Consider the following 111,564-nt stretch of genomic DNA (forward strand, 5'->3'; position numbering starts at 1 on the left):
GGTTGTAGCCGCAGAACATGACCCGGCTCTCCGCGTCGCGGATCGCCTGCAGCACCCGGCCAAACTTGCTGGCCACGATCCACCGCGCGAGCAGGTAGAAGCCCAGCAGCGTCAGGCCGGTGATGACAAACAGGGTCATGCGCATGCCGGGCGTGGCCAGCGGCAGCCCCAGGATGCGCTTGAAATCGGTAAAGCCGTTGTTGCCGCCCAGCCCGGTTTCGTTGCGGAAGAACAGCAGCAGCGCCGCATAGGTCAGGGCCTGCGTGATGATGGAGAAGTACACGCCCTTGATCCGCGAGCGGAACGCGAAGTAGCCAAACACGAAGGCCACCAGCCCGGGCACCAGCACGATCAGCACCAGCGTGGCCACAAAGCTGTCGGACAGCGCCCAGTGCCACGGCAGTTCCTTCCAGTCGAGGAACACCATGAAATCGGGCAGGTCGCTCTGGTAGTTGCCGTCGCGCCCGATCTGGCGCATCAGGTACATGCCCATCACGTAGCCGCCGAGGGCGAAGAACAGCCCGTGGCCCAGCGACAGGATGCCGGTGTAGCCCCAGATCAGGTCCATCGCCAGCGCGCAAATGGCGTAGCACATGATCTTGCCGAGCAGACCCACCATGTAGTCCGACAGGTGGAACGGGCTGCCCTCGGGCACCACCAGATTCAGCACCGGCGCCACCGCGCAGACCACCAGCAGCGCCACCAGCACGCCGCTGAAGGCAGAGCGCGTGAGCAAGGGACGCGGCCCCGGAAGAGAAACAGAAGCAGCGGTCATGGGCGGCCAGCCTCGCGAGCGGAGTGAATGGTCGGACGTGCCGCGGAACCGGCTCCGCCGGGCCGCAGGCACTGCCACTTGAAGGGCGCAGCGGAGCGACGGGGGTGGTTCACGCTTCCCGTCCTTTCATGGCGAAGATGCCTTGGGGCCGCTTCTGGATGAACACGATGATGAACACCAGCACCGCGATCTTGGCCAGCACCGCGCCGGCCCAGCCCTCGATGAGCTTGTTGAGCACCCCCAGGCCGAGCGCGGCATAGACCGTCCCCGCGAGCTGGCCGACCCCACCGAGCACGACCACCATGAACGAGTCGACGATGTAGGCTTGGCCGAGGTCGGGCCCCACGTTGCCGATCTGGCTCAGCGCGCAGCCGGCGAGCCCGGCGATGCCGGAGCCCAGCGCGAAGGCCCAGGTGTCGATGCGCGCCGTGTTCACGCCCATGCAGGCGGCGATCGGCCGGTTCTGCGTGACCCCGCGCACGAACAGCCCCAGCCGCGTGCGCGCGATCAGCAAGGCCACGCCGGCCAGCACGGCGATCGCGAAGGCGATGATCACCACCCGGTTCCAGGGCAGCGTGAGGTTGCCCATGAGCGTGACGCTGCCGCTCATCCAGGCGGGGTTCTCCACGCTCACGTTCTGCGCGCCAAACAGGCTGCGCACTGACTGCATCAGCACCAGGCTGATGCCCCAGGTGGCCAGCAGCGTCTCCAGCGGCCGGCCATACAGGAACCGGATCACGCTGCGCTCCATGGCCGCGCCGACCAGGGCCGAGGTGACAAAGGCCACCGGCAACGCAGCCAGCAGGTAGACATCAAACCAGTCCGGCAGAAAGCGCTGGAACAGCACCTGCACGCCCCAGGTCGCGTAAGCGCCGATCATGATCAGCTCGCCGTGGGCCATGTTGATCACGCCCATCAGCCCGTAGGTGATCGCCAGACCGAGCGCCGCCAGCAGCAGGATGCTGCCCAGGCTGATGCCGCTGAAGGCCTGGGCCAGGGCGCTGCCCAGCGCCAGTCGCCGCTCCAGCGAGGCCAGCGCGGCACTCAGCGCCGCCTGCACCGCGGGCTCGCTCTCCGCGGCGCGCGCCTGCTCCAGCAAAGGCCGCACCGCCGGCTGGCTCACCGCGCCCAGCGCCTGCGCGGCGGCGATGCGCTCGGCGGGGTCGGCGCTGGCGAGCTGCAGCGCGGCGCGCGCGAGTTCGAGGCGCTCGCGCGCGGTCGCATCCAGGGTGGACAAGGCCAAGGCCCGGTCGATCAGGGGCAAACGGGCGGGGTCGGGATCGTCCACGCTGGCGCGCTGCACCACGGTGGCGGCGTCGCGTTGCGCCTTGGCGTCATCGCCAAACAGGGCCGCGCCGGCCAGCGCGGTGTTGAGCGCGCCGCGCAGGCGGTTGTTGACCACCGCATCGTCGGCCGAACCGTCGGGCGTCACCGCGGCCCCGGTGACCGCATCGCGCGGCGTGCCGTCGGCGCCGACGATCAGCGTGCGTTCGCCCTGCACCTGCACCGAGCCCTCGGCCAGGGCCTGCAGCAGGGCAATTGCCTGCGGATCGGCCGCGGCCGCCAGGCGGTTGATGGCCTCAATGCGCGTGTCGCTGTCGCCCTGCGCCACGGCCAGCGCGTCGGCCGGCGTCAGCGCATGCCCCGCGCCCATGCCCACCGCGAGCATCACCCCCAGACACAGCCGCCGGAGCCAAAAAAAAGTCATCAAGACTCCTCAACCACAAGCCAATGCAACCCACCCGATGCCGGGGACAGCCGGAGCCACAGAACAGTCATCAGAACGCCACCATCACAGGCCAACGCCAGCCCGGCCATCCCAGGGACACCGAGGGTCCGGCTCCGCCGGCCCAAGGTGTCCCCCCTCTCCCGCCGGCGGCGGGAGAGGGGGGAGCGCCGACGGCGCGCGGGGGTGCTTATTTCTTGTCAGGCACGTTCTTCTTGCCCTTGTTTTCCGGGATGTAGTCGCTCCACGGATCGGCCACCACCGGACCCTTGGTCTTCCACACCACGTTGAACTGGCCGTCGGCCTTGATCTCGCCGATGAACACCGGCTTGTGCAGGTGGTGGTTCTCCTTGTCCATCGTGGACATGAAGCCGCCCGGCGCCGGGAAGGTCTGGCCGGCCATCGCAGCGATCACCTTGTCGGTGTCGGTGCTCTTGGCCTTCTCGACCGCCTGCTTCCACATGTGGATGCCGATGTAGGTGGCTTCCATCGGGTCGTTGGTCAGCGGCTTGTCCTTGTGGCCGGGGATGTTCTTGGCCTTGGCGTAGTCGCTCCACTTCTTGACGAACTCGGTGTTGGCCGGGCTCTTGATGCTCATGAAGTAGTTCCAGGCGGCCAGGTGGCCGACCAGCGGCTTGGTGTCCACGCCGCGCAGCTCTTCCTCACCCACCGAGAAAGCCACCACCGGCACGTCGGTCGCCTTCAGGCCTTGGTTGCCGAGCTCCTTGTAGAACGGCACGTTGGAGTCGCCGTTGATCGTGGAGACCACGGCGGTCTTCTTGCCCTCGGCCGCGAACTTCTTGATCTTGGCGATGATGGTCTGGTAGTCGCTGTGACCGAAGGGCGTGTACTCCTCCATGATGTCGGCGTCGCTCACGCCCTTGCTCTTGAGGAAGGCGCGCAGGATCTTGTTGGTGGTGCGCGGGTAGACGTAGTCGGTGCCCAGCAGCACGAAGCGCTTGGCACTGCCGCCGTCCTTGCTCATCAGGTATTCCACGGCGGGAATGGCCTGCTGGTTGGGCGCGGCACCCGTGTAGAACACGTTCTTGCTGAGTTCTTCGCCCTCGTACTGCACCGGGTAGAACAGCAGCGAGTTCTTCTCTTCAAACACCGGCAGCACCGACTTGCGCGACACCGACGTCCAGCAGCCGAACACCACGGCCACCTTGTCCTGATCGATCAGTTGCTTGGCCTTCTCGGCAAACAGCGGCCAGTTGGACGCGGGGTCGACCACCACCGGTTCGAGCTTCTTGCCCAGCACGCCGCCCTTGGCGTTGATCTCATCGATCGTCATCAGGGCCACGTCCTTGAGCACGGTCTCGGAAATGGCCATCGTGCCCGACAGCGAGTGCAGGATGCCGACCTTGATGGTCGACTGCGCGTGGGCGCTCAGGCCGGTGAGACCGAGCGAGGCGACCGTGGCCGCGGCGGCCAGGGTCTTGAGCGTGAAACGGCGTTGGTTCAGGGAATGGGTCATGGCGCTTCTCCAGGATTCCTCAGGGTTGGGGGACGGGCGGTCGGGCGGCGCAAGTGGCCTGCCCAACCTTGAGGCGCACTCTAGGGAGACCCCGCGGTGGCGTATGTACGCCGGGTGGCGTACGTCCCCCATCAGCGTGACGGCGCCATCGATGTGGCGCACGGTGGCGCAAACGCCAGACCGGTCTGCATCGCGTCGGAAAACAACACGAGGCGCCGCACCGCGGCGGCCGGCCGGTGGGCCTGCTCGCCGTGCACGAGGAACACCCGGTCGTGGTCCGGTGGCAGGGCACGCAGCGGCAAGTCGGCGAAGCCGCCGGCGCGCAGCGCGGCCAGCGAGCGGTGGTTGTCGTCCAGCGCCGCGGTGAACAGGGGATGCAGGCCCTGCCGGGCGGCCCGATCGCAGGCCATCGTCACCAGCCGGCGCCCGAGACCACGACCCTGCCAGTCGGTGCCGATCCACAGGCACAGAAACCCGGCCTCACCGTCGGTGACCCATTCCGCATAACCCACCAGCCCCAACCCCCGGGCCATCAGCACCGAGCCCAGCACCGGCTGCCTCAGCCGGTCGGCCACCCACGCGGCGCCGGCATCGGGGCCGTGCATCGGCGGCAGCAGCGTGCGCTCGGCAATCGCGGGGTCGCGGTACTGCCAGGCCAGCGCGGTCGCGTGGTGCGGCGACAGCGGCTCCAGCCAACAGTCAGCCGCGGCGGGATCCCCCCTGGCCGTGGGGCGGGCGGTGGGTTGGAAGCCCCGGGGCGAGCGGGCGTGAAACATGGCCGCATGCTGCCGCGCCACGCGGTCGGTGCCGATCCGCTGAACGCCCCAGGGACCGCGCCACGCGGCCCACCGGCCTGGTCAGTGGCTCGGGTGCGGCGTGAGCGCGGGCACGCGCTGCAGCGCCATGGCCGCGGCCGCGGTGCGGGTCTCCACGCCGAGCTTGGCGTGGATGCGTTCGAGGTGTTTCTTCACCGTGGCCGGGCTGGCGCCCAGGATGTCGGCGATGTCGCGGTTGATCTTGCCTTGCACGACCCAGTACAGCACCTCGGCCTCGCGCGCGGTGAGCGCGAAGGCCTCAGCGAGGGCGCCGAGCACCGCGTCGTCCGAGGTTTCCTGCATCACGATCAGCCAGTCACCCCCGGTCTGGGCGGCGGGGTTGTCCTCGTCGTCCACGCACTGGTGCAGGCGCAGCGTCAGGCGGCGCGGACCCTGATCGAGCGTGAGGCGGGGCGGTTCGCGCAAGGCCCGCGCGTCGTCGAGATGGCGGCGCAGCCAGGCCATCACCGGCTCGGGCGCGGTCACGCCGTCGCCACCGCCGTACTGGCGCAGCAGGCTGCGCGCCAGCGGCGTCTGCCACATGAGGCGGCCGTCGCGCGCGCGCACGGTGATGCTGGCGTAGCCGAAGGCGTCGAGCGCATGACGCGCCTGCTGGCGCTCGCGCGCGTCCTCGCGGGCGTGGCGCGACTGGGCCAGGTGCACGCCCATGCGCGCGATCACCTCGCGCGGCTTGAGCGGCTTGGTCACGTAGTCCACACCGCCGGCATCCAGCGCCCGCACGAGGTGGTCGGTGTCGGTGAGGCCGGTCATGAACACGATGGGAATGGGGGCGGTGACCGGATCGGCTTTGAGGCGCCGCGCCACCTCGAAGCCGTCCAGCCCCGGCATGACCGCGTCGAGCAGGATCAGGTCGGGGCGGGCCTGCGCGGCGCGGCGCAGGGCGCTTTCGCCGTCCAGCGCCACCAGCACGGTGTAGCCGCTGGCGTCGAGCGCGTCGTGCAGCGCGCCGAGGTTGTCGGGCACGTCGTCGACGATCAGCACCACCGGGGCGTCGGCGGACAAGGGATGGGGAGGCGGGTGCTCAGCCATGACGTTCGGTCAGCAGGGTTTCGAGCGTGTCGAACCGGAACTCGCGCGCCAGGGCGCGCAGCCGCTCAATGCGGGTGGCCTGGGCAGGCTCGCGGCGCTCCCAGGCGTCGAGCCACTGCACCACGCCCTTGAGATACCCGAGCCGCACGAGCTCCAGCAGACCGCTCAGGGCCTCGGGCGCGGGCCAGGCCGGCGGTGCCGCCGCCGGCACCGCGGGCACCGGGACCACCGGCGCGCCGCTGATCCAGCGCAGCGCCAGCTGGGCTCCCAGCCACGCGAGCAGGTCGTCCCGCCGCACGGGTTTGACGAAGAAATCCTGCGGGCGGTGGCGCACGGCCGCAGGCGCGTCGGGATCGATGTCGCCGGGCAGACCCCGGTCGAAGGCGTTGGCCGAGACGATCGCGGTGGGCACACCGCCCCAGCCGCGGGCGCGCAGCCGCCGCAACGTCTCCCAGCCGTCGATGCCGGGCATCGCAAGGTCGAGAAAGATCGCGTGGGGCGCCTGGGGCGCATCGGGCGACAGGCCATCCAGCTGGGCCAGCGCGTCCAGGCCGCTGCGCGCGGGCATGACCTCAAAGCCCAGAGGCACCAGCCAGCGCGCGATCAGTTCGCGGTCGGCCTCTTCGTTGTCCACCACCATCACCCGGCGCCGGTCGCCGGCGTAGCCCACCGGGCTCGGCACGCCGGCGCGCGCGGGCGCGCCGCCGCTGAGCTCGGGCAGGAACAGGCGCACGGTGAACACCGACCCTTCGCCGGGCACGCTGCGCACCGTCAGCGCGCCGCCCATGAGGTCGGTCAGCATCTTGGCGATCGTCAGGCCCAGCCCCGTGCCGTTCACCGCCTCCAGCGGCTCCAGCCCCTCGGCGGCGCCCCGGGCGAACGGCTCGAACACGCGCTCCAGCTCGGCCGGCGTCATGCCCGGACCGGTGTCGTGCACCTCAAACTGCGCCATCTCGCGCGCGTAGGTCACGCGCAGCATGACCCGGCCGCGGCGGGTGAACTTCACCGCGTTGGCCAGCAGGTTGATCAGAATCTGGCGCACGCGCTTGTCGTCGGCGCGCACCGCCTCGGGCAGCCGCGTGGCCGCGTCGAAGCGGAAGTCCAGCCCCTTGGCGCGGGCCTGCAGCTCAAACAGGCTGGCCGCCTCGCGCACGGCGTCGGCAAAGGCCATGGGCCGGATCTCCAGCCGCAGCTTGCCGGACTCGATGCGGGCGATGTCCAGCGTGCCTTCGATCAGGGAGAGCAGGTGTTCGCCGCCGCGGTTGATGACGCGGATGGCCTGGGCACGGTGTGGCGCGAGGTCGGGGTCTTCCTGCAGGAGCTGCGCGTAGCCCAGGATGCTGTTGAGCGGTGTGCGCAGTTCGTGGCTGATGGTGCTGATGTAGCGGGTCTTGGCCTGGTTGGCCTGCTCGGCGGCGTGGCGGGCCTGCTGCAGGGCTTCGTCGGTGCGGCGGTGGGACTCGATCTCCTGCAGCAGCAGCCGGGTCTGGCGGTTGGACTCTTCCTGCGCCACCACGCGGCTCTGGTGAGCCAGCACCAGCCACCAGGCGACGGTGGCGCCAATCAGCAGCAACACCGCGTACACCCGCAGGAAGCCCGCGCGCAGCGCGGTGTCGATGGCGCCGGCCGCCGGACCGAGGTTGGCCAGCAGGCTTTGCGCCTCCTGGCGGTACAGCAGGCCCAGCACCGCGGCCAGCAGCGGCGCCATCACCAGCATCAGCAGCAGGTAGTGGGCGAGCCCGGCATCGAGATAGGGCCACACGCGCCGGGGCAGCACACGCCGCAGCGCCGCGCCCCACTGGGCCGAGAGCGTGGCGTGGGGCTTGCAGAGATCCCCGCAGCGGGCGTCGAGCGTGCAGCACAGGGAACAGATCGCGCCGCCGTAGGCCGGGCAGTGGGCCATGTCGGGTGCCTCGTAGGGCCGCTCGCAGATCACGCAGGTGTGTACCCGCCCGGGCTCACCAGCCAGGCGCCAGCCCCGCCAGGCGCGCGCCGCGCCCGTGGACGGGGCGTCGGACGCGGCGGCGCCGCGGGCGATGTAGTAGCGCCCGCCCGTGGCCCAGGCAATCAGCGGCGCCGTGACCAGCGCCGTGACCATGGCGATCACCGCCGAGAAGGCCTCGGCCGTCGGGCCCATGAAGCCCATGTGGGCGGCGATCGACAGGCTGGACGCCAGCACCATGGCTCCCACGCCCACCGGGTTCACGTCGTACAGGTGCGCGCGCTTGAACTCGATGCCGGGCGGGCTCCAGCCCAGCGGCTTGTTGATCACCAGGTCCGCCACCACGGCCATGATCCAGGCGATGGCGATGTTGGAGTACACGCCCAGCACCTGGCCCAGCGCCTGGAACACGTTCATCTCCATCAGCAAGAAGGCGATGAAGGTGTTGAACACCACCCACACCACGCGGCCCGGGTGGCTGTGGGTCAGGCGCGAGAAGAAGTTGCTCCAGGCCAGCGAGCCGGCGTAGGCGTTGGTGACGTTGATCTTGAGCTGAGACACCACCACAAACAGCGCCGTGGCCGCGATCGCCCAGCCCTGGTGCGCGAACACGAACTCGTAGGCCGCGAGGTACATCTGGTTGGGATCGACCGCGCGGTCGGGCGGCACCGCGTGGCTCAGCGCGAGGTAGGCCAGCAAGGCGCCGCCGAGCATCTTCAACACCCCCAGGACCACCCAGCCCGGCCCGCCCGCGAGCACGCCAGCCCACCAGCGCCAGGGCCGCCCCGGCTGGCGGGCGGGCATGAAGCGCAGGTAGTCGGCCTGCTCGCCCATTTGCGTGATCAGGGCGATACCGACGGTCAGCGCCGCACCAAAAAGGTGCCAGTCGAAGGCCGAGCCCGCCCCGCTTTCGCCCCCGTAACGCACCACCTCGGTGAACACGTGGGGCGCGTGCCACGCCACCGCCACGAAGGGCACCACCATCATCACGATCCACAGCGGCTGGGTCCAGACCTGGAACCGGCTGATCACCGACACGCCGTGGGTCACCAGCGGAATCACGACCACGGCGCAGATCAGGTAGCCCCAGGCCGGCGGGATGTCCAGCGCCAGTTCCAGGGCGTAGGCCATCACGGCGGCCTCCAGCGCAAAGAAGATGAAGGTGAAGGAGGCGTAGATCAGCGAGGTGATGGTCGAGCCGATGTAGCCAAAGCCCGCGCCGCGGGTGAGCAGGTCCATGTCCACGCCGTAGCGCGCGGCGTAGGTGCTGATGGGCAGGCCAGCGAGGAAGATGATCAGGCCGGTGGCCAGGATGGCCAGCGCGGCGTTGATGAAGCCGTACTGCACCAGCAGCGTCGCCCCCAGCGCCTCCAGGATCAGGAAGGACGCCGCACCAAACGCGGTGTTGGCCACGCGCCACTCGCTCCACTTGCGAAAGCGCTGCGGCGTATAACGCAGGGCATAGTCTTCCAGCGTCTCCCGGCCGACCCAGCTGTTGTAGTCGCGGCGCACCTTGATGATGCGCTGGGGCGCATCGGGCGATGGGGGTGGGACGACGGCAGACACACCGGGGGGGCGTGCAGCTTCCGTGCCAATTTCCGCCGCCGCCGCCCCCGGCGGCACGGGATTTGCTGCCCCCTCCTACACACCGAGGATGGAGACCCATGGACCTGACCCCGCGCGAGAAAGACAAGCTGCTGATCTTCACCGCTGCGCTGCTCGCCGAGCGGCGCCGCGCGCGCGGCCTCAAGCTCAACCACCCCGAGGCCATCGCCCTGATCACCGCAGCGGTGATGGAGGGCGCCCGCGACGGCAAGACGGTGGCCCAGCTGATGAGCGAAGGGCGCAGCGTGCTCAGCCGCGCCGACGTGATGGACGGCGTGGCGGACATGATCCCCGACATCCAGGTGGAAGCCACCTTCCCCGACGGCACCAAGCTGGTCACCGTGCACCAGCCCATTCCGTGACCCGCGCGGCCGCCCCGCGCCACCCGGCCACCACCCCCGTTCCCCGAGGAGCCCCCATGAAGCGTCGCACCCTGTCCCTTGCCACCCTGTCGGCCCTGCCCGGCCTCGCGCTCGCCCACGAGGGCCACGGCCTGCGCGGCGCCCACTGGCACGCCACCGACACCGTGGGCCTGTTGATCGTCGTGGCGCTGGCCGCGGCCGCCTGGTGGTCGTCGCGCGGACGCTGAACGCCATGACGCCCGGCGAAACCCTGATCGACGACGGCGAGCACCCGCTCAACCCGGGCCGCCGCACCACCACCCTCGTGGTCCACAACACCGCGACGCGGCCGATCCAGGTCGGCTCGCACTACCACTTCGCCGAGACCAACGCCGCGCTGTCCTTCGACCGCGCCGCGGCGCGCGGCATGCGGCTGAACATCGCCAGCGGCACCGCGGTGCGCTTCGAGCCCGGCCAGCAGCGCACCGTCGAGCTGGTCGACTACGCGGGCGACCGCGTGGTGATCGGCTTCCGTGGTCTCACGCAGGGGCCGCTGTGAGCGCCCCGTCCGCCCACCACGTCCAGGAGTCCCGCTGATGGCCACGATCCACCGCCGCGCCTACGCCGACATGTTCGGCCCCACCGTGGGCGACCGCGTGCGCCTGGCCGACACCGACCTGATCGTGGAGGTCGAGCGCGACTTCACGCTGGGCGCCGGCGGCTATGGCGAAGAGGTCAAGTTCGGCGGCGGCAAGACCATCCGCGACGGCATGGCGCAATCGCAGCGCTCGCGCGCGCAGGGCGCGGTCGACACCGTGCTGACCAACGCGCTGATCATCGACCACTGGGGCATCGTCAAGGCCGACATCGGCCTGAAGGACGGACGCATCGCCGCCATCGGCAAGGCCGGCAACCCCGACGTGCAGCCGGGGGTGGACATCGTCATCGGCCCGGGCACCGAGATCATCGCGGCCGAGGGCATGATCGTCACCGCCGGCGGCATCGACAGCCACATCCATTTCATCTGCCCGCAGCAGGTCGACGAGGCGCTGGCCTCGGGCATCACCACCATGCTCGGCGGCGGCACCGGGCCCGCCACCGGCACCTTCGCCACCACCTGCACCCCCGGCCCCTGGCACATCGAACGCATGCTGCAGGCGGCCGACGGCCTGCCCATGAACATCGGCTTCCTCGGCAAGGGCAACGCCAGCCGGCCCGAGGGCCTGATGGAGCAGATCGAGGCCGGCGTGGTCGGGCTGAAGCTGCACGAAGACTGGGGCACCACGCCCTCGGCCATCGACCAGTGCCTGGCCGTGGCCGAGGCCACCGACACCCAGGTGGCGATCCACAGCGACACGCTCAACGAGTCCGGCTTCGTCGAAGACACCATCGCCGCCACCCGGGGCCGCACCCTGTGCGCCTTCCACACCGAAGGCGCTGGCGGCGGCCACGCGCCCGACATCCTGCGCGTGGTCGGCGAGGCCAATTTCCTGCCCTCTTCCACCAACCCCACCATGCCCTACACCGTGAACACGCTCGACGAACACGTCGACATGCTCATGGTGTGTCACCACCTCGACGCCGCCATCCCCGAAGACCTGGCCTTCGCGGAAAGCCGCATCCGCAAGGAAACCATCGCGGCCGAAGACATCCTGCACGACCGCGGCGCGATCAGCATCATGAGCAGCGACAGCCAGGCCATGGGCCGGGTCGGTGAAGTGATCCTGCGCACCTGGCAGACCGCCCACAAGATGAAGCTGCAGCGCGGCACCCTGGCCGAGGACAGCGCGCGCCACGACAACTTCCGCGTCAAGCGCTATGTGGCCAAGTACACGATCAACCCGGCCATCGCCCACGGCATCGCCCACGAGGTCGGCTCGCTGGCGGTGGGCAAGTGGGCCGATCTGGTGATCTGGAAGCCCGCGTTCTTCGGGGTCAAGCCCTTCCTCGTGATCAAGGGCGGCAGCATCGCGCTGGCCGCCATGGGCGACCCCAACGCCTCGATCCCCACGCCGCAGCCGGTGCACTACCGGCCGCAGTTCGGGGCGCTCGGTGGCGCGCTGGCGCGCGGCAGCCTGACCTTCGTGTCGCAGGCCGCGCTGGCCGCCGGTGTGGGCGCGCGCTACGGCTTGCAGAAAACCCTGGCCGCGGTGCGCGGCTGCCGGCAGGCGACCAAGCGCGACATGGTGCACAACGCGTGGCTGCCCGCCATGGAGATCGACGCCCAGACCTACAGCGTGCGCGCCGACGGCGAACTGCTGACCTGCGAGCCCGCCACCGTGCTGCCGATGGCGCAGCGTTACTTCCTGTTCTGAGGCGGGGCCGCATGCTGCAAAGCGCCAAGCTGATCGCACAAGGGCGGGGACTCGCGCCGGTGTTGCTGCGCCGGGCACCCGCCGTGGAACTCGACTGGGACATCCGCCAGAAAAGCCGCTTCGACGCGGCGCTGAGCGACGGCCGCACGCTCGCCGTATTCCTGCCGCGCGGCACGGTGCTGCGCGGCGGTGACGCGCTGCTCACCACCGGCGGCGAGCTGGTGCGTGTGGTGGCCGCCGCGCAGCCGGTGCTGCGCGTCAGCGCCTGCCCGGACCACGCCGCGGCCACGCAAGCGCTCGACCTGCTGCGCGCGGCCTACCACCTGGGCAACCGCCACGTGCCCGTCGAACTCCGAGCCGACCACCTGCAGATCGAGCCCGATCACGTGCTGGCCGACATGCTGCGTGCCATGCACCTCACCGTCACCGCGCTCAACGCCCCGTTCGAGCCCGCCGGCGGTGCCTATGGCGATCACGGACATGGACATGGACATGGACATGGACACGACCATGGTCATGGTCATGACCACCACGACCACGATCACGCAAACGGCCACCACCATGTCCCTGACCACCCCCATGACCACCCCCACGGTGGCTGACGCGGGCTGGCTTCCGCTGCTGTGGCTGGCGTCCCCGGCGCTGCCGGTGGGCGGGTTCTCCTATTCGGAAGGTCTGGAGGCGGCGGTGGACGCCGGCCTGGTGCACGACGAAGGCAGCGCCGCCGACTGGCTGGTTGACCAGCTCCACCTTGTGCTCGCGCGCGGCGAGCTGGCGGTCGTGGCCCAGGCCGTGCCCGCGTGGCGCGCGGACGACCACGCGCGACTGCGCGCCCTCAACGACTGGGTCTGGCAGACCCGCGAGACCCATGAACTGCGGCTGCAATGCGAGCAGATGGGTCACTCCCTGCAGGCCTGGGCCCGCAGCCTCGGTCCCGCCGGCGCTGCCGTGCAGGCGCGCCTCGACGGCGCGGCGCTGCAGCCCCCCAGCTGGCCGCTGGCCTGGGCGGCCGCGGCCGCCACCAGCGAGGCCGACCCCACCCGCTGCACCGCCACCTACGCCTTCGCCTGGGCAGAAAACCTGGTGCAAGCCGCGCTCAAGGCCGTGCCGCTCGGCCAGGGCGCCGGCCAGCGCACCTTGGCGCGGCTGCTGCCCGAGATCCCGCTCGCGGTGAGCGCCGCCCTCGCCCTCGGCGATGACGAGCGCCAGGCCTTCGCACCCGGTCTGGCCATCTACAGCGCACGCCACGAAACCCAGTACTCCCGCCTGTTCCGCTCCTGACCTGCTCCTGCCCCCTGTCTGACCCGTTCCCCTCCATGACCGCCCTGCACCACATCCCCGGCCGCACCAAATCCCTGCCCCCGCTGCGTGTGGGCATCGGCGGCCCCGTCGGCTCCGGCAAGACCACCCTGCTCGAAATGCTCTGCAAGGCCATGCGCGATCGCTACGACCTGGTCGCCATCACCAACGACATCTACACCAAGGAAGACCAGCGCCTGCTCACCGTCAGCGGCGCCCTGCCGGCCGAACGCATCATGGGCGTGGAGACCGGCGGCTGCCCGCACACCGCCATCCGCGAAGACGCCTCCATCAACCTCGAAGCCATCGACCGCATGCTCGGCACCTTCCCCGACGCGGATGTCGTGTTCATCGAGTCCGGCGGCGACAACCTGGCCGCCACCTTCAGCCCCGAACTCAGCGACCTCACCATCTACGTCATCGACGTCGCCGCCGGCGAGAAGATTCCGCGCAAGGGCGGGCCCGGCATCACCAAGAGCGACCTGTTCGTGATCAACAAGACCGACCTCGCGCCCCACGTCGGCGCCGACCTCGACGTCATGCGCGCCGACACCGCCCGCATGCGCCCCGACCCCCAGCGCCGCCCCTGGGTGATGACCAACCTCAAGACCCTCAGCGGCCTGGACGAGGTGGTGCGCTTCATCGAAACCCGCGGCCTGCTCACCACCCCGGCCACCGCCTGAACCCACGCGCCCGGCCGGCCCGCGCCCGTAGAATGCGGGCCTCCGGAGACGTGGGAGAGTGGTTTAATCCAGCGGTCTTGAAAACCGCCGACCCGCAAGGGTCCGTGAGTTCGAATCTCACCGTCTCCGCCAGATAATAAGGAAACAAGCGGCCTCCGGGCCGCTTTTTTGTGCCCACCCGCCCAAAAACCCGCCCACAACAAAAGTGGTCAAGACTGACCGATTCAGCCTACCGACCGTGCTGGATATTGGAGGCAGCGGCTCATTTAGTCAGCGGTCGACAAGCTTCCTCAGCAAGTTTCGATGATTGCTGACGCACGAACTGCCTCGGACTAAGCCAGAAACAACTTGCTCAAGCTCAGTGAGGCACATCGTCGATCTTGGGTGTGCAGCGTCTGATGACTGCAGAGGTGGCCGGAACTTCCGTCGTGGCCCTTACGCCATTCTTGCAGCCTGTTTGCCCACTCTAGGAGACACCCTCGACGACATGCCCATAACTCATTACCTGATCGGTGAGTGCGTCCCCAATGGAACATTAGTGGGAGTAACAAGACCAAGTCGGTGAAATTAGGAAGGCCAAGGGGGCGATGTAACGATCGCCACCTTGGAATGGATGCTTCTGTTGAACTTCCATCACCCACCCCGACTCTGCCGAGTACAACTTCTGTTACCTGAAGCACGCGAATCACGGCGCTTGGCCAATGTAGCTAACGTGTCATGACTTGACATCAACTGAGCCCAACAACCGTCGGAACTAAATCGACAGAGCGGCCTTCGTGCACCTTCACAATTCCGTTGATTTAAAAATTCTTTTTCGCCAGAACATTCGCCATGTGAGACGTCAGTTCGTGGAGACTGCGATTGACTGTCCGAATTTCCTCAAGGGAGTGCAGCTCTCTGACAAAATCAGAGCCGTCAGAGAAACTCACACGATACTCGTAGTGAGTTGCACCGCCCTCCGTCGAAAACTCGGGAGAGGCACTACTCAAAAATTCGGACACCTCCTCAATAGTCCTGAATATCAATGGACCAAACCGCTTGAGTGAGTAAATTTTGATCTCTTGGGGAGAGGCAGTTAGGGCACTGAAAATCCGACTCTTAAAGGAAGCGAAAGCACTAGCACCTGCAATTTCCCGCAGACTGGTTGCCACCAGCACCCCCGCCTCCGGCGTCAACTTACGCTTCAAATCATCAAGAAGTGTCAGCTTTTCACCCTCTGCCAAATCATCTGGATAGTCAATCGTCGCACCAATTACCTCGAATGCAGACACGATTTTTTCTTTGCCAACAAAGAAGAGCTCAACATCACGAGACTTCACATAGTTTTTGGCACCATCAGAAAATTCACCACACGCAGCGATTGCAAGAAATCGCGCAGTCGGGTAGGTCGCACGCATAGGCAACAGTTTATTTGTATCATCCCGAGCTTTGTCCCTGGAGTGCCTCGAACCACGCCGCCAAAAACTTTCAATAAAAGCAACAGGAACGCCTCTTGCGCTCTTGGAACCATTCAATTCAAGAACATAGTCATAATCGACCTGATTTCCATCGCTGTCTTGCCATTGAATTTTTCCAGCTCGACAACTCGCATCGCGAACAATCTCCCTGTTATCCAAGAATAAGTTCAATTCTTCCGCAACCTCACTTAGCAGAGGTAGTATGACCTGCTTTTCCCACCAGTCTCCGACTAACTGACCTAGACCATGCCCGGCCGAGCTAACGGAACCACTCCCTGGTTTTTGATCTTTACCGGTCACCATTTAAATGCCTTCTTGAGGTGCTCGCCAAGTGCCTTGGCCAAAAGTGGGGGAACTGCATTTCCAACTTGATCATCTTGGGTGACATATTTGGCCTTCCGGGTCAAATTACCAAAAAATTGATAATCATCGTCAAATGACTGCAGCCGTGCCGCCTCTCTTACCGTCGTCCCGCGAGGAACTTTCGGATGCAACAAATCTGTCCTGTGATTGCAGGTCACAGTTCTAGCCGGTTTCGCGCTATGCAACTTGAAAACGTTAATCTTTTTCGTCCGAAGTTCTTCCGGTACCTGTGAGTTATCGCCCCCCTCTGGTATTGCCGCATAGCGAGCGACGATTTCTTCGCTGTGCCTTGTAGCCCGATGATTGAATATAAAGCCTGGATGCCTAGTGCCTTTCCGCTCCTCCTGAAACGAGTTGTGATATTCCCCACTGTGGTGCATTACCTCATCGCCCTCTCCTTGCTGTATTACAGGAAGGTCACTCAAAGCATCCCAAACCGTTACATGAGGCTTAAGATCTCGGGCAAACAAATCGAAGATTGCGTCACTGGAACCGTGAGTCGGGTCTGGAAAACCCACCCTTCCACCATTTCTAATCCCAAACATGATAAATCGAGGCCTTGCTTGCGGCACTCCGTAATCAGCAGCATTCACAAGCTTGTACTCACAACCGTATCCAATCGACTCAAATTCCGAAACGATAGCCTTGAGAGCCGCACCTTTGGACATGCTCATAATTCCCGCGACATTCTCGAAAAGAAAAGCCTCAGGTTTGAGCCCATTCACCAGCCTGACAAACTCCTTAAACATCTGGTTTCGCGGATCACAATCAAGTCTCGGCCCCGCTAAACTAAACCCTTGACAAGGCGGACCGCCCGCGATCAAAGACAGCTCACCAACGCGGAGACCCGTCTTTTCCAGAACCTCTTCGACAGATAGTTCGCGAATATCCTTTACCAATACAGGCACACTCGGATGGTTAAACTCGAAGGTTCGAGCAGCCATCAAGTCGTACTCGTTTGCCAGGATAGATTTGAACCCAGCTTTTTTTAGGCCCTCGGTCATTCCACCGGCGCCGGCAAACAAATCAATTACGGTAGGTTGATTTCTTTTTTTTGACATTTCATGCATCGACAGGGATCGAAAAAGCTAGGACTGCACCGAGTCTTAGGCTATCGCATACTTTTTCTGAACTTCGTCTTTAGTCACAACACCGTCACTAATTAAACTCTGCAGCGCGCAAAGAGTCTGCGTTTTCGTCAAGCCAGCTTCCACAACCAAAGCCTTTTCACCAATTGGTCCTAATTTTGCGAGGACAGTTTTTACTCTGGCAATATGCTCCGGCTTGGGTGGCAGGCTGTTGAAGGAGTGAAAAATAAGAGGCATACATTTCCTAGAGCAAAGATATGCGCCAGCTTGACTTTACCACCCGCCTAGACTCGGTACGCGCCAGTAACGAGCATCTACTCCAATCTTGTAGGCATTTTGACTCTGCCAAGTACAACGACGGGCAATGTGTCGCTAAAGAAGCGAGAATCAAGGCAAGCAGAGCAAAAGGCAACACTTTTGAAGTACATCTACCAAGGCGTGGTGCCGATGCTTCTCAAGCATCTCGGATCGCTTGTTCTGCTTGGCTCCCCTTGAAGTTACGCCCCGACAGTCAGCTCGAAGACCCTTTTCAGATACGTTAAACAGCAAGTCACGCTCCGGGGGCGGACGGTTCAGCTGTTTGCTCCACACGGTCCATGCCAAGTGAGTGCATGGCGTGATAGAGATCAGCCAAACAAGGCGAGGGCGGACCGATCACTTTGGCCTCTGGCGCACTGTTTCGCGCCTCTGCGGCCGATTCCATTACTTTAGCCAAACTGGTAAGCATGTAAGTCAGCCGCGAGGCATCGGCTGTTGGAATCTGGCCGCGCTCTGCCCGCCGGTACAGGCGGGCCAGTTCGGCGGCTACATCGTCGAGCGTGCGAAGCGTTGCGCGGCTTCGACGTGAGGGGGTAGGGTCAACCTCTTCCCCGTGCAGGACGTGGCCGCCCGGGGCACGTTGGGTGTCATCGGTGCGGCTGCGAATCACAGTCAAACCCCGGCAAAACCCTCGGCCCGCAACTGCTCAACGATGGCCGTCACAGCATCTTGGCGTGCCGAATCAAGGGGCAGCACAAGACGGCCACTGTTGCCCACGTTCGGGCCGATCACACTGGGCATCTCAAAGATTTGGGGAGCAAAGTTACCGGGCACCTCCAGACGCAGCGCCAGCAGGCCCAAGGCCTGCCCTCTAGCTACATCCTCGGCCACAGCATGCATGCGGGCCACGTAGCCACTTCCCAGCTCGGCCGCCAGTTCCTGCACCCGCAGCGCAGTAAGGGCCTTGTCCTGATCTGCCAACTCCATCAGCCGGAGAGCGAGTGGATTGGCCTTCTCGTTCAGGGCCGAAATGGCAGCCCGCAGTGCGGCGATTTCGCCGGTACGAGTCAACACGTCGCCAGTCTGCTTCGATGCCGATGCAAGCTGTTTTCGAGCGGTGGCGGCAGCATGCTCGTCGTTGCCCTCCAAGGCATCTGCTAACGCTGCTGTCGCCCGGGCCACGGCCTGCGCTTGCAACGCCTCGGCTTGCTCCAAGGTACCCAACATTTCGCGCAGTTGCGTCGCCTTCGCGTCGATGGCTTGAATCTCGGCCTCCAGACGTGCGCGCTCTGCGCGAACAACCGACTGTTGTTCGATGGCCTTTGAGTTGTTGACGCTGGTGCTCATATTCACTGTCCTTTATGGTTTGCTGATTCAGTTGATGACGTTGAGTAGGTAAAGAAAGGAAGGACTGACCCAGAGGTGAGCAGACCTAGCCCATCCAGCGCCTGTCTGCTCACCTTCACATGCACGACGTTGACCCGTCGGATCGCATGACCCGGCAGCCGTTCGACAGTTGGGCGCTACCTTCGCCACCCGATCCCCTGCTTCCCTGTCTTTCCCGTGGTGGGGGAGTCTTCCCACGCCGCCACCGTTTGGACCGTCCGGCGTGGTGCATCGTTGAGCTAGGTGCTAATTGCGCAGGCGGTACAGGGCGACGCGATGCAGCTTGCCGGCGTCGGTAGGCTGTTGTATCCAGATCGTGTCGATGGCGTGGCCCGCTTTGCGCAACTCGAAGACTCGACTCGAAATTTGAATCACGTCGAGGTACTTACGCAGTTCAAGGGAGGAAGCCGGGCCACCGCGCAAGGCGCGCAGCACCCTTTGTGCCTGGGTGTTGGCATCGTTACCGCGCATTTCGCGCAGCACGGCCATCAGGCGAGCGCGGCGCTCAGGCGGCGTGTGCTCGACAGGCGCACGAAGGCGCACACTTCGGTCACGCTCGCGCTGTTTTGCGATGGCCGCCGAACGCGACCCGGGCAACAGTTCCTCAGAACTGGATCGCTGTCCAGAGCTGCGCCTGGGAGTGCTAGCGAGGTGGCGTTCGTTGCCCGCACCGTTAGTGCGGCCAAATTTTTGAGGGGGCAGCCTGCTCATGCCGGCCCCCGTTACGCGTGCTTGGCAAAATGGTGGCGCAGCTCGCCAACGTTCCACCCTGTCACACCTTCAGACAGGCGGCGGGGTGTCGGCAAGCGACCCGACTTGCTCCAACGCCAAACAGTTACCGGGGAAACACCGCAAAGCGCGGCGACCACGGGCAAGCGCACATTGGCACTTTCGGGCAGGTGATCGAAGCCTTCAAGGGCCTTTTGGTCAACCGGTCGCAGCCTCGCCTTGGCCGCGCTACAGGGCATTTTCATGAGCCATCCAATGAAGTTGTGGAACACTGGATGACTCTAGAAAGCGCTATGGCTTACATCGATCGGCCTTTTTCAGTCGTGCGCGTTTTTCTTTGCTGCGGACAATATGCGGCGCACCTGGGAAGGGGACAAACCGACAGCAACAGCGATTGCACCGGCCTTACCTGCACCCTTCATTACGTATGGTGGGCTCGCCGCAAGCTCTAACACCCGTCGATTTTTTTCCTCTGCTGCTTTGGCTCGCGCATTCAGTGCTTGCCGCTGGCGGTCCGGCAGTTCAGCCAACCGGCGCAGTTTGCCCAGTTCGGCCTTGAATCTGCCCTCTGTCACCTTCAGGTGGTAATCCAGTGGGTGCGCTTCATTCACCGGATAGTCAGCCCCACTTGCGCCCTTGATTCGCGCCCGCCATGGGTCGTCAGGACGCTTGCCCGGTCTCACGACTGTCTCCACCCGGCCCAATCGCAGAATGCGGCCAAATTCAGCCAGCACCTTTTCAGGATCGCGTTTCTTGCTCATGCCGCGCTCCGATTCAGTGCAAGCACGTTATCGGCAGTGGCCTCCACACGCGCAACAAACGCAGCCCAGTCGTCCATCATGCGGCGGCGCTTGTCGAACAGATCACCCCGACGGTAGGCAGCCTCCACCTTGTCCGAAATGGCATGCGCCAGCGCGGCCTCTGCAACCTCTCGGGGATAGTTCGTGCGCTCTGCGGCCCAGTCCCTGAAGGTTGATCGGAAGCCGTGGGGAACAGCGTCGACCTCCAGGCGGCGCATGGCGGCGGTGAGCGTCATATCTGAAAGTTGCCCACCACGCGGAGCAGGGAACAGCAGATCGGTACCGGTCAGCCTGGGAAGGACTGCAGCGCGGTCAATCACGTCCAGGGCAGCATCGGACAAGGGAACGCGATGCGCCTTGCCAGCCTTCATGCGCTCAGCGGGGATGGTCCACACCTTCGCGATTCGGTCGATTTCGGCCCGCGTCGCCCCACGCACCTCACCAGATCGTGCAGCGGTCAAGATGGCAAATTCGAGCGCCAGCGCACCCATTCCGCTTATCTCGCGCAGCCGGGCCATGAAAGCGCCCACTTCACCAACAGCAACAGCCTTGTGGTGATCTACCGTTGCCACCTTCGAGGGCTTTGGCAAAAGCTTGTCTAGATGGCCCTTCCAACGGGCAGGGTTGAGGCCCTCTCGGTACTTGTGCACCGTGGCCCAGTCAAGAACAGCTTCGATACGCCCGCGCAGTCGAGAGGCTGTCTCGTTCTTGCTGGTCCAGATGGGTCGCAGCACATCCATCACATGCGGCAATCCAACATCGCGAACATGCAAATCACCCAGGACTGGGTAAGCGTGCTGCTCCAAGCTGTTTCGCCATTGCTGAGCGTGTTTCGCATTGCGCCAGCCTGATTCGTGGGCCTCGATGTAAGCGATGGCGCATTGCTTGAAAGTTCGCTGCGCAGCCTGGGCGGCCTTCATCGCACTTTTGGCGTCTCGCTTTTCCGCCACCGGGTCGCGACCAGACCGAATTTGTTCTCGCAGTTCGCGGGCCTTCTCCCGTGCCTGGGCAAGCGTCACATCGGGAAATCCCCCCAGGCCGATTTCACGTCGATGGTTGCCTATCCGCACGCGCAGCACCCATGTCCGGCCGCCCGTGGGCAGCACTTGCAAGTGCAGGCCAGGAATCACACCCACGGCGTACATGCCCGGCTGCTTTAGCCCTGCAACTGTGATCGGCGCAAGTTCTTTGGCCTTCCTAGGCATCAGATCACCCTCTTGGCTACCCGCCCAAACACCCGCCCAAACGGGATGCGATGGAATGATACAGCACGATCCTATCTGATGCGAAAGGCACTCAATTTACATAGGTAAAAGCCCCGATTTTGATGTGCAGTGAGATTGCATGAAGTTCGATTTCCGGGGACACCGTCTCCGCCAGACCGGCCGACACCTTTTCCGCTGCCTCGTCGGCTTGCCCGACCCCGCCCTGGGGTTGATCGACTCGGCCGCCCGCGCTGGCGCTACCGTGTGCCCACAGGCGTGTGCCTGACACCGGAGGCAGCATGGGTCCGTCTTTTTCCCCTTTTTCAACCCGGCGCATCGCCGCCGCGCTGGCCGTGGCAACCGCGGCATCCCTGACCGCCGGGCCCGCCGCGGCCGCCGATCCCGGGCCGGCGCCCAGCGCGGTGGCCGATCCGCTGGGTGGGGCGCGCGCGCTGATCGCCAAAAAGCAGTGGCCGGAGGCGGTGGCAGAGTTGCAGCGGGTCAATGAGACCGGCAACGCCGACTGGCACAACCTGATGGGCTACAGCCTGCGTCACTTCGCCAAGCCCGATCTGGACCGGGCCGAGAGCCACTACGAGCAGGCGCTGCGCATCAACCCGAAGCACCGGGGCGCGCTGGAGTATTCGGGTGAGCTGCACCTGACCCGCGGCGATCTGGCCAAGGCAGAGCAGCGGCTGGCAGCGCTGAACAAGGCGTGTTTCCTGCCGTGCGAGGAGTACACCGAGCTGAAGGCGGCGATCGAGGCACACAAGCGCAAGGCGGGCGGCAAGTCCTGAGCCGCGACACGCGCAAAAAAAGCGGCCCCGAAGGGCCGCATGAGGAGACAACCGAGGAGAACCGGAGACGCGATCAGCGCAGCGAGGCGGTCGCGTTGCCCTGCACGGCGCGCAGGCCGGCCTGGCGGATCTGTTCGGCCTGGGCCGGGGTGGCCTGCACCGGGTAGTTTTCGACGTTGGTCTCCAGCAGACCCAGGCGGCGGGCTTCCAGCATTTCGGCGACGACCTGGGCGCGGGTCTTCGCTTCGGGGGCGGGAGCGCTCTGGGCCAGGGCGGAGCCCGCGGCGGCGGCGATGATCAGGGGCAGGAGGGCGCGGGTAGCAGCTTTCATGACAGTTCCTTGTGAGACGTTGAGGGGAGGAGACATGCCGTTGTCGCGGCATGGGAGGAACTGTAGGGAGCGGTTTTTGCAGTTGTCGAACAGGCAGATTACGAGTTTGTAATCCATGAAAACCCTGATTTTTTCGACAATGTCACGCCCCTGCCATCGACTACAACCCCCGCATCCATGCGCATCCTGGTGATCGAAGACGAGTCCAAGCTGGCCGACTATGTGCGTCGCGGCCTGAGCGAGGCCGGCTACACGGTGGACGTGGCCAAGGACGGGATCGAGGGCCGCTACCTCGCGCTCGAGGGCGACTATCAGCTGGTGGTGCTGGACATCATGCTGCCGGGGATCGACGGCTTTGGGGTGCTGGCGGCGCTGCGCGAGAAGCGACAGACGCCGGTGCTGATGCTCACGGCGCGCGACCGGGTGGAAGACCGGGTGCAGGGGCTGCAAGCCGGGGCCGACGACTATCTGGTGAAGCCATTCGCGTTTTCCGAGCTGCTGGCGCGCGTGGGCGCGCTGCTGCGGCGCGGTCCGCCGCAGGCGGAGGTCGCCGCGACGCGCCTGCAGGTCTGCGATCTGGAGATCGACCTGATCAGCCGCAAAGCCTGGCGCGCCGGCCAGCGGCTGGAACTCACCGCCAAGGAGTTCGCGCTGCTGGCGCTGCTGGTGCGCCGCAAGGGCCAGATCCTCTCGCGCACCACGCTGGCCGAGCAGGTGTGGGACATGAATTTCGACTCCGACACCAATGTGGTGGAAGTCGCCGTGCGCCGGCTGCGCTCGAAGATGGACGACCCGTTCCGCCCGAAGCTGCTGCACAACGTGCGCGGCATGGGTTATGTGCTGGAGGAGCGCTCATGACGCCCGGCGCCGCTCGCGCGCCCTGCGCCTACTCCATCGGACGGCGCCTGTCGCTGCTGCTGGCGCTGCAGACCGTGATCGGCCTGGGCGTGTTGCTGGCGTCGGTGTGGGCCGTCACGGCGATGCTGTTCACGGCCAAGCACCAGGAGCAGTTGCAGAACTACGCCCGGGTGCTGGTCGACATCGCGCGCGCCGCCGACGAGCGGGGCGGGCGCGACGAGGTGCTGAGCAAGCTGGCGTGGTCGGCAGAACGCCGCCCGGGTACCCATGTGGTGGTGAAGGCCGCGGACGGACAGCTGGTGTACAGCGACCCCAAGCCCGGCTTCGACCTGCAGGCCCGCTCCAGCAAGGCCCTGGCGTTTGACATCGCGTTGGCCGACGGCACGGGCTGGCGCGGCCAGGTCTGGCTGGATTGTTCGCAGGACGCCCAAACCGGGCAGCGCATGGCGCTGTTGCTGGTGGCCGCGGTGATCGCCGGCGGCGCGCTGGCTGGCTGGGGCACGTTCTGGCGCGTGCGCTCCAGCCTGCGCCCACTGATCGACGTGGCGGCCCAGACGCGCGCGATCGACGTGCGGCGGCTGGACCAGCGCCTGCACCTGCCCGAGCCGGTCGAAGAACTGCAGCCGCTGATCGACCAGTTCAACGGCCTGATGCAGCGGGTGGAGCGGGCGTACGTGCAGCTCGAAGGCTTCAACGCCGACGTGGCGCACGAACTGCGCACGCCGCTGGCCAACCTGATCGGCCACACCGAGGTGGCCCTGAGCCGCGAGCGCACCGCGGCCGAGCTGGCCGACGTGCTGGCGTGCAACCTGGAAGAGCTGCAGCGCATGGCCGGCATCGTCAACGACATGCTCTTTCTGGCGCAGGCCGACCGCGGCGTAAAAGCGCGCCGCGGCGAACCGGCGGCGCTGGCCGAACTGGTGCATCAGGTGCTGGAGTTCCACGAAGCCCCGCTGGAGGAAGCCCGGCTGGCGGTGGACGTGGTGGGCGACGAGCGACTGGCGGTGGACGCGCCGCTGGTCAAGCGGGCGCTCTCCAACCTGCTGGGCAACGCGATCCGCTACGCCACGCCGGGCACGCGCATCGCTGTGCGCTTGCAGGCCGAGGGCGCGGACGCGGTGCGGGTGTGGGTGGAAAACGAGGGGGCCCCGATCCCGGCCGCCTACCTGCCGCGCCTGTTCGACCGCTTCTTCCGCGTCGACAGCTCGCGTTGCGAACTGGAAAAGCCCCACCACGGCCTGGGCCTGTCCATCGTGGCGGCGATCGCCCGGATGCACGACGGCTTTCCGGCTGCCGAGTCGGCCGACGGCCGCACGCGGGTCGGCTTCAGCCTTTCGCGGCCCGCTCCGTCCGGCGCCTGACGTGTCACGGCGGCCACGCCGGCCCCCCGAGTGAGACTTTTGTCGCTCAAGCCGGGGACAAAAGGGGCCGATACGGTGTCAAGAAAGGCGGACCGGGTGATGCGTCACCCGGGTCCGACATGCCATGAGCACCGCCGCTGCTGGCCCGAATCCTTTGCTCTCACTGCTGGACTTGTGCGGCAGCGCGATGCTGCTGTTCAGCGCAGACGCCCACGTGGTGTTTGCCAACCGGGCGGCGCGGCAGCTGCCCAGCCGGCCGGTGCTGGTGTTGCCCAGCGACCCGCAGGTGCGCCAGCTGGTGCGTGGCATCGCGCAAGGCCAGACCGTCCCGCAGCTGAGGCTGGCGCTGCAGGTGCACTCCGATCAGGGCGTGGCCGAACTGGACTGCGAGGCCGCGCCACGCCCGATCGCGGGGCTGGTCGCGCTGGTCGTGACGCCCCGCGCAACAGGCCCGGCCGGCACCGACGCCCCGCCGGCCTCGGCCCCGGTGGTCGAAGAGCGCTTGTCGCTGCCGGCCATCATGAACCTTCTGCGCAGCGAACTGGTGCCCCCGATGAACGCCGTGCTGGCCAGCGCGGGCGAGGTGGCGGCCGACCCACGCGCGCTGGCCGACAGCGTGCGCCACTTGAGCGACCGGCTCACGCGCCTGGTCGATCTGGTGGATGTGTTTGGCGATGACGCGCTGATCGGCGAGGAGCGCGTGCTCGTGCCGGAGCTGGTGACCCACGCCTGCACCCAGTTGCTGCCCCTGACCAAGCAGCTTGGTGTGTCGGTGCTGATCGAAGGCGTGCGCGAAGACCTGCCCCCGGTCTACGGCAGCCGCCGCTTGCTGCAGCGCGCGGTCGTTGAATGCCTGCACAACGCCGTTGAACACGCCCGCGACGGCGTGGCACGCGACCAGCCGGCCGCCGTCCGCCTCGACGTCGCTCCCTCCGGCAACCACCTGCTGCTCACGCTGCGCAACCACGGCGCGCTGTCGGCCTCCGTCATCAGTCGCCACGCCGCCACGCTCTTTCGCCACCTGCCGGGCATGCCGCCAGCGCCCGAACGGATGGGGCCGCGCATCGGACTGCCGCTGGCCCAACGCATCCTGCAGCTCCACGGCGGCCACCTGCGCGTGGACAGCGACGATGGCGAGGTGGTGGCGCGGCTGGAGCTGCCCACCGGCGCGCCGATGCGCAACACCCACCACCTCGACCTGCTGCAGGCCCAGATCTATGCCGAAGACCTGTCGCGCCTGATGGCCCGAAGCCGCAACCGCCGGAGCACCACATGACGCACCGCATCCTCATCGTCGACGACCAGCCCGACATCCGCAAACTCATCCGGCTGACCCTGCAACACCTCGATGACGCCGAAGTCCACGAAGCCGACAACGGCGTTGACGGCCTGCGTCTGGCCCAGCAACTCAAGCCCGACCTGATGCTGCTCGACGTCATGATGCCGGGCGAACTCGACGGCTACCAGGTCTGCGAAAAAGTGAAAAAGGACCCGCTGCTCGGCCCCCACACCAAGGTGATCCTCATCACCGCCCGCGCCCAGAAAGACGACCTCGAAGCCGGGCGCAAGGCATCCACCGACGCCTACCTCACCAAGGCCTTCAGCCCGCTCAAGCTGCTGGACCTGGTGGACGACATGCTCGAAGGGCGCGTGGCCTGAAGGCGGCATGACCGTGGAACTGGCGCTCCTCGGGCTGACCGCGACCGTCTCGGCCCTGGCCGGCGGCGGTGCCATCGCCTGGTGGGCGCAGCGCCGCTGGGCGCGCGCGCGGGCGGTCCACCAGGCCCTCATGCACCACACCGCGGGGCAGGACCGCGAGCTCAACCGCCTGCGCGGCATTCTGGACACCGCTGCCGACGCGATCGTCGGCGTCGGGGTGGATGGGCGCATCCACAGCGCCAACCCCGCGGCCGAGCGCATGTTTGGCCGCAGCGCCGATGAGCTGCGGGGGCAGCCTCTGGGTGCGGTGCTGCCCGACGTCGACGCACACCGCCTGGCCAGCGTGATGGCCGGCGGCGTGCTGATCCACAGCACGCAGAGCCGCATCGGCCGGCTGGAGATCGACGCCCTGCGCCACGGCGGCACGGCCTTCCCGGTGGAAGTGCTCGTCGGCGAAATCCCCGACGACCCGGAGGTGCGGTACACCGCCATCGTGCGCGACCTCACCGAGATACAGCAGGCCGAGGAGTACCTCACGCTCTACGGCCGCGCCGTGGACTGCGCGCTCAATGGCATCTTCATCAGCGACGCGCGGCGCTTTCCGCAGCCGCTGGTGCACGTCAACCCGGCCTTCAGCCGCATCACGGGCTACGCGCCGCACGAGGTGCTGGGTCGCGATGCCCGCGTGCTCGAAGGGCCGCTGACCGACCCGGATGACCTCGCCCTGCTGGAGCGCACCGTCAAGCGCGGCGGCGACCTCAGCATCACCCTGAAGAACTACCGCAAGGACGGCAGCCTCTTCCACAACAAGCTCTCGGTCTCTCCGGTGCGCGACCCCAAGGGCCGCATCACGCACTACATCAACGTCATTGAAGACGTGAGCAACCAGATCGAGGTCAAACAGAAACTCATCGAGCGCACCGCCCGCCTGAACGCCACTTTCGACCTCAGCCCCGATGGCTTCGCCGTCTTCGACGCCGACGGCGAGCTCATCACCACCAACCCCGCCTTTCGCGCGATCGTCGGCGACGTGCCCTCCGGCCAGGGCAGCACCGTGCGCTTTGACGCCTGGTTCCGGCAACTCTGCGAACACCCCGACCAGTACCGAACCCTGGCCCAGGCGATGCAGGAGGCCGGCAAAGACCGGCTGGTGCTGGTCAAGCCGGGGCGCAAGGTCGTCGAGCGCGAAGTCCGCCGCAACCTGGGCGGCAGCGGCGAAACCATCCTGTACCTGCGGGACATCACCCACCAGAGCGAGGTCGATCGCCTCAAGAGCGAGTTCCTCGCCACCGCAGCCCACGAGTTGCGCACCCCGCTGTCGAGCATCGTCGGCTTCACTGAGCTGATGCTCCACCGGCGCTACAGCGAAGACAAACAGAAAGACATGCTCGCTACGGTGCTGCGCCAAGGGACGCTCCTGTCCAACCTGATCCAGGAGCTGCTGGACCTGTCGCGCATTGAGGCGCGCCAGGGCAAAGACTTCCGCATCGTGCCCCACGACCTGCCGACGCTCGTGCAAGCCACGGTGAGCGGCTTCTGCAATGACGCCATGGGCCGCGCGGTCACGCTCGGCCCGGTACCGCCCGTGGCGGTGATGGCCGACCCGGAGAAGATCCAGCAGGCGCTCACCAACCTGCTCAGCAACGCCTTCAAGTACTCGCCCCAGGGCGGAGAGGTTCGGCTCGACGCGTCGATCGAGACCACGGCCGCCGGTGACTGGGCGGCGATCCGCGTGTGCGACCAGGGCATCGGCATGACCCCGGCGCAGCTCCAGCGGGCCTTCGAACGCTTTTACCGCGCCGACACCTCGGGCAACATCCCCGGCACCGGGCTGGGCCTGAACCTGGTGAAGGAAATTGTCGACATCCACGGCGGCTCGGTCCTGCTGGAGAGCCAGCCGGACGTGGGGACCACGGCCATCCTGCGCCTGCCGCTGGCGCCCCACACGGCCGAAGAACACACGCCCGCCTGACCCCGGGCGGCCGACCACCAGGGCATCCGGCGATCAATCCGGCAAGAACAGCGCCTGCAGGTCGGACAGAAAATCGAAGCCCCGCTCCGTGGGGCGCACCAGCGCACCGTCGAGCGTGAGCCAGCCCCGGGACTGCGCCTCGTCGAGCGCGGGCCGGATCGCCGACAACGGCAGCCCCGTGCGCTCGGTGAAGGCGCTGAGGGCAAAACCTTCGCGCAGGCGCAGGGCGTTGAGCATGAACTCAAACGGAAGGTCGCGGCGGGCCACCTCCTCCATGCTCGCCACCGCATGGCCCGCCAGCGCCTGCTCCATGTAGAGCCGCGGCTCACGCCGGCGCACCGTGCGGGCGATGCGGTGGGCAAAGCTGAGCTTGCCGTGCGCGCCCGCACCAATGCCCAGGTAATCGCCGAAGCGCCAGTAGTTGAGGTTGTGCACGCAGCGGTGCCCCTCCCGCGCGTAGGCGGACACCTCGTAACGCGCGAGGCCGGCCGCCCCGGTGAGCGCGGTGATGCGGTCGAGCATGTCGTAGGCGTCGTCCTCGGCCGGCAAGGCCGGCGGGTACTTCGCGAACAGCGTGTTGGGCTCCAGCGTGAGGTGGTACACCGACAGGTGCGGCGGCTGGAAGGACAGCGCCGTGCGCAGATCCTGCTCGCACTCGGCCAGCGTCTGGCCGGGGAGCGCGTACATCAGGTCGAGGTTGAAGGTGTCGAACACGGCGGCGGCCTCTTCGACGGCGGCGCGCGCCTGCGCCGCGTCGTGCACGCGGCCGATGGCGGCAAGATGGCGGTCGTTGAAGCTCTGCACACCGATCGACAAGCGCGTCACGCCCGCGTCGCGGAAGGCGCGGAAGCGATCACGCTCGAAGGTGCCGGGATTGGCTTCCAGCGTGATCTCCGCACCCGGCTCCAGCCGCACCCGCGCCCGCACGTCGCCGAGCAGGCGTTCGATGGCCTCGGGAGAAAACAGGCTGGGCGTCCCGCCGCCGATGAACACGCTGTGTACGGCCCGACCCCAGACCAGCGGCAGCGAGGCCTCCAGGTCGGCGCGCAGCGCGTCTAGGTAACGCCGCTCCGGCAGGTGTTCCCCCGGGGCGGCGGTGGCGGACCACTCGTGGGAATTGAAGTCGCAGTACGGGCACTTCTTCAGGCACCACGGCAGATGGATGTAGAGCGACAGCGGCGGCGGAGCGCCCAGCATCAGCGTGCCGGGGCGCATCCAGTGGAGCAGCGCGTCGGTCATGCGAGCCAGCGCTCGCGCATCAGGGCCACCATCGCGCGGGCGGCCTGGCCGCGGTGGCTGTGGGCGTTCTTCACCTCGGGCGGCAGCTCGGCAAAGGTCTGCCCGAAGGCGGGCAGCCACATCACCGGGTCGAAGCCAAAGCCGTGGGTGCCGCGCCGCTCGCGGGTGATCAGGCCGGGCGCGCGGCCGGTGGCCACGAGCGGCTCCGGATCGTCGGCCCGACGTACCGCCACCAGCGTGCTGACGAGCGCGGCCCGGCGGTCGTCCACGTCGCGCATCTGCTCAAGCAGCGCGGTCACGTTGTAGTCATCGCCTTTGGGCAGCCCGAAACGCGTGGCGTAGTAGGCGGTGTCCACCCCAGGCTCGCCCCCAAACGCCTCGACGCACAAGCCGGCATCGTCGGCCAGCGCCGGCAGGCCACTCTCTCGCGCGGCGTGGCGGGCTTTGGACAGCGCGTTCTCAATGAAGGTGCGGTGGGGCTCGGGCGCCTCGCCGATGCCAAGATCGGCCTGACGGATCAGCGTGATGCCCAGCGGCACGAGCAGCGCCTGGAGCTCCGCCAGCTTGCCCGCGTTGTTGGAGGCCAGGACCAGTTTCATGCGGCCAGCGCGCGCCGCTGCAGCGCCACGAGTTCGGCGATGCCTTTTTCTGCCAGCGACAGCAGCGCGTCCATCTCGCGGCGGGTGAACGCCACCCCTTCGGCCGTGCCCTGCACTTCCACGAAATGACCGGCGCCGGTCATCACCACGTTCATGTCGGTGTCACAGGCCGAATCTTCCACGTATTCCAGGTCCAGCAACGCGCGCCCGCCCAGGATGCCCACGGACACCGCGGCCACGTGATCGCGGATCGGCGAAACCGACAGCTTGCCTTCGGCCAGCAGCCGGTTCACCGCGTCCTGCGCGGCGACGAAGGCACCCGTGATGGCGGCCGTGCGCGTGCCGCCATCGGCCTGCAACACATCGCAGTCCAGCGAAATCGTGCGCTCGCCCAGCGCCTTGAGATCGAACACCGCGCGCATGGACCGGCCGATCAGCCGCTGGATCTCCTGCGTTCGGCCGCTTTGCTTGCCCTTGGCGGCTTCGCGATCGCTGCGGGTGTGGGTCGCGCGGGGCAGCATGCCGTACTCAGCCGTCACCCAACCCTCGCCGGAGCCGCGCTTGTGCGGCGGCACCTTTTCTTCGACCGACGCGGTGCACAGCACCCGCGTGTCACCAAACTCGATCAACACCGAGCCCTCGGCGTGGCGGGTGAAGCCGCGCGTGATGCGCACCGGGCGCAGGGCATCGGCAGCCCGTTGGCCGGGCCGGGAAACGTCGCTCATGGGAAACCTCGGAAAAGTCAGGAATTGCGCTCCGCCGTGCGGCGGATGGCGGCATTGATCTCGGCGATCGAACGCTCGATCGCGGCATCGTCCAGATCGTCCATGCTGGAGTCGGGCGTGCCGCTCTGGATGGTGGACGCGAAGCTGCCGTCCTCGATCTCGTCGGTCGACACGCGGGTGCTGTGGGTTGGCGTGGGCGTTTCCCACTCCATGGCCAACACGGTCACGTTGTCACACCGGGGTCCGCCGCGCTTGAGCGCGGTCTCCACGAGGTCGGGCACCGATTGTTCCAGGGGCTGCGCGGCCAGGCCGGCGGTGATTTCGTCGTCGCTCACCGTGCCCCAGAGCCCGTCGGAGCACAACAAGATGCGGTCGCCCTGCTCCAGCGTGACCGGACCCGACAGATCAAACACCGGCTTGGCCGGCGAGCCCAGGCAGGTGAACAGGATGTTGCGGTTGATGTTTTCGGTGGCGCGACCCAGGTGGGCCTGCTGTTCCATGTAGGAGTGGTCGCGGGTGCGGGTCAGCAGTTCGCGGCGGCGCACGATGTACAGGCGCGAGTCGCCGCAATGCACCCAGTGCATCTGTCCGCGCTCCATGACCGCCGCCACGATGGTCGTGCGCGGCGTGTCCAGCATGCCTTTCTCGGCGGCATACCGGATGATCTGGTGGTGTGCAGCCATCAGGGCGCTGGACAGGAACTCCGGCACTTCCTTCACGATCGGCGTGGCCGTCTTCTGGAAGTAGGCCGAGAAGGTCTGCAGCGCAAGCTGGGCCGCCATCGCACCCTCGGGGTGTCCACCCATGCCATCGGCCAGCACGAACAGCCCGGACTCCCGGGTGTAGGCATAGCCCATCCGGTCTTCGTTTCGCTCCCGGCCGCCTTGTCGGCTGATCTGGTAGACCGAGAACTTCATCGGAACTTGGTGCCCACGTTGGTGGACTTGCGCAGGGACTTGGCCTTGTCGGAGACGATGTTGTCGAACTGCAGCCGCATCTTCTCGGCCACGGTGAGCTTGGTGTAGCTGCGCTCGGTCTCGCGGCTGAGTTCCTTCTGCAGCGCGAACACCGATTGCGGGCGCGACAGCGGGTCGAGCGACATGCACCACTCGACCACCTCAATCAGGTTGTCGGAGTACACCCCCCGCAGGCGCGACAGCGCGAGCGACAGGCGGTCTTTCTCCAGGCGCTGCGGCGCGTCGTTCGGCGGGTAACCCTGCATGCTGGCGTAGATGCAGGCACCGATGGCGTAGATGTCGGTCCACGGTCCCATCGACGAGTCGCGCCGGTACATCTCCGGCGCGGCAAAGCCCGGCGTGTACATGGGCCGGATGAAGTTGCCTTCCTTGCTCAGCACCTCGCGCGCGGCGCCGAAATCGATCAGGACGGCGCGGTTGTCGTCGGTGATGAAGATGTTGGCCGGCTTGATGTCCAGGTGCAGCATCTTGTGCTGGTGGACGATGCGCAAGCCGCGCAGCACCTCGTCGTACAGCGAGCGGATGGTCGACTCGCGGAACACCTTCTGCTTCTTCAGCTCGCGCGCGGTGATGATGAATTCCTGCAGGGACGAGCCCTCCAGGTAGTTCATCACCATGTACACGGTCTCGTTCTCGCGGAAGAAGTTCAGCACGCTCACCACCGACTGGTGGGAGATTTGCGCCAGTGCGCGGCCCTCTTCGAAGAAGCTCTTCAGGCCGAGGCGGTAGAGCGAGAGCTTTTCCGGCTGCACCTGCGGCAGCAATTCGCCCGGCGCCCGGGTGGCGAGGGACGAAGGGAGGTATTCCTTGACGGCGACCTTCTGGCCTTCGGTGTCGACCGCGAGGTACACGACGCCGAAGCCGCCGGCGGCGAGCTTGCGAACGATGCGATAACCACCGATGACGGTGTCGGGCGGCAAGGGTGCGGGTTTGACCTTTGACATAATTCGCTGTTTCCGAAGCGCCCTGTTTCGGAGCCACTTACCACGGGCCCAGTGCGATGGCAGTTTACAGCATGACCGGCTACGGCACGGCCCGCTCGGACGCCGAGGCGGCCGTCGGTCTGGGCGTGGAAATCCGCTCGGTCAACAGCCGTTTTCTCGACCTCAGCTTCAAGCTGACCGATGAGCTGCGCGGGAGCGAACCGGCCCTGCGCGAGTTGCTCGGCGCGCGCTTGAAGCGTGGCAAGGTGGAGGTACGGGCCTGGACCGAGGGCCGCCACGACACCCTGCCGCGCGTGCCCGATGCCGCTTCGCTGCAGCGCCTGCTGGCGATCCAGGATGCGGTGCGCAGCTGGCTGCCCACGGCCGCCCCGCTGTCGGTGGCGGAAAGCTTGCAGCTCACCGCCCGCCAGACCAGCCTGCCCGGCGACACCCACGATGACCTGATGGCCCTGGGCGCCCGCGCGCTGGATGCGCTGCTCGACGCGCGCGCCCGCGAAGGCGATCGCCTCAAGGCCATGCTGCTTGACCGGTGCACCCGGCTGCGTCAGCTCGCGGCCGACGCGGCCCCCCTCATTCCAGCCCTGGTGGCGCAGCAGCAGCAACGCTTTCTCGACCGCTGGGCCGAAGCGCTGGCTGCCGCGGGAGGCTCGGTCAGCGGCGACGCGGCCCAGGAGCGTGCGCTGACCGAGGCCGCGGCCTTCGCCATCCGCATCGACGTGGCCGAGGAACTGACCCGCCTGGGTTCGCACCTGACCGAAATCGAGCGGCTGCTCGACAAAGGCACCGAACTCGGCAAGCGCCTCGACTTCCTGATCCAGGAGCTTCACCGTGAGGCCAACACCCTGGGCGCCAAGTCGTCCACCCTGGAACTCAGCCGCATCTCGGTGGACATGAAGGTACTGATCGAGCAGATGCGCGAGCAGGTGCAAAACATCGAATGACGCCCCACATGGATTACCCCGGCAATCTGTTCGTCGTGGCCGCGCCCAGCGGGGCCGGCAAATCCAGCCTCGTCAAGGCGCTGATGGAGCTCGACGCCCGCGTGCAGCCCTCGGTGTCCCACACCACGCGGGCGCCGCGCGGACAGGAAGTCCACGGCCGCGAGTACTACTTTGTGAGCAACGAGACCTTCGACCAGATGGTGGTGCAAGACGCCTTCCTGGAATGGGCGAAGGTGCACGGCAACCGCTACGGCACCTCCAAGCAGGCCATCGAACAGCGGATGAACGCGGGCGCGGACGTGGTGCTGGAAATCGATTTCCAGGGCGCGATCCAGGTGAAGCGGATTTTTCCCAATGCCGTGCTCGTATTCATCCTGCCGCCCAGCTGGACCGAACTGCGCTCGCGCCTCGAGCGCCGCGCCGAGGACACGGCCGAGGTCATTGAGTTGCGGCTCCAGAACGCGGCGACCGAAATGGCGCACGCCAAAGAATTTGACTTCGTTATAATCAATGAGTTATTCGAACGCGCCTTGTTCGACCTGAAGGCCATCGTTCACGCGCAGCGGCTCAAGTACGCCGCCCAACGCATCGCCCGCCGCGACACGTTTGAAGCGCTCAATCTCACCTGACACCGTCTGGAGCTCTCATGGCACGCATCACCGTCGAAGACTGCCTGGAAAAAATCCCCAACCGATTCCAGCTGGTGCTGGCCGCGACCTACCGCGCCCGCATGCTCAGCCAGGGCCACGCGCCGAAGATCGAGAGCAAGAACAAGCCCGCGGTGACCGCGCTGCGCGAGATTGCCGACGGCAAAGTGGGCGTCGAGATGCTGAAGAAAGTGCCGGTCTGACCGCGGCACGCGACGCAGAGCCAAGCACCGCCGAGGGCGGTGCTTTTTTTTGCGCTCACCAAGGACTTGCACCCACGGGACCATCGCACCAGGCGTCTCGCGCTACAGTAAAGGCATGATCACCGAAGCCCCCCGGGGCTCCGCGCCCGCCGTCCCGCCGTCCACGGCCGCCCACAGCGCGGCCGCGGCCAGCTTCGCCGCGCTGCTGGGCAAGCTGGATTACCTCGGCCCGACGGACATCGAAAGCATCCGGCTGGCCTACCGATTCGCCGACGAGGCCCACCTGGGCCAGTTGCGCAAGAACGGTGATCCTTACATCACCCACCCGATTGCCGTGGCGGCCCAATGCGCGGAGTGGAAACTAGACGCGCAGGCCCTCATGGCCGCGCTGATGCACGACGCCATGGAGGATTGCGGCGTCACCAAGCAGGAGCTGGTGGAGCGCTTTGGTGCCCCCGTGGCCGACCTTGTGGACGGCCTGACCAAGCTCGAGAAGCTGGAATTCGACACCCGTGAACAGAACCAGGCCGAGAGCTTCCGCAAGATGCTGCTGGCGATGGCGAAGGACGTTCGGGTCATCCTGATCAAGCTCGCCGATCGGACCCACAACATGCGCACCATGGGCGACATGCCGCGCAGCAAGTGGAAGCGCATCAGCAGCGAAACGCTCGAAATCTACGCGCCGATCGCCCATCGCCTGGGCCTGAACTACACCTACCGCGAACTGCAGGATCTGTCGTTCCGCTTCCTTCACCCATGGCGCTACGAGGTGTTGGCCAAGGCGCTGAACAAGTCACGCACCCGCCGGCGCGACCTGATCGCCCGCGTGCAGCGCGAGGTGGAGGCCGCCTTCGGTCACCAGGGGATGGCGGTGCGGATCATGGGCCGCGAGAAAACGCTGTATTCCGTCTATCGCAAGATGGACAACAAGCACCTCTCGTTCTCTCAGGTGACCGACATCTACGGTTTCCGGATCATCCTGCCCGAACTGCACGATTGCTACACGGCGCTCGGCGTGCTGCATCAGCTGTACAAGCCGGTGCCCGGGAAATTCCGCGACTACGTCGCGATCCCCAAGGTCAATGGCTATCAGTCGCTGCACACCACGCTGATCGGCCCTTTCGGCACCAACATCGAATTCCAGCTGCGCACCCACGCGATGGACGTGGTGGCCGAGTCGGGTGTGGCGGCGCATTGGCTCTACAAGGCCAGCGAACCCGGTAGCGACACCTCGCAGCGTTTGGGCACGCAATGGCTGCAGTCGCTGCTGGACATCCAGCAGGAAACCCACGACGCCAACGAATTCTGGGACCACATCAAGATCGACCTGTTTCCCGACGCGGTCTATGTGTTCACCCCGAAGAGCAAGATCCTGGCGCTGCCGCGCGGGGCCACCGTCATGGATTTCGCCTACGCCATCCACAGCGACGTGGGCAACCGCGCGGTGGGCGTGCGCATCAACGGTGAACAGCGGCCGCTGCGCACCGAACTGGGCAACGGCGACGTCGTGGAAATCATCACCGCGCCCGATGCCCAGCCCAACCCGGCCTGGCTGTCCTTCGTCAAGACCGGCCGCGCCCGCTCCAAGATTCGCCACCACCTGAAGACCATCGCCCAGGAGAAGTCGTTCGAGTTGGGGCGGCGCATGCTGGAGCAGGCCCTGCGCAGCGAAGGCATCGCCACACTGCCGGCACCAGACGGCGAGCATGCCGGCGCGTGGGACAAGCTGCTGCGTTTCACCGGCAACCGCCATGCGCAGGAATTGCTGGCCGACATCGGCATGGGCAAACGCATCGCCGGCATGGTGGGCAAAAAGCTCGCGGTGCTGTTGGCGGAAGCCGGCCTCAAGCCCGATGCCCTGCTCATCAGCACCGAACGTTATGCGCGCGGGGAGGAAGAGAGTCTGACGCAAGGCGTCGTCACGCTCGACGGCAGCGAGGGCTTGTCCGTGCAGTACGGCCATTGCTGCAAGCCCATCCCGGGCGACCGCATCGTGGGCTACCTTGGCCGCGGCGAGGGGCTGGTGGTGCACGCCGACGACTGCCCCACCGCCCGGCGCCTGCGCGCGCGGGACAGCGAGCGTTTCCTGGAAGTCGAATGGGCGGACGAACCGGTCCGGCCGTTCGACACCACGGTGGACGTGACCGTGTCCAATGGCAAAGGCGTGCTGGCGAGGGTGGCGGCAGCCATCGCCGGCGCCGAGGCCGACATCACCCACGTGGACATGGGGGACGAACCGGCCCAGACCGCCACCGACATCCGCTTCTCCGTCGCGGTGCGCGACCGGCAACACCTCGCCGCGGTGTTGCGCAGCCTCAAACGGACCGCCTCGGTCATCAAGGCCCAGCGGCACAAGCCGGCCAAGGCCTGAGCCATCTGCCGGTCAGGCGGCCGGCGCCGGGTACGACACCGCCAGCACCTCGAGCTCCTGCACGCCGCCCGGCACCGCCAGGCGCACCACGTCACCCACCCGCGCCTTCAGCAGGGCGCGCGACACCGGCGCCACCCAACTGATCTGCCCCTGCGCGCTGTCGGCTTCGTCCACGCCCAGGATGGTGATCGTGGTTTCTTCACCGTGCTGGTCGGCGTAGGTGACCGTGGCACCGAAATAAACCTGGTCGCCGCCGTGGTGCATCGATGGGTCGACCACCTCGGCGATCTCCAGGCGTTTGGTCAGGAAACGGATGCGCCGATCGATCTCTCGCAGGCGCTTTTTGCCGTACAGGTAGTCGCCGTTCTCCGACCGGTCGCCGTTGCTCGCGGCCCAGTGCACGATTTCGACGATCTTGGGGCGCTCGGCATCGATCAGATGTATCAGCTCCGCGCGCAGGCGCTCGTACCCGGCGCGGGTGATGTAGTTCTTGCCCCCCGGCAGCGGAGGCAAGGCTGACGCGCCGTCGTCTTCGTCGTCCGGCGCGTCGCTCTCTCGGGTGAAGGCTTTGCTCATGCGGTGGAGGCCGGCGCCTCGGCGTCGGCGGGCACGGTAATGAACAGAGGGGGAACCACCAAGAAAAAAGCCTGCAGCGTGAGCTGCAGGCTTTTCTGTGTGGCGCGGCTGGCAGGATTCGAACCCACGACCCCTTGGTTCGTAGCCAAGTACTCTATCCAACTGAGCTACAGCCGCGAAGCCTTGAAGTATAGCAGCTTTTTTCTCGATGTCTGGCTGGTAGGCCGTGCTGGGCTCGAACCAGCGACCAAGGGATTATGAGTCCCCTGCTCTGACCAACTGAGCTAACGGCCCGCCGGCGCGGATTGTAGGCGGCGCGTTGCTGCGGCCTTAGCCGGTCTTGCCGTGGCTGAGCGCATTGCTCACGAGTTTGGCGGTGACGTCGACGATCTGGATCATGCGCTCGTACGGCATGCGCTGCGGGCCAATGACGCCGAGCGTGCCAACCACCTGACCGTCCACCTCGTACGGCGCGGTCACGACCGAGAGGTCTTCGTAGGGCACGACCTGGCTTTCGCCGCCGATGTAGATGCGCACGCCATCGGCCTGGGCGGACACATCGAGCAGGCGCACCAGCTGGGTCTTCTGCTCGAACAGGTCGAAGAGGCGGCGCAGGTTGTCCATGTCGCTGGAGAACTCGCTCACCGACAACAAATTGCGCTCGCCAGCGATGACGACCTCATCCTGGGGCGCGGGCGGCTGCGCGCCGATGTCCATGGCGGCCTGCATGAGGCCGGCGATCTCGCTGCGCAGGGCGTCCAGCTCGGTCTTGAGCCGCTCGCGCACGGCTTCCATGGTGAGACCGGCGTAGTGGGCGTTGAGGAAGTTGGCGGCTTCAAGCAGCTGGGTCTGGCTGAAGGCCACCTGGGTGTGGATCACGCGGTTCTGCACGTCACCATCGGGCGACACGATGATCACCAGCACGCGCCGGTCAGACAGGCTGAGGAATTCAATGTGCCGGAACACCGAGGGCCGTCGCGGGGCCATGACGACGCCCACAAACTGGGACAGGCTGGACAGCATGTGGGCTGCGTGGCTGATGACGCGGTGCGGCGCACTGGCTTCCAGGCTGGCGCCGGCGATGTCGGCCACCGGGGCAACCAGCTGGTCGCGGCGCACGGTGAGCATGGTGTCCACGAACAGGCGGTAGCCGCGCGCGGTGGGGATGCGCCCGGCCGACGTGTGGGGGCTGGCGATCAGGCCCAGGTCTTCCAGGTCGCTCATCACGTTGCGGATGGTGGCGGGGGAGAGTTCCATGCCGGTGGCCTTGGCCAGGGTGCGCGAGCCCACGGGCTGCCCGTCGGCGATGTACCGCTCCACGAGGGCCTTGAGCAACGACTTCGCACGATCGTCCAGCATGCTGCGCATTCTACGGACGCGGTCTGCGCGAGCGGGCGCTCAGCGCCGCGCTTTCGTGGTTTTCCGGTGGTTTTCCCTGAGATCCGGACACCCCGCCGGCCGACCCGAACCGCCTCGGCTGCGTGTTGTAATCCCCCCATGTCCACCCCGCCCACGCCTGTCGCCACCCCGCGCGTGCCCGCCGGGCGGCCGCGCTTTGGTCACGTGGTCGTGGTGGGCAAGTACCACGCGCCGGGCTCCCGCGCGGTCGTGGAGTCGCTGGCGCATTTCCTGCACGACCTGGGTAGCGAGGTGTCGCTGGAGCGCCAGACGGCGGACAACACCGGGCTGACGCAGTACGGCGCGCTGGATGTGCCGACGATGGGACGGCTGTGTGACCTGGCGCTGGTGGTCGGCGGCGACGGCACGATGCTGGGCATTGGCCGCCAGCTGGCGCGTTATGGTGTCCCGCTGGTGGGCATCAACCAGGGGCGCCTGGGCTTCATCACCGACATCGCGCTGGAAGGCTATCGCGAGCCGCTGGCGGCCATCCTGCGCGGTGTCTACGCCGAGGAGGCGCGGGCGCTGATGGCGGCGTCGGTGTGGCGCGATGGGCGCTGTGTGTTTGAAGCGACGGCGCTGAACGACGTGGTGGTCAACCGCGGCGGCGTGGCCAGCATGATCGAACTGCGGGTCGAGGTCGATGGCCATTTCGTGGCCAACCAGCGGGCCGACGGCCTGATCATCGCCACGCCCACCGGCTCCACCGCCTACGCGCTGTCCGCCGGCGGGCCGCTGCTGCACCCGGCGATCGCGGGCTGGCTGATGGTGCCGATCGCGCCACACACCTTGTCCAACCGGCCGGTGGTGGTGCCCTGCCACAGCGAGATCGCGGTGGAAATCGTCTCGGGGCGCGATGCCTCGGCCCACTTCGACATGCAGTCGCTCACCAGCCTGCTGCACGGCGATCGCATCGTCGTGCGCCGCTCGGAACACGCGCTGCGCCTGCTGCACCCGGTGGGCTGGAACTACTTCGACACCCTGCGCCGCAAACTGCACTGGAACGAAGGGGCCTGAGCCCGCGGCGACAATACCGGCCATGAGCCTGCGACGCATTGCCCTCCGCGATTTCGTCATCGTCGAACAGCTGGAGCTCGACCTGCCAGCCGGCTTCGGCGTCCTCACCGGCGAGACCGGCGCCGGCAAATCCATCCTGATCGACGCGCTGCAGCTGGTGCTGGGCGCCCGGGCCGACGCCGGCGTGGTGCGCGAGGGAGCGCCGCGGGCCGACGTGGCGGCCGAATTCGACCCGCCCGCGGGCATCGGCGCCTGGCTGGACGAACAGGGTTTCAGTGCCGACGACGGCCTGCTGCTGCGCCGCACCGTGGAACGCGACGGCCGCAGCCGCGCCTGGATCAACGGCAGCCCAGCCACCGCCACCCAGTTGCGCGCGCTGGCGGATGCGCTGGTCGACATCCACGGCCAGCACGCCTGGCAAAGCCTCACCCGCACCGACGCGGTGCGTGACCTGCTCGATGCCTACGCCGGCGTGGACCGGGCACCGCTGACCCGCGCATGGGCTGCGTGGCGCGCCGCGCAACAGGCCCTGGACGACGCCATCCAGCGCCAGGCCACGCTGCGCGACGAAGCCGAGCGGCTGCAGTGGCAGGTGGGCGAACTCGACAAACTCGACCCCAAGCCCGGTGAATGGCCCGAGCTCAACGCGCAACACGCACGGCTCGCCAACGCCCAGTCCCTCATCGACGCGGCGCAGGCCGCCGTGGCCGCGCTGGACGACGACGAACCCAGCGCCAGCCATCTGATCCACCGGGCCATCGCGGCTTTGCAGGCGCAGGGCGCCGTGGAGCCGGCGTTCGCCGCCATCGCCGACACCCTCCACAGCGCGCTGGCGCAGGTGCAGGACAGTGTGCACAGCCTGCACCAGCAGTTGCGCCACACCGAGCTGGACCCCGACGGGCTGGCCGCGCTGGACGAGCGCCTGGCGGCCTGGCTGTCCCTGGCGCGGCGCTTTCGCCGCCCGCCCGAGGAACTGGCCGCGCTGCACGCGGAGTGGAAAGCGGCGCTGGCCTCGCTCGACGCCGCGCTCGACATCGACAGCCTGCGCGCGGCCGAACGCGCCGCAGCCTCCGCGCTCGGCCGGGCTGCCGCGGCGGTCAGCCGCCAGCGACAGGCCGCGGCGCCACGACTGGCCGCCGCCGTGACCGACACCATGCAAACGCTCGGCATGCAGGGCGGGCGCTTCGAGGTGGCGCTGCTGCCGCTGGAAGCGCCGTCGGCCCACGGCGCGGAGGCGGTGGAGTTCCGCGTGGCCGGCCACGCCGGCAGCACGCCCAAGCCGGTGGGCAAGGTCGCCTCGGGCGGCGAGTTGTCGCGGATTGCGCTGGCGCTGTCGGTGGTGACCAGCCAGCTCGGCCAGGCGCCCACACTGATCTTCGACGAGGTGGACGCCGGCGTGGGCGGCGCCGTGGCGCACACGGTCGGCGACCTGCTGCGCCGCCTCGGCCGCGACCGGCAGGTCCTCGCCGTGACCCACCTCGCGCAGGTGGCCGCCTGCGCCGACCATCACCTGCTGGTGAGCAAGCGGCTGGAGGGTTCGCACACCCGCAGCTCGGTCACGCCCATCGACGGCGAAGCGCGCGTGCGCGAGCTCGCCCGCATGCTCGACGGCAGCGACAGCTCCGACATCTCGCTCGCGCACGCCCGCGAGCTGCTCACGCCATGAGCGCCGCCGTGTCGCCCATGCAGCTGCTGCTGATCACCGGCATGTCCGGCTCAGGCAAGTCGGTGGCGCTGGCCGCGCTGGAAGACGAAGGCTTCTACTGCGTGGACAACCTGCCGCCGGAGCTGCTGGAAGCGTTTGTGGCGCTGGAACAGCAACACGGCGCCACGCGCGTGGCGATCGCCATGGACGTGCGCAGCGCCAGTTCACTGCCCAGCCTGCCCGCGCGGCTGAGCGCGCTGCGGGCGCGCACAGCCGAGGCCGTGCAGCTCACCACCGTGTTTCTCGACTCGACCACCGACACACTGGTGCGCCGGTTCTCGGAAACCCGACGGCTGCACCCGCTGTCGATCGGCCATGGCGCCGACGAGCAACGGGCGCTGGTCGAGGCCATCGAGCACGAACGCGAGATGCTCGCGGCGCTGCGCGAGCAGGCGCTGGTGCTCGACACCAGCCTGATCCGGCCCACGCAGCTGCGCAGCCAGGTCAAGGAACTGGCCAACACGCGCGGCACCGCCCTCACGCTGGTGTTTGAATCGTTCGCCTTCAAGCGGGGCATCCCCATGGACGCGGACTTTGTGTTCGACGTGCGCATGCTGCCCAACCCGCACTACGAACCCGACCTCAAGCCGCTCACTGGTCGCGACGCGCCCGTGGCCGATTTCCTCGCGGCGCAGGCCGACGTGCAACGCATGGAACAGCAGATCGCCGGATTCCTGCGCGAGTGGCTGCCCGGCCTGCTCCGCGACCACCGCAGCTATGTCACGGTGGCCATCGGCTGCACCGGCGGGCAGCACCGCTCGGTGTACCTCGCCGAACGACTGGCCGCATCGTTCGGCGCTCAGTGGACCACGCGACTGCGGCACCGCGAGGCCGACGGCTGGCCGCGGCCGGCGGGCCGCGGCTAGAGCGCTGCGTCGATCAGGCGTCGCACCGGCGCCGGCAGGCCGGTCTGCGGCAAGGCCGACCAAGCCACCCATTGCCCCGGCGCCGCCGGACCGCGGTCTGGCGCGGGATCGCCCGCATCGAACCACACCGGGTGCAGCCGCAGTTCCCGGTGGGTGAGGCTGTGAACGACCGCGTCGGCGCACCGCAGCGCGTCGCGGTGGACGGCGGGCACCGCCTCCCGCAAGGCGGTCTCGTCGGCGAACACCGGCGGACTGAACAAACCGGCCCAGATGCCCCGCTCCGGACGCCGCTGGAGCCACAGCGCCGGACGTCCCGCGCCGTCGGTACCCCGCCAGAGCAGCAGCCACCAGGCCTCGAAGCGGCGCACGGCACGGGCCGCCTTGACCGGGTAGCGCGTGGGTTCGCCGCTGGCGCGACCGGCGCACAGATCCGCCACCGGACACACGAGGCAGCGCGGGCGCGTGCGGGTGCACACGGTCGCGCCCAGGTCCATCAGCCCCTGCGTGTGCGCCGCCATGTCGCCGGGAGCGGGCCGCTGGGGCAGCAGGGCCTGGGCGGCGTCCCACAGGCGGCGGTGCGTGGCGGTCTGCGCAACGTCACCGTCCTCGGCCAACACGCGGGTGAGCACGCGCTTGACGTTGCCGTCGAGGATGGAGATGCGCTCGTCGAAACAGAAGGCCGCGATGGCGGCGGCGGTGGACGCGCCGATGCCGGGCAGCGTCTGCAGGGTGACAGCGTCCGTGGGAAAGCGCCCGCCGTGCTCGGCCACCACGGCCTGCGCGCAGCGGTGCAGGTTGCGGGCGCGGCTGTAGTAGCCCAGGCCGCTCCACAAGGCCATCACCTCGTCCGCCGGCGCATTTGCCAGCGACTCGACAGTCGGGAAGCGGCCCAGAAAGCGGTCGTAATACGCCAGCACGGTGGCGACCTGCGTCTGCTGCAGCATGATCTCCGACAACCACACGCGGTAGGGATCTCGCGTACCCTGCCAGGGCAAGCCATGACGGCCGTCGCGCCGCTGCCAGGCGATCAGGCGCGGGGCAAACTCGGCCGCCAAGGCCCGCGGCAGGGGAGCCGTCATGCCGGCGACGACGTCACGCCACCGCGACGTCGGCCGGCTCTTCGGCGGGCAACGCCAGCAGTTGGGCGGTCAGTTCGGCGAGCTTGGCATCGGTCTCGGCCAGACGTGCCTGCTGGGCCTGCAGTTCGGTGATGCGGTCGTCCAGGCCGCCGGCCGCCTGCTGGATGCGGGCGACCGCCTCGATGCGCCGGGTGAAGTTGCGACGCCGTTCGCGCAGCTGCGCGTCCAGCTGGGCAGCGGCGGACTTGTTCCAGATCTCGACCTCGTTGACGGCCGTGTCGTACACGGTGCGCAGCCGGCTCATCAGCGCACGCGACAGGCGCTCGGCAAATTCGGGTTGGGCCAGCCGCAGCGCATTGCCCAGGCTGAGGTACTGGAGGTGGCTCTTCTCGATCAGCGACACATCACGGATGAAACGGCTGATCTGCGGGGCGGCAGGCGTCTGAAGCGAGAAGCCGTGTTCGGCGTTGAGGTTCTTGAAGCTGCCCTCCAGCATGGACTGGATGTCCGCAGCCATGCGGTCAGCCTTTTCCAGGTCGGCGCGCAGGCGGCTGAACGTATCGTCGTACGCACGGCGCACGCCCAGCTTGATGCCCGGCTGCTTCAGCGCCTTGGCCAGCTCGGCCACCTCGGTTTTCAGGTGGGACGTCCCCAGCAGCGAGAACAGGTCCTTGAGCAGCCGCAGATGCACCGAGCGCACGGCCTGGATGCGCGCGCCGCTGGCGTCGAAGTCGGCCTGCTCCTGCTCGATGCGCAGCCGCATCTGCCGGATCACGCCGGCGTTCTTGCCGCGCAGACCCTCGAGTTCCTGAATCTGCTCGACGAGGTCGCGCGAGCGGGTGTGCACGCGACGGCTGGTTTCGGCCCGCAACGACTCGATGCCTTCGGCCACGGCCGCGCCGATGATGCGCCGGCGCTGCGCGAGCAGGTCTTCACCCAGCGCGGTTTCCAGCTCCATCAGGTTGCTCGCATCGAGCAGGTTCTGGTCGTTGCTGACTTTGGCCAGCAGGCCTTTTTGCGCCGACACCGCGAGCACCTGACGCGGCGACAGACCAAGGATCTCGGCAGAGTCGGTGCGCTGGGCGGCGATCTGGAGCTGCACCTGTTCGGAGGAACTCAGCGCGTCCCACAGCGTGTCGATCTTGTTGAGGACCACCAGCCGCGTGGCCTGGTGGTCGCCCTGGACGGCGAGGTGCTGGCGCCAGATGGCCAGATCGGACTTGGTCACGCCCGTGTCCGCACCGAGGATGAACACCACCGCGTGCGCCTGCGGCAGCAGGCTCACCGTCAATTCGGGTTCGGCGCCGATGGCGTTGAGTCCCGGGGTGTCCAGGATCACGAGGCCCTGCTTGAGCAGCGGATGCGCCATGTTGATGAGCGCGTGACGCCATTTCGGCACTTCAATCAGGCCATCCGCGCCGGGCAGCGGGTTGTCATCGGGCATCTCGTCGTTCCAGAAGCCGAGCGAGCGCGCTTCGTCCTGCGTGACGCGGCGCACTTCAGACACCTTCTGGATGGCCAGCGCCAGCTGCTGCGGATCGTTGACGTCGAGGTTCACGCGCTCCCAGCGGTCGGGCGCGTTGCGCCATTCCAGCAGGGACTTGGCCTGCAGGCGGGTTTCGATGGGCAGCAGGCGCAGGCAGGGCGGGATGTCGGCGTCGTAGCCCAGCTCGGTTGGGCACATCGTGGTGCGTCCGGCGCTGGCGGGCATGATGCGCCGACCGTAGCCCGCGAAAAAGACGGCGTTGATGAGTTCCGACTTGCCGCGCGAAAACTCGGCGACAAACGCCACCATGATCTTGTCGTGCTTCACCCGGTCGTGCAGCTGCTCCAGCCGCTCGCGGATCCCGGGCTCCATGAGGTCGTTGTCGGTCAGCCACTCGGACAGCAGTTTGAGTCGCAGTGCGAACTGCCGGCGCCAGGCGCCGTGCTGGTCGAATTCGTGGTTGAAGCTCATGTGGCGGACGATCCCTGTCGGTCGGTCAATATAGCACCGGCCCTGGGTTTTCCCCCGCCACCGGCCTTGCACATTTGCCCGGTTGTCCGGCCGCGAAAACCCGGCCGAGGCCCGCGGATTTCTTCAAGGTTTTTGGCAGGTGGCGCAGAAGAAGGTTGAGCGCTGCCCCTGCCGCAGGCTGCGGACCGGCTGGGCGCACACGCGGCATGGCAGCCCAGCGCGGCCATACACGTGGGCGTCGAGCTGGAAATAGCCCGACTGGCCGTCGGCGTTGCGGAAGTCGCGCAGCGTGCTGCCCCCCAGCGCGACCGCGCGGGACAGCACATCGACGATCGCGGCGTGCAGCCGGGCGGCGCGCGGACGGCTGATCCGGTCGGCGCGGGTGGTGGGACGGATGCCGGCCAGGAACAGCGCCTCGGACGCGTAGATGTTGCCGACCCCCACCACGATGTCGCCGGCCAGCAGCACCGTCTTGATGGCGGCGCGGCGCTGGCGCAGGGCGGTGTGGAAGGCCAGCGGGTCAAACCCCGCCGACAGCGGCTCCACACCGAGGCCTCCCAGCAGCTTGCGAGCGCGCGGGTCGTCGTCCCCGTCCGCATACACCAGCGCGCCAAAGCGGCGCGGGTCGTGCAGCCGCAAGGTGCCCGCGCTGGTGTGCAGGTCGACGTGGTCGTGCGGGCCGGGTGGCGGCAAGTCGCGGTCAAAGCGCACGCTGCCGGACATGCCCAGGTGCAACAGCAGCAGCCCGGCGTCCAGACGGATCAGCAGGTACTTGCCGCGGCGCTCGACACCCGCAATCCGCCGGCCGGCCAAGGCGCCCGCGTCCACGCCCAGCGGCCAACGCAACGGCTTGCCCAGAGACAGCGCCCGCACGTCGGCGCCCGCGATGCGGTCGGCAAAGCTTTGGCGGGTGACCTCAACCTCGGGCAATTCGGGCATGGAAGGCTCAACAAACACACAGGGGCAAACCGGCGCCATTATCATGACCCGATGAACCGATTGAAGCCTGGATGCGGCGCGCGCTTAGTCGCCCTGACCCTGAGCGCCGGCGCCACGTTGGCCGTGGCCCAGGCCCCCGAGCCCGTCGCAGCGCCCGCCCCCGCCGCTGCGGTCAGCAACTCGGCGCTCAATGCGCCGTTGTTCTACCAGTTGCTGCTCGGCGAAATCAGCGTCCGCGGGGGGGACCCGGGGGCCGGCTACTCCCTGATCCTGGACGCCGCGCGCCGCCAGAAGGACCCCGCGCTGTACCGACGTGCGGTGGAGGTGGCGCTGCAGGCCCGCTCCGGCGACGCAGCCCTGGCCGCCGCCCGCGCGTGGGCGCAAGACCTGCCCGGCTCTCACGAAGCCGACCGCTTCGTGCTGCAAATCCTGCTCGCACTGGGCCGCATCGGTGAAACCGGCCCGGTCCTGCGCGACCTGATCCGCGACACCGCCGCCGGCGAGCGCAACGACCTCATCAACGCGATCCCGCAGACCTACGCCCGCGCGCCCGACAAAGCGCAGGCGGCCGCGGTGGTCCGCGAAGCGCTGGTGCCTTCCTTGCAACAGGCCCCCACCACGGCGGCGGCGTGGACGACCATCGGGCGCATGGAACTGGCTCAAAACCAGCTGGCCACGGCGCTGGAAGCCGCCCGTGCCGGCCACGCCGCCGAACCCGCCTCGCCCTACCCCGCGCTGCTCGCGCTGGAATTGCTGGAACGCGGCGAAATCCAGGCCGAACCGCTGATCCTGCGCCAGTTGCAGGCCAGCAACCGCGCCAGCGCCACCGACACCGCGGTCGCCCTGAACTACGCCCGGCTCCTGCTGGACCTGCAGCGCAGCGGCGAGGCCCGCACGCAGCTGGAAGCGCTCACCGCGCGCCAGCCCGACCTCTCAGAGGCCTGGCTTCTGCTGGGCTCCCTGCAACTGCAGGGCAACGCCCTCGATGCGGCCACCCGCTCGCTGGAGCGGTACATGGCGCTGGTGCGGCAAGGCATTGATGAGCGGGGTGGCCGTGGTCTGACCCAGGCCTATCTGATGCTGTCGCAGATCGCCGAGAAGCGGGGCGACCTGACGGCGGCGAACGCGTGGCTGGACCGCATCGAGACCCCGGAAGACATGCTGGCCCTGCAGGTGCGGCGTGCCTCGCTGCTGGGTCGCCAGGGCAAGCTGGCCGAAGCGCGCGCCCTGCTCCGGAATTTTCCCGAACGCCGCCCGGACGACGCGCGCCTGAAGCTGCAGGCCGAAGCGCAGCTGCTGCGCGACCTGAAGGCCTACGACCAGGCCTACGCGGTCTACGGCGAGGCCTTCGCGCGCTTCCCGACCGAGTTCGACCTGCTCTACGACCAGGCGCTGGTGGCTGAGCGCGCCGGTCGGCCCGATGACATGGAGCGCCTGCTGCGCCAGCTCATCGGCCTCAAGCCCGATCACCACCACGCCTACAACGCCCTGGGCTACTCGCTGGCGGACCGCAACCTGCGGCTGGCGGAGGCCAAAACCCTGATCGAAAAAGCGGTGTCTCTCGCGCCACTGGATCCGTTCATTCAGGACAGCCTCGGCTGGGTCGAGTTCCGTCTCGGCAACCTCGAGCGGGCGCTGACCATCCTCCGCGCCGCCTACGCCAAACGGCCCGACCCCGAGATCGCCGCCCACCTGGGCGAGGTGCTGTGGGTCAAGGGTCAGCGCGACGAAGCGCTGAAGATCTGGCGCGAAGGTCTGGTCCAGGCGACCGACAACGAAGTGCTGCAGGAAACCTTCAAACGCCTGCGCGTCAAGCCGTGAACCGCCGGCACGCGATCCACGCGGGCGCCGCCGCCGGGTTGAGCCTTTGGCTGGCCGGCTGCGCCACCGCGACCCGCGAGCGCGCCGCTGGCAGCTTCAGCGGACGGCTCGCACTGCGCATCGAAACCGAGCCGGTGCAGGCCTTCAGCGCCGGGTTCGACCTGATCGGTGACGCCGCGACGGGCAGCCTTACCCTCAGCTCGCCGCTGGGCCAGACGCTGGCCGTCGTCCGCTGGTCGCCGGTGCAGGCCGAGTTGCAGCGCGGGGAGGAGCGCACCCGACGCGGCACGCTCGACGAACTGACCACGGAACTCGCGGGCACCGCGCTGCCCGTCACGGCGCTGTTCGACTGGCTGGCGGGTCGCGCCACGGCGGCCGCCGGTTGGCGCGTGGACCTCAGCCGACACGCCGAAGGCCGCCTCAGTGCCGAACGCACCGAACCCGCCCCGCGCGCCGAACTGCGACTCATCCTCGCGCCATGACCACCCCCACCCCGACCCGGTTCGACGGCGTGCCGGCGCCCGCCAAGCTGAACCTGTTCCTGCACATCACCGGCCGGCGCGCCGACGGCTACCACGAGCTGCAATCGGTCTTCATGCTCACCGACTGGTGCGACCGGCTCGATCTCGCGCGCCGGGACGACGGTGCCATCCAGCGCATCGACGCCTCGCCCGGCCTGACGCTGCCGGCCAACGATCTGTGCGTTCGGGCGGCGCGGGCGTTGCAGGCAGCGACCGGCTGCCGCTTCGGCGCCGACATCGTGTTGACGAAGCAAATCCCCGCGGAAGCGGGCCTGGGCGGTGGCTCCTCCGACGCGGCCAGCACGCTGCTCGCGCTCAACCGCCTGTGGGGCACGGGCCTGCGGCGCGCCGACCTGGCCGCCATCGGCCTGTCGCTCGGCGCGGATGTGCCCTTTTTCATCGGCGGCCAACACGCCTTCGTGGAGGGCGTCGGCGAGCGCCTCACGCCGCTGAAGCTGCCGGCCGCCCGGTTTTTGGTGGTCAAACCACCCGCCGGCGTGTCCACGCAACGCATCTTCACCCACCCGGACCTCAAACGGGACACAAAAACTGCTATACTCCAAGGCTTTGCTGCGAACGACACCGCAGGCGCCCAAGGTGAGTGGATTGCGGACTCGATGGCCCATGTGCTGGCCGCCGGTCACAACGATCTGCAACCCGTGGCCCAAGCGCTCTGTCCTGAAATCGGTGATGCCCTGAAGTGGCTCAGCGACCAAGGGTTGCAAGGCCGCATGAGCGGATCGGGTTCGGCGGTGTTCGCGCTGCTGCCAGAAGACTGGACGCCCGAGCGCCTGACGCCGGCGCCCGAATTCTGGGTGGTGCGGGTTTGCAGCAATGGGGATGCGCATCCCCTGGCCGACTGGTGCCGCGATTGATCCGACCGGATCGTCCCACCCGCCGGCCGCAGGCGATGCGCAACCTGCGACAATTTCGGTGATCGTTGTGGCTTCGGCCCGACGGTTTCCTGCGTAGGGGAGTCGCCAAGTTGGTTAAGGCACCGGATTTTGATTCCGGCATGCGAGGGTTCGAGTCCTTCCTCCCCTGCCAAACCTTTTGACAGTCGTTGAACAACGGCCCGAGCCGCCCGCAGCCCCTGCAGGGCGGCTTTTTCATCGCCGACGCGAAGCTGGGAACACCATGCAAGTTCAAGCCCCGGATTTCATGATCTTCACCGGCAACGCCAACCCGGTGCTGGCCGCCGAAATCGCCCAGCACCTGGGCACGCAGCTCGGCGCGGCCAACGTGGGTCGCTTCTCGGATGGCGAGGTCACTGTCGAGATCACCCAGAACGTGCGCGCCCGCCACGTCTTCGTGATCCAGTCGACCTGCGCGCCGACCAACGAGAACCTCATGGAGCTGCTGATCATGGTCGACGCGCTCAAGCGCGCCTCGGCCGAGCGCATCTCCGCCGTCATTCCCTACTTCGGTTACGCCCGCCAAGACCGCCGGCCGCGCTCCGCGCGCGTGCCGATCTCGGCCAAGGTGGTGGCCAACCTGCTGCAGACCGTTGGTGTCAACCGCGTGCTCACCATGGACCTGCACGCCGACCAGATTCAGGGCTTCTTTGACATTCCGGTCGACAACATCTACGCGTCCCCGGTGCTGCTCGGCGACCTGCGCCAGAAGAACTACGAGGACCTGCTCGTTGTCTCGCCCGACGTGGGGGGTGTGGTGCGCGCACGGGCGCTGGCCAAGCAGCTGGGTTGCGACATGGCCATCATCGACAAACGCCGGCCCAAGGCCAACGTGTCCGAGGTCATGCACGTCATTGGCGACATTGAGGGACGCAACTGCGTGATCATGGACGACATGATCGACACCGCCGGCACGCTGGTCAAAGCGGCGGAAGTGCTCAAGGAACGCGGCGCGAAAAACGTCTATGCGTACTGCACGCACCCGATCTTCTCCGGTCCCGCCATCGACCGCATCGCCAAGGGCAGTGCACTCGACGAGGTCGTCGTGACCAACACCATTCCCTTGAGTCAGGCCGCGCAGGCCTGCCCGAAGATTCGCCAGCTCTCCGTGGCGCCGCTGATGGCCGAGACCATTGCGCGCATCGCCTCGGGCGAGTCGGTCATGAGTTTGTTTGCCGACCAGGACAACCTGTTCTAAGGCAGCAAAGAGCCGGTCGCCCACCCTCGCGGGCAGGCGGCCATTGTCAAACCGAGGCGTTCTGGTCGCGGAACCCCTCAACTGGAGTCAGTCATGCAATTCGTCGCTTTTGAGCGCGCCAAGCAGGGCACGGGTGCGAGCCGCCGCCTGCGCAACACCGGCCGTGCGCCCGGTATCGTGTTCGGTGGCAACGTGCCGCCGGCCCTGATCGAACTCGATCACAACGCCCTGTGGCACGCCCTGAAGAAGGAAGCCTTCCACGCCTCCATCCTGGACATGGAGCTCGGTGGCAAGGTCGAAAAAGTGCTGCTGCGCGATGTGCAGTACCACGCCTACAAGCCGCAAGTCCTGCACGTGGACTTCCAGCGCGTGGACGACAAGACCCGCCTGCACAAGAAGGTGCCGCTGCACTTCACGGGCGCGGAGAATTCGCCGGCCGTCAAGAATGACAAGTGCCTGGTCAACCACATCGTTACCGAGATTGAAATCGAGTGCCTGGCGGTCCAGCTGCCCGAATTCATCGAGGTGGACCTGAGCGCCGTGGAGAAAGGCGCCACCCTGCACACCGGCGATCTGAAGCTGCCCAAGGGCGTGAAGATCGTGACCCACGGCCGCAAGGACATCACCATCGCCACCATCGTGGAGCCGGTGGAAGAGGTCGTGGCTGCCCCGGTGGCCGCCGCTGCCGACGACAAGAAGGGCAAGAAGGGCAAGAAGTAAACGGAGCCCCCACGCTCCGCCGCTTCGCGGGTCGCTGCCCCCCGAGGGGGTGCGATCCCGGCTGGGGGCGGCCCGGCGCCGGGATCCTGGCCCCCACGCTCCGCCGCTTCGCGGGGGTCGCTGCCCGCCCTGCTTCCCCGAAAGCCCGCCTCGTGCGGGCTTTTTCGTGGGTCGTCGTCTTTGATAATGCCGTCCCATGATTCGACTGATTGCCGGCCTTGGCAACCCGGGCCCCGACTACGAAGACACGCGCCACAACGCCGGGTTCTGGTGGGTGGATGAGGCCGCCCGCCTGCTGAAAGCGCCGATGGCCCTGGAACGCAGCCATTTCGGGCATGTGGGCCGGGTCAGCGTGAATGGTCAGGCGCTCTGGCTGCTCGAGCCCCAGACCTTCATGAACCTGTCGGGCAAGTCGGTGGCGTCGGTCGCGCGCTTCTTCAAAATCGCGCCGGATGAGGTGCTGGTGGTGCACGATGAGCTGGACTTGCCGCCGGGCGAGGTCAAGCTGAAAAAGGGCGGTGGGCACGCGGGCCACAATGGACTGCGCGACATCCACGCCCAGCTCGGTAGCGCCGACTACTGGCGGCTGCGGGTGGGCATCGGCCACCCCGGCAACAAGAACGACGTGGCCAACTGGGTGCTGAAGAAACCGTCACCGGACGACCGCATCGCGATCGCGCAAGCCCTGGACCGCAGCCTCAAGGCGCTGCCGCACCTCATTGCCGGCGAGATGGACAAGGCCACGGCGCTCATTCACACGAGCAAACCGCCGCGACCAAAACCGCCCCGGCCGGCGACGCTTCCCGCTCAGCCGCCGATGGGTGGCACGCCCGTGGGCCCGGCCGAGCCCAGCGACTGACCCGCCGCCTGCAAGCGCTGGTATCGCTGCCACAGCGTCTCGTGGTTCTCCACGTGCGCCGGATCGACCGGGATGCACTCCACCGGACAGACCTGGACGCACTGGGGCTCGTCGAAATGGCCCACGCATTCGGTGCAGCGGTTGGGGTCGATCTGGTAGTACTCCTCGCCCATCGAAATGGCCTGGTTCGGGCACTCCGGTTCGCACACGTCGCAGTTGATGCACTCGGCCGTGATCATCAAAGCCATGGCGCGCGTCCTCAGGCTTGCAGCGGGCGCGGCGCCAGGCGCCCGGCCACCGCTGGGCTGACCATGGTGGAGACATCGCCGCCCAGCGCAGCGATTTCGCGGACCAGCGTGCTGCTGATGCATTGCAGCTCCGCCTGCGGCACCAGAAACACGGTCTCCACCGCCGGCCGCAGCTTGCGGTTCATGGCCGCCATCTGGGCCTCGTAGTCGAAGTCGGTGAGGTTGCGGATGCCTCGCACCACCGCACAGGCCCCGAGCTCGCCGCACAGGTCCATGATGAGGCCTTCAAAAGGCACGGCGCGCACCCGCCCCGGCATGCCCTGGGCCGCGGCCTCCACCATGGCGAGGCGCTCGGCCAGGTCGAAACGGGTCTTTTTGTGGTGGGCGCGCGCCACGGCCACCACCAGTTCGTCGAACAGACCGGCCGCGCGGCGGATCACGTCTTCATGGCCCAGCGTGAGGGGGTCGAAGGTGCCGCTGTAGACGGCCAGGCGGGGGCGTTGCGTCGCGCTCATGGCCGGAATTATCCGGCCAGCGGCACCAGGAGGTGAAAGACCACGGCGCCGGCACGGCCCTCGCGGTGAACCCGCAAGCCCAGCGGCGCCAGCCGGGCGTCGTCCCACGCCACAGGCGCCTCGAGGTACACGAAGCCATCTGGGCCGATGGCCGCGGCCGCGGCGCGCAGCGCAGGCTCAAACACGGCCTCCTCGCCAAAGGGAGGGTCGAGAAACACCACGTCCCAAGCTTGTCCGGCCTGTTGACGCAGCACCGTCAAGGCGTCGCCGCGCTGCACGCGCACCGCGTCGGCGGCGCCGAGGCGCTGGACGGTGCGCTGCAGACTGGTGACCAGCGCGGGATCGGTCTCGATCAACCAGGCGGCTGCCGCGCCACGGGACGCGGCCTCCAGACCCAGCGCACCGCTGCCGGCGAACGCGTCGAGCGCGCGCCAGCCGCCGAGCTCCTGACCCAGCCAGTTGAACAGGGTTTCGCGCACGCGCGCCGGCGTCGGCCGCAGCCCGGGCCGGTCGGGCACCGGCAGTTTGCTGCGCTTGAAGCGACCTCCGATGAGGCGGACTTCGTGGGGAGCACTCGAGGCGACGCTGGGCCTGGCGGCGGCGGGCCTGGCCACGGAGGGAGCGGCGGCGGTGCGGCGGGTCGGTGATCGCGGGGTCATGCCCGAGCTTACTGCGGCGCGCCCACGACCACGGTCACCAGCCGGTCGGGCTGCAACACGCGGTTGAACGCGCGGCGGATGTCGGCCGCCGTCACGCGCTCGACCTCGCGCGTCCAGGTGTCGAGGTAGTCCAGCGGCAGGCCGTTCCAGCCGATGTTGGCCACGTTGTCGAGGAGTTTGCGGTTGCTGTCGAACCGCAGCGCGAAACCGTTCACGAGGAAGGCCTTGGCACCGGCCAGCTCCGCCTCGGTGGGGCCGTCGGCCATGAACCGCGTCAGGGTGTCGCGCGCCACCGCCACCGCCTGGTCGGCCTGATCGGGGCGGGTGGTCAGGCCGATCTGGAACGCACCGGCGTGGCGGCCGGGGGAGAAGTAGCTGTAGACGCTGTAGCTCAGGCCACGGCGCTCGCGGACCTCGGTGGTCAGGCGCGACACAAAACCGCCGCCACCCAGGATGTAGTTGCCCACAAAGAGCGGGAAGAAGTCGGGGTCGCTGCGCGAAACGCCGGGTTGGCCGATCAGCACCTGCGCCTGCGCGGCGCGGGCAAAGGGCAGGCGCAGATCCACAGGCGCAGCCAGCGGCGCGACCTCCGGCACCGCGGATACCGGCGGGCAACCGTGGGGGGCGAGTGCGGCGAGCAAGCGGTCGGCGATGCGCTCGGCCTCGGCCCGGTCGATGGCGCCGACCAGCGACACCTGGGCGCGGCAGGCCACGACGTGGCGACGGTAGAAGTCGCGCTGGTCCTCGCTGGTGATCGCCTGGTAGTCGGCCGCGGCCGGTTGGGCGCCGTAAGGATGGTCGCCGTAGACCGCGGCGGCGAAGCGCCGGCCAGCCAGCGTGGCCGGCTGGTTCTCGGCCTCCCGCAGGGCGGCCAGCAGGCGCTCGCGGTCGCGCTGCCACGGCTGGGGCGCCCACGCCGGGTGGGCGAGCTGGCGCGCAGCCAGCGCAACCGCGCGGGCCAGCAGGTCCGGCTCGGTGAGGGTGCGCAGCTGGACCGTGAAGCGGTCGCTGCCCGCGCTGGCGCCGAACTGGGCGCCGAGGTCGAGCCAGGCCTCGGTGAGGCGGTTCTCGTCGAGCGCGGGCGCCCCGTCGGCGGCGAGCAGGCCCGAGTCGAGCTGGCCGGCGGTCACCGCAGCCAGCCCGCGGCGGCCCACCGGATCGCGGCGGCTGCCGGCGTCCACGTCGAGCTGCACGTCCAGCATCGGCAGGGCCGGACTGGGCACGAAAAACACGCGCGCACCGCTGGCGTGGGTCCAGTGCTGGATGGGGATGGCGGCCTGGGCCGCCGCAGCCAGCCCGGACAGGGCCAGGCCGGCCCACCACCGGGCGAACCGGCGCGCGGGACGATTCATCGAGCCATTCATCGAGGCCATCATCGAACGGTTCATCGGGCGGTCTCCGCGGGCGTGTTGGCCGCGTTCGGGGCTTGGGCGGGCGTCGCGGCTGCCTGGGCCAGGGGCACCAGCACGCCGGTGGTGAGCTGGTCGTCGGCGAAATGGCGGCGCGCCACGTCCTGCACCTGGGCCGGCGTCACGCCACGCAGGCGCTGCAGCAGGCGGTCGCCGCCGTCCACCCCCAGCCCGAGGTTCCACAGGCTGCCGAGTTCCTGCGCCTGGGCAAACACCGAGTCGAGCTTGTAGACCTCGTTGGCCATCCACTGCGTCTTCACGCGCTGCAGCTCGCTCTCACGCACGCCCTCGCGGGCAATGCGCGCGATCTCGGCCTTGAGGGCGGCGGCCGCCATCTCGGGCGTGACACCGCGCGCCGGCGCGGCGGTGAGGGTGAACGTGGCCGGGCCGCGACCCAGCAGGCCGTAGGACGCACCCACACCGTCGGCGATGCGCTTGCCGGCCGTGCCTTCGCCCTGCACCAGCGCGCGGTTGAGGCGGGCGCTGCTGTGACCGTCGAGCACGGCGGCCAGCACCGCCAGCGCCAGCGCGTCGCGGTTGGCGGCGTCGTCGGCGCCGCTGTAGCGTGGCACCTTCCACGCCAGCGCCACCAGCGGCTGATCGACCACGGCGCGGTACTCCATGCGGCGCGGGCCGTGCTGCACGACCTCTTCGCGCGGCTTGCGCGCCGGCAGCGCGCGCGCCGGGATGGCGCCGTAATGCTTCTCGGCGAGCGCGCGCGCCCGCGCCGGGTCCACGTCGCCGGCGATCACCACCGCGGCGTTGCCGGGCACGTAGAAGCGCTGGTGCCAGTCGCGCACGTCCTGGGGCGTCATCGCATCCAGATCGTTCATCCAGCCGATGATCGGCCGCCGGTACGGGCTGGTCTGGAAGACGGTGGCGGTGAAGGCCTCGAAGAAGCGGCCGCGGGCCGACTCGTCGGTGCGTTGCCGGCGCTCCTCCTTGATCACCTCGATTTCCTTGGTGAACTCCGCGTCGTCCCAGCGGTTGTTGGCGAAGCGATCGGCCTCCAGCGCCATCACGGCCTCCAACCGGTCGGCCGGCACCTGCTGGTGGTAGGCGGTCGCGTCCCGGCTGGTGAAGGCGTTGTCCCGACCGCCCAGGGCCGCCACGCGCCGCGAAAACTCGCCGGGTTTCAGGCTGGGGGTGCCCTTGAACATCATGTGCTCCAGCGCGTGGGCGACGCCGGACGTGCCGTCAACCTCGTCGATCGATCCGGCTCGCACCCACAGCATGTGGGCCACCGTGGGCGCGCGGCGGTCGGGTTTGACGATCACGGTCAGGCCGTTGGCCAGGGTGAACTGCTGCACGGCGGTGGACGGACTGGCCGCGGCGACGGGCCACGCCAGGGCCAGCGCCACGGTGCCGGCGCCCGCGAAGGACAAGGGTCGTTTCATAGAATCCGATGATTCCAGAGATTGGCGAATGTTCTCGTTCTTCCGCAAAAAAGCCCCGGCGCCGGCCGCCACCCCCGAACCCGCGGTCCCGGCGGCAGACGCTGCGGCATCGCCATCACCGTCGTCATCGCCCGTTGCCCCTCCGCGCCAGGGCTGGCTGGACCGGCTCAAGGCCGGCCTGCGCAAGACCGGCAGCAGCCTGACCACGGTCTTCACCGGCACGCGCATCGACGACGCGCTGTACGAAGAGCTCGAGGCCGCGCTGCTCATGGCAGACACCGGCGTGGCCGCCACCACCCACCTGCTTGACGACCTCAAACGCCGGGTCAAGGACACCAAGACCACCGAGCCAGCGGCGGTGAAGGCCCTGCTGGCCGACGCCATCGCCGACCTGCTCGCCCCGCTGCAGAAGCCGCTGGTGATTGGCGAGCACGCGCCCACGGTGATCATGGTCGCCGGCGTCAACGGCGCGGGCAAGACCACCTCGATCGGCAAGCTCACGCGCCACCTGTCTGACAGCGGTGCCAGCGTGCTGCTGGCCGCGGCCGACACCTTCCGCGCTGCTGCCCGCGAACAGCTCGCCGTCTGGGCGACACGCAACACGGTGGACATCGTCTCGCAGGACGGCGGCGATCCGGCCGCGGTGAGTTTCGACGCGGTGAGTGCCGGCCGCGCGCGGGGCAAGGACGTGGTGATCGTGGACACCGCCGGCCGCCTGCCGACGCAGCTGCACCTGATGGAGGAGCTGCGCAAGATCAAGCGCACGATCGCCAAAGCGGGTGATACGAAGGCGGGAGATGCGAAGGCGGATGAGGCGAAGGCCGGCGGCGCCGGGGGCGCGGCCCCGCCGCACGAGGTGCTGCTCGTGATCGATGGCAACACCGGGCAAAACGCGCTCGCCCAGGTGAAGGCCTTTGACGACGCGCTCGGCCTGACCGGCCTGATCGTCACCAAGCTCGACGGCACGGCCAAGGGCGGCGTGCTGTGCGCGATCGCGCGGCAGCACCCGGTGCCCGTGTGCTTCATCGGCGTCGGCGAGAAACTCGAAGACCTCGAAACCTTTGACGCGCGCGAATTTGCCCAGGCGCTGCTGAGCTGAACGCGGCCAGCGCCGCGGTGCGACAGGCTCAGTCGTTGTCGCTGTACTGGCGCCAGCGGCCCATGGCCTGGCGCATCGTCAGGATCTGCCGCTCAAAGCGCGGGCAGGCCTCGCACATCGCCAGATGCAGGCGCAAGGCCAGCCGCTCTGACCACGGCAACGCGCGGTCCTCCCGGGCGATCAGCAGGGCGCTGACCTCCTTGCAGGTGCGGCGAAACGGGTAGGCGGGCTTCATGGGGTGGTGGGTCGGGCGAACCAGTTCAGTTCCAGGCACTCGCGCAAACGCAAACGGGCCCGGTGCAGCTGGACGTACAGGTTGGTCGGGGTGAGCGCCAGCTCCTTACAGATCTCGTCGGTGGAGAGTTCCAGCCATTCGCGCATGAGAAACAGCCGGCCCTGCACCGGCGGGAGCCGCTCGGTGCAGGCCTCCAGGACGGCCATGAACTGCCGGTTGCCGAGATCTTGCTCCGGGTTGCCCCAGTCCGCCGGCTTCTCGGCGTAATGGCCATCGGCCTTGAAGGCCATGTGCTCCAGCGGGTCCTCGCGCTCGTCGTCGTCACCGCTGCCCACGCTGATCTCGCGGCCGTGGTGACGCAGCGCGTCCACCACCTTGTGCTTCAGGATGCCGACCAGCCAGGTCTTGAGCTGCGAGCGCTGGGCAAACGCCTGCGGCTTGGCGATGGCCGCCAGCACCGTGTCCGACACCGCGTCTTCGGCCCAGGCGTCGTTGCGCAGCTGCAGGCGGGCGAACTTCATCAGGTAGGGCCGCAGATCGGCCACCTGCTGGGCAAAGTCGGCGTCGGGGTGTGACATATGCCGCGCAGTGTACGTAAGGAATGGGACGGGTTCTGCGACGAACCCATGACGCTTCACTGGAGACAGCCATGCCCCACGTCGCCCCGCACCGCTCCTGGCTCACCACCCTGGCCTTGTGTGCCGCCCTCGCCGGCGCCCTCAGCAGCCCGCGCCTGGCGCAGGCCGAGCCGGCGCTCTCGTCGCCCGTCGAGCTGCGTGGCACCACCACCGACGGCGCCCCCTTTGACCTCGCCCAGCGGCGTGGCCGCGTCGTGATGGTGGTGTTGTGGTCCACCGGGTGCGCGGTCTGCCGCGACAAGATGGCCGAGCTGCGCGCCAACGCCCGCGGCTGGGTCGGACAACCGTTCGAGGTCGTGCTGGTCAACACCGACGCCAACCCGTCGGCCCTGGCCGAGTACGAGCGCCTGCTGAAACTCACCGTGCCAGCCGACCAACGGCTCCTCCAGCTGTGGCGTGGCGCGCCGGGTCACCGCGACACCTTCGGTGCCGCCGGCACGCTGCCTTGGGTGCTGCTGATCGACAAGCAGGGCCGTCTGGTGGAACAGCACCACGGCCGGGTGCCGGCGCCGGTGTGGGACCGGGTGGCCGAGCTGCTTTGACACATGGTTTTCCCTAGCCAAGTAAGAAGGATGCACTTGCACCGACACACCCCCAGTCGGTCATGTCGGCCGGCTCAACCAACCTCCACCGGAGTCACGCCATGAACCACCGTCCCCTGCTCGCCGCCGCCGCCACCTCGCTGATGTCGCTGGCCCTGCTCTCCACCCCGGCCCTCGCGCAAAGCAGCGGCAAGGAGAAGTGCTATGGCATCGCCAAGGCCGGCGCCAACGACTGCGCCAACCTCGCCGGCACGCACTCCTGCGCCGGCCAGTCCAAGGTCGACAACGACCCCGGCGAGTGGAAATTCGTCGCCAGCGGCACCTGCAAGCAGGCCGGCGGCCTGACGGTGGCTGAAGCCAAGGCCAAGCTGGATTCGATGAAGAAGCCGGGCTGAACGGCGGCATGAACGCGGTGCCTGCGCCGTCGGCCGATGTCCGCGCGGGCATCGGCTGGCGCGATCCCCACCACGAAGCCCTGCTGACCCGCCGGCCGGGTCTGGGATTCGTGGAAGTACACAGCGAAAATTTCTTCGCCGCGGGTGGCGCAGCCCGGGCCGTGCTGCGCGCCGGCCGCGAGGCTTACGACGTGAGCCTGCACGGCGTGGGTCTGGCCCTGGGCTCGGCCCACGGCCTGGACGGGCATCACCTGGAACAGCTCGCGCGCCTGGTGGACGACATCGAGCCCGTGCGGGTGAGCGACCACGCGGCGTTTGCCCGGGGCGCAGCGCCGGGCGGCGGCGTCTGGCACGCCAGCGACCTGCTGCCCAGCCCCTTCACCCGGGAATCGCTGGACGTCATGGCGCGTCACGTGCAAGCGGTGCAGGAGCGCCTGCGCCGGCCCATCGCGGTCGAGAACCTCAGCGCTTACCTGCGCTGGCGGGATCACGACATGGACGAAGCCACCTTCCTCAACGAGCTGGCCCGGCGCACCGGCTGCGGCCTGCTGGTGGACATCAACAACCTCTGGGTCAACGCGCTGAACGACCAGCGCCAGGGACGTCTCGATGACCCTGATCACGCGGTGCGCGCGTGGCTGGACGCCATCGCGCCCCACGCGGTGGCCGAGATCCACCTCGCCGGCCACACCGACACCGGCGATTGGGTGATCGACGACCACGGCAGCGCCGTGGCGGCGCCGGTCTGGTCACTCTACCGCCACGCGATCCAGCGCTTCGGCCCGGTGCCGACGTTGATCGAATGGGACACCGACCTGCCACCGCTCGACACGCTGCTGGACGAAGCCGCGCGCGCGGACGCGGCGATGCACTCGGCAGACGGGGTGCCCGCATGAGCGCCTTGCGCCACGCCCAGGACACGCTGCTGGCGGCCTTGCTGGGTCATCCCGCGCGGCCGCCCGCCCGCGCGGCCGCCGAAGCGCTGGCCGACCTCACCGACGTGCGCAGCCACCGCGGCCTGTCGATCTACCGCGCCAATGGCCACGCGCTGGCCGAACGCTGCCTGGCCAGCGTCTACCCCGTGGTGCAGGCCCTGGTGGGCGAGGAGACCCACCGTGCGCTCGCCCGCCACCTCTGGCACGCCCACCCGCCGTCTGGCGGCGACGCGGGCGTGTGGGGCGAGCCGCTGGCGGCCCTCATCGACACGCTGGATGGGCTGGCCGAGCTGCCCTACCTGAGCGACGTGGCGCGCGTCGAATGGGCGCTTCACCGCGCTGAGCGGGCGGCCAACGCCACGGTCGACGGCGCGAGCTTCGCGCGCCTGACCAGCCACGACCCCAACGCGCTGGTCTGGCGTTTGTCGCCCGGCGCCGCGCTGATGCCCAGCGCCTGGCCCGTGGTGAGCCTGATCGAGGCGCACCGGGGGGGCGGCCTGTCGCTCGCGGCGGCGGGCGAACGCGTGGCGGCCCGGCAGCCCGAGACCGCGCTGGTGCACCGCCGCGGCTGGCGCGCGGCCGTGCGCCCGGCTCCGCCCGCCGAGGTCGCGCTGCTGACCACCGGCATCCCGCTGGGCCGCGCGCTTGACGCCGCCCTCGCCGCAGACCCGCACTTTGACTTCAACCCCTGGCTGCACAGCGCCGTCCACGACGGGCTGATCACAGGCATCGACCTCTTCCCACCCACCGATCCGGAGTCCCCATGAATCCCTTGATCGCCGCCTGGCACACCCTGACCCACGCGCTCGACGCCGCGCAACCCGCCGCGGCGCTGGCCGCCCGCGTCTACGTGGCCCACGCCTTCTTCCTCAGCGGCCTCACCAAACTCCGCGACTGGGACATCACCCTCGCCCTGTTCACCGACGAATACCGCGTGCCGCTGCTCTCGCCCGCGGTGGCCGCTGTGGCGGGGACGGCCGGCGAGCTGGTCTTGCCGGTGCTGCTGGTGCTCGGGCTGGGTGGGCGTTTCGCCGCGCTGGGCCTGAGCGTGGTCAACGTGGTGGCCGTGATCAGCCTGGCCGAGATCGCCCCGGCCGCCTGGCAGCTGCACGTGAGCTGGGGACTGGCACTGGCTTTCCTGGCGCTGTGGGGTCCGGGACGCTGGTCGGTCGATGCGGCCTGGCTGCGGCCCTGGGCGGCCCGCCGATGGCCCGCGGCGGCCCACGCCTGAACGCCATGCCGTAAGCTCGCCAGCGTCGTTTCCTCCTCCGTGCACCCAGACCCGCCCATGCCGACCACCCGCCCCACCCCCCTGCGCCGTCGTACCCTGCTCGTGGCCGGCGCCACCCTGCCCTGGCTGCCGGCCGTGAGCCCGGCCCGCGCCCAATCGACCGACGCCTGGACCGCCGTCGAGCAGGCCGCGCGCGGGCAGACGGTGTTCTGGAACGCCTGGGCCGGCAGCGAACAGACCAACGCGTACCTGCAGTGGGTGGCGCAGCAGGTGAAGGTCTCGCACAACATCACGCTGCAGCACGTCAAGATCACCGACACCGCCGACGTGGTCAAACGCGTGCGGGCCGAGAAGGCCGCCGGGCGCCGCGCCGGGGAAGGCACGGTCGACCTGGTGTGGATCAACGGCGAAAACTTCGCCGCGATGAAGAACGAGGGCCTGCTGTTCGGCCCGTTCGCCGAAAGCCTGCCGAACTTCCGGCTGGTGGACGTCGTGGGCAAACCGACCACGCGCAACGACTTTTCGGTGCCCACCGACGGCATGGAGTCGCCGTGGGGCATGGCGCAGTTCACGCTGTTCGCCGACAGCCGCCGCCTGCCGCAACCGCCGCGCAGCATGACCGAGCTGCTGGCGCTGGCGCGCGCGCAGCCCGGGCGCATCACCTACCCGCGCCTGCCCGACTTCCACGGCACCACCTTCGTCAAGCAGGCGCTGGTGGAGTTTGCCCCCGACCCGGCCGCGCTCGGCCGGCCGGTCACCGATGCGGCGCTGGCCACGCAGGCCGCGCCGCTGTGGCAGTTCCTCGACGCGCTGCGCCCGCACCTCTGGCGCGGTGGCCGCCAGTTCCCGCAGAACGCCGCGGCGGTGCGACAGATGATGGCCGACGGCGAGCTGCTGCTGGCCCTCACCTTCAATCCGAACGAGGCGGCCAATGAGATCGCGGCGCGGCGCCTGCCGCCCAGCGTGGTCAGCTGGCAGTTCGACCGCGGCACGATCGGCAACACCCACTTCGTGGCCATCCCGTACAACGCGCGCAGCCCGGCGGCGGCGCAGGTGGTGGCCAACTTCCTGCTCTCGCCCGCCGCCCAGGCGCGCAAGGCCGACATCGCCCACTGGGGCGACCCGACCGTGCTCGATCTGGCCCGCCTGTCGCCGGCCGAGCGCGCGCTGTTCGGCGCTGCGCCGCTGCCCGGCATGGTCACGCGCCCCGCGCCCACGCTGCCCGAACCCCACGCCTCGTGGGTCGATCCGCTGGAGCGCGAATGGGCCCGGCGCTACGCGGCCTGACACCCGCGCGCGCGGCCCGATGACTCACACCGGCCGGGGAGAGCGCGCGCTGGCGCTGGGGCTGCTGGCGCTGGTGGCGGCGCCGCTGCTGGCCTCGGCCGCGCTGGCGCTGGGCGCGGCCCTGGACGCCGCCGCCTGGGCGGCCTGGCCCGCGCAGCCCGGGGCGCTGCGCGCGCTGGGCCTGACCTTGTTCACCGGCCTTGCGTCGACCGCGCTGGCCTGGTGGGCGTGCGCGGCCCTGCTGGCGCAGGCCGTGGTGCGGCGCCGCCTGGACAGGTTGCTGCGGGCGCTGCCGCCGCTGCTGGCCACACCTCACGCCGCCTTGGCCATCGGCCTGGTGTTTCTCCTCGCGCCCAGCGGCTGGCTGCTGCGCACTGTGTCGCCGTGGCTCACCGGCTTTGACGCGCCACCGCCCTGGCCCACCACGCAGGACCCCTGGGGACTGGGACTGATCGCGGCGCTGGTGGCCAAGGAAATTCCCTTTCTGCTCTGGTGCGCCGCCACGCAGCTGCAACGCGACGACGCATCCAGGCGCTGGCAGGCCGAGCACACCCTGGCCTGCACGCTCGGCTACCACCCGGTGCGGGCCTTCTGGCGGGTGGTGTGGCCGCCGCTGGCGCAGCGGCTGCGCTGGCCGCTGCTGGCGGTGCTGGCGTACGGGCTGACGGTGGTGGACATGGCGCTGGTGATCGGTCCGGCCTCGCCGCCCACGCTGGCGGTGCTGGCCTGGCAGTGGCTGCAGGACGCCGACCCCGCCATCCAGGCGCAGGGCGCGGCCGCCGGGCTGGCGCTCGCGCTGGTGGTGGGCGCCTGCGCGGCGCTGGTGCTGGCGCCCCGGCGACCGCGGCGCGCGGTGGACGGGCGTCGCGGGCCGGCGACGATGGGCTGGCGCCCCGGCGCCACCCTGCTGCTGGGCGCGTACGCGGCGGTGCTGGCGGCGCTGGCGGTGGGGAGCGTGAGCGGCGTGTGGGCCTTCCCGGCGCTGTGGCCGCAGACCTGGACGCTGGACGCGTGGCGCGCGGTCGGCGCGTCGGGCGCCACCGTGGGGACCACGCTGTGGCTGGCCGCGGGCAGCGCGGCGCTGGCGCTGGCCTGGAGCGTGGCGTGGCTGGAATGCGCTCCGCCGCGCTGGGACGCGGCGCTGCGCCCGCTGATCTACCTGCCGCTGCTGTTGCCGGCGGTGCTGTGGGTGGTCGGGCTGTACGCGCTGGGCCTGCGCCTGCGCCTGGAAGGCACGGCCGGCGGTCTGCTGCTGGCGCACACGCTGATGGCGCTGCCGTATGTGCTGCTCACCCTCAGCCCGGCCTACCAGGGCTTCGACCCGCGCTGCGCGGCGCTGTGCGCCAGCCTCGGCCACGGCCGCTGGACGCTGCTGTGGCGCGTGAAATGGCCGCTGCTGCGCCGCGCGCTGGCCTCGGCCGCGGCGGTGGGCTTTGCGGTCAGTGTGGCGCAGTACCTGCCCACGCTCTACCTCGGCGCGGGCCGCTGGTCCAGCGTGACGACCGAGGCGGTGACCCTGGCCGCCGGCGGTCAGCGCTCACTCACCAGCGCCTACGCTGCGTTGCAGTTCGCACTGCCGGTGCTGGGCTTCGCGCTGGCCGCCGCGCTCGGCCGCCCACGCCGCTTTCGGCCGGAGACGCCATGACGCTCGCACTGGACCTGCAGAGCCTGTCCGTGCGCGATCGGCCCATGCTGCGCGGTGTGACGCTGCGGGTGGCGCCGGGCGAAATCCTCACCGTCATGGGTCCCAGCGGCTGCGGCAAAAGCTCGCTGCTGGCCGTCGTCGCCGGCACGCTGGCGCCGCCCCTGCGCTGGACCGGCACGCTCACGCTCGACGGCACCGACCTCGCCAGCCTGCCTACCGCGCGGCGCGGCGTGGGCCTGCTGTTCCAGGACCCGCTGCTTTTCGCCCACCTGAGCGTGGCGGAGAACCTGCTGTTCGCCGTGCCGCCCGGTCCGCGCGCCGAGCGCCACGCGGCGGTGGACGCCGCGCTCGCGGAGGCCGGTCTGGCCGGCTGCGGCGAGCGCGACCCGGCCACGCTCTCCGGCGGCCAGCGCGCCCGCGTCGCGCTGATGCGCGCCCTGCTCGCGCGGCCCCGCGCGCTGCTGCTCGACGAGCCCTTCGCCGCGCTCGACGCCGCACTGCGCGCGCAGTTCCGCGCCTTCGTGTTCGACCACGTGCGCGAGCGCGGCATCCCCGCCCTGCTGGTCACGCACGACGCCGCCGACATCGCCGACCCGGCGCGCGTCCTGCGGCTGCCGTCGGCGCCCGACGCACCCGCCCATGCTTGACGCCCCGCTGCACGGCGCACTCAAGCCCGCGCTGGCGGCGCTGGCCCGGCCGCTGGCGCGCGCGGGCGTGGGCGCCGACGCGCTGAGCGTGGCGGGCTTCCTGATCGGGGCGCTGGGCGCGGTGGCGATCGCCGGCCGCTGGTACGGCACCGGGCTGGCGCTGATCCTGCTGTCGCGCCTGTGCGACGGGCTCGACGGCGCGGTGGCGCGGCTGCGCGGCCCCACCGACCGTGGCGCCTTCCTCGACATCACGCTGGACTTCCTGTTTTACGCCAGCGTGCCGCTGGCCTTCGCCTGGGCCGACCCGGCGCGCCACGCGCTGGCCGCGGCCACCTTGCTCGCCGCGTTCATCGGCACGGCCAGCAGCTTCCTGGCCTTCGCCGCACTGGCCGCGCGCCGCGGCCTGCAGGCCCCGCGCTTTCCCGACAAAGGCCTGTACTACCTCGGCGGACTCACCGGCGCCAGCGAAACCCTGCTCGTGTTTGCCGCCATGTGCCTCTGGCCCGCGGCCTTCGCGCCGCTGGCCTACGGCTTCGCCGCCCTGTGCGCGCTGACCACCGGCCTGCGGCTGGCGGCCGGCGCCCGACTGCTCGACTGAGCCGCCGTCAGCCCGCCCGCGCGCGCAGCCAGCCGGTGTAGCGCACCCAGTCGGCCGGCGTGTCGACATCCCAGCGCGCCGGCAGCTCGGCCCAGCGCGCACCAGCCGCCCGCAGCCGGTCACGGGTTTGCGCGGCCACGCGCTCGGTGCTCCAGTCGATCCCGTCGAACACGCCCGCCACCGGCCGGGCCAGGCCGATCAGCACGTAGCCGCCGTCCTCCGCCGGCGTGAGCACGGCATCGTGCGACGCCAGCGCGTCGGCGGCGGCCTGCAGGTCGGCGGCCGACAGCGCGGGCGCGTCGGTGCCCACGATCAGCAGCGGGCCGGCCGCGGGGCCCGTGAAATGCGCCTGGGCCACGGCCGCGAGCCGCGCGCCGAGGTCGCCCTCGGGCTGCGGGCGCAGGGGCACCCCGAAGCGCCGGTTCAGCGCGCGGAACAGGGGGTGCCGGACATCGGGCGCGGTCCACAGCGTGAGCGGGCCGAGGCTGGCGTCCCGTGCGGTGCGCAACGTGTGCAGCAACAGGGCGCGCTGGGCGCGGGCCGCCCCCGCCGCGCCCAGCAAGGGCGCCAGCCGCGTCTTGGCCAGCCCCGGCACGGGTGCCTTCGCCATCACCGCCACCGCGGCGCCGGCGCGCGGGCGGTAACCGTAGCGGCGGGCCAGCGACGCGGCGTCGGCGCCCAGCGCCCAGGCGGCGCGCAGGCGCCACATCAGCGCTATGGTGTGCCACGCGCCCTGCGCGTCCCAGCGGCGGCCGTCGGTGGTCACCCGCTCGCGCAGGCAAACCGGCGGGCCGTGGCGCGCAAGCAGGCGTGCGCTCAGGTCGATGTCCTCCATCAGCGGCAACGGCGCGAAGCCGCCCAGCGCCTCCCACGCGCGACGGCGCACGAACATCGCCTGGTCGCCGGTGGCGATGCCGCTCCAGCGCGAGCGGCGGTTCATCAACGCGGCCACCAGCGGCAACGCCGGGTGGCGGCCGGCGATGGTCACGTCGAAGCGGCCCCAGACCGCGCCCGCCAGCGCCCGCGCCACGAGCGCGTCGGCCTGCGGCGGCAGCGCCGTGTCGGCGTGGAGAAAGAGCAGGTGTGGCGCGCGGGCGAGCGCGGCGCCGGCATTGAGCTGGCTGGCGCGGCCGCGCGGGGCACGGACCACGCGGTCGGCGTGGACGGCGGCGAGGGTGGCCGTGCCATCGGTGCTGCCGCCATCGACCACGATGAGTTCGGCGCCGCGCGCGCGCAGCGGGGCGAGCGCGGCCAGCCGCGGGCCGATCGACGCGGCCTCGTTGAGCACGGGCACGACGATCGACAGCGAGGGCGGCGCCATCGGGGTGATCAGAGACGTCAGGCGGTCCATGCCTGCGCCTCCAGCGCCTCGATCTCGGCGGCGATCGCCCTCACCACGGTCGGGCTCAGGTAATGGTCGACCCGCTCGCGCACGTGAGCGACCAGCGCGTCGGGCCGGTCGTCGGCCGACCAGTTCTCGCCGTCGGCGCGCGGCGGGCGCGGGCTGAGGGCACGCCATTTGGCACACCAGGTGAGCGACCACAAGGCCATGGCGCGGCGCAGGTCGGCGTGCCAGGGACGGGCGGCCGCCGCCGGCGCGGCGCCGGCGTGGCGGGCCCAGGCCGCGTAGAAGGCGGCCACCGCTGCCGCGTCGAGTGTGGCGCGGCTGGCGAGGTCCCAGGTGGTGGAAGTGAGCAGCGTGGCGTGGGCCAGGTCCAGACCGGGCGGGCCATAGCGGCACTTCTCCAGGTCCACGAGCACGGCGCGGCCGTCCGGGCGGATCACGTAGTTGCCGGGATGGGCGTCAAAGGCGATCAGCGCCACCGGCGGCCGCGCCGCCCCGGCCAGACGGCGGCGCCACGCGGCGTTGAGGGCGTCGATGTCGCGGCGGGCGGCGGGGTCGAGCCCGGCGGCGTCGAGGTGGACCGCCTGGCGGTCGATTTCCGCGGCGAGGTCGGCGAGCGGGTCGGCCGGCGCCGCCAGCGGCGCCGGCTGCGGGGGGTGCGGCAGGCGGTGCAGCGCGGCAAGCGCCTGCGCGATGGCGTCGAGATCGCCGGGCAGGCGGGCCGGCCGACCCACGATCTCCTCCACGAGCAGACCGCCGCGCGGCAGGGGGTCCGAGGGCGGCAGCACCGCGTGCAGCCGGGGCGTGTGGCCGCTGGGAGCGGCGCGGTCGAAACACGCGGCCTGGTGGCGCAGGTTGTCGGCCGCGGGCAGGTCGAGCTGGCTGTTGAGCGGCAGGCGCGCCAGCAGCCCGGTGCCGGCCAGGCGCACGTGGCGGTGGGCCAGGCCGGTGTCGGGCAGCGGCTGCAGCGGCGCGTCGGCGCCCGGGTGGCGGGCGGCGCGCAGGGCGCGGCCCAGGGCGGCGCAGAGGGCGTCCGGGACCGGGTCGTTGGCGGCGGCGGCAGGCAATTTCGGGGACTTCAAGGGCGAGGTAAGGGGTCTCAGTAAGAATAGGCCTCGCGGGCCGACCACCGCGCAACGGGCCGCGGGGCCTGATGAAAGACCTGTCGTGAAACTGCGCCAAAGCTTACTGGTGATCGGCCTGCTGGCCGTGGCGGCCGCCGTGGTGGCCCTGGACCTGACCCGCTTCCTGAGCCTGGAGGCGCTGCGCGACAGCCAGGCGCGGCTGGTGGCCTGGCAGGCGCAGGCGCCGCTGCAGGTGGCCGCGCTGTACTTCGTGGTGTACGTGGCCGCGACGGCGCTGTCGCTGCCGGGCGCCACGGTGATCACCCTGGCCGGCGGCGCGCTGTTCGGCCTGGGCTGGGGCACGCTGATCGTGTCCTTCGCCTCCAGCCTGGGCGCGACGCTGGCCTTCCTCACGGCGCGCACGCTGCTGCGCGACGCGGTGCGTCAGCGCCTGGGCGACCGGCTGGCGCCGATCGACGCCGGCGTGGCGCGCGACGGCGCCTTCTACCTGTTCTCGCTGCGGCTGATCCCGGTGGTGCCCTTCTTTGTGATCAACCTCGCGATGGGGCTGACGGCGATGCGCACCTGGACCTTCTACTGGGTGAGCCAGCTCGGCATGCTGGCCGGCACCCTGGTGTACGTGAACGCGGGCACGCAGCTGGCGCAGCTCACCTCGCTGCGCGATGTGCTGAGCCCGGGCGTGCTGGGTGCCTTTGTGTTGCTGGGCGTGTTTCCGCTGCTGGCGCGGCGGGTGATGGCGCTGCTGCAGCGCCGCCGGGTGTACCGCCCGTGGGCCGGTCAGCGGCCGCGCCGGTTCGACCGCAACCTGATCGTCATCGGCGGCGGCGCCGGTGGCCTGGTGACCGCCTACATCGCGGCGGCGGTGAAGGCGCGCGTGACGCTGGTGGAACAGCACCGCCTGGGCGGCGACTGCCTGAACACGGGCTGCGTGCCGAGCAAGGCGCTGATCCGCGTGGCGCGCGCGGCGCACCAGATGCGCCACGCCAGCCGCTTCGGTCTGACCGACGCCGAACCGGGCGTGCGCTGGCCCGCGGTGATGGCGCGGGTGCGTGAGGTGATCCGCGCGATCGAACCGCACGACAGCGTGGAGCGCTACACCGCGCTCGGCGTGGACGTGGCGCTCGGGCGCGCGACGCTGGTCAATCCCTGGACGGTGCGCATCGACCACGCCGACGGCCGCCAGCGCACGCTCACGGCGCGCAGCATCGTGATCGCCGCCGGCGCGGCCCCGGTGGTGCCCGACCTGCCGGGGCTGGCCGGCGTCTGCCTCACCAGCGACACCCTGTGGGACCGGCTGGCCGCGCGCGCCGAGGCGCCCCGGCGCGTGGTGGTGCTCGGTGGCGGCCCGATCGGCTGCGAGCTGGCGCAGGCGCTGGCGCGGCTGGGCGTGGCCGTGACGGTGGTGGAGCAGGCGCCGCGCCTGCTGGCGCGCGAAGACGCTGACGCCGCGGCGCTGGTGGCGCAGAGCCTCGCGGCCGACGGCGTGACCGTGATGACCGGCTGGGCCGCGCAGCGGGCCGAGGCGGTGGGCGACGGGCGCGTGCTGGTGGTGGCGCGCGATGGCGTCGAGCAGCGGCTGGAAGCCGACGAGCTGATCGTGGCGGTCGGGCGCCGCGCCCGGCTCAGCGGCTATGGGCTCGAGGCGCTGGGCATCCCGACCGACCGGGTGGTGCTCACCAACGACTACCTGCAGACGGTGTTTCCCCACATCTACGCGGCCGGCGACGTGGCCGGGCCGCACCAGCTGACCCACGCCGCCGCCCACCAGGCCTGGTACGCGGCGGTCAACGCGCTGTTCGGCGACATCAAGTCGTTCAAGGTGGACGACCGGGTGATGCCGCGCGTGACCTTCACCGAGCCGGAGGTGGCCTCCGTGGGCCTCACCGAGGAGCAGGCGCGCGAGCGGGGCGTGGCGGTGGAGGTCACGCGCTACGGCATCGACGACCTCGACCGCGCCATCGCCGACGGTGAGGCGCATGGGTTTGTGAAGGTGCTCACCGCGCCGGGCAAGGACCGCATCCTCGGCGTGACCATCGTCGGCGCCCACGCCGGCGAGCTGCTGGCGGAATACACGCTGGCCATGAAACACGGCCTCGGTCTGAACCGGGTGCTCGGCACCGTCCACCCCTACCCCACGATGGCGGAGGCCAACAAGTACGCCGCCGGCGAGTGGAAGCGGGCGCACGCGCCGCAGCGGCTGCTGGCCTGGGTGGCGCGTTTTCACACGTGGCGCCGCGGCGGGGACGGGAACCCGGCCCGCGCCGCCGGGTCCGACGTCGCATGACCGCTCTGCCCGGCTTGCCGCGTCCACCCGGTGCCCCCCGGCGCCGAGCGCTGCTGCCCGCGGCCGCGCTGGCGCTGCTCGCGGCCGGCCCCGCCCCAGCGGCCGACCCGCCGGCGCCCGCCGCGCCCGCGCCCCTGCCCGCGCTGCGGGCGGGCGAGGCGCTCGATCCGGGCTGGCGACTGGTCGCCCTGCCGGGTGACCCGCCCAAGGCGCCGGCCACCGCCTTTGAGCCGGGTACGGCCGACGGCGTGGCGGGCGTGCGGGTGCGGGTCGCCGGCTCCTACGGCAACCTGGTCCACGCGGTCGACGCCACCGCCGCCCAGCGGCTGCAGTGGCGCTGGCGCCTGGACGAGCCGCTGGCGGGCGGGCAGACGCCGGCCGACATCCTGGAGCGGCGCGGCGACGATGCGGCGCTGAAGGTGTGCGTGCTGTTCGACCACGCGCTGGACCGCGTGCCCTTCGTGGAGCGCCAGGTGCTGCGCGTGGCGCGGCGCGTCAGCGGCGAGCCCCTGCCGGCGGCCACGGTCTGCTACCTGTGGGACAGCACCTACCCCGCCGAGCTGAGCGCGGCGAACCCGTACACGCGCCGGGTGCGCTTCATCAGCCTGCGCGGGCGCGAGGCGCCGCTGGCGCGCTGGGTGGACGAATCGCGCGACGTGGCCCAGGACCTGCGCCGCCTGTTCGCCGACGAGCTGCCGGCCGACGCGCCGCTGCCGCGCATCACGCAGGTGCTGGTGGGTGGCGATGGCGACAACACCGGCGCGCGCGCCAGCGGCTGGATCGCCCAGATCCGCTGGGCCCCGACGGCCCCGTAACATCGCGGTCCATGCCGACCGGACGCCGCCACCTTGTGCTGCTGGGCGCAGGGCACGCGCACCTGGCGGTGTTGCAGGCCCTGCGCGAGCGCCACCCCGCCGACCTCGCGGTCACGCTGGTGTCGCCCTACCCGTTCCAGGTCTACAGCGGCATGGTGCCGGGCGTGATTGCCGGGCGCTACCCGGTGGAGGCCTGCCAGATCCCGCTGGAGCCGCTCGCCCGCGCCGCCCACGTGCGCTGGCTGCCCGGGCGCGCCGTCGCCGTCGACGCGGCCGGACGCACAGTGGAGGTCGCCGCACCCGGCGGCGCGCGGCAAAGCCTCGCCTGGGACCTGCTGTCGCTGGACACGGGTGGCGTGGTCGAGCGGACCTGGCTCGACGCCCACCTCCCCGGCGCAAGCACCCACGCGCTCGCCGTGCGGCCGATCGAAGGCTTTGTGCGGCTGTGGCCGCAGGTGGTGGCGCTGGCCCAGGCGCGGCCGATCTCGCTGGCAGTGATCGGGGCGGGCGCGGCCGGCATCGAGCTGGTGACGGCGGCGGCGCAGCGGCTGGCGCGCGACGGCGTGGCCGGCTCGCGCTGCACGCTCATCACCGGCGGCGGCGAGGTCGCCGCCAGCTACCCGCCGGGCGTGCAGGCGCGAGTGCGGCGCGGGCTGGAGCGGCTGGGCATCACGGTGCTGCGCGAGGCCTGCGTGGGCATCGAGGCCGGCGGCGTGCGCCTGGGCAACGGCGCCACGCTGGCCTGCGACGCGCCGCTGCTGGCCCTGGGCACACAAGCGCCGGCGTGGCTGGCCGACAGCGGTCTGGCGCTCGGCGAGCACGGGCACGTGGCAGTCAACGCCTGCCAGCAAAGCACCAGCCACCCGGCCGTGTTCGCCGCCGGCGACGTGGCCGACCGCACGGACCGGCCGCACCCGCGCAGCGGGGTGTATGCCGTGCGGGCGGGACCGGCGCTGGCCCACAACCTGCTTGCCGCCCACGACGGGCGGCCGCTGCGCGAGCACCACCCGCCCCGGCACACCCTCAACCTGCTGTCCTGCGGCGCAGGCCACGCGATCGCCAGCCACGGCCGCTGGAGCGCCGCGGGGGCCTGGGCCTGGTGGTGGAAGGACCGCATCGACCGCGGCTTCGTGGCGCGTCACACGCTGGCCGACCCGCCGAACGCCGGCCCGAGCCACAGCCCCAACCCCAGCCCCAACCCCAGCCAGTTACCCGGACCAAAAGCCTGAGCCCGCGCGGTCAGCAGCCGAGCTGCGCGGCGAGGTCGTTCAGGTCGCGCGCGTGGAAGGTGTTGGCCGGGTCGGGCGACACGTCCTTGGGCCGCGCCGCGCCGAACTCCAGCGGCCGCTCGATGTAAGCCGTGCGCAGCCCACAGGCGCGCGCCGCGGCGAGGTCGTCCTGGTGCGCCGCCACCAGCATCACGCGCTGCGGCGGCAGGTCAAACACCGCCGCGGCACCCAGGTAGGTGGCGGGATCGGGCTTGTAGGCGCGAAACACCTCGGCCGACAGCACACAGTCCCACGGCAGACCGGCGCGCTTGGCCATGTTGGTGAGCAGGCCGACGTTGCCGTTGGACAGCGAGGCGATGGTGAAGCGCGACTTCAGCCGGGTCAGCCCCGCCACGCTGTCGGGCCAGGCATCCAGCCGATGCCACACGCGGTTGAGCTCGCGCCGCGCGGCGTCGTCCAGGTGATCCAGCCCGAAGCGCGGCAGGATGTCATCGAGGATCAGGCGGTGCAGCTCGTCGATGCGCGTCCAGCCGAGCTCGCCACTGCGCACGCGCTGCATCGCCGGCTGGTAGCCCGCGCGCCAGGCCAGCGCGAAGGCGTCGGCGTCCACCCCCGGGTGACGCGCCGCCACCTCCCGCGCGATGCTGCCGTGCCAGTCAACCACGGTGCCGAAGATGTCGAAGACGAGGAGGGACAGGTCGGTTGGGGAGGTGGGATGGGCGGAACTCATGGTGGTCAATCAGCCAGCAGATCAGGGACGGTGCAACAGACGGCGCCACGACCAGACAGGCCAGTCGGAGCGGGCCTGATCGGCATCTCCCCCATGGATGACCGCGCCACCGCTGAGGTGGGCCGGGTGGTCCTTGGCGAACTGGCGCAGGCCGAGGAAAAAGTCCGGGTTCACGGTGGCGCCAGCCTTGATCTCGATGGCGTGCTGCCGCCCGCCCACGTCGAGCAACAGATCCACCTCGTGGCCACCGGCATCGCGGTAGAAATGCAGCGGCGCCGATTCGCCCCGGTTGAAACGGTCCTTGAGCGCCTCGACCACGATGAAATTCTCGAACAGCGCGCCCCACAGGGGGTCGCGCCGCACCTGGGCGGGCTCGCGCAGGCCCAGCAACCAGCAGGCCAGGCCAACATCGCAGAAGTAAAGCTTGGGGCTCTTGATCAGGCGCTTGCCACTGTTCACGAACCAGGGTGGCAGCAAGTGCACGAGAAAACTGGTCTGCAGCAGGTCGATCCACGCCCGGGCAGTGGGTTGGGTGATGCCGCAGTCGTTGGCGAGGCTGCTCAGGTTGAGGAGCTGGCCAACGCGGCCGGCGCACAGACGGACAAAACGGTCGAAGCGCTGCAGGTCATGCACGGCGGCGAGCTGCCGCAGGTCGCGCTCGACGTAGGTCGCGAAATAGTCGCCCAAGGCCTGGGACGGATCCAGCCGGCGGTCGTGGATCCGGGGCATGAAGCCGGTCAACAGCCAGGCACCCAGATCGTGACCCATCATCTCCGGCCGCCAACTCGCCACCTCCGCCGCGGTGAATGGCAGCAATCTCAGGACAGCGGTGCGCCCGGCCAGCGACTGCGATACGCCATGCATCAGCTCGAACTGCTGGCTGCCCGTGAGGATGAAACGGCCTGGCGTTGGGTCCGCATCGACCACGGACTGCAGGTAAGCCGTGATCTCGGGAGCCCGCTGCACCTCATCGAATATCGCTCCGGCCGGGTATCCGGCCAGGAAGCCCCGCGGGTCCTCGAGCGCGAACCGTCGTGTGTCCGGGTCTTCGAGCGTGACGTACGGCAGATCAGCGCGGGTCGCCCGGGCGAGGGTGGTCTTCCCGCTTTGCCGAGGACCGGTCAGGGTGACCACCGGGTACTGCGACAGCAGGCGATCAAACAGGGGCTGTATGTGGCGCGGCTGCATGCGGACAGTATGCACCGCTTCTGCAAATTCAAGAATTGTTTTTCAATTTGCAGAAACAGGGCAATGCGAGGGATCAATCCACCCGCAAGCGCACACCGTCTGCCGTCGGCGCCATCACCTCGCCGATTTCGGCCGCGTGGGCAAATCCGTGGCGGCGGAAGGTGTCGAGCACGGCGCCCACGGCTTCGGGCGCGCAGGAAACGAGCAGGCCGCCGCTGGTCTGGGGGTCGGACAGCAGGGCCTGGTCGACCGCATCGCGGCCGGCGCCCAGCCGGATCTCGGCGCCGTAGGCGGCCCAGTTGCGGCCGGAGGCGCCGGTGACGAGGCCCGCGCCGGCCAGGGCGCGCACGCCCTCGATCAGCGGGATCGCGTCCATCGACAGACGGACCGCGAGACCGGCACCGCGCGCGATCTCCAGCGCGTGGCCAGCCAGGCCGAAGCCGGTCACGTCGGTGAGCGCGTGCACGCCGGCCAGCCGCGCGAGGTCGGGGCCCGGCGTGTTGAGCTGGGTGGTCGTGGCGATCATCTGCGCGTAACCGCCGGCATCCAGGCGCTCCTTTTTCAGCGCGGCCGACAAGACGCCCACACCCAGCGGCTTGCCCAGCACCAGCCGGTCGCCGGCGCGGGCGTCGGCGTTGCGCTTCACGCGGTCGGGATGGACCAGCCCCAGCGCCACGAGGCCGTAAATGGGTTCGACCGAGTCGATGGTGTGGCCGCCCGCGATCGGAATGCCGGCGGCGGCGCACACGTCGCGCCCGCCCTGCAGGATGCGGCCGATGGTGGCGGTGGACAACACGTTGATCGGCATGCCGACCAGCGCCAGGGCCAGGATCGGCGTGCCGCCCATGGCGTAGACGTCGCTGATCGCGTTGGTGGCGGCGATGCGCCCGAAGTCGTGCGGATCGTCCACGATGGGCATGAAGAAGTCGGTGGTGGCGATCAGGGCCTGCTCGTCGTTGAGGCGGTACACGGCCGCGTCGTCGGCGGTCTCGATGCCCACCAGCAGCTCGGGCGGCAGCGGCATCTGGGCCGTGCCCTTGAGGATTTCGCTGAGCACGCCGGGGGCGATCTTGCAGCCGCAGCCACCGCCGTGAGAGAGGCTGGTCAGGCGGGGTTCGGTCGGGGACGTCTGGGGTGCGTTCATGGAAGGGCTTTCCGGTTCAGTGGGTGGGGCCGAGCTCGCGCAAGACGCCGAGCAGCGCGGCGCGCTCGGCGGCCGGATCGAAGAGCGCGGCTCGCTGGGCGCATTGTGCGGCGAGCGCGTCCAGGGGCCCGCCGGGTTGCCCCAGGCCGGCGCGGCAGGCGCGCAGACGGTCGACCAGCGCGGCCGCGTCGCCGGCGGGGAAATAGCCCGCGTAGCCGTCGCCGAGCATCCCGATGTTGCCGTCGATGTGGGACGCGAGCACCGGCGTGCCGCAGCGCACCGCCTCCAGGATCGCGTGGGCGCCGCCCTCCAGGCGACTGGTGTGCACCAGCAGATGCGCGCGCTGGATCCGGCGCAACACGGCCTCGTGGGGCACGCCGCCGAGCCATCGGTAGTGCGGGCAGTCGGCCGCGGTGGCGCGAGCCGCCTCACCCAGCCCGGCATCGAGCGCGGCGCCGATGTGGACCAGGCGGATTCCCTCGGTCGGCGCCAGCTGGCGCGCCGCCTCCCACAAGGTCTGAGGCCACTTTTCATCCCGCAGGTGCCCGACCATCACGGCCGTGAGCACGCGATCGGGCTTGACGAGCGGACGTCGGGTCGGACCGGACTGGAACACGACCCGACACCGCGCTCGCCACGCGGCAGGCACGGCCTGCGGCGCGCGTTCCTGCAGCACGATGAGCCGGTGGGCCAGGGCCAGGGAGTGGCGGGCCGATGCGTCGACGGCGATGTCCCGGTACAGGTCGGTGCCGGTGAGGGCCACCACGAGCGGGGCATTCGGCCGCGACGCAGCCCAGGCGGCGATCGAGGCGGCAGAACGCCGGGCGTGCAGCGCCACGAGCGCGGCCGCGGTGTCCGGTACCGCCGGGTCGGGCCACTGGCGCGTCAGCACCACCCGATAATGGCCGCCGAGCAGCCGCGCCCAGCGGCGTGCGGTCTGCCAGTTGCCGTTGTTCGCGTCGGCCAGGGCAGGCGTCACGATGCACAGCACGGGTTTGGGAGGGGTGGTCATGTCAGGCTCGATTGTGGAACCCGGCGACGCGCCTTGCTGGGTGGAGGCGGAAAGGGCCCGCCGCGCGGGGGCGGACGAGCTCGCCGGCCTCCTCGCTGCGGCCCGCGCCCGCACGCTGGCGCTGCTGGACGACTACGTCGACAACCTGGGGCCCGCGATGCCAGTGCCTCAGGCCGACAGCCTGAACCCGCCCCATTGGGAGTTTGGGCACATCGGCTGGTTTGCCGACTGGTGGATTGCCCGGTTTACCGATCGCCTGCGGGGGCGGCACGCGCCCCCCGACACGCCGCGACGCCCGGCCCGGCAGGCCGCCCGGGGCGAGGACGCGGACGCGCTGTACGACAGCAGCCGCGTGCGCCACGACGACCGCTGGGGGCTGCCGCTGCCCCCGCTGTCCGCGCTGCGCGACGACCTCGCTGCCAGCCTTCAGGACACCCAGGCCGCGCTGCGAGGCATGCCCGACGACCTGAGCGAGATCCATCTCGACAACGCGCTGTATTTCCACCGACTCGCGCTTTTTCACGAGGCCATGCACGCCGAGGCCCTGGTCTACATGGCGCAAACCCTGGGCATCAACCTGCGCGAGAGCGCACCGGGGCCGGCCGGCGCCCCGGCGGGTTCGGTGCGCGTGGCGGGGGAGGCGTGGGTGCTGGGCTGGCCAACCGGGGGGTTCGCGTTTGACAACGAGTGCGGACGCGCGGTCGTGGTGGTGGAGCCGTTCGACATCGACGCGAGCCCGGTCGACTGGTCGCGCTACCTGCCTGCGGTGGAAGCCGGGGCCGTGCCGCTGCCGCGTGACGTGCGCCACACCGGCAGCGGCTGGGCGGTGCGTCAGGGCGCCCGCTGGCGCGCGGTGGAGCCCGATGCGCCGGTGTGCCACGTGAGCTGGCACGAGGCCCGGGCCTGGTGCGACTGGGCGGGTCGGCGTCTGCCGACCGAGGCGGAATGGGAGATCGCGGCCATGACAGCGCCGGGCTTCGCCTGGGGCCGCGTGTGGGAATGGACCGCCACACCATTCGCGCCCTTCGAGGGCTTTGAGCCCCACCCCTACCGCGACTACTCCGCCCCCTGGTTCGACGGCCGCCCGGTGCTCAAAGGCGCGTCCTGGGCGACCGACCCGATCCTGCGCCACCCCCGTTACCGCAACTACTACCCGGCGCACCGCAACGACCCGCTGGTGGGCTTCCGCAGCGTCGCCCGCTGATCGATCACCGTGGCTCAGGCCGGCGCCCAGAACACGCTGAACCAGCCGCGCGCGTCGGTCCAGTGGACCGGCTCACCGAAACCAGCCGCCTGGAGCAGGCGGGTGAAGTCGGCTGGTGCCCATTTCCAGGAGTTTTCGGTGTGGATGCGCTCGCCGTCCTCAAACCGCCACGTGCCGGCCGCGTGCGACACACACTGGACACCGTCGGCCTGCAGGTGCATTTCGATGCGCGAGTCGGCTTCGTTGTAGAAGGCGACGTGCCGCCAGGCGCCGGGCCGGAAATCGGACCCCAGCCACCGGTTGACGTGGCGCAGCAGGTTGCGGTTGAAGGCGGCGGTCACGCCCAGGGGATCGTCGTAGGCCGGCTCCAGCACATCACGCGCCTTCACGCGGTCCACCCCGATCAGCAATCCGCCGCCAGGCCCGCCGGCACGGCAGAGCGCGTGGGCCTGGGTCAGCAGGGCCAGCGCCTCGGCCGGCGCAAAGTTGCCGATGCTGGACCCGGGGTACAACACCACGCGCGGCACCGAGCCGCCGCCGACCCCGGCCAGCCAGGTCTCGGCGGCGTCGGGCAAGTCCAGCCGGGCCGCGAAGTCGATGCCCAGGCCCAGCAGCGGCAGGCTGGGATGGCGCTGCGCCATCGCGCGCAACGCGTCACCAAGGTAATCGGACGAGAAGTCGAGCGCGACGTAGGCGCGGGGGCGCAGGAGGTCAAACAGGCGCTCGGCTTTCGCGCCGTTGCCGGCGCCCAGGTCAAACCACGCCGCACCGCGCGGCACCCGGCGGGCCAGGTCATCGCGGCAGGCGGCCACGATCGCCGCTTCGGTGCGCGTGGGGTAGTACTCGTCGAGCTCGCAGATCGCGTCAAACAGCCGCGAGCCGAGTGCGTCGTACAGGAACTTCGGCGCGATCCGGGCGGGTCGCTGCGACAGGCCGTCCCGCAATTCGGCGCGCACAGCCTGCGCGTCGAGGCGGTGGCCATGAATCAGGTGGGGCGATGGGGTCATGCAAGGGGCGGCGTGCGAGAAGGTCGGGAAGAAACCCGGGCCGGGCAGCCGCCCCGCTTCCGGGTTCTAATCGGCGCTCCCCCAGCCCTTCGTCCTGGAGAACATCTTATGTCGCTTGATCGCCTGGCGCGCCTTGGTCGCCGCCTGCTGGTGGCCTCGGCCCTGTGCGCCGTGGGCCTCGTGCACGCCCAGACCGTGTTGCGCGTGACCACCATCCCCGAGGAAGCCGCCACCGAGCAGATCCGCAAATTCACACCGCTGGCCACCTACCTGGAACAGCAGCTCGGCATGAAGGTCGAGTTCACGCCGGTGAACGACTACCCGGCCGCCGTGGAAGCGCTGGTCAACAAGAAGGTCGACCTGGTCTGGTTCGGCGGCTTCACCCACGTGCAGGCCAACCTGCGTTCGGGCGGCAAGATCATCCCCATCGCCCAGCGCGAGGAAGACACGAAGTTCCAGTCGGTGTTCATCGCCAAGACCGACTCGGGCATCAAGGGCCTGGCCGACATGAAGGGCAAGCAGGTGTCCTTCGGTTCACAGAGCAGCACCTCCGGCCACCTGATGCCGCGCAGCTTCCTGCTGCAGGCCAACATCAACCCCGAGAAGGACTTTGCGCGCATCGCCTACAGCGGCGCCCACGACGCCACCATCGCCTCGGTGGTGAGCGGCAAGGTCGACGCCGCGGCGCTGGACATCACCGTCTGGCGCAAGTTCGTCAGCGAGAACCGGGTCGACACCAAGGCGGTCGACGTGTTCTTCACCACGCCCGGCTACTTCAACTACAACTGGTCGGTGCACGCCGACATGCCCGCCGCGTTGCGCGACCGCGTGAAGGCCGCCCTGCTGGGCCTGAACCCGGCCAACCCGGCGCACGCCGAGATCCTCAAGCTCAACCGCGCCACGCGCTACATCGAGACCCGCCCGGAAAACTACAAGGGGCTGGAAGCCGCCGCGCGCAGCGCCGGCCTCCTCTGAGCGCGCCGTGCAGATCGCGCTGGAGGGCCTGAGCGCCCGCCACCCGGCCGCGCGGCCTGACCACCCGCCCGCCCTGCGCGGGCTGGACATCCGCATCGCCCCGGGCGAGCAGGTGGCGGTGATCGGGCCATCGGGCGCGGGCAAGACGACGCTGATGCAGGTGCTGGCCTGCGCGCTGCGGCCCGCCGCCGGACGCCTGACGCTCGACGGGCGCGACCCCTGGCAGCTTGACCGCGGCGCGCTGCGCCGCCTGCGCGGCACGCTGTTCCTCGCGCCGCAGGTACCGCCCTTGCCGCCGCGCCAGCGCGCGGTCACGGCCGTGCTGGCGGCACGCCTGCCCGCGCTGGGTCTGTGGGCCAGCCTGCGCTCGCTGTTCTACCCCAGCGACATTCCGGGCGCCTTTGATGCCCTCGACCGCTTCGACCTGGGCGACAAGCTGTTCGAGCGGGTGGACCGCCTTTCGGGCGGCGAGCGCCAGCGCGTGGGCCTGGCGCGCGCGCTGCTCGCGCCCGCGCGGCTGTGGCTGGTGGACGAGCCGCTGTCGGCGCTGGACCCGGCGCGCGCCGCACAGGCGATCGACACGCTGACCGCCGGCGCGCGCGAACGCGGGGTGACGCTGGTGGCCACGCTGCACCAGGTCGATGTCGCGCTGGCGCGCTTCCCGCGGGTGATCGGTTTGCGCGACGGCGCGGTGGCCTTCGACCTGCCAGCCGGCGAGGTCACGCGCGAACGGCTGGCCCGCCTGTACGAGCGCTTTGAACACGAGCTGCGCGGTGAAACCGCCGCGCCGGCCGACACCCCCGCGCTGGGGCCGGCGCCGGTGGTGATGCACTGCCGCTGAGATGACCAGCGACGCGCTGTCCCGCGCCCCGCGCCGCGACCCGGCGTGGATCGGCCGCGTGTTCTGGGCCGGCGCCGGGCTGGTGGTGCTGTGGCCGCTGCTGGTGGCCACCGAGTTCCGGCCCTGGGTGCTGCTCGAGCCGCGCAACCTGAAGGTCACCGGGCAGTTTCTCGCCAGTTTCTGGCCGCTGGCGTTCAGCGGCGAGTTCCTCGCGATGGTGGCGCGCGAGACCTGGCGCACCGTGGCCATGGCCACCGCCGGCGTGACGCTGGCGCTGCTGATCGCCATACCGCTCACGCTGGTCGGCACGCGGGTCTTGTCGGTGTCGGCACTGACCGGCCGCATGGCCGTGTGGCCTGCGGTGGTGCGGCAGGCCGTGCGCTGGCTGCTGGTGCTGTTGCGCAGCATTCCGGAGCTGGTGTGGGCGCTGGTGTTCGTGCGCGTGGTGGGCCTGGGACCGACGGCGGGCGTGCTGGCGATCGCCCTCACCTACGGCGGCATGCTGGGCAAGGTATACGGCGAAATCCTGGAGAGTGGCGATACGCACGCCACCCACACGCTGCTGCGCCACGGCAGCGGGCGCCTGCAGGCCTTCTTCTACGGTCTGCTGCCCACCAACGCGGCCGAGCTCACCAGCTACACCGTCTACCGCTGGGAATGCGCGATCCGCTCTTCGGTGGTGCTGGGCTTCGTGGGGGCGGGCGGGCTGGGCCAGCAGCTGGACAACTCCATGAAGATGTTCAACGGCGGCGAAGTGGCCAGCATGCTGCTGGTGTTCGTCGCCCTGGTGGCGCTGGCCGACCGGGTCAGCGCCGGGCTGCGGAAAGCGCTCGGATGAACGAAGCGCCCCCACCCCGCCGCGGCCCCGCGGCCGCCAACCCGCCGTGGCGCCTGCCGCCGCGCCTGTTCGACGCGCGCTGCCGCGCCTGCTGGTTCACCGCCGCCGTGCTGGCGCTGGTGGTGGCGAGCTTTGCCACGCTGGACCTGCAGTGGCGGCAGTTCCTGTCGTGGGAGGCGGCGGCGAGCATGGGCCGCTTCCTCGGCGAGTTTTTCCCGCCCGACACCTCGCCGGCGTTCCTGCACAAGGTGTTGGTGGGCGCGTGGGAGACGCTGGCCATGTCGGCGCTGGGCACCGCGCTGGCGGCCGCGCTGGGCCTGGCGCTCGCGCTGCCGGCCAGCCGCCTGCACGACGGCGACCGCGCGCTGGCGCGGGCACCCACGCGGCTGCTGCTCAACGCACTGCGCAGCGTGCCCGAACTGGTGTGGGCCGCGCTGCTGCTGATCAGCGCAGGGCTCGGCCCGTTTGCCGGCACGCTGGCGCTGGCCCTGCACACCAGCGGCGTGCTGGGTCGCCTGTTCGCCGAGGCGATCGAAAACGCGCCGCCCGGCCCCGGCGACGCGCTGCGGGTGCAGGGCGTGGGCAACGGGCGCACCTTCCTCTACGCCACGCTGCCGCAGGTGCTGCCGCAACTGTTGAGCTACACGCTCTACCGCTGGGAAAACAACATCCGCGCGGCCGCGGTGCTCGGCGTGGTGGGCGCCGGCGGTCTGGGCCAGTTGCTGGCCTTCCACATGGGTTTGTTTCAGATGGGCAAGACGGCCACCGTGCTGGGAGCGATGCTGCTGCTGGTGGCGCTGGTGGACGCCCTGAGCCACCTGAGTCGCCGGGTGCTCACGCGCTGAACCGGCCCCACGGGGTGGCGCGGCACCCGGGCGTCAGGCGCCGGGCTTGACCCGCAGCAGGCGGCCGTCGCGCTCGTCGGTCAGCAGGTAAATCCAGCCGTCCGGGCCTTCGCGCACGTCGCGCACCCGACCCACGTCCGGCAGCAGCTTCTCTTCCTTCACCACCCGCGTGCCGTCGAGCTGCAGGCGCGCCACGTAGCGGAACTTCAACGAGCCCACCAGCAGGCTCCCCTTCCAGCCGGGGTAGCGCTCGCTGCGCACCCAGGCCATGCCCGAGGGCGCCATCGACGGGGTCCACTGCCACAGCGGGGCCACCATGCCGGGCTTGCTGGTCAGGCCTTCGCCGATCCGGCCGCCGCCGTAGTTCTCGCCGAAGGTCACCAGCGGCCAGCCGTGGTTCGCGCCGGGGTCCGGGCGGTTGAGTTCATCGCCGCCCTGCGGGCCGTGCTCCACCAGCCACAGGCGCCCGTCCGGGCCCAGCGCGGCCCCCTGGGGGTTGCGGTGGCCCAGGCTGTAAATCTCCGGCAGCGCGCCGCTCTGGCCCAGGTAGGGGTTGCCGGGATGGGCGCTGCCGTCGGCCTTCAGGCGCACCACCTTGCCGTGGTGGTTGTCGAGGGTCTGGGCATCGGCCATGCGGTGGTAGCGGTCGCCCAGCGTGAGGAAGAAGCCGCCGTCGTCGGTCTGCACGATGCGACAGCCGAAATGCAGGCGGCTCTGCACTTTGGGCCGCTGGCTGAACACCACTTTGACGTCCTGCAGCGCGGTGGCGTCGGCGTTGAGCGTGCCGCTGGCCAGCGCGGTGGAGTTGCCGCCCTCGCCGGGCTCGCTGTAACACCAGTGGACGCGGCGGTTGCGCGGGAAATCGCGGTCGGCGATCACGTCGAGCAGACCGCCCTGCCCGCCGGCCTGCACCGGCGGCAACCCGACCAAGGCCGGCCCGACGCGACCGTCGGCCTGCACCACGCGCATCCGGCCGGGCCGCTCGGTGACGAGGAAGCGGCCTTCGCCCAGGAAGGCCACCGCCCAGGGGTTCTCCAGGCCGCGCGCGACCAGCTCGGTCTGGGCCGGGCCGGCGGCGTGGGCCGTCAGCGTGGCCAGGGACAGGACGGACAGTGACACGGCGCAGCGCGTCACCCGGCGGAACAGGGGGGGAAGGGTGTGTGACATGGCGAACTGACCGCGACCAGACGCGCCAAGTTCCCGCCGGCCGCGACGCCGGTCGTCAGCCAAACGGGCGGATGCCGAACAGCGCCGCGTGGGCCCAGGCCACAAACAGGCCGTAAAGCGCCAGCCCGCCGACCACGGCAACCGCGTCGCGAGCCCCCCAAGCGGCCGGCCGCCGCCGCACGGCCAGCAGGCCGGCGGCTTCGCGGCGCTTCACGCTGATGCGGTCGGCCACCGCCCACGCGAGGAAGCCGCCGAACAGCAGCAGATCGGCCAGCGTGTGGTTGGCCAACAGGTGCGACAGGGCCCAGAACTTGGTCGCCAGTAGCATCGGGTGCTTGACCACGGCCCCCAGCCGGCATGGCAGCTGCGAGGCGATCACCAGCGGAAACACCGGCAGCATCAACAGCGCCGCCGCATGGCGCAGGCCGGTGACCGGCTCCCACAGCGGCACCGGCGCCTGACGCGCGGCGCCATAGCCCACCACGATCAACACGAAACCCGCCAGCGCGACCACCGAGTACAGGCCCTTCCAGCCGTTCTCGCCCAGCCGCGCCGCGAGCGCGCTGCGCCCCGTGGGCGACACGATGGACACCGAATGGATGCCCAGAAACAACACCAGCCCCAGCACCAGCCAGACCATGAGCGCCTCCCGCGCCGCGCGCAACCGCCACCGGCTGCCGCGCGTCGGCCTTCACTCTACCGCGCCCGGGGGTGGCGGCTGTCGCCTGCGCGGCGCGCGCGGGGCCGGCACCGTGTCGGGCGCCCCACGCGGGGCGGGGCCGGAGCGTGACCGACGCCACGGCCACGCCCGTCGGCTGAAGGGACATCCCCCCGCCGGCCTCAAGCCTGCGGCACCATGGCCGATAAAGGAATACTTCCGACCACCGCCATGGCCAGCGATCTCGACACCGTCCGGGTGCTGCGCGCCCTCTTTCACGATTTCCCGCGAGCCCCCCAGGGGCTGTCGCCGCTGGAGACGATGGAATGGATCCGCCGCTCGATGACCGACTACGAGGGTGGCGAGATGGCTTACACCATCGAGCACATCACCCGCAGCGCGATGCTCGACATCGTGCTGTACATGCGCGAAACCGGCAGCCTGCGCGAAGACGCCGCGTTTGAGCAGGTCTTGCAGGAAGTGAGTACGCCCGAAGGGCGGCAGGCGTTCCGCGACCGCTGCATCAGCGCACAAAAAGGCGTGAACGAGACCGAGCGGCTGCTGCGACGGGCGCAGGGTCCCTGGGTCGAGCCGGGGCCGTTTTTCGACACCCCCGCCACCGCCATCGACGCCTTCGTGCTCGGACGGGCGACCGGCGCCGGCCCGCTGTTCGCCGAATTCGCCGACCGGCCGGAGGTGCAGGAGATCGGCGTCTTCGACACCCCGCCGCTGGCGGTGCACGAGTTCGGCTGGGGCTTCCTCACCGAGGTCGCCGGCGGCTGGAACGTCTACGTGGCCGAGGTGTGGCGCCAGGGCACCGTGGGTTACTTCGAGCGCTTCATGCACGCCTGGGAGAGCGGCGTGCACGACGCCCCCACCCCGCTGAGCGCCGACGACGGCATCGGCTGCTTCGGCGCGCTCAGCCTGCGCGCACCCGACCTGCGCGAACCCGACGTGCGGCGCTGGGTGGGCGAGTGGTTCATCGCCCGCCACCTGCCCCTGATGGTCGGCCGCGCCCTCGACGAGCGCTACGCGTTCCCGAAGCACTGGCATCCCGCGTGAGCGGGATGCCTCTCATGGCCTCATCCCGCGTGAGCGGGATGCCTCTCATAGCCTCATCCCGCGTGAGCGGGAGGCCTCTGATGGCCTCATCCCGCGTGAGCGGGAGGCTTTCTCGGGGCCCATCCCGCGGGCGCGGGATGGCATCCCCTCAGCGCGGCGCTTCCCAGCCGCCGCCCAGCGCCTGGTACACGCTCACCAGCGCCACCCCGGCCTCCACCTGCGCCTGCACCTGCGCGTCGCGCTGACCCAGCGCCTCGCGCTCGGCGTCAAGCACCGCGAGGAAGTCGGTCACACCGGCCTCGAAGCGCAGGCGGGCCAGCCGCGCTGCCTCGCCCGCCTGGCGGGAGGCTTCGTCCAGGCGCGTGGCGCGTTCGGTCTGGCGGCTGTAGGCGCTGAACGCGCCCTCGGTTTCCTCCAGCGCGAGCGCCAGTGTCTGGTCGAAGCGCACCAGCGCCTGCGCGGCGCGCGCCTCGCTGGCGCGCACGCGGGCGCGCAGCGCGCCGCCGTCGAACGGCGTCCAGCTGATCGCCGCGCCCAGCGCATAGCGTCCGGCCGCGCTGTCGAACAGGTCGCCCGCGCGGGGCGCGTTGAAGCCCAGCAGGCCAGACAGCGACAGGCGCGGGTACAGCGCGGCCTGCGCCACGCCGATGTCGGCTGTCGCCGCGGCGAGCTCGCGCTCGGCCACGATCAGGTCGGGCCGGCGGCGCAGCCAGTCCTGCGGCGTGCCCACGGGCAGCGTCGCGAGGTCGGTCACCGGCAGGGCCGGCAAGGGCGCGGCCTCGCCGGCCAACGCCAGCACCGCGCGGGGCGGCTGCGCGGTCAGGGTGCCCAGGCGCAAGGCGGTGCGCTCCAGCGCGGTTTGCAGCGCCGGCACAGCGGCTTCGGTGGCGGCGACCAGCGCGCGGGCGCGCGCCAGATCCAGCGCCGATGAGCGGCCGGCGTCGGTGCGTGCCGCGGTCAATCGCGCGGCCTCGCGCTGGCGCTCCAGCGCCTCGCGCGTGACGGCCAGCCGCGCCTGCAGGCCGCGCAGCGCGAGGTATTGCCGCGCCACCTCGGCGGCCACGGCGGTGTGGGCCGCGGCCACGCCGGCCTCGCTCGCCGCCAGGCGGGCGGAGGCCGCTTCGCTGGCGCGGCGCAGGCCGCCGAAGAGATCAATCTCCCAGCGGGCCACGAAGCTCGCGTCGTAGGCGTTGGCGGTGCGCTCGGCGCGGGTGGTGCCGGGGCGCTGGGTCAGCGGCTGGACGGCCCGCTCGGCCGAGCCGGTGATGCCCACGCCCGGGCGGCCGGCGGCGTCGGCCTCGTCCAGCCCGGCGCGGGCTTCCTGCAGGCGCGCCTGGGCCAGGCGCACGTCGGGGCTGGCGTCCAGCGCCCGCTCGACCAGCGCGGTGAGCGCCGGGTCGTTGAAGCCGCGCCAGAAGCGCGCGATGTCGGCACCCACGGGGCGCACCTCGGAACCAGCGGAGGCGCTGGCGGCGCCCGCAGCCCGGTCCACGCCGGGCTGGGCGAAGCGCGCGTCGAGCGAGGGGGTGGGCGCGCGGTGGTCCGGGCCGACGGCGCAGCCGGCCAGCAGCGCGACCGCCGCCGCGGCGGCGATCAGGGTCAGGCGGCGATCAGGCATGGTGGCTCTCCCCAGCAGTGCCCTGGCCGAGGCGGCGGGCGCGGCGCGCGCGGAGCAGCGCGTAAAACACCGGCGTCATGAAGATGCCGAACAACGTGACGCCGACCATGCCGGAGAACACGGCGATGCCCATGGCGCGGCGCATCTCGCTGCCCGCGCCCGAGCCCACGATGAGCGGGATGACGCCCGCGCAGAACGCGATCGACGTCATCAGGATGGGGCGCAAGCGCATGCGGCAGGCGTGGACGATGGCGTCGAACAGGGCCTCACCCCGCTCTTCCAGTTCCTTGGCGAACTCCACGATCAGGATGGCGTTCTTGCAGGCCAGCCCCACCAGCACCACCAGCGCGACCTGCGTGAAGATATTGAGGTCGCCGGGCTGCATGAACGGCGGGAAGCTGGACAGCCACACGCCGAACAGCGCCGACAGAATGCCCATGGGCACGATCAGCACGATCACCAGCGGCAGGCTCCAGCTCTCGTACTGCGCCGCCAGCACGAGCACCACCAGCAGCACCGAGATCAGCAGCACCGCGGCGAGCACCGGCAGCTTGATCTGGGTGCCGGGGATGGTGAAGTCGCGCGTGAGGCGGTCCTGGTAGCTCAGCTCGGTCCACTCGTAGGTCATGCCGCGCGGCAGCGTGCGCTGCAGCAGCGTCTCGATCTCGCCTTCGGCCTGGCTGGAGGAGAAGCCGGGGTTCGGCGCGCCGTTGATGTCGGCCGAGGGGTAGCCGTTGTAACGGGTCACGCGCGTGGGGCCGAAGGTGGGCTCGACCGTCATCAGCGCGCCCAGCGGCACCATCTCGCCCGCCGCGTTGCGGGTCTTGAGGCTGGTGATGGCCGAAGCGTCGGCGCGGAACGGCGCATCCGCCTGCACGACCACCTGGTAGGTCTTGCCGAAGCGGGTGAAGTCATTCACATACAGCGAGCCCAGGTTGACCTGCATCGTGTCGTAGATGTCGGCCAGGTTGATGCCCATCTGCTTGGCGCGGGTGCGGTCCACGTTGGCGTAGAGCTGCGGCACGTTGATGTCGTAGCCGGAGAACGGCGTGCCGATGCTCGACTGCGGGTTGCCATACACCTGACCCAGCGTGCCCCAGACGGCACCGTACAGCGCCTGCTCACCCAGACCCGCGCGGTCCTGCACCTGCAGCTTGAAGCCGCCGGCGTTGCCCAGCCCGTCCACCGCCGGCGGCGGCACGACAAACATGCGCGCGCCCTGGATGCTCTGGATCGCGCCGTTGACCTGCCCGAGGATGGCGTTCTTGCTCAGCTCGGGCGAGGTGCGCTCTTCAAACGGCGCCAGCCCGAAGAACACGATGCCTTCGTTGGGCGCCGCCGAGAAGCCGGCGATCGACAGGCCCGGGAAGGCCACCGAGTCGACGATGCCGGGCACGGTCAGCGCGATGTCGCTCATCTCGCGGATGACGGCTTCGGTGCGGTCGATCGACGCGCCAGCGGGCAGTTGCGCGATGCCGATGAGGTACTGCTTGTCGGGCGCCGGCACGAAGCCGGCGGGAATGCGGGCGAACAGCAGGCCGGTCACGCCGAGCAACACCGCGTACACCGCCAGCGAGGCGGTCTTGTGGCGCACGAGGTAGCCCACGCGGCGGCTGTAGCTCTCGCCGCCGCGCTGAAACACGCGGTTGAACCAGCGGAAGAAGCCGCCGAGCCAGCGGTCCATGAAGCGGGTGAGCCGGTCGGGCGACTGGTCGTGCGGGTGCAGCAGCAGCGCCGACAGCGCGGGGCTGAGGGTCAGCGAGTTGAAGGCAGAGATCACCGTGCTGATGGCGATCGTCACGGCAAACTGCTTGTAGAACTGCCCGGTGAGGCCAGGCACGAAGGCCAGCGGCACAAACACCGCACACAACACGAGCGCAATCGCCACGATCGGGCCCGACACCTCGCGCATGGCCTTGATGGTGGCCTCGCGCGGCGAGAGCCCTTCCTCGATGTTGCGCTCGACGTTCTCCACCACCACGATGGCGTCGTCCACGACGATGCCGATCGCCAGCACCAGGCCGAACAGCGTGAGCGTGTTGATCGAGTAGCCCAACAGCAGCAGGAAAGCGAAGGTGCCGACGATCGACACCGGCACGGCCAGCAACGGGATGAGCGAGGCGCGCCAGGTCTGCAGGAACACCACCACCACCAGCACGACCAGCGCCACCGCCTCCAGCAGCGTGACGACCACCTTTTCGATGGACGTCTGCACAAAGCGGGTCGGGTCGTAGACGATGCTGTAGCTCACGCCCGGCGGGAAGCTCTGCGCCAGCCGGTCCATGGTCTCGCGCACGCTGTTGGAGAGGGCCAGCGCGTTGGAACCCGGCGCCTGGAAGACGGCGATGGCCGCGGCCTCCTTGTTGTTGAGCAGGCTGCGCAGCGCGTAGCTGCCGGCCGACAGCTCCACGCGCCCGATGTCGCGCACCCGGATCAGGCCGCCGGTGGCCGGGTCGGCGCGCACGATGATGTCGGCGAACTCGGCCTCGGTGGTGAGACGGCCCTGGGTGTTGACCGCGAGCTGGAACTCGGTGCCGGCTGGCGCGGGCGGCGCGCCCACCGTGCCGGCGGCGACCTGAGCGTTCTGCTCGCGGATCGCCGCCACGACCTCGGCGGTGGTGAGGTTGCGCGCGGCCAGCTTGGTCGGGTCGAGCCACACGCGCATGGCGTAGTCACCCGCACCGAACAGGATCACCGACCCCATGCCGGGCAGGCGCAGCAAGTCGTCGCGCACGTTGAGCTGGCCGTAGTTGCGCAGGTACAGCGCGTCGCGGCTGTTGTCCGGGCTGACGAGGTGAACCACCATGGTCAGGTTCGGGCTGCTCTTTTCGGTGGTCACACCGATCTGCCGCACGATGTCGGGCAGGCGCGGCAGGGCGCGGTTGATGCGGTTCTGCACCGCGGTCTCCGCCGCCTCCGGACTGGTGCCGATCTTGAAGGTGACGGTCAGCGTCATGCCGCCGTCGGCCGTGGCCTGCGATTCGTAATACAGCAGGTTCTCGATGCCGCTGATCTGCTCCTCCAGCGGCGTGGCCACGGTTTCGCTGATGACGCGCGGGTTGGCGCCGGGGAACTGGGCGCGCACCACGATCTGCGGCGGCGCGACCTCGGGATACTCGGACAGCGGCAGCTGGAAGATCGCCAGCGAGCCGATCAGGAAGATGAAGATCGACAGGACGGCCGCGAACCGCGGCCGGTCGATGAAGAACCGGGAGATGTCCATGGCGGGCGCTCCGGTTACTGGGCCGGCTTCGGCGCGGCGGGCGGCGGGAAGATGGGCATGCCCTTCTCGTCCACCTTCAAGACCTGCGGCTGCACCGGCATGCCGGGCATGATGCGCTGCAGGCCTTCGACCACCACGTTCTCGCCCGGCTTGACGGCGTCACCCAGGACCACGCGCATGCCGTCCTGCAGCGCGCCGAGTTGCACCACGCGGAACTGCGGCTGCCCGTCAGCGCCGACGACCACCACCGTCTTGCGGTTCTGGTCGGTGCCGATGGCGCGCTCGGGCACGAGCACCGCGCTGTAGGGCGCGCCGGTGCCCATGGACAGGCGGGCCGCCATGCCGGGCACGAAGCGGCCGTCGCGGTTGTCGAAGCTCGCCCGCAGGCGGATGGCGCCGGTCTGCGGGTTCAGGCGGTTGTCGACGAAGTCGAGCGTGCCGGCGTGCGGGAAGCCCGCGTCGTTGGCCAGGCCCAGGCGCACCGGCGTCTGGGCCGTGCCGGCGGCCTTCACGCGCAGGAAGGTCTGTTCGCTGGCGTCGAAATAGGCGTGCACGCGGCCGGTGGCGGCGATCGTGGTGAGCACCACCTGCTCGCTGACCAGGTTACCGGCCGTGACCGCCGCGCGCGAGGCGCGACCGGCGATCGGCGCGCGCACCGCGGTGTGCGACAGGTTCAGCCGCGCCACCCGCAAGGCCGCTTCGGCGGCCAGCACATCCGCCTCGCCGGTGCGCACCGACGCGGCCAGCTGGTCGGCTTCCTGCCGGGAGATCGCCTGGCTCGCCAGCAGCTGCTGGGCGCGGGCGGTTTCGCTGCGGGCCAGCTCGGCGCGGGCGCGGGCGGCCGCCAGCTGCGCTTCGGCACGGGCGACCTCGGCCTCGAACGGACGCGGATCGATCGTGAACAGCAACTGACCACGGGCCACGGCGGCGCCGTCGGTGAAATGCACCCGCTCCACCGTGCCGGCCACGCGCGGGCGCAGTTCAACAAACTCGGCGGCTTCCAGCCGACCGCTGAAGGTCTCGAGGTCGGTGACGGTGCGCTGCACCGCGGGCGACACGCTCACCGGCATCGCCGGCGGGGGGCCGCCCTGGGCCTCGGCCGGGCGGCCGCAGCCCGACAGCAGGGCGGGGATCAGCAAAGCAAAGGCCAACAGGCCGGACAGGCGCGGTAGCGCCAGCGTGGGGGCAGGCATGGGGGTACTCCGTGAAAACCTGGGGCGCCGCCCCGGGTGGGGGCTCGCCAGTGGCCGCGATGGCGGCCAGCCGCGGATTAGGCGCGCCGATGGTATCGCCCCACTGCGAACAGGGCTATCACGAAATCGTGTGTCACGCTCACAGCGCGTCGAGCGGAACCTTCAGGTAGCGACGGCCGTTGGCCTCGGGCGGCGGCAGCTGACCCGCCCGGATGTTGACCTGCACCGACGGCAGGATCAACGCCGGAACGGACAGCGTGGCGTCGCGGGCGCGGCGCATCGCGACAAACGCCGCCTCGTCCACACCATCGTGGAGGTGCACATTGGACGCGCGCTGCTCGGTCACGCTGGTCTGCACCCGCACCGCGCGACCGGCGGGCGGGTAATCGTGGCAGACGAACAGTCGAGTGTCGCCCGGCAGGGCCAGCAGTCGGCGCGCTGAGGCATACAGCGCGTGGGCATCGCCGCCGGGAAAGTCGCAGCGCGCGCTGCCCACATCCGGCATGAACAGGGTGTCGCCCACGAACAGGGCATCGCCGATGCGGTAGGCCACGCAGGCCGGCGTGTGGCCGGGCACGGCCATCACCGTCACCCGCAGATCACCCGCCACCAGCACCTCGCCGTCGGCCAGCAAGCGGTCAAACGACCCGCCCGGCGCGCCCGCGGGCAGGTTGAAGAGGCCCTCAAAGGTGCGCTGCGCGGACGTGATGCGCTCGCCGATGGCGACCGGCGCGCCCAGGCGCCCGCGCAGCCAGTCGGCGGCCGACAGGTGATCGGCGTGGGCGTGCGTCTCCAGAATCCAGGCCACGCGCAGGTTCAGGGCCGCCACGGCGTCCAGCACGCGTTGCGCGCTGCCGGTGCCCGTGCGCCCGGCGGCCGGGTCATAGTCCAGCACCGGGTCGATGACCACGGCATCCGACCCGCGACCGGTGTGCACGAGGTGCGTGACGGTCCAGGTGGCCGGATCGAACCAGCTGTCGACCCGAGGCCGACCGGGGCTGGGTGGGTTGACGGGTTGGGACTGGAACGGCGCGCACGCATCGGTGGTGGTCGGGGTCATGGGCAGCTTTCAGAACGGGTTTGGGTTCAATATGCTTTCAAACAATCTATTTTTCAATATACTATTGATCGTGAAAGCGAAACCATGACCTCCATCAAACTCGACCTCGATCACATGCAGTCCGCGGCGGCTGAGGCCAGCCGCCTGATGAAGGCGCTGGCCAACCCGGACCGGCTGATGCTGCTGTGCCAGCTGTCACAGGGCGAGCACAACGTGGGCGAACTGGAAGCGGCGCTGGGCATCACCCAGCCCACGCTGTCTCAGCAGCTCACCGTGTTGCGCGAGGAGGCGCTGGTCAGCACCCGGCGCGAGGGCAAGCACGTGTACTACCGCATCGACAGCCCGCAGGCGCTCGCCGTCATCCGCACCCTGTACCAGCAGTTTTGCGCCCGTTGAACGGAACCACCCCACCCCAAACCACCCAGGAAGACCCATGACCATCGATTTCGCGAACTTCACCCCCTGGGCCTCGCTGGCCGGGGGCCTGCTGCTGGGACTGGCGGCCGCGCTGTTTGTGCTGCTCAACGGCCGGGTGCTCGGCATCAGCGGCATCGTCGGCGGGCTGATGCGGCCGCGCAGCGGCGATGTCGGCTGGCGCGTCGCGCTGCTGGCGGGCCTGTTCAGCGCGCCGCTGGTGTACGCCCTGCTCTCGCCCGGCGGTCTGCCGCCGGTTCGCATCGACGCCGGCACGGGCCTGATCGTGCTGGCGGGCCTGCTGGTGGGTGTCGGCACCCGCTACGGCGCAGGCTGCACCAGTGGCCACGGGGTGTGCGGCCTGTCGCGCCTGTCACCCCGCTCGCTGGTGGCCACGCTGGCCTTCATGGCCGCGGGTTTTCTGACCGTCTTCGTGCTGCGGCACGTGTTGTGAGGAGTGGCGTGATGCAAGCGAAACAAACCATGGCCGCGTTTGCGGTGGGCCTGTTGTTCGGTCTGGGTCTGTTGCTGTCGGGCATGACCGATCCGGGCAAGGTGCAGGGCTTCCTGGACCTGGCCGGGGCGTGGGACCCGTCGCTGGCTTTCGTGATGGGCGGCGCCATCCTGGTCGCGGTCGGGGCCTATGCGGTGGCACGCCGGCGCACCCAGAGCTTTCTGGGCGGCGCCATGCACCTGCCCACGGCGCGCCAGATCGACCGTCGGCTGGTGATCGGCAGCCTCGCGTTTGGCGTGGGCTGGGGGCTGGCCGGCTTTTGCCCCGGACCCGGCCTGGTGTCGCTGGCGACCGGCGAAGTGAAGGCGGTGGTGTTTGTGCTGGCCATGCTGGCGGGCATGGCGGCATTCGAGTGGCTGGAACACCGCCGCGGCCCACGCTGACGCACGGCCTTCACCGCGCTCACCACGGCGCCCGGCTCAGGGCGCGGCGGGGGTTGAGGTCGCCGGCGCGCCCGATCGCGTGAGGCGACGCCAGCCCCGCAGCGCGGCCTGCGCGAGATCGTCCACGTAGGTGAACACCACCGGAATCACCAGCAGGCTCAACACGGTGGAGGTGATCAGGCCCCCGATCACCGCCAGGCCCATGGGCTGGCGGAAGCTGGGGTCCGCGCCCCAGCCCAGCGCAATCGGCATCATGCCGGCGCCCATGGCGATGGTGGTCATCACGATCGGGCGCGCGCGCTTGTGGCAGGCGTCAAGCAGCGCGTCCCAGCGCGACATGCCGTCGCGCCGCGCGATGATGGCGTAGTCCACCAGCAGGATCGAGTTCTTGGTGGCGATGCCCATGAGCATGATCAGACCGATCAGCGAGGGCATGGAGAACGAGCTGTTGGCGATCAGCAGCGCCACAAACGCGCCGCCCAGCGACAGCGGCAGCGCGGCCAGGATGGTCACGGGCTGCATGAAGCCCTTGAACAGCAACACCAGCACGATGTAGATGCACAAGACGCCCGCCAGCATCGCCAGACCGAAGCTGGTGAACAGCTCGGCCATGACCTCGGCGTCGCCGATGGTGGCCTGACGGACGCCCGCGGGCAGTTGCTGCAGGCTGGGCAGCGCGTTGATGGCTTTGGCGACCTCGCCCAGCGGCTGCCCGTTGAGCTCGATGTCGAAATTGATGTTGCGCTGCCGGTCATAGCGGTCGATCTGCGCCGGGCCGCTCTCGAAGCCGATGGTGGCCACGTTTGCCAGCGCGATCGGGCCGTCGCGGCCGGGCACGGTGAGCTGCCCCAGCAGCGCCGGATCGCGGCGCGCGGCGTCGTCCAGGCGCACCACGATCGGCACCTGACGCTGCGCCAGATTGAGCTTGGCCAGGTTGCTGTCGTAGTCGCCGCTCGTGGCCACGCGCAGCGTGTCGGCGATCGCCGCAGCGGTGACGCCGGCGGCCGCGGCGCGGGCCGGGTCGGGCCGCACCACCACCTCGGGCCGCACGAGGCTCGCGCTGGAGGCGATGTTGCCCAGGCCGGGGATGCCGCGCAGGTCCTTTTCCACGGCACGGGCGGCCTCGGCCAGCGCGTTGCCATCGTCGCCGGACAGAACCAGCACGTAGGTTTCGCCCGACCCGCCCAGCCCCACCTTCACGCGCGCGCCGGGCAGGACCTGCAGCGCGGTGCGGATGTCGTTCTCGATGGCCTGCTTCTTCAGGCCCGGGCGGTCCTGGCGCGCCGTCAGGCGCAGCGTGAGCGTGGCCTTGCGCACCTCGGCCATGCCACCGCCCATGAAGGGGTCGGTGCCCGACGCGCCGCCGCCGATGGTGGTGTAGACGCTCTTGACGTGCGGGTTCTGGCCGAGAATTTCGCGTGCCTGCTCGGCTACAGCGAGCGTGTCGCGCAGGGTGCTGCCGGGCGGCAATTCCAGCCGCACCTGCGATTGGCCAAAGTCGTCCGGCGGGATGAAACCGGTGGGCAGCAGCGGGATCAGGCTGATCGACCCGACGAAGAACGCGGCGGCGCCCAGCGTGGTGACCAGACGGTGCCGCAGGCACCAGGCGGCCGCCTTCATGTAGGCACTCATGACGCGCCCGTCGGCCGGCTCACCGCGCTGCACGATGGGCTTCATCAGGTAGGCCGCCATCATCGGCGTGAGCATGCGCGCGACCACCAGCGAGGCGAACACCGCCAGCGCCGCCGTCCAGCCGAACTGCTTGAAGAACTTGCCCGGAATGCCGCTCATGAACGCGGTGGGCAAGAACACGGCGATCAGCGTGAAGGTGGTGGCGATCACGGCCAGACCGATCTCATCGGCGGCCTCCATCGCCGCCTGGTAGGGCGTCTTGCCCATGCGCAGGTGGCGCACGATGTTCTCGATCTCCACGATCGCGTCGTCCACCAGGATGCCGATCACCAGCGAGAGGCTCAGCAGCGTGACCACGTTGATGCTGAATCCCAGCGCCCACATGCCGATGAACGCCGGGATCACCGACAAGGGCAGGGCCACCGCGGCGATGAAGGTGGCGCGCCAGTCGCGCAGGAAGGCCCAGACCACGATCACCGCCAGCAGCGCGCCCTCGTAGAGCAGCATCAGCGAGCCGTCGTAGTTTTCCACCACCGGGTCGACGAAGTTGAAGGCCTGCTCAAACTGCGCCTCCGGGTACTGCGCACGCAGGCGCTCGATCACGCGGGTCACGCCGGCATCCACCTCGATCTCGCTGGCGCCGCGGCTGCGCGTGATCTCGAAGCCGACGACGGACTTGCCGTCGAGCATGGCCAGGCTGCGCGGCTCGGCCACGGTGTCGGTGACGGTGGCCACCTGGTCGAGCCGGATGCGGCGGCCGTCGGACAGGGGAATGTCCAGCGCGGCCAGTTCGGCCGCCGAGCGCACGGTGGCAATGGTCCGCACCGCCTGCTCACCGCCGGCGAGATCAAGCCGTCCGCCGGACGATTCCTGTTGCACCGCGCGCAGCTGGCGAGAGACGTCGGCGGCGGTGGCGCCGAGGGCGAGCAGACGCGCCGGGTCCAAGGCCACGCGGACCTCGCGGGTCACCCCGCCGACGCGCGCGACCGAGCCCACGCCATTGACGCCGAGCAGCGCGCGCGTGACCTCGTTGTCCACGAACCAGCTCAGCGCCTCCTCATCCATGCGCGGGTTGGTCACGGTGTAGGTGAGGATGGGCGATCCCGAGAGGTTGAGCTTGCTGACCTGCGGGTCGCGCAGGTCGGCCGGCAGGTCGGCGCGCACGCGGTTGACCGCGTCGCGCACCTCATCGAGCGCCTCCTGCGTGGGTTTCTCCAGACGGAACTCGGTAGTCAGCGTGGCGACGCCGTCCTGCACCTGGGTGGTGATGTGCTTGACGCCCTGCAGCGTGGCGATCGAGTTCTCCAGCTTGCGCGCCACCTCGGTCTCCATCTGCGACGGCGAGGCGCCGGGCAGGGAGGCGGTGACGGTGATGGTGGGCAGCTCCAGGTCGGGGAACTGCTGGATCTTCATGGACTGGAAGGCCAGCGCGCCGCCCAGGGTGAGCAGCACGAAGACCATCAGCGCCGCGATCGGGTTGCGGATGGACCAGGCAGAAACGTTCATGGCAGGCTCCGTCGGTGCATCAGGAACGCGGCGCGTCGACGACGCGCACGAGGTCGCCATCCGTCAGGAAGGCGCCGCCGCGCACCACCACGCGGGCGGTGGCCGGCAGGCCGTCGATGGCCACGCGGTCGCCCTCGCGGCCCAGCACGCGCACCTTGCTGGCCCGCGCGCGGCTCTCGCCATCCACCAGCACCACCATCTCGAACCCGTCGCGCAGGATCAGCGCCGAGGCCGGTACGGTGAGCGCTGGCGCGCTGTCAAAGCGGAAACTGCCGCGCACAAACATGCCGGCCCGCACATCGCTGTTCTCGCCGGGCTTGAGATCGACATACACCAGCCCGTTGCGGGTGGCGGTGTCCACGGTGGGCGCCACGCGCCGCACCGCGCCTTCGACCACGGCGCCGCTGGGCGTGGTCACCCGCGCGGCCTGCCCTGCCCGCACGCGGCCGATGTCGGCCGACGGCACCTCGGCACGCCACTCCAGCCGCCCGCCCCGGATGAGCCGGAACAACTCCTGGCCCGCACCGGCCACCGCGCCGACCGTGGCGCTGCGCGCGCTGATGACGCCGGCGTCGGGCGCGCGCACCTCGGTCTGCGCCAGGCGCAACCGCTGGGCCTGCACGGTCGCTTCCTGCGCTGCCACGCGGGCCGCGGCGGTCTGCTCGGCGACCAGGAACTGCTGCACCGCCTGCTCGCTGAGCGCGCCGCTGCCGGCAATGCCGCGGGCGCGCTGCGCGTTGGCGGCGGCCTCGGCGAGCGTGGCCCGCGCTTCGGCCAACGCCGCCTCGGCCTGCGCCAGGTCGGCGCGCACCGGGGCGCTGTCGAAGCGGGCCAGCACAGCGCCGCGCGCCACGCGGTCACCCACGTCGGCGCGCACCTCGATCAGCCTCAGCCCCGCGGCCTCCGCGCCGACCAGCGCCTCCTGCCAAGGAGCGACGTTGCCGTTGACGTCGAGCGTGACCGGCAGCGTGGCCGACTGGGGCGCCACGGTCTGCACCGTGAGGGCGGGCTTGGCCGGGGCCGCGGCCGCCGGGGTGGCCGGCGCCTGGGCGCGGGATTCTCCGGCGGCGAGCACCCAGCCCAGCGCGAGGGCGGACACCAGCGCCGCGGCAACGGCGGTCAGGGCGCCGGGCGACGCGCCGGCCCGGCGGACGCGGGCGACCAGCCCGGACGGATGGGCCACAGGGGACGATGAAGACGAAACGGGCAACGACATGACAGGCTCCCGGAAGGGTCGGCGGAAAGGGGTCAGAAAGGGGGCGGAAAAGGGGCAAGAACAGAACTGGCGTCAAGCGGGGGGGGGCGCGGCGGCCAGACCTCATGGGCCGGCGGCGGACGGCGCGGCAGCGATCGGGGCCAGCGCCGAAGACCAGCCGCCGCCGAGGGCGCGGTACAGGGCGACCCACGCGGCGGTCTGCTCGCGGCGGTGCTCGATCAGCGCCGCTTGCGAGGCCAGCCGGTTGCGGCGGGCGTCTTCGAGCTCGAGGCGGCTGGCCAGGCCGTTGTCGGCCTGGGCCTGCACCGCCACGGCGGCGCGCTCGAACCGTTCGGCGGCCCGCTGCAGCGGCTCACGGCGGCGGTCGGCGGCATCCAGGCGGACCAGCGCTTCTTCCACCTCCCGCACGGCCACCCGCAGCCGCGCGGCGTAGTCGCTGCGCGCGGCGTCGTAGGCCGCGCGGGCGGCATCGGCGTTGGCGCGGCGCGCCCCGCCATCAAACAGGGGCAGCGTGACCTGCAGAGGCCCGAAGGACCAGACGCTGCCGTCGGTGCGCAGGCCCTGCGTGCGCAGGGCGGCGGCGCTCAGCGAACCGCTCAGGCTCACCCGCGGCAGGCGATCCGCCTCGCGCGCGTCCACATCGGCGGCGGCCGCCTCCAGCTCGCGGGCGGCGGCGAACAGGTCCGGCCGCTGCGCCAGCGCGACCGCCGGCACGCCGCCGACCACCAGCGTGGCGGGCGCGGGCACGCGGCCGGTGCCCGCGGCGAGCCGCTCGCGCAACATCGGCTCGTCCCAGGCGCTCAACGCCACCAGCGATTTCACCGTGCGATCGCACTGCGCGCGCCGTTCGGTGGCCTGCGCCGCGGCACTGTCGGCCTGGGCCTCGGCCTGATCGGCCACCAGGGGCGACTCCAGCCCGGCGCTGCGGCGCAGCGCCACCAGCCGCGCGCTCTCGGCCCGCGACCGGGCCTCTTCGTCGTCCAGGCGCACCTGGGCCTCGCAGGCGCGCAGGCTCAAGTAAGCGTCCACCACCTCGGCCGCCACCGCGACGCGCACGCCGTGGGCGTCGGCTTCGGCAGCCTGCAGGCGGGCCCGCGCGGCGTCGCGCTCGGCCCGGGCGCCGCCCAACAGGTCGATTTCCCAGCTGGCGGCCAGGCCCACCTGGGCGCTGGTGGCGGGCGCGGGCTGCGACAGGTCGGCGCGGGCGCGCGAGGCGCTGGCGCTGGCATTGAGTTGCGGGCCCAGCGCCGCGCCGGCGGCCACGCGCGTCGCGCGGGCTTGCGCGATGCGGCTGGCGGCGCTGGCGATGTCAGGGCTGACCGCCTGCGCGGCGTCGATCAGCGCGGGCAGCAGGGGATCGTCAAACTGCGACCACCACGCGGCGCCGGCCGCCACGCCGGCGGCCGCCGGCAAGGGTGCGAGCCAGGACGGCGGGGTCGCGGGCAAGGCGGGCACGGCGGGGGAGACCGCGTGGGCGGCGCCGACGCCCCACGCGAGAACGGCGGCGGCCAGCGCCCGGCGGGCGGGGCGGCCAGCCCGCGCGGGCAAACCGGAAAGAGGCAGATCGCTCATGGTGGTGACGGTGCAGAGAAAGGAGGTGCCGAGGCGGCGGGCGGGGTGGCGGCCGAGTTCCGGCGGGCGCGTTCGCGCTCCACCATGGCCTCGGCCTGGGTGGCCAGGAAATCGGCCCACGCCGACACACCCGCGGGGCCGTGCGGCAGGTCGGGGGCGATGGCGCGCATCACGTCGTGGCCAATGTGCAGGTGGATGCCCAGCGCGGCGATGCAGATGGCCAACCGCTGCACCGGCTCGTCCTGCGGCGGGCAGTCGAGGTGGCGAGCGATCACCCGGCACAGCAGGTCGTGCATCGGCTTGATCGCCACCGCCACCTCTTCTTCCCACAGGCCGGTGGGTTCGACCATTTCACGCATCCGCAGCTTGATGCACAGGCGCACCGCCTCCGTGTCGCACAAGGGCTCCAGAAACATGGCGTAGAAGCCGTCAAGCGCCTCGCGCAGCCCCAGCGCCGGATCGCGGTAACGCGCCATGTCGGCCTCCGGGTCGCCCATCGGCTCAAAAAAGACCGCGCGGTACAGGCCCGCCTTGTCGCCGAAGTAGTACCGGATGGCGGAGACGTTCACGCCGGCGGCCTGCGCGAGGTCGCGCACCGAGGTGGCCGCGTAGCCCCGCTCGGCAAACAAACGCAGGCCGGCCAGCACCAGCCGCTCGCGGCTGGCCTCGCCGTCGGCGCGGGCGGCGGGTGGCCGGGGAAAGGAAGCATCACCAGGGACGGGGGGCGGAGACATGGAACTCAGTGTAGCCAAATCAATCAAACGTTTGATTGAAATTCCGGGAAAACCCGGGGGTATTTCGCCAGCGCCGGCGTCATCACCCCCGGATCCGGTTCAAACTCCGCCGATTAGCACTCGAACAGTGAGAGTGCTAACATCAAATCCTGCACCACCGAAGGAGGTTGCCATGTCCCATACGCTCGTTCCCGCCACCCCCGCGGCCGCCGTGGCCGTGGCGTCGCCGTGGGCCAGCCGCTCGCTCACGCTGCCGCCGCTGGGCAACCTGGACGCCTACATCGCCGCGGTGAACCGCCTGCCCCTGCTCACGCTCGATGAAGAGCAGGACGCCGCACGCCGCCTGCGCGACCACAACGACCTGGAAGCCGCGGGCCGCCTGGTGATGTCCCACCTGCGCCTGGTGGTGTCGATCTCGCGCCAGTACCTTGGTTACGGCCTGCCCCAGGGTGACCTGATTCAGGAAGGCAACGTGGGCCTGATGAAAGCCGTCAAGCGCTTCGACCCCGACCAGGGCGTGCGGCTGGTGAGCTACGCCATGCACTGGATCAAGGCGGAGATCCACGAGTACATCCTGAAGAATTGGCGCATGGTCAAGCTGGCCACCACCAAGGCGCAGCGCAAGCTCTTCTTCAACCTGCGCTCGCGCAAGCAGGGGATGCGCGCCGAGGCGCTGGACGGCGACACGCACCGTGAGGTGCTGAGCGACCTGGAGGTCGGCCGCATGGCGCGCGACCTCAACGTCAAGCCCGACGAGGTGCGCGAAATGGAAACGCGCCTGGCCGGCGGCGACGTGGTGCTCGATCCGCTGCCCGGCGACGACAGCGAAGACGCCTTTGGCCCGATCGCCTACCTCGCCGACGCCACCCAGGAGCCGACCGCGGTGATCGAGTCGGCCCAGCGCGACCGCTTGGCCACCGAAGGCATCGCCCGCGCGCTCGGTGAACTCGACGACCGGGCCCGGCGCATCGTCACCGAGCGCTGGCTCAAGGTGAACGACGACGGCTCCGGCGGCATGACCCTGCACGAGCTGGCGGCCGAGTACGGCGTGAGCGCCGAACGCATCCGCCAGATCGAGGTGGCGGCCATGAAAAAAATGCGCAAGGCCCTGGCGGATTACGCCTGAGGAACATCGGTCCACGAACCGGTCCGCGCGCCGGTCCGCGGATACGCCTGAGGGTGTCGCCCGGCTGAGTCCCCAGAATGGGGCGGATGAACCCGCCCCACCCCACCGCATGGCCCGGCCCGCGCCGGGCCTTTCTTGGCGGCGCGCTGGCCCATCTGGGCGCCGTCATCCTGTGTCTGCTCGGACTGGTGGCCATGCCGGCGGCGATGGCCGAGACCGGGGTGCTGGTGCTGGACGGCCACCTGGCGCGCCACCGGCTGGAGCCTCACCTGTGGGTGGCTGTTGATGACAGCGGCCGGCTGGACGCGGCCGCGCTCGCCTCGAACGACGCGGCGCTGGCCTGGCGGCCTTTGCGCCGCGGCGAGCGGTTTCAGGTGGCAGACGGGAGTGTGCTGTGGCTGCGTTTTGACGTGCAGCTGCGAACCACCGAAGCACGCTGGGAGCTGGAGCTCGCGCGCTCAGGCACCGACCGCATCAGCGTCTACCACCAGACCGCCGACGGGTCGTGGGCCGCGCAGCACGCGGGCGACCGCCTCCCGGTGAGTGCCTGGACCAGCCCGGATCGCTTTCCGGTGTTCAGTCTCGACGCCGACCCGTACCGCACGATCCGCTATTGGGTGCGTGTCGAGCACGCGCGCGTGCCGTTTTCCGGCTCGTGGTGGGTGCGCGACCACCGGGACCTGCGCGAACAGCGCATCCAGGAGCAATTTTTGCTCGGCGCCTATTTCGGCATGGCGCTGCTGCTGGTGGTGGTCGCCAGCGCCAACGCGGTGGTGTTCCGCGACCCCAGTTTCGCCGCTTACGCGGTCTACATCTCGCTGCTCGGGCTGTCGCTGGCCGCGTCCCTCGGTGTGGGCGGCCAGTTCCTCTGGCCGGACAGCGCGCGCTGGAACCAGGCCTCGCAGTTCTGCCTGCTGCCGCTGGTCGGGATCGCCGGGCTGTTGTTCCTCAGGCAGGTGATCCAGCCGCGCCGGGTGGGCCGCACGCTGAGCGGCCTGACCACGCTCGTGTGCCTCGTCTGGCTGTTGGTCGTGGCCTGGGACGTGACCGCGCCCAGCGACGCCAGCCTGCACGCCAGCACGGCACTGGGCGCGGTGACGATTGGCCTGGGCCTCGCCATGACGCTGCGCGCCTGGCAGGCCGGCGACCGCTGGGCGCGCTGGGTGGCGCTGGGGGTGTGCCCGGTGCTGCTCGGGAGCCTGATTCCGGTCCTGCGCAACTTCAATCTGCTGGAATCCGACTTCCTGTCGCAGTACGGCATGGTGATCGCCGCGGCGATCGAGGCGCCGGTCCTCATCTACGCGCTGCTGCAGCGATCGTCGCTGCAACACGAAGCCCAGGTCCGCGCGCGGGCGCTCACGCTCACCGAGCCGCTGACCGGCCTGACCTACCGCCACCACTTCCTGCAACGGCTGCACGAGAGCCTCGTCCGCTCGCAACGCCACGGACACCAGAGTGCCCTGCTGCTGGTGCACCTGGACAACCACGACCACCTGCAAAACCGCCACGGCCGTGAGGTGGCCGACCGAGCGCTGGTGCTGGCGGCCTCGCTGCTGCGCTCCGAGGCCCGGGACATCGACACCGCCGCCCGCGTGGGCGACACCACGCTGGCGTGGCTGATGGAAGGGCCGATCCGGAGCCCACAGGCGCTGGCTGCCGCGACCGGGCTGGTGGCCAGCGGACTCAAAGAACACCGGCCTTTGCCCAGCGGGGCCAGCCTGCAGCTGCGCATCGTCGTGGCCATGCTGCCGGATGCCAGCGGCGAGTTCGGGACCGACGCCAAGGCCCACCTGGACTGGCTGACCCAGGGCCTGCTGGCCCTGGCCGAAGACCCGCGCAAAGCGATCCTGCGGCTCAACTTCTGAGCGGCGGCGCCCAGGCCCGGCGCTTCGCGCGACCGCTCAATGCTCGCGGCGCAGCGCCGGGAAGAGGATCACGTCGCGGATGCTGGGGCTGTCGGTCAACAGCATCATCAAGCGGTCAATGCCGATGCCACAGCCACCCGCCGGGGGCATGCCGTACTCGAGGGCGCGGATGTAGTCCGCGTCGAAGTGCATCGCTTCGTCGTCGCCGCCATCCTTCGCCGCCACCTGCGCATGAAAACGGGCGGCCTGGTCCTCGGCATCGTTGAGCTCCGAGAAGGCGTTGCCGAACTCGCGACCGGTGATGTAGAGCTCGAAGCGCTCGGTGATCTCCGGGCGGGTGTCGTTGGCGCGCGCCAGCGGCGAGATCTCCGTCGGGTGATCCATGATGAAGGTGGGATTCCAGAGCTGGTCCTCGACCTTTTCCTCGAAGAACATCACCTGCAGGCTGGCCAGGCTGCGCGTGGAGAGCTGCTCCTTCTCTTCGCTCAAACCGAGCTGACGCAGGCGCGAGATCAGCCAGTCACGGTCGTCCACGCGCTCGCCGGCATCGGTGTACTTCACGATCGCGTCGCGGATGGTGAGCCGCTCGAAGGGGGAGTCGATGTCGACGGACCGCCCTTGATAGGTCAACTCGCCGTCACCACGCACCGTGCGCACGAGATGGCGAATCAGCGCCTCGTTGAAGTCCATGAGGTCGCGGTAGTTCCAGTAGGCCGCGTAGAACTCCATCATGGTGAACTCGGGGTTGTGGCGAACCGAGATGCCTTCGTTGCGGAAATTGCGGTTGATCTCAAACACGCGCTCAAAGCCGCCCACCAGCAAGCGCTTGAGGTAGAGCTCGGGCGCGATGCGCAGGAACATCTCCTGGTCCAGCGCGTTGTGGTGGGTGATGAAGGGCTTGGCGTTGGCGCCTCCGGGAATGGGGTGGAGCATCGGCGTTTCCACCTCGAGGAAGCCGTGCTCAACCATGAAGCCGCGCAACGCCGAGATCGCCTTGCTGCGGGTGACGAAGCGCTGGCGCGCGCCCTCGTCGGTCATGAGGTCGACATAGCGCTGCCGGTACTTGATCTCCTGATCGTGCACGCCGTGGAACTTGTCGGGCAGCGGGCGCAGGCTCTTGGTGATCAGCCGGATGCGATCGGCGTGGATGGTCAATTCGCCGGTGCGGGTGCGGAAGAGCACGCCTTCGGCGGCCACGATGTCGCCCAGATCCCAGTGTTTGAAGGCGTTGTGCACCGCCTCCCCCACGGACTCGTTGTTCAGGTAGATCTGGATGCGGCCCCCGCTGGGGCCGAAGGAGGCGTCCTGCAGCGTGGCAAAGCTGGCCTTGCCCATCACCCGCTTGAGCATCATGCGCCCAGCCACGCTGGCGCGCACCGGCGAAGCCTCGAGCTGCTCCTTGGTGGTTTCGCCGTGGCGGGCGAACAGGTCTTCCGCGCGGTCCGCCGGCTTGTGGTCGTTGGGGAACGCGATGCCCTCGCCCCGGGCCTGCGCCTCCCGCAGCGCCTTGAGCTTCTCGCGCCGCTCGGCGATCAGCTGGTTGTCGTCGGGCGCCACGGGCGCGGCGGATTCGGGGGTGTTGGCAGGGGTCATGAATGAAAAGCGGGTTGGGCGCCCGATGGCGCGCAACCCGCAATTGTAGGGATGGGACCACGCCCTGCCGCGCTCACGCGCGACCACCTCAAGGGCGACTCGCCCCACGGCGCGGCCAAACGGGCTGCGTCCATCGGCCGCCGGAGCGCCGCCGCGCCGCCAGAATTCCCCGTCTGTCTTACTCGCCCAGGTAGGCGGCTCGCACCTTCGGGTCGTCCAGCATGTCGCGCGCGTTGCCGGTCATGATGATCTCGCCGGAGTCCATCACGTAGCCACGGTCGGCAATCTGCAGCGCGCGGCGGGCGTTCTGCTCCACCAGCACCACGGTCACGCCCTGGGCGTACACGTCGCGCACCACCTCGAAGATCTTGTCGACCATGATCGGCGACAGACCCATCGAGGGCTCATCGAGCAACAGCACCTTGGGCTGACTCATCAGCGCGCGGGCCATGGCCAGCATCTGCTGCTCACCGCCCGACATCGTGCCGGCCAGCTGATCCTTGCGCTCTTTCAGGCGCGGAAAGATGGTGAACATCCGCTCGATGTCGGCGTCGATGCCGCCCTTGTCGCTGCGGATGTACGCACCCATCTGCAGGTTCTCGGTGATGGTCATCCGGGTGAACACACCGCGACCTTCCGGAACCATCGCCAGGCCTTGCTTGACCAGGTCCCAGGCGCCTTTGCCCTTGATGCTCTGGCCCAGGTATTCCACGTCGCCGGCCTCCATGGCCAGCGAACCGGTCACGGCCTTCATGGTCGTGGTCTTGCCAGCGCCGTTGGAGCCGATCAGCGTGATCAGTTCACCTTCACGGACCTCCATGTCGATGCCCTTGACGGCCTTGATGCCGCCGTAGGACACCTTCAGGCCCTTGATCTTGAGAAGCGTGTTTGCCATGTCAAATTCCTTCAAGCGACCGCACCGGCCGAAGCTGCGGTACAGGGATACCAACTGCGCCACCGCGGACCACCGCGGAACCGGCTTGGCCGGGGCGGTGGTGTCGCCCCCTTGAGGGGGTCGCGCGCTGCGCGGCGGGGGCGCTGCATGTCAATGGCCACCGGTGCCGAGGTAGGCCTCGATCACCTTGGGGTCGCGCTGCACCTCGGCCGGGCTGCCGGACGACAGCTGCTTGCCGTAGTCGAGCACGGTGACGCGGTCACACAGGCCCATCACCAGCTTCACATCGTGCTCGATGAGCAGGATGGTGCGGTTGTCGTTGCGGATGCGGTCGATCAGCTCGCGCAGCTGCACTTTCTCGGTCGCGTTCATGCCGGCCGCCGGCTCGTCCAGCGCAATCAGCTGGGGGTCGGTGGCGAGCGCGCGGGCAATTTCCAGCCGGCGCTGGTCGCCGTAGCTCAGCGTGCGGGCGCGGTAGTCGGCAAACTTGCCGACGCCCACGTAGTCGAGCAACTCGCGGGCGCGGTCGGCGATTTCCTTCTCCTCGCGCTTGAAGCCCGGGGTGCGCAGGATCGCGCCCAGCAGGCCGGAATGGGTGCGCACGTGGCGACCCACCATCACGTTCTCCAGCGCGGTCATCTCGGCGAACAGCCGGATGTTCTGGAAGGTGCGGGCGATACCGGCCTTGGCGACCTGGTGGACCGCGGAGGGCGTGTAGGGCTTGCCGGCGAGCTCGAAGCTGCCGCTGTCGGGCGTGTACAGGCCGGTGAGCACGTTGAAGAACGTGGTCTTGCCTGCGCCGTTCGGACCGATCAGGCCATAGACCTGACCGCGCTTGATCTCAAGGCCCACGTCGCTCAGGGCCTGCAGGCCGCCGAAGCGCTTGGAGACGTTGGCCACTTTCAGGATGGTTTCACTCATGATGCCGGGCCTCCGCTCACTTGGACAGGGACTTGCCGTGCTCGGGCGACGGCCAGAGCCCCTTCGGACGCAGCAGCATGATGATGATCATGGCCAGGGCGATCAGCAGCTGGCGCAGGATCTCGGGGCCGAGGCGACCGTCGGTCATGGCCGTCAGCGGGTGCGCCACGTGGCGCAGCAGCTCGGGCAGGCCGGCCAGCACGAGCGCGCCGAGGATCACGCCGGGGATGTGACCCAGGCCACCGAGCACCACCATCGCCACGATCATCACCGACTCCATCAGGATGAAGGACTCGGGGTAGACGCCGCGCATCAGCGAGGCAAACAGCACACCGGAGACGCCGCCGAAGGTGGCGCTCATGCCGAAAGCGGCGAGCTTGAGGTTGCGGGTGTTCAGGCCCATGGCCTTGGCGGCGATCTCGTCTTCGCGGATGGCCATCCAGGCGCGACCGATGCGCGACTGCTCCAGGCGGCTGGCCACGATCACGGCGATCACCACGAAGAACAGGATCAGGTAGTAGTACAGCGTGACCGACTGGAAGGTGTAGCTGAAGCTGCCGAGATTGATCTCCAGCGGTCGGGACATGCTGTGGCCGAACACGGACACGGCGTCGACGTTGCTGATGCCCTTGGGGCCGTTGGTCAGGTTGATCGGGCGGTCGAGGTTGAGCATGAAGATGCGCACGATCTCGCCGAAGCCCAGCGTCACGATGGCGAGGTAGTCGCCGCGCAGCTTGAGCACCGGAAAGCCCAGCATCAGCCCGGTCAATCCCGCCAGCACCCCGGCAAACACCATCGCGATCCAGAAATTCAGGTGCAAGCCGTCGGGGAACTGCGCGGCCAGCGCCGGGAAGTTGTCGGTCAGATGCGGCGAAGCCAGCAGACTGTAGAAATAGGCACCCACCGCGAAGAACGCGATGAAGCCGAGGTCGAGCAGGCCGGCGTGGCCCACCACGATGTTCAGGCCCAGGGCCAGCAGCACATACAGCAGCGCGATGTCGACGATGCGCATCCAGGAGTTGCTGCCGGTGGCCTGCAAGGCCATGGGCAGCAGCAGCAGGGCCACCGCCACGATGGCGAAGGCAATCAGTTTGGCGCTTTTCGAGTTCATGGGGCGTCTCCTTCGGCGTCAGGCGCGGTCGGCCACACGTTCACCCAGCAGGCCCGAGGGGCGCAGGGTCAGCACCAGGGCCAGCACGATGAAGGCGAAGATGTCGGTGTACTGGCTGCCCAGGAAACCGCCGGTGAGCTTGCCCAGATAACCCGCGCCGAGGGCTTCGATCAGACCGAGCAGCACGCCGCCGAGCACCGCACCGCCCAGGTTGCCAATGCCACCCATCACCGCGGCCACGAAGGCCTTCAGGCCGGGCATGAAGCCCATGGCGTGTTGCACGGTGCCGTAGTTGGAGGCCCACATCACGCCGGCGATGGCCGCCAGCATGGCGCCGATGATGAAGGTGGCGGAAATCACGACGTCGGGCTTGACGCCCATCAGCGCTGCCACGCGGGGGTTCTCGGCGGTGGCGCGCATCGCGCGGCCGAGGTTGGTGCGGTTGACCAGCCACATCAGCAGGGCCAGCACGATGGCGGTGGTGGCCAGGATGGCAATCTGCGTCACCGAGATCACCGCGCCGCCGATTTCGATCGGCTCGCGCGAGAGCATCGACGGGTAAGACTTGGGGTTCGGCTTCCAGATGATCATCGCCAGCGTCTGCAGCAGGATCGACATACCGATCGCGGTGATCAGGGGCGCCAACCGTGGCGAGTTGCGCAGGCGCCGGTAGGCCAGTTTCTCGATCGAGAAATTGAGCACCGCGCAGACGACCATCGCGATCAGCGTGGCCAGCAACAGGATCATCCAGCCGGGCAGGCCGGTGGAGGCACTCATCATCCAGCCGATGATGGTCCAGCTCGTCAGCGCGCCCACCATGAGCACGTCACCGTGGGCGAAGTTGATGAGACCGATGATGCCGTACACCATGGTGTAGCCCAAGGCGACCAGCGCGTACATGCTGCCCAGCACCAGACCGTTGATGATCTGCTGTAGCAAAACTTCCATGAAGGTTCTCCGTGTTTGTGACCGGCAGGGCGGCGTGGGTACGCAACCCCCTGTAACAACCTAGCAAAAAACCCGCCACAACGGCCCTTGGTAAAGGGCGATTGGCGGGTCGGCGGCGGATTGTAGCGACCCCTTCTTGGGGGACGCATGCGGGCTTGCCCTGACAAATCAAGGGTTTACCCTGATACCCGGGGGCGGTATCGGGCCTGCATGAGCGCAAATGGCCCGGTATTAGCTTTTCTGATCGTTCAAGCGCTGCAGTTCCCGCAGCTTATCGGCGATGCGCGCCTCCAGCCCCCGGTCAACGGGACGGTAAAAGCGCGGCGGCGCCATCCCGTCGGGCAGGTAGGTTTCCCCCGCCGCGAACCCGCCCTCCTCGTCGTGGGCGTAGCGGTAACCTTTGCCGTAGTCCAGGTCCTTCATGAGCCGGGTCGGTGCATTGCGCAGGTGCAGGGGCACCGGACGGGTGCCATCCTTCTTCACGAAGGCGCGCGCCTCGTTGTAAGCCTTGTAGACGGCGTTGGACTTGGCGGCCACCGCCAGGTACACCACGCACTCGGCCAGGGCCAGCTCACCCTCCGGACTGCCCAAGCGCTCGTAGACCTCGGCGGCGTCGAGCGCCAGACGCAGCGCCCTGGGGTCGGCCAGGCCGATGTCCTCGGTCGCCATCCGGATCAGGCGGCGCGCCAGATAGCGCGGGTCGGCGCCACCGTCGAGCATGCGCACGAACCAGTACAACGCCGCGTCGGGGTCCGAGCCGCGCACGCTTTTGTGCAGGGCGCTGATGGTGTCGTAGAACTGCTCGCCGCCCTTGTCATAGCGGCGCATGCGCTCGCCCAGCACCTTGAGCAGCCAGGCGTCGGTGATCTCGGCCAGCCGCTCGCGCCCCGCCGCCACGGCCAGCGTTTCCAGGGTGTTGAGCAGTCGCCGGGCGTCGCCGTCGGCGTAAGCAATGAGCCGGGCCAGCGCGGCCTCGTCGGCCGCCGGCACCGCGCCGATCGCCTGCGCCTTGGCCACAATGCCGCGCAGGTCCTCGTCGGTGAGCGGCTGCAAGACATAGACCGCCGCCCGGGACAGCAGAGCCGAATTCACCTCGAACGAGGGGTTTTCGGTGGTGGCACCGATGAAGGTGAACAGGCCGCTCTCGACGTGGGGGAGAAAGGCGTCCTGCTGGCTCTTGTTGAAGCGGTGCACCTCATCCACGAACACGATGGTGCGCTGGCTCTGCAGGCCGCCACGCGCTGCCTCGGCGCGCTCCACCGCCTCGCGGATGTCCTTCACGCCACCGAGCACGGCGCTGATGGTGATGAACTGCGCGTCGAAGGCGTCGGCCATGAGCCGGGCGATCGTCGTCTTGCCGACCCCGGGCGGCCCCCAGAGGATGCAGCTGTGCGGCTGGCCGGACTCGAAGGCCAGACGCAGGGCCATGCCGTCGCCGAGCAGGTGCTGCTGACCGACGACCTCGCCCAGCGTGCGCGGGCGCAGCCGCTCGGCCAGCGGCACGTGGGCTTCGGCGCGGGTGGCGGTCACGGGCGGATCACATCGGCCCCGGGCGGCGGGGTGAAGCGGAAGTCGGCGGCGCCCAGACCGGGGTTGCTGCGCCAGTCCTGGAAACGGATCTGCGAGCGCTGCCCCAGCCCGTCCTCGATGTCCATGGCGGCGATCTGCCCGCCCTGCAGACCCAGGCGGATCAGCCGCAGCTGACCGTCCGCCTGGCGAGGCCGCGCCTCCACCCAGCTCAGGCCGTCCCGGTCGGGCGCAGCGCGCAACTCAAAGGCCGCCGACAGCGACTTGAGATCCTTGGCCGAAGCGATGAGCGCGGCGGGGGTGCTGCCCAGGGCGTATTTCTGCGACCGGGCGGTCACCTGGTTGAGGTCGATGTCGTGCAGCCACAGGGTCTGACCGTCCGCGACGATCACCTGGGGGAAGGGCTTGGCGTAGTCAAACCGGAAGCGATCAGGCCGCTGGAACGCGAAGCTGCCGCTGGATGCACGCACGCGTGGCGTGGCCTCGCCGCTGCGCGGGGGCGCGGTCACGGTCTGGGTGAAAGAGGCACGGGCGCTGCCCACGTTCTGCAGAAAGCTTTCCAGCGCCTGCAGGCCATCGGCCCACGCGACCGATGCGGTGGCGGCCAGCGCGCTGGCCAGGAGAAATCGGCGGATCGGGTGTTTCATGGGCGGTCAGAGCCGGGCGGCGCCGGCGAGTTTCAGCCCTCGCGGCGTCAGTCGCCGCGCGGCGGGGTGAGGATGTCTCGCTGGCCGCTGGACGTGAGCGCGCTGACCAGGCCGGCCTTTTCCATGTCTTCCAGCAGGCGCGCGGCGCGGTTGTAGCCGATCTTGAGCTTGCGCTGCACGTACGAGATGCTGGCTTTGCGGTCTTGCAGCACGATCGCCACCGCCTGATCGTAGAGCGGGTCTTTCTCGCCGCCCGCATCGCCCCCGGCTTCGCCGAATCCATCGCCGCCCTCGCCGTCGGCGCCCGCGCCATCGAGCACGCCGTCCACGTAGTTCGGCTCCCCGCCCTGCTCCTTCAGATAGGCCACCACCCGGTGCACTTCGTCGTCGCTCACGAAGGCGCCGTGCACGCGGATCGGAAAGCCGGTGCCCGAGGGCATGTACAGCAT

General features: G+C 69.7%; 105 protein-coding genes and 4 tRNA genes (2 of these 109 running past the window's edge). 52 read left to right on the forward strand and 57 right to left on the reverse strand.

Annotated features, from left to right (window positions below; translation table 11 throughout):
* The 6 genes from urtC to AC2D80_RS09250 form a co-directional block, all read right to left on the reverse strand.
* A protein-coding gene (gene urtC / locus AC2D80_RS09225; RefSeq protein WP_484632723.1) for an urea ABC transporter permease subunit UrtC crosses the window boundary here: on the reverse strand, positions 1–775 show its 5' portion. The gene continues 395 nt to the left of window position 1, outside the view; only the first 775 of its 1,170 coding nucleotides appear in the window; its start codon is at positions 773–775; the stop codon falls past the left edge of the window.
* A gap of 109 nt (positions 776–884) precedes the next feature.
* A complete protein-coding gene (urtB, locus tag AC2D80_RS09230; RefSeq protein WP_484632724.1) occupies positions 885–2,483 on the reverse strand; it encodes an urea ABC transporter permease subunit UrtB in 1,599 nt (532 codons plus the stop codon).
* 208 nt (positions 2,484–2,691) lie between these two features.
* Complete coding sequence (gene urtA, locus AC2D80_RS09235; protein WP_484632725.1) at positions 2,692–3,978, reverse strand: urea ABC transporter substrate-binding protein; 1,287 nt, start codon at positions 3,976–3,978, stop codon at positions 2,692–2,694.
* Between the two features lie 131 nt (positions 3,979–4,109).
* Entirely contained in the window at positions 4,110–4,754 is a 645-nt protein-coding gene (locus AC2D80_RS09240; protein WP_484632726.1) for a GNAT family N-acetyltransferase, read from the reverse strand.
* Between the two features lie 81 nt (positions 4,755–4,835).
* Positions 4,836–5,843, reverse strand: a complete 1,008-nt coding sequence (locus AC2D80_RS09245; protein ID WP_484632727.1) for a response regulator — start codon at positions 5,841–5,843, stop codon at positions 4,836–4,838.
* Positions 5,836–9,351, reverse strand: a complete 3,516-nt coding sequence (locus tag AC2D80_RS09250; protein ID WP_484632728.1) for a hybrid sensor histidine kinase/response regulator — start codon at positions 9,349–9,351, stop codon at positions 5,836–5,838. The genes AC2D80_RS09245 and AC2D80_RS09250 overlap by 8 nt, the downstream gene beginning before the upstream one ends.
* 98 nt (positions 9,352–9,449) lie before the next feature.
* On the opposite strand from AC2D80_RS09250, the gene AC2D80_RS09255 reads away from it, so the two are divergent.
* The 8 genes from AC2D80_RS09255 (at position 9,450) to AC2D80_RS09290 (ending at position 14,160) form a co-directional block, all read left to right on the forward strand.
* Positions 9,450–9,752, forward strand: a complete 303-nt coding sequence (locus tag AC2D80_RS09255; RefSeq protein WP_484632729.1) for an urease subunit gamma — start codon at positions 9,450–9,452, stop codon at positions 9,750–9,752.
* A gap of 56 nt (positions 9,753–9,808) precedes the next feature.
* Entirely contained in the window at positions 9,809–9,979 is a 171-nt protein-coding gene (locus AC2D80_RS09260; RefSeq protein WP_484632730.1) for a hypothetical protein, read from the forward strand.
* Between the two features lie 5 nt (positions 9,980–9,984).
* Positions 9,985–10,290: an urease subunit beta gene (locus AC2D80_RS09265; protein ID WP_484632731.1), complete on the forward strand. Its 306-nt coding sequence runs from the start codon at positions 9,985–9,987 to the stop codon at positions 10,288–10,290.
* Positions 10,291–10,327: 37 nt separating this feature from the next.
* A complete protein-coding gene (ureC, locus tag AC2D80_RS09270) occupies positions 10,328–12,046 on the forward strand; it encodes an urease subunit alpha (protein WP_484632732.1) in 1,719 nt (572 codons plus the stop codon).
* Between the two features lie 11 nt (positions 12,047–12,057).
* Entirely contained in the window at positions 12,058–12,648 is a 591-nt protein-coding gene (gene ureE, locus AC2D80_RS09275) for an urease accessory protein UreE (RefSeq protein WP_484632733.1), read from the forward strand.
* On the forward strand, positions 12,626–13,327 hold the full coding sequence (locus AC2D80_RS09280) for an urease accessory protein UreF (RefSeq protein ID WP_484633316.1): 702 nt from the start codon (positions 12,626–12,628) through the stop codon (positions 13,325–13,327). The genes ureE and AC2D80_RS09280 overlap by 23 nt, the downstream gene beginning before the upstream one ends.
* 35 nt (positions 13,328–13,362) lie before the next feature.
* Positions 13,363–14,028, forward strand: a complete 666-nt coding sequence (gene ureG, locus AC2D80_RS09285) for an urease accessory protein UreG (RefSeq protein ID WP_484632734.1) — start codon at positions 13,363–13,365, stop codon at positions 14,026–14,028.
* A gap of 44 nt (positions 14,029–14,072) precedes the next feature.
* A tRNA-Ser gene (locus AC2D80_RS09290) sits at positions 14,073–14,160 on the forward strand.
* A gap of 668 nt (positions 14,161–14,828) precedes the next feature.
* On the opposite strand, the gene AC2D80_RS09295 is transcribed toward AC2D80_RS09290, so the two are convergent.
* The 6 genes from AC2D80_RS09295 to AC2D80_RS09320 form a co-directional block, all read right to left on the reverse strand.
* Entirely contained in the window at positions 14,829–15,788 is a 960-nt protein-coding gene (locus AC2D80_RS09295; RefSeq protein WP_484632735.1) for a hypothetical protein, read from the reverse strand.
* Complete coding sequence (locus AC2D80_RS09300; protein ID WP_484632736.1) at positions 15,782–16,918, reverse strand: DNA cytosine methyltransferase; 1,137 nt, start codon at positions 16,916–16,918, stop codon at positions 15,782–15,784. The genes AC2D80_RS09295 and AC2D80_RS09300 overlap by 7 nt, the downstream gene beginning before the upstream one ends.
* 948 nt (positions 16,919–17,866) lie before the next feature.
* Positions 17,867–18,541, reverse strand: a complete 675-nt coding sequence (locus AC2D80_RS09305) for a hypothetical protein (RefSeq protein WP_484632737.1) — start codon at positions 18,539–18,541, stop codon at positions 17,867–17,869.
* Positions 18,542–18,826: 285 nt separating this feature from the next.
* On the reverse strand, positions 18,827–19,069 hold the full coding sequence (locus AC2D80_RS09310) for a helix-turn-helix domain-containing protein (RefSeq protein WP_484632738.1): 243 nt from the start codon (positions 19,067–19,069) through the stop codon (positions 18,827–18,829).
* 557 nt (positions 19,070–19,626) lie between these two features.
* The gene (locus AC2D80_RS09315; RefSeq protein WP_484632739.1) at positions 19,627–20,070 is read right to left on the reverse strand and encodes a hypothetical protein; all 444 of its coding nucleotides are present in this window, start codon (positions 20,068–20,070) and stop codon (positions 19,627–19,629) included.
* Positions 20,067–21,254 carry a tyrosine-type recombinase/integrase gene (locus tag AC2D80_RS09320; protein WP_484632740.1) on the reverse strand — a complete coding sequence of 396 codons (1,188 nt, stop codon included), beginning with the start codon at positions 21,252–21,254 and terminating at the stop codon, positions 20,067–20,069. The genes AC2D80_RS09315 and AC2D80_RS09320 overlap by 4 nt, the downstream gene beginning before the upstream one ends.
* A 359-nt stretch (positions 21,255–21,613) precedes the next feature.
* Between AC2D80_RS09320 and AC2D80_RS09325 the strand changes: the two genes are divergently transcribed.
* A complete protein-coding gene (locus AC2D80_RS09325; RefSeq protein WP_484632741.1) occupies positions 21,614–22,111 on the forward strand; it encodes a tetratricopeptide repeat protein in 498 nt (165 codons plus the stop codon).
* A gap of 73 nt (positions 22,112–22,184) precedes the next feature.
* On the opposite strand, the gene AC2D80_RS09330 is transcribed toward AC2D80_RS09325, so the two are convergent.
* Positions 22,185–22,442, reverse strand: a complete 258-nt coding sequence (locus tag AC2D80_RS09330) for a DUF4148 domain-containing protein (protein ID WP_484632742.1) — start codon at positions 22,440–22,442, stop codon at positions 22,185–22,187.
* 177 nt (positions 22,443–22,619) lie between these two features.
* On the opposite strand from AC2D80_RS09330, the gene AC2D80_RS09335 reads away from it, so the two are divergent.
* The 5 genes from AC2D80_RS09335 to AC2D80_RS09355 all read left to right on the forward strand — a co-directional run bounded on the left by AC2D80_RS09335 (position 22,620) and on the right by AC2D80_RS09355 (position 28,292).
* A complete protein-coding gene (locus AC2D80_RS09335) occupies positions 22,620–23,300 on the forward strand; it encodes a heavy metal response regulator transcription factor (protein WP_484632743.1) in 681 nt (226 codons plus the stop codon).
* Positions 23,297–24,661: a heavy metal sensor histidine kinase gene (locus AC2D80_RS09340; protein WP_484632744.1), complete on the forward strand. Its 1,365-nt coding sequence runs from the start codon at positions 23,297–23,299 to the stop codon at positions 24,659–24,661. Before AC2D80_RS09335 ends, AC2D80_RS09340 begins: the two co-directional genes overlap by 4 nt.
* A 124-nt stretch (positions 24,662–24,785) precedes the next feature.
* Positions 24,786–25,937 carry a sensor histidine kinase gene (locus AC2D80_RS09345; RefSeq protein ID WP_484632745.1) on the forward strand — a complete coding sequence of 384 codons (1,152 nt, stop codon included), beginning with the start codon at positions 24,786–24,788 and terminating at the stop codon, positions 25,935–25,937.
* Entirely contained in the window at positions 25,934–26,320 is a 387-nt protein-coding gene (locus tag AC2D80_RS09350) for a response regulator (protein ID WP_484632746.1), read from the forward strand. The genes AC2D80_RS09345 and AC2D80_RS09350 overlap by 4 nt, the downstream gene beginning before the upstream one ends.
* A 13-nt stretch (positions 26,321–26,333) precedes the next feature.
* Positions 26,334–28,292 carry a PAS domain S-box protein gene (locus tag AC2D80_RS09355; RefSeq protein WP_484632747.1) on the forward strand — a complete coding sequence of 653 codons (1,959 nt, stop codon included), beginning with the start codon at positions 26,334–26,336 and terminating at the stop codon, positions 28,290–28,292.
* Between the two features lie 33 nt (positions 28,293–28,325).
* Here the strand turns inward: AC2D80_RS09355 and hemW are convergent, their stop codons facing one another.
* From hemW to AC2D80_RS09380, 5 genes are read right to left on the reverse strand one after another with little or no spacing between them, the layout of a single operon-like run.
* The gene (gene hemW, locus AC2D80_RS09360; RefSeq protein WP_484632748.1) at positions 28,326–29,531 is read right to left on the reverse strand and encodes a radical SAM family heme chaperone HemW; all 1,206 of its coding nucleotides are present in this window, start codon (positions 29,529–29,531) and stop codon (positions 28,326–28,328) included.
* The gene (gene rdgB, locus AC2D80_RS09365; RefSeq protein WP_484632749.1) at positions 29,528–30,130 is read right to left on the reverse strand and encodes an RdgB/HAM1 family non-canonical purine NTP pyrophosphatase; all 603 of its coding nucleotides are present in this window, start codon (positions 30,128–30,130) and stop codon (positions 29,528–29,530) included. The genes hemW and rdgB overlap by 4 nt, the downstream gene beginning before the upstream one ends.
* Positions 30,127–30,855 carry a ribonuclease PH gene (gene rph / locus AC2D80_RS09370; RefSeq protein ID WP_484632750.1) on the reverse strand — a complete coding sequence of 243 codons (729 nt, stop codon included), beginning with the start codon at positions 30,853–30,855 and terminating at the stop codon, positions 30,127–30,129. The genes rdgB and rph overlap by 4 nt, the downstream gene beginning before the upstream one ends.
* 17 nt (positions 30,856–30,872) lie before the next feature.
* The gene (locus AC2D80_RS09375; protein WP_484632751.1) at positions 30,873–31,772 is read right to left on the reverse strand and encodes a PP2C family protein-serine/threonine phosphatase; all 900 of its coding nucleotides are present in this window, start codon (positions 31,770–31,772) and stop codon (positions 30,873–30,875) included.
* A complete protein-coding gene (locus tag AC2D80_RS09380; protein WP_484632752.1) occupies positions 31,769–32,776 on the reverse strand; it encodes a serine/threonine protein kinase in 1,008 nt (335 codons plus the stop codon). Before AC2D80_RS09380 ends, AC2D80_RS09375 begins: the two co-directional genes overlap by 4 nt.
* A 56-nt stretch (positions 32,777–32,832) precedes the next feature.
* On the opposite strand from AC2D80_RS09380, the gene AC2D80_RS09385 reads away from it, so the two are divergent.
* The 4 genes from AC2D80_RS09385 to AC2D80_RS09400 all read left to right on the forward strand — a co-directional run bounded on the left by AC2D80_RS09385 (position 32,833) and on the right by AC2D80_RS09400 (position 36,938).
* On the forward strand, positions 32,833–33,717 hold the full coding sequence (locus AC2D80_RS09385) for a YicC/YloC family endoribonuclease (RefSeq protein WP_484632753.1): 885 nt from the start codon (positions 32,833–32,835) through the stop codon (positions 33,715–33,717).
* 8 nt (positions 33,718–33,725) lie between these two features.
* Positions 33,726–34,346: a guanylate kinase gene (gmk, locus tag AC2D80_RS09390; protein WP_484633317.1), complete on the forward strand. Its 621-nt coding sequence runs from the start codon at positions 33,726–33,728 to the stop codon at positions 34,344–34,346.
* A 17-nt stretch (positions 34,347–34,363) separates the two neighbouring features.
* The gene (gene rpoZ / locus AC2D80_RS09395) at positions 34,364–34,567 is read left to right on the forward strand and encodes a DNA-directed RNA polymerase subunit omega (RefSeq protein WP_484632754.1); all 204 of its coding nucleotides are present in this window, start codon (positions 34,364–34,366) and stop codon (positions 34,565–34,567) included.
* 115 nt (positions 34,568–34,682) lie between these two features.
* On the forward strand, positions 34,683–36,938 hold the full coding sequence (locus AC2D80_RS09400) for a RelA/SpoT family protein (protein WP_484632755.1): 2,256 nt from the start codon (positions 34,683–34,685) through the stop codon (positions 36,936–36,938).
* A gap of 12 nt (positions 36,939–36,950) precedes the next feature.
* Here the strand turns inward: AC2D80_RS09400 and greB are convergent, their stop codons facing one another.
* The 4 genes from greB to hrcA form a co-directional block, all read right to left on the reverse strand.
* Positions 36,951–37,514 (reverse strand): transcription elongation factor GreB, encoded by a 564-nt coding sequence (greB, locus tag AC2D80_RS09405; protein ID WP_484632756.1) that lies wholly within the window; start codon positions 37,512–37,514, stop codon positions 36,951–36,953.
* 100 nt (positions 37,515–37,614) lie between these two features.
* Positions 37,615–37,691, reverse strand: a tRNA-Arg gene (locus AC2D80_RS09410).
* A 40-nt stretch (positions 37,692–37,731) separates the two neighbouring features.
* Positions 37,732–37,808, reverse strand: a tRNA-Ile gene (locus tag AC2D80_RS09415).
* Positions 37,809–37,844: 36 nt separating this feature from the next.
* Positions 37,845–38,873, reverse strand: coding sequence for a heat-inducible transcriptional repressor HrcA (gene hrcA / locus AC2D80_RS09420; protein WP_484632757.1), 1,029 nt, complete (start codon positions 38,871–38,873; stop codon positions 37,845–37,847).
* A 138-nt stretch (positions 38,874–39,011) separates the two neighbouring features.
* On the opposite strand from hrcA, the gene AC2D80_RS09425 reads away from it, so the two are divergent.
* From AC2D80_RS09425 to rapZ, 3 genes are read left to right on the forward strand one after another with little or no spacing between them, the layout of a single operon-like run.
* On the forward strand, positions 39,012–39,929 hold the full coding sequence (locus AC2D80_RS09425; RefSeq protein WP_484632758.1) for an NAD kinase: 918 nt from the start codon (positions 39,012–39,014) through the stop codon (positions 39,927–39,929).
* Between the two features lie 22 nt (positions 39,930–39,951).
* Positions 39,952–41,595 carry a DNA repair protein RecN gene (gene recN / locus AC2D80_RS09430; protein WP_484632759.1) on the forward strand — a complete coding sequence of 548 codons (1,644 nt, stop codon included), beginning with the start codon at positions 39,952–39,954 and terminating at the stop codon, positions 41,593–41,595.
* Positions 41,592–42,500: an RNase adapter RapZ gene (gene rapZ, locus AC2D80_RS09435; RefSeq protein ID WP_484632760.1), complete on the forward strand. Its 909-nt coding sequence runs from the start codon at positions 41,592–41,594 to the stop codon at positions 42,498–42,500. The genes recN and rapZ overlap by 4 nt, the downstream gene beginning before the upstream one ends.
* On the opposite strand, the gene mutY is transcribed toward rapZ, so the two are convergent.
* The 3 genes from mutY to mutM all read right to left on the reverse strand — a co-directional run bounded on the left by mutY (position 42,497) and on the right by mutM (position 46,475).
* A complete protein-coding gene (gene mutY, locus AC2D80_RS09440; protein ID WP_484632761.1) occupies positions 42,497–43,579 on the reverse strand; it encodes an A/G-specific adenine glycosylase in 1,083 nt (360 codons plus the stop codon). The two genes, rapZ and mutY, sit on opposite strands and share 4 nt — an antisense overlap.
* A 13-nt stretch (positions 43,580–43,592) precedes the next feature.
* Positions 43,593–45,536 carry a dynamin family protein gene (locus AC2D80_RS09445; RefSeq protein ID WP_484632762.1) on the reverse strand — a complete coding sequence of 648 codons (1,944 nt, stop codon included), beginning with the start codon at positions 45,534–45,536 and terminating at the stop codon, positions 43,593–43,595.
* 123 nt (positions 45,537–45,659) lie between these two features.
* Positions 45,660–46,475: a bifunctional DNA-formamidopyrimidine glycosylase/DNA-(apurinic or apyrimidinic site) lyase gene (gene mutM / locus AC2D80_RS09450; RefSeq protein WP_484632763.1), complete on the reverse strand. Its 816-nt coding sequence runs from the start codon at positions 46,473–46,475 to the stop codon at positions 45,660–45,662.
* Between the two features lie 51 nt (positions 46,476–46,526).
* On the opposite strand from mutM, the gene AC2D80_RS09455 reads away from it, so the two are divergent.
* The 7 genes from AC2D80_RS09455 (at position 46,527) to pth (ending at position 52,508) form a co-directional block, all read left to right on the forward strand.
* Complete coding sequence (locus AC2D80_RS09455; protein ID WP_484632764.1) at positions 46,527–48,296, forward strand: tetratricopeptide repeat protein; 1,770 nt, start codon at positions 46,527–46,529, stop codon at positions 48,294–48,296.
* The gene (locus tag AC2D80_RS09460; protein ID WP_484632765.1) at positions 48,293–48,778 is read left to right on the forward strand and encodes a lipoprotein insertase outer membrane protein LolB; all 486 of its coding nucleotides are present in this window, start codon (positions 48,293–48,295) and stop codon (positions 48,776–48,778) included. The genes AC2D80_RS09455 and AC2D80_RS09460 overlap by 4 nt, the downstream gene beginning before the upstream one ends.
* Positions 48,775–49,692: a 4-(cytidine 5'-diphospho)-2-C-methyl-D-erythritol kinase gene (ispE, locus tag AC2D80_RS09465; RefSeq protein ID WP_484632766.1), complete on the forward strand. Its 918-nt coding sequence runs from the start codon at positions 48,775–48,777 to the stop codon at positions 49,690–49,692. Before AC2D80_RS09460 ends, ispE begins: the two co-directional genes overlap by 4 nt.
* A gap of 95 nt (positions 49,693–49,787) precedes the next feature.
* A tRNA-Gln gene (locus AC2D80_RS09470) sits at positions 49,788–49,864 on the forward strand.
* A 90-nt stretch (positions 49,865–49,954) separates the two neighbouring features.
* A complete protein-coding gene (locus AC2D80_RS09475) occupies positions 49,955–50,929 on the forward strand; it encodes a ribose-phosphate pyrophosphokinase (RefSeq protein WP_484632767.1) in 975 nt (324 codons plus the stop codon).
* 93 nt (positions 50,930–51,022) lie between these two features.
* A complete protein-coding gene (locus AC2D80_RS09480; protein ID WP_484632768.1) occupies positions 51,023–51,649 on the forward strand; it encodes a 50S ribosomal protein L25/general stress protein Ctc in 627 nt (208 codons plus the stop codon).
* Between the two features lie 196 nt (positions 51,650–51,845).
* Positions 51,846–52,508, forward strand: coding sequence for an aminoacyl-tRNA hydrolase (gene pth, locus AC2D80_RS09485; protein WP_484632769.1), 663 nt, complete (start codon positions 51,846–51,848; stop codon positions 52,506–52,508).
* On the opposite strand, the gene AC2D80_RS09490 is transcribed toward pth, so the two are convergent.
* From AC2D80_RS09490 to AC2D80_RS09510, 5 genes are read right to left on the reverse strand one after another with little or no spacing between them, the layout of a single operon-like run.
* Positions 52,457–52,756, reverse strand: a complete 300-nt coding sequence (locus tag AC2D80_RS09490; RefSeq protein WP_484632770.1) for a YfhL family 4Fe-4S dicluster ferredoxin — start codon at positions 52,754–52,756, stop codon at positions 52,457–52,459. The two genes, pth and AC2D80_RS09490, sit on opposite strands and share 52 nt — an antisense overlap.
* An 11-nt stretch (positions 52,757–52,767) precedes the next feature.
* The gene (gene coaD, locus AC2D80_RS09495; protein WP_484632771.1) at positions 52,768–53,271 is read right to left on the reverse strand and encodes a pantetheine-phosphate adenylyltransferase; all 504 of its coding nucleotides are present in this window, start codon (positions 53,269–53,271) and stop codon (positions 52,768–52,770) included.
* 8 nt (positions 53,272–53,279) lie between these two features.
* Entirely contained in the window at positions 53,280–53,930 is a 651-nt protein-coding gene (gene rsmD, locus AC2D80_RS09500; RefSeq protein WP_484632772.1) for a 16S rRNA (guanine(966)-N(2))-methyltransferase RsmD, read from the reverse strand.
* An 8-nt stretch (positions 53,931–53,938) separates the two neighbouring features.
* Entirely contained in the window at positions 53,939–55,318 is a 1,380-nt protein-coding gene (locus tag AC2D80_RS09505) for a M16 family metallopeptidase (protein WP_484632773.1), read from the reverse strand.
* Positions 55,315–56,736, reverse strand: a complete 1,422-nt coding sequence (locus AC2D80_RS09510; RefSeq protein ID WP_484632774.1) for a M16 family metallopeptidase — start codon at positions 56,734–56,736, stop codon at positions 55,315–55,317. The genes AC2D80_RS09505 and AC2D80_RS09510 overlap by 4 nt, the downstream gene beginning before the upstream one ends.
* A 28-nt stretch (positions 56,737–56,764) precedes the next feature.
* On the opposite strand from AC2D80_RS09510, the gene ftsY reads away from it, so the two are divergent.
* On the forward strand, positions 56,765–57,835 hold the full coding sequence (ftsY, locus tag AC2D80_RS09515; RefSeq protein WP_484632775.1) for a signal recognition particle-docking protein FtsY: 1,071 nt from the start codon (positions 56,765–56,767) through the stop codon (positions 57,833–57,835).
* 28 nt (positions 57,836–57,863) lie between these two features.
* Here the strand turns inward: ftsY and AC2D80_RS09520 are convergent, their stop codons facing one another.
* Both AC2D80_RS09520 and AC2D80_RS09525 read right to left on the reverse strand, forming a co-directional pair.
* Entirely contained in the window at positions 57,864–58,070 is a 207-nt protein-coding gene (locus AC2D80_RS09520) for a zf-HC2 domain-containing protein (protein ID WP_484632776.1), read from the reverse strand.
* Positions 58,067–58,648 carry a sigma-70 family RNA polymerase sigma factor gene (locus AC2D80_RS09525; protein WP_484632777.1) on the reverse strand — a complete coding sequence of 194 codons (582 nt, stop codon included), beginning with the start codon at positions 58,646–58,648 and terminating at the stop codon, positions 58,067–58,069. Before AC2D80_RS09525 ends, AC2D80_RS09520 begins: the two co-directional genes overlap by 4 nt.
* Before the next feature lie 71 nt (positions 58,649–58,719).
* On the opposite strand from AC2D80_RS09525, the gene AC2D80_RS09530 reads away from it, so the two are divergent.
* The 9 genes from AC2D80_RS09530 (at position 58,720) to AC2D80_RS09570 (ending at position 65,988) form a co-directional block, all read left to right on the forward strand.
* On the forward strand, positions 58,720–59,250 hold the full coding sequence (locus AC2D80_RS09530; RefSeq protein ID WP_484632778.1) for a peroxiredoxin family protein: 531 nt from the start codon (positions 58,720–58,722) through the stop codon (positions 59,248–59,250).
* Between the two features lie 101 nt (positions 59,251–59,351).
* On the forward strand, positions 59,352–59,645 hold the full coding sequence (locus AC2D80_RS09535; RefSeq protein ID WP_484632779.1) for a BufA1 family periplasmic bufferin-type metallophore: 294 nt from the start codon (positions 59,352–59,354) through the stop codon (positions 59,643–59,645).
* 8 nt (positions 59,646–59,653) lie between these two features.
* On the forward strand, positions 59,654–60,541 hold the full coding sequence (locus AC2D80_RS09540) for an MbnB/TglH/ChrH family RiPP precursor modification enzyme (protein ID WP_484632780.1): 888 nt from the start codon (positions 59,654–59,656) through the stop codon (positions 60,539–60,541).
* The gene (locus AC2D80_RS09545) at positions 60,538–61,347 is read left to right on the forward strand and encodes an HvfC/BufC family peptide modification chaperone (protein ID WP_484632781.1); all 810 of its coding nucleotides are present in this window, start codon (positions 60,538–60,540) and stop codon (positions 61,345–61,347) included. The genes AC2D80_RS09540 and AC2D80_RS09545 overlap by 4 nt, the downstream gene beginning before the upstream one ends.
* Entirely contained in the window at positions 61,344–61,811 is a 468-nt protein-coding gene (locus tag AC2D80_RS09550) for a DoxX family protein (protein ID WP_484632782.1), read from the forward strand. The genes AC2D80_RS09545 and AC2D80_RS09550 overlap by 4 nt, the downstream gene beginning before the upstream one ends.
* Before the next feature lie 57 nt (positions 61,812–61,868).
* Entirely contained in the window at positions 61,869–63,098 is a 1,230-nt protein-coding gene (locus tag AC2D80_RS09555) for an ABC transporter substrate-binding protein (RefSeq protein WP_484632783.1), read from the forward strand.
* 19 nt (positions 63,099–63,117) lie between these two features.
* Positions 63,118–64,743 carry an ABC transporter permease family protein gene (locus AC2D80_RS09560; RefSeq protein ID WP_484632784.1) on the forward strand — a complete coding sequence of 542 codons (1,626 nt, stop codon included), beginning with the start codon at positions 63,118–63,120 and terminating at the stop codon, positions 64,741–64,743.
* Positions 64,740–65,390: an ATP-binding cassette domain-containing protein gene (locus tag AC2D80_RS09565; protein ID WP_484632785.1), complete on the forward strand. Its 651-nt coding sequence runs from the start codon at positions 64,740–64,742 to the stop codon at positions 65,388–65,390. The genes AC2D80_RS09560 and AC2D80_RS09565 overlap by 4 nt, the downstream gene beginning before the upstream one ends.
* Positions 65,383–65,988 (forward strand): CDP-alcohol phosphatidyltransferase family protein, encoded by a 606-nt coding sequence (locus AC2D80_RS09570; protein WP_484632786.1) that lies wholly within the window; start codon positions 65,383–65,385, stop codon positions 65,986–65,988. Before AC2D80_RS09565 ends, AC2D80_RS09570 begins: the two co-directional genes overlap by 8 nt.
* Positions 65,989–65,995: 7 nt before the next feature.
* Here AC2D80_RS09570 and AC2D80_RS09575 read toward each other — a convergent pair whose 3' ends face one another.
* Positions 65,996–67,339 carry a TIGR04283 family arsenosugar biosynthesis glycosyltransferase gene (locus AC2D80_RS09575; protein ID WP_484632787.1) on the reverse strand — a complete coding sequence of 448 codons (1,344 nt, stop codon included), beginning with the start codon at positions 67,337–67,339 and terminating at the stop codon, positions 65,996–65,998.
* Positions 67,327–68,400, reverse strand: coding sequence for a phosphotransferase family protein (locus tag AC2D80_RS09580; RefSeq protein WP_484632788.1), 1,074 nt, complete (start codon positions 68,398–68,400; stop codon positions 67,327–67,329). The genes AC2D80_RS09575 and AC2D80_RS09580 overlap by 13 nt, the downstream gene beginning before the upstream one ends.
* Positions 68,401–68,500: 100 nt before the next feature.
* Between AC2D80_RS09580 and AC2D80_RS09585 the strand changes: the two genes are divergently transcribed.
* Genes AC2D80_RS09585 through AC2D80_RS09595 form a run of 3 tightly spaced genes read left to right on the forward strand, consistent with a single transcriptional unit; the run spans position 68,501 to position 72,746 of the window.
* Positions 68,501–70,702, forward strand: coding sequence for an FAD-dependent oxidoreductase (locus AC2D80_RS09585; protein WP_484632789.1), 2,202 nt, complete (start codon positions 68,501–68,503; stop codon positions 70,700–70,702).
* Complete coding sequence (locus AC2D80_RS09590; protein WP_484632790.1) at positions 70,699–71,517, forward strand: DUF3047 domain-containing protein; 819 nt, start codon at positions 70,699–70,701, stop codon at positions 71,515–71,517. Before AC2D80_RS09585 ends, AC2D80_RS09590 begins: the two co-directional genes overlap by 4 nt.
* Positions 71,518–71,528: 11 nt before the next feature.
* Entirely contained in the window at positions 71,529–72,746 is a 1,218-nt protein-coding gene (locus AC2D80_RS09595) for an FAD-dependent oxidoreductase (protein ID WP_484632791.1), read from the forward strand.
* Between the two features lie 10 nt (positions 72,747–72,756).
* On the opposite strand, the gene AC2D80_RS09600 is transcribed toward AC2D80_RS09595, so the two are convergent.
* The 4 genes from AC2D80_RS09600 to senB all read right to left on the reverse strand — a co-directional run bounded on the left by AC2D80_RS09600 (position 72,757) and on the right by senB (position 76,820).
* Positions 72,757–73,476, reverse strand: coding sequence for a haloacid dehalogenase type II (locus tag AC2D80_RS09600; protein WP_484632792.1), 720 nt, complete (start codon positions 73,474–73,476; stop codon positions 72,757–72,759).
* A 21-nt stretch (positions 73,477–73,497) separates the two neighbouring features.
* Complete coding sequence (locus tag AC2D80_RS09605) at positions 73,498–74,664, reverse strand: ATP-binding protein (RefSeq protein ID WP_484632793.1); 1,167 nt, start codon at positions 74,662–74,664, stop codon at positions 73,498–73,500.
* Between the two features lie 73 nt (positions 74,665–74,737).
* Positions 74,738–75,808, reverse strand: a complete 1,071-nt coding sequence (gene selD, locus AC2D80_RS09610) for a selenide, water dikinase SelD (RefSeq protein ID WP_484632794.1) — start codon at positions 75,806–75,808, stop codon at positions 74,738–74,740.
* A 16-nt stretch (positions 75,809–75,824) separates the two neighbouring features.
* Positions 75,825–76,820 carry a selenoneine biosynthesis selenosugar synthase SenB gene (gene senB, locus AC2D80_RS09615; RefSeq protein ID WP_484632795.1) on the reverse strand — a complete coding sequence of 332 codons (996 nt, stop codon included), beginning with the start codon at positions 76,818–76,820 and terminating at the stop codon, positions 75,825–75,827.
* On the opposite strand from senB, the gene senA reads away from it, so the two are divergent.
* Positions 76,819–78,024 carry a selenoneine synthase SenA gene (senA, locus tag AC2D80_RS09620; RefSeq protein WP_484632796.1) on the forward strand — a complete coding sequence of 402 codons (1,206 nt, stop codon included), beginning with the start codon at positions 76,819–76,821 and terminating at the stop codon, positions 78,022–78,024. The two genes, senB and senA, sit on opposite strands and share 2 nt — an antisense overlap.
* A 14-nt stretch (positions 78,025–78,038) precedes the next feature.
* On the opposite strand, the gene egtD is transcribed toward senA, so the two are convergent.
* A complete protein-coding gene (egtD, locus tag AC2D80_RS09625) occupies positions 78,039–79,031 on the reverse strand; it encodes an L-histidine N(alpha)-methyltransferase (protein ID WP_484632797.1) in 993 nt (330 codons plus the stop codon).
* A gap of 108 nt (positions 79,032–79,139) precedes the next feature.
* Between egtD and AC2D80_RS09630 the strand changes: the two genes are divergently transcribed.
* From AC2D80_RS09630 to phnE, 4 genes are read left to right on the forward strand one after another with little or no spacing between them, the layout of a single operon-like run.
* Complete coding sequence (locus tag AC2D80_RS09630) at positions 79,140–80,006, forward strand: putative selenate ABC transporter substrate-binding protein (RefSeq protein ID WP_484632798.1); 867 nt, start codon at positions 79,140–79,142, stop codon at positions 80,004–80,006.
* Positions 80,007–80,013: 7 nt separating this feature from the next.
* Complete coding sequence (locus AC2D80_RS09635; RefSeq protein ID WP_484632799.1) at positions 80,014–80,847, forward strand: phosphonate ABC transporter ATP-binding protein; 834 nt, start codon at positions 80,014–80,016, stop codon at positions 80,845–80,847.
* A gap of 1 nt (position 80,848) precedes the next feature.
* On the forward strand, positions 80,849–81,685 hold the full coding sequence (locus AC2D80_RS09640; RefSeq protein ID WP_484632800.1) for a PhnE/PtxC family ABC transporter permease: 837 nt from the start codon (positions 80,849–80,851) through the stop codon (positions 81,683–81,685).
* On the forward strand, positions 81,682–82,530 hold the full coding sequence (phnE, locus tag AC2D80_RS09645) for a phosphonate ABC transporter, permease protein PhnE (protein WP_484632801.1): 849 nt from the start codon (positions 81,682–81,684) through the stop codon (positions 82,528–82,530). The genes AC2D80_RS09640 and phnE overlap by 4 nt, the downstream gene beginning before the upstream one ends.
* A gap of 33 nt (positions 82,531–82,563) precedes the next feature.
* Here the strand turns inward: phnE and AC2D80_RS09650 are convergent, their stop codons facing one another.
* Both AC2D80_RS09650 and AC2D80_RS09655 read right to left on the reverse strand, forming a co-directional pair.
* Positions 82,564–83,697, reverse strand: a complete 1,134-nt coding sequence (locus AC2D80_RS09650; protein WP_484632802.1) for a PQQ-dependent sugar dehydrogenase — start codon at positions 83,695–83,697, stop codon at positions 82,564–82,566.
* A 55-nt stretch (positions 83,698–83,752) separates the two neighbouring features.
* Positions 83,753–84,337 carry an NnrU family protein gene (locus tag AC2D80_RS09655; RefSeq protein WP_484632803.1) on the reverse strand — a complete coding sequence of 195 codons (585 nt, stop codon included), beginning with the start codon at positions 84,335–84,337 and terminating at the stop codon, positions 83,753–83,755.
* A 216-nt stretch (positions 84,338–84,553) separates the two neighbouring features.
* Between AC2D80_RS09655 and AC2D80_RS09660 the strand changes: the two genes are divergently transcribed.
* Positions 84,554–85,417, forward strand: coding sequence for a hypothetical protein (locus AC2D80_RS09660; protein ID WP_484632804.1), 864 nt, complete (start codon positions 84,554–84,556; stop codon positions 85,415–85,417).
* Positions 85,418–85,565: 148 nt separating this feature from the next.
* Here AC2D80_RS09660 and AC2D80_RS09665 read toward each other — a convergent pair whose 3' ends face one another.
* The 4 genes from AC2D80_RS09665 to AC2D80_RS09680 form a co-directional block, all read right to left on the reverse strand.
* Complete coding sequence (locus tag AC2D80_RS09665) at positions 85,566–87,035, reverse strand: efflux transporter outer membrane subunit (protein ID WP_484632805.1); 1,470 nt, start codon at positions 87,033–87,035, stop codon at positions 85,566–85,568.
* Positions 87,028–90,258: an efflux RND transporter permease subunit gene (locus AC2D80_RS09670; RefSeq protein ID WP_484632806.1), complete on the reverse strand. Its 3,231-nt coding sequence runs from the start codon at positions 90,256–90,258 to the stop codon at positions 87,028–87,030. The genes AC2D80_RS09665 and AC2D80_RS09670 overlap by 8 nt, the downstream gene beginning before the upstream one ends.
* A 14-nt stretch (positions 90,259–90,272) precedes the next feature.
* Positions 90,273–91,451 (reverse strand): efflux RND transporter periplasmic adaptor subunit, encoded by a 1,179-nt coding sequence (locus AC2D80_RS09675; protein ID WP_484632807.1) that lies wholly within the window; start codon positions 91,449–91,451, stop codon positions 90,273–90,275.
* 139 nt (positions 91,452–91,590) lie between these two features.
* Positions 91,591–92,511, reverse strand: a complete 921-nt coding sequence (locus tag AC2D80_RS09680; protein ID WP_484632808.1) for an MBL fold metallo-hydrolase — start codon at positions 92,509–92,511, stop codon at positions 91,591–91,593.
* 84 nt (positions 92,512–92,595) lie between these two features.
* Between AC2D80_RS09680 and AC2D80_RS09685 the strand changes: the two genes are divergently transcribed.
* Genes AC2D80_RS09685 through AC2D80_RS09695 form a run of 3 tightly spaced genes read left to right on the forward strand, consistent with a single transcriptional unit; the run spans position 92,596 to position 93,822 of the window.
* Positions 92,596–92,907 carry an ArsR/SmtB family transcription factor gene (locus AC2D80_RS09685; RefSeq protein ID WP_484632809.1) on the forward strand — a complete coding sequence of 104 codons (312 nt, stop codon included), beginning with the start codon at positions 92,596–92,598 and terminating at the stop codon, positions 92,905–92,907.
* 37 nt (positions 92,908–92,944) lie between these two features.
* On the forward strand, positions 92,945–93,379 hold the full coding sequence (locus AC2D80_RS09690; protein WP_484632810.1) for a YeeE/YedE family protein: 435 nt from the start codon (positions 92,945–92,947) through the stop codon (positions 93,377–93,379).
* An 11-nt stretch (positions 93,380–93,390) separates the two neighbouring features.
* Positions 93,391–93,822, forward strand: a complete 432-nt coding sequence (locus AC2D80_RS09695) for a DUF6691 family protein (RefSeq protein ID WP_484632811.1) — start codon at positions 93,391–93,393, stop codon at positions 93,820–93,822.
* A gap of 36 nt (positions 93,823–93,858) precedes the next feature.
* Here the strand turns inward: AC2D80_RS09695 and AC2D80_RS09700 are convergent, their stop codons facing one another.
* The 4 genes from AC2D80_RS09700 to AC2D80_RS09715 all read right to left on the reverse strand — a co-directional run bounded on the left by AC2D80_RS09700 (position 93,859) and on the right by AC2D80_RS09715 (position 100,482).
* Positions 93,859–96,960: an efflux RND transporter permease subunit gene (locus AC2D80_RS09700; RefSeq protein ID WP_484632812.1), complete on the reverse strand. Its 3,102-nt coding sequence runs from the start codon at positions 96,958–96,960 to the stop codon at positions 93,859–93,861.
* A gap of 19 nt (positions 96,961–96,979) precedes the next feature.
* Positions 96,980–98,176, reverse strand: a complete 1,197-nt coding sequence (locus AC2D80_RS09705) for an efflux RND transporter periplasmic adaptor subunit (RefSeq protein ID WP_484632813.1) — start codon at positions 98,174–98,176, stop codon at positions 96,980–96,982.
* A 102-nt stretch (positions 98,177–98,278) separates the two neighbouring features.
* The gene (locus AC2D80_RS09710) at positions 98,279–99,748 is read right to left on the reverse strand and encodes an efflux transporter outer membrane subunit (protein ID WP_484632814.1); all 1,470 of its coding nucleotides are present in this window, start codon (positions 99,746–99,748) and stop codon (positions 98,279–98,281) included.
* Positions 99,745–100,482: a CerR family C-terminal domain-containing protein gene (locus AC2D80_RS09715; protein ID WP_484632815.1), complete on the reverse strand. Its 738-nt coding sequence runs from the start codon at positions 100,480–100,482 to the stop codon at positions 99,745–99,747. The genes AC2D80_RS09710 and AC2D80_RS09715 overlap by 4 nt, the downstream gene beginning before the upstream one ends.
* Positions 100,483–100,654: 172 nt before the next feature.
* Here AC2D80_RS09715 and rpoH point away from each other — a divergent pair, with 172 nt between their 5' ends.
* Positions 100,655–101,608: an RNA polymerase sigma factor RpoH gene (gene rpoH, locus AC2D80_RS09720; RefSeq protein ID WP_484632816.1), complete on the forward strand. Its 954-nt coding sequence runs from the start codon at positions 100,655–100,657 to the stop codon at positions 101,606–101,608.
* A gap of 86 nt (positions 101,609–101,694) precedes the next feature.
* Positions 101,695–103,473: a sensor domain-containing diguanylate cyclase gene (locus AC2D80_RS09725; RefSeq protein ID WP_484632817.1), complete on the forward strand. Its 1,779-nt coding sequence runs from the start codon at positions 101,695–101,697 to the stop codon at positions 103,471–103,473.
* Positions 103,474–103,509: 36 nt separating this feature from the next.
* On the opposite strand, the gene lysS is transcribed toward AC2D80_RS09725, so the two are convergent.
* The 8 genes from lysS to AC2D80_RS09765 all read right to left on the reverse strand — a co-directional run.
* Entirely contained in the window at positions 103,510–105,066 is a 1,557-nt protein-coding gene (lysS, locus tag AC2D80_RS09730; RefSeq protein WP_484632818.1) for a lysine--tRNA ligase, read from the reverse strand.
* A gap of 178 nt (positions 105,067–105,244) precedes the next feature.
* Entirely contained in the window at positions 105,245–105,961 is a 717-nt protein-coding gene (locus tag AC2D80_RS09735) for an ABC transporter ATP-binding protein (RefSeq protein ID WP_484632819.1), read from the reverse strand.
* 150 nt (positions 105,962–106,111) lie between these two features.
* On the reverse strand, positions 106,112–106,882 hold the full coding sequence (locus AC2D80_RS09740; protein WP_484632820.1) for an ABC transporter ATP-binding protein: 771 nt from the start codon (positions 106,880–106,882) through the stop codon (positions 106,112–106,114).
* Positions 106,883–106,898: 16 nt separating this feature from the next.
* A complete protein-coding gene (locus AC2D80_RS09745; RefSeq protein WP_484632821.1) occupies positions 106,899–107,993 on the reverse strand; it encodes an ABC transporter permease subunit in 1,095 nt (364 codons plus the stop codon).
* An 18-nt stretch (positions 107,994–108,011) separates the two neighbouring features.
* Positions 108,012–108,941 (reverse strand): branched-chain amino acid ABC transporter permease, encoded by a 930-nt coding sequence (locus AC2D80_RS09750; RefSeq protein WP_484632822.1) that lies wholly within the window; start codon positions 108,939–108,941, stop codon positions 108,012–108,014.
* Between the two features lie 231 nt (positions 108,942–109,172).
* On the reverse strand, positions 109,173–110,471 hold the full coding sequence (locus AC2D80_RS09755) for a replication-associated recombination protein A (RefSeq protein WP_484632823.1): 1,299 nt from the start codon (positions 110,469–110,471) through the stop codon (positions 109,173–109,175).
* Positions 110,468–111,115: an outer membrane lipoprotein periplasmic chaperone LolA gene (lolA, locus tag AC2D80_RS09760; RefSeq protein ID WP_484632824.1), complete on the reverse strand. Its 648-nt coding sequence runs from the start codon at positions 111,113–111,115 to the stop codon at positions 110,468–110,470. The genes AC2D80_RS09755 and lolA overlap by 4 nt, the downstream gene beginning before the upstream one ends.
* A 47-nt stretch (positions 111,116–111,162) precedes the next feature.
* On the reverse strand, positions 111,163–111,564 hold the end of the coding sequence (locus tag AC2D80_RS09765; RefSeq protein WP_484632825.1) for a DNA translocase FtsK. Its footprint extends 1,944 nt past the window's final position; the window shows 402 of its 2,346 coding nt (coding positions 1,945–2,346); its start codon lies beyond the right edge, outside the window; it ends in the stop codon at positions 111,163–111,165.

Source organism: Hydrogenophaga sp. T66 (genome assembly GCF_057219855.1).

Bases quoted from the DNA above. Each gene is read 5' to 3' on its own strand.
- AC2D80_RS09325 (WP_484632741.1), top strand. From the start codon at position 21,614: ATGGGTCCGTCTTTTTCCCCTTTTTCAACCCGGCGCATCGCCGCCGCG.
- AC2D80_RS09255 (WP_484632729.1), top strand. From the start codon at position 9,450: ATGGACCTGACCCCGCGCGAGAAAGACAAGCTGCTGATCTTCACCGCT.
- rapZ (WP_484632760.1), top strand. From the start codon at position 41,592: ATGAGCGCCGCCGTGTCGCCCATGCAGCTGCTGCTGATCACCGGCATG.
- AC2D80_RS09680 (WP_484632808.1), bottom strand. From the start codon at position 92,511: ATGACCCCGACCACCACCGATGCGTGCGCGCCGTTCCAGTCCCAACCC.
- AC2D80_RS09245 (WP_484632727.1), bottom strand. From the start codon at position 5,843: ATGGCTGAGCACCCGCCTCCCCATCCCTTGTCCGCCGACGCCCCGGTG.
- urtB (WP_484632724.1), bottom strand. From the start codon at position 2,483: ATGACTTTTTTTTGGCTCCGGCGGCTGTGTCTGGGGGTGATGCTCGCG.
- recN (WP_484632759.1), top strand. From the start codon at position 39,952: ATGAGCCTGCGACGCATTGCCCTCCGCGATTTCGTCATCGTCGAACAG.
- hemW (WP_484632748.1), bottom strand. From the start codon at position 29,531: ATGACCGACGCGCTGCTCCACTGGATGCGCCCCGGCACGCTGATGCTG.
- AC2D80_RS09745 (WP_484632821.1), bottom strand. From the start codon at position 107,993: ATGAACTCGAAAAGCGCCAAACTGATTGCCTTCGCCATCGTGGCGGTG.
- AC2D80_RS09300 (WP_484632736.1), bottom strand. From the start codon at position 16,918: ATGCATGAAATGTCAAAAAAAAGAAATCAACCTACCGTAATTGATTTG.
- ftsY (WP_484632775.1), top strand. From the start codon at position 56,765: ATGTTCTCGTTCTTCCGCAAAAAAGCCCCGGCGCCGGCCGCCACCCCC.
- AC2D80_RS09345 (WP_484632745.1), top strand. From the start codon at position 24,786: ATGAGCACCGCCGCTGCTGGCCCGAATCCTTTGCTCTCACTGCTGGAC.
- AC2D80_RS09535 (WP_484632779.1), top strand. From the start codon at position 59,352: ATGAACCACCGTCCCCTGCTCGCCGCCGCCGCCACCTCGCTGATGTCG.
- AC2D80_RS09400 (WP_484632755.1), top strand. From the start codon at position 34,683: ATGATCACCGAAGCCCCCCGGGGCTCCGCGCCCGCCGTCCCGCCGTCC.
- AC2D80_RS09560 (WP_484632784.1), top strand. From the start codon at position 63,118: ATGACTCACACCGGCCGGGGAGAGCGCGCGCTGGCGCTGGGGCTGCTG.
- AC2D80_RS09530 (WP_484632778.1), top strand. From the start codon at position 58,720: ATGCCCCACGTCGCCCCGCACCGCTCCTGGCTCACCACCCTGGCCTTG.
- AC2D80_RS09280 (WP_484633316.1), top strand. From the start codon at position 12,626: ATGACCACCCCCACGGTGGCTGACGCGGGCTGGCTTCCGCTGCTGTGG.
- AC2D80_RS09595 (WP_484632791.1), top strand. From the start codon at position 71,529: ATGCCGACCGGACGCCGCCACCTTGTGCTGCTGGGCGCAGGGCACGCG.
- coaD (WP_484632771.1), bottom strand. From the start codon at position 53,271: ATGAGCGCGACGCAACGCCCCCGCCTGGCCGTCTACAGCGGCACCTTC.
- AC2D80_RS09330 (WP_484632742.1), bottom strand. From the start codon at position 22,442: ATGAAAGCTGCTACCCGCGCCCTCCTGCCCCTGATCATCGCCGCCGCC.
- AC2D80_RS09705 (WP_484632813.1), bottom strand. From the start codon at position 98,176: ATGTCGTTGCCCGTTTCGTCTTCATCGTCCCCTGTGGCCCATCCGTCC.
- AC2D80_RS09315 (WP_484632739.1), bottom strand. From the start codon at position 20,070: ATGAGCAAGAAACGCGATCCTGAAAAGGTGCTGGCTGAATTTGGCCGC.
- rpoH (WP_484632816.1), top strand. From the start codon at position 100,655: ATGTCCCATACGCTCGTTCCCGCCACCCCCGCGGCCGCCGTGGCCGTG.
- egtD (WP_484632797.1), bottom strand. From the start codon at position 79,031: ATGACCCCATCGCCCCACCTGATTCATGGCCACCGCCTCGACGCGCAG.
- lolA (WP_484632824.1), bottom strand. From the start codon at position 111,115: ATGAAACACCCGATCCGCCGATTTCTCCTGGCCAGCGCGCTGGCCGCC.
- AC2D80_RS09310 (WP_484632738.1), bottom strand. From the start codon at position 19,069: ATGGCCGTGCTGCGCGAAATGCGCGGTAACGATGCCAACACCCAGGCA.
- AC2D80_RS09740 (WP_484632820.1), bottom strand. From the start codon at position 106,882: ATGAGTGAAACCATCCTGAAAGTGGCCAACGTCTCCAAGCGCTTCGGC.
- AC2D80_RS09605 (WP_484632793.1), bottom strand. From the start codon at position 74,664: ATGCAGCCGCGCCACATACAGCCCCTGTTTGATCGCCTGCTGTCGCAG.
- senB (WP_484632795.1), bottom strand. From the start codon at position 76,820: ATGACCACCCCTCCCAAACCCGTGCTGTGCATCGTGACGCCTGCCCTG.
- AC2D80_RS09695 (WP_484632811.1), top strand. From the start codon at position 93,391: ATGCAAGCGAAACAAACCATGGCCGCGTTTGCGGTGGGCCTGTTGTTC.
- pth (WP_484632769.1), top strand. From the start codon at position 51,846: ATGATTCGACTGATTGCCGGCCTTGGCAACCCGGGCCCCGACTACGAA.
- AC2D80_RS09540 (WP_484632780.1), top strand. From the start codon at position 59,654: ATGAACGCGGTGCCTGCGCCGTCGGCCGATGTCCGCGCGGGCATCGGC.
- AC2D80_RS09715 (WP_484632815.1), bottom strand. From the start codon at position 100,482: ATGTCTCCGCCCCCCGTCCCTGGTGATGCTTCCTTTCCCCGGCCACCC.
- rpoZ (WP_484632754.1), top strand. From the start codon at position 34,364: ATGGCACGCATCACCGTCGAAGACTGCCTGGAAAAAATCCCCAACCGA.
- AC2D80_RS09295 (WP_484632735.1), bottom strand. From the start codon at position 15,788: ATGGTGACCGGTAAAGATCAAAAACCAGGGAGTGGTTCCGTTAGCTCG.
- AC2D80_RS09320 (WP_484632740.1), bottom strand. From the start codon at position 21,254: ATGTACGCCGTGGGTGTGATTCCTGGCCTGCACTTGCAAGTGCTGCCC.
- ureG (WP_484632734.1), top strand. From the start codon at position 13,363: ATGACCGCCCTGCACCACATCCCCGGCCGCACCAAATCCCTGCCCCCG.
- AC2D80_RS09710 (WP_484632814.1), bottom strand. From the start codon at position 99,748: ATGAGCGATCTGCCTCTTTCCGGTTTGCCCGCGCGGGCTGGCCGCCCC.
- ureC (WP_484632732.1), top strand. From the start codon at position 10,328: ATGGCCACGATCCACCGCCGCGCCTACGCCGACATGTTCGGCCCCACC.
- AC2D80_RS09480 (WP_484632768.1), top strand. From the start codon at position 51,023: ATGCAATTCGTCGCTTTTGAGCGCGCCAAGCAGGGCACGGGTGCGAGC.
- AC2D80_RS09555 (WP_484632783.1), top strand. From the start codon at position 61,869: ATGCCGACCACCCGCCCCACCCCCCTGCGCCGTCGTACCCTGCTCGTG.
- AC2D80_RS09350 (WP_484632746.1), top strand. From the start codon at position 25,934: ATGACGCACCGCATCCTCATCGTCGACGACCAGCCCGACATCCGCAAA.
- AC2D80_RS09240 (WP_484632726.1), bottom strand. From the start codon at position 4,754: ATGTTTCACGCCCGCTCGCCCCGGGGCTTCCAACCCACCGCCCGCCCC.
- mutM (WP_484632763.1), bottom strand. From the start codon at position 46,475: ATGCCCGAATTGCCCGAGGTTGAGGTCACCCGCCAAAGCTTTGCCGAC.
- AC2D80_RS09475 (WP_484632767.1), top strand. From the start codon at position 49,955: ATGCAAGTTCAAGCCCCGGATTTCATGATCTTCACCGGCAACGCCAAC.
- AC2D80_RS09340 (WP_484632744.1), top strand. From the start codon at position 23,297: ATGACGCCCGGCGCCGCTCGCGCGCCCTGCGCCTACTCCATCGGACGG.
- AC2D80_RS09260 (WP_484632730.1), top strand. From the start codon at position 9,809: ATGAAGCGTCGCACCCTGTCCCTTGCCACCCTGTCGGCCCTGCCCGGC.
- mutY (WP_484632761.1), bottom strand. From the start codon at position 43,579: ATGACGGCTCCCCTGCCGCGGGCCTTGGCGGCCGAGTTTGCCCCGCGC.
- rdgB (WP_484632749.1), bottom strand. From the start codon at position 30,130: ATGAAACTGGTCCTGGCCTCCAACAACGCGGGCAAGCTGGCGGAGCTC.
- AC2D80_RS09375 (WP_484632751.1), bottom strand. From the start codon at position 31,772: ATGAAGTTCTCGGTCTACCAGATCAGCCGACAAGGCGGCCGGGAGCGA.
- AC2D80_RS09305 (WP_484632737.1), bottom strand. From the start codon at position 18,541: ATGAGCACCAGCGTCAACAACTCAAAGGCCATCGAACAACAGTCGGTT.
- rph (WP_484632750.1), bottom strand. From the start codon at position 30,855: ATGAGCGACGTTTCCCGGCCCGGCCAACGGGCTGCCGATGCCCTGCGC.
- AC2D80_RS09630 (WP_484632798.1), top strand. From the start codon at position 79,140: ATGTCGCTTGATCGCCTGGCGCGCCTTGGTCGCCGCCTGCTGGTGGCC.
- AC2D80_RS09445 (WP_484632762.1), bottom strand. From the start codon at position 45,536: ATGAGCTTCAACCACGAATTCGACCAGCACGGCGCCTGGCGCCGGCAG.
- lysS (WP_484632818.1), bottom strand. From the start codon at position 105,066: ATGACCCCTGCCAACACCCCCGAATCCGCCGCGCCCGTGGCGCCCGAC.
- selD (WP_484632794.1), bottom strand. From the start codon at position 75,808: ATGAACGCACCCCAGACGTCCCCGACCGAACCCCGCCTGACCAGCCTC.
- phnE (WP_484632801.1), top strand. From the start codon at position 81,682: ATGAACGAAGCGCCCCCACCCCGCCGCGGCCCCGCGGCCGCCAACCCG.
- AC2D80_RS09575 (WP_484632787.1), bottom strand. From the start codon at position 67,339: ATGGACCGCCTGACGTCTCTGATCACCCCGATGGCGCCGCCCTCGCTG.
- AC2D80_RS09640 (WP_484632800.1), top strand. From the start codon at position 80,849: ATGACCAGCGACGCGCTGTCCCGCGCCCCGCGCCGCGACCCGGCGTGG.
- ispE (WP_484632766.1), top strand. From the start codon at position 48,775: ATGACCACCCCCACCCCGACCCGGTTCGACGGCGTGCCGGCGCCCGCC.
- AC2D80_RS09700 (WP_484632812.1), bottom strand. From the start codon at position 96,960: ATGAACGTTTCTGCCTGGTCCATCCGCAACCCGATCGCGGCGCTGATG.
- AC2D80_RS09735 (WP_484632819.1), bottom strand. From the start codon at position 105,961: ATGGCAAACACGCTTCTCAAGATCAAGGGCCTGAAGGTGTCCTACGGC.
- AC2D80_RS09510 (WP_484632774.1), bottom strand. From the start codon at position 56,736: ATGAAACGACCCTTGTCCTTCGCGGGCGCCGGCACCGTGGCGCTGGCC.
- AC2D80_RS09665 (WP_484632805.1), bottom strand. From the start codon at position 87,035: ATGCCTGATCGCCGCCTGACCCTGATCGCCGCCGCGGCGGCGGTCGCG.
- AC2D80_RS09490 (WP_484632770.1), bottom strand. From the start codon at position 52,756: ATGGCTTTGATGATCACGGCCGAGTGCATCAACTGCGACGTGTGCGAA.
- AC2D80_RS09550 (WP_484632782.1), top strand. From the start codon at position 61,344: ATGAATCCCTTGATCGCCGCCTGGCACACCCTGACCCACGCGCTCGAC.
- AC2D80_RS09670 (WP_484632806.1), bottom strand. From the start codon at position 90,258: ATGGACATCTCCCGGTTCTTCATCGACCGGCCGCGGTTCGCGGCCGTC.
- AC2D80_RS09265 (WP_484632731.1), top strand. From the start codon at position 9,985: ATGACGCCCGGCGAAACCCTGATCGACGACGGCGAGCACCCGCTCAAC.
- AC2D80_RS09455 (WP_484632764.1), top strand. From the start codon at position 46,527: ATGAACCGATTGAAGCCTGGATGCGGCGCGCGCTTAGTCGCCCTGACC.
- AC2D80_RS09725 (WP_484632817.1), top strand. From the start codon at position 101,695: ATGAACCCGCCCCACCCCACCGCATGGCCCGGCCCGCGCCGGGCCTTT.
- urtA (WP_484632725.1), bottom strand. From the start codon at position 3,978: ATGACCCATTCCCTGAACCAACGCCGTTTCACGCTCAAGACCCTGGCC.
- AC2D80_RS09380 (WP_484632752.1), bottom strand. From the start codon at position 32,776: ATGTCAAAGGTCAAACCCGCACCCTTGCCGCCCGACACCGTCATCGGT.
- senA (WP_484632796.1), top strand. From the start codon at position 76,819: ATGTCAGGCTCGATTGTGGAACCCGGCGACGCGCCTTGCTGGGTGGAG.
- ureE (WP_484632733.1), top strand. From the start codon at position 12,058: ATGCTGCAAAGCGCCAAGCTGATCGCACAAGGGCGGGGACTCGCGCCG.
- AC2D80_RS09425 (WP_484632758.1), top strand. From the start codon at position 39,012: ATGTCCACCCCGCCCACGCCTGTCGCCACCCCGCGCGTGCCCGCCGGG.
- AC2D80_RS09685 (WP_484632809.1), top strand. From the start codon at position 92,596: ATGACCTCCATCAAACTCGACCTCGATCACATGCAGTCCGCGGCGGCT.
- AC2D80_RS09385 (WP_484632753.1), top strand. From the start codon at position 32,833: ATGGCAGTTTACAGCATGACCGGCTACGGCACGGCCCGCTCGGACGCC.
- greB (WP_484632756.1), bottom strand. From the start codon at position 37,514: ATGAGCAAAGCCTTCACCCGAGAGAGCGACGCGCCGGACGACGAAGAC.
- hrcA (WP_484632757.1), bottom strand. From the start codon at position 38,873: ATGCTGGACGATCGTGCGAAGTCGTTGCTCAAGGCCCTCGTGGAGCGG.
- AC2D80_RS09600 (WP_484632792.1), bottom strand. From the start codon at position 73,476: ATGAGTTCCGCCCATCCCACCTCCCCAACCGACCTGTCCCTCCTCGTC.
- AC2D80_RS09675 (WP_484632807.1), bottom strand. From the start codon at position 91,451: ATGCCTGCCCCCACGCTGGCGCTACCGCGCCTGTCCGGCCTGTTGGCC.
- AC2D80_RS09590 (WP_484632790.1), top strand. From the start codon at position 70,699: ATGACCGCTCTGCCCGGCTTGCCGCGTCCACCCGGTGCCCCCCGGCGC.
- rsmD (WP_484632772.1), bottom strand. From the start codon at position 53,930: ATGACCCCGCGATCACCGACCCGCCGCACCGCCGCCGCTCCCTCCGTG.
- AC2D80_RS09655 (WP_484632803.1), bottom strand. From the start codon at position 84,337: ATGGTCTGGCTGGTGCTGGGGCTGGTGTTGTTTCTGGGCATCCATTCG.
- gmk (WP_484633317.1), top strand. From the start codon at position 33,726: ATGGATTACCCCGGCAATCTGTTCGTCGTGGCCGCGCCCAGCGGGGCC.
- AC2D80_RS09660 (WP_484632804.1), top strand. From the start codon at position 84,554: ATGGCCGATAAAGGAATACTTCCGACCACCGCCATGGCCAGCGATCTC.
- AC2D80_RS09565 (WP_484632785.1), top strand. From the start codon at position 64,740: ATGACGCTCGCACTGGACCTGCAGAGCCTGTCCGTGCGCGATCGGCCC.
- AC2D80_RS09505 (WP_484632773.1), bottom strand. From the start codon at position 55,318: ATGAACCGTTCGATGATGGCCTCGATGAATGGCTCGATGAATCGTCCC.
- AC2D80_RS09690 (WP_484632810.1), top strand. From the start codon at position 92,945: ATGACCATCGATTTCGCGAACTTCACCCCCTGGGCCTCGCTGGCCGGG.
- AC2D80_RS09525 (WP_484632777.1), bottom strand. From the start codon at position 58,648: ATGTCACACCCCGACGCCGACTTTGCCCAGCAGGTGGCCGATCTGCGG.
- AC2D80_RS09520 (WP_484632776.1), bottom strand. From the start codon at position 58,070: ATGAAGCCCGCCTACCCGTTTCGCCGCACCTGCAAGGAGGTCAGCGCC.
- AC2D80_RS09335 (WP_484632743.1), top strand. From the start codon at position 22,620: ATGCGCATCCTGGTGATCGAAGACGAGTCCAAGCTGGCCGACTATGTG.
- AC2D80_RS09545 (WP_484632781.1), top strand. From the start codon at position 60,538: ATGAGCGCCTTGCGCCACGCCCAGGACACGCTGCTGGCGGCCTTGCTG.
- AC2D80_RS09650 (WP_484632802.1), bottom strand. From the start codon at position 83,697: ATGTCACACACCCTTCCCCCCCTGTTCCGCCGGGTGACGCGCTGCGCC.
- AC2D80_RS09570 (WP_484632786.1), top strand. From the start codon at position 65,383: ATGCTTGACGCCCCGCTGCACGGCGCACTCAAGCCCGCGCTGGCGGCG.
- AC2D80_RS09750 (WP_484632822.1), bottom strand. From the start codon at position 108,941: ATGGAAGTTTTGCTACAGCAGATCATCAACGGTCTGGTGCTGGGCAGC.